The organism is Castellaniella defragrans 65Phen, from assembly GCF_000612685.1.
Classification (GTDB): Bacteria; Pseudomonadota; Gammaproteobacteria; order Burkholderiales; family Burkholderiaceae_B; genus Castellaniella; species Castellaniella defragrans.
Window position 1 is genome coordinate 1975142 of the sequence record NZ_HG916765.1, and the last position, 114348, is coordinate 2089489.

Sequence of the window (114348 nt, forward strand, 5' to 3'; positions counted from 1 at the left end):
GCCTCAATCGATTCCGGCCGCCGACTCGGGATTGACGCCCAGCCGGGCTCGCGGCCCTTCGGGCCGCCGGTGCAGGCCGGCGATCCGGTAGCCGGCGTAGAGCAGGCCGATCCAGAAGGGCAGGATCCAGACCGCGTTGCGCGTGCCGTCCAGCTGCGTCATCATCGCCAGGATCAGCAGCAGGAAGGCGGCGGTCAGGAGGTTGGCGTACGGAAAGAAGGGCGACTCGAAGCGCAGCGTGGAACCCTGCCGCCGGTGCGCCCGGCGGAACCGGAAATGCACCAGGACGATCAGCATCCAGGTGAGGGTGGCCGCGGCCGTGGCCACGGCCATGACCTGCATGAATGCGCCTTCGGGGATCAGGTAGTTCACGAGGACGATCACCAGGGTGCAGGCCGAGGAGAACAGGATGCCCGCCGCCGGGATCCGGTTGCGGTTCAGGCGCAGGAAGATCTTCGGGGCGTTGCCCTGTTCGGCCAGGCTGTAGAGCATGCGGCCGTTGCTGTACATGCCGCTGTTGTAGACCGAGATGGCGGCGGTCAGCACGACGAGGTTGAGGAGGTCGGCGGCGGCGGGGATGCCGAGCCGGGAAAAGATCATGACGAAGGGGCTGCCTTCCATGCCGACCTGGTTCCAGGGGTAGATGACGACCAGGATGGTCAGCGCGCCGATGTAGAAGACCAGGATGCGCCACATGACCTGGCGGATGGCGCGGGGGATGCTGTTTGCCGGGTCGTCGGATTCTCCCGCCGTGATGCCGATCAGCTCGGTGCCGCCGAAGGAAAACATCACGACCACCAGGGACAGCAGCAGCCCGTGGACGCCGTTGGGCAGGAAGCCGCCGTGGATCCAGAGGTTGTCGATCCCGGTGCTTTCGTGTCCCAGGCCGAAGACGATCAGGACCAGGCCCAGCACGATCATCCCGATGATGGCCAGGATCTTGATCAGGGCGAACCAGAATTCGCATTCGCCGAAGAACCGGACGTTGATCAGGTTGATGGCGGTGATGCCGACGAGGACCGTCAAGGCGCTCGCCCAGGCGGGAAAGCCGGGCAGCCAGTACGAGACGTAGATGCCGACCACGGACAGCTCGGCCATGCTGACCAGGATGTAGAGCAGCCAGTAGTTCCAGCCGGCCAGGAAGCCGGGGAAGGCGCCCCAGTACCGGTAGGCGAAATGGCTGAAGGCGCCCGAGACGGGTTCCTGCGTGGACATCTCGCCCAGCATGCGCATGATCAGGTAGATGAAGAGCCCGCCGATCACGTAGGACAGGATGATGCCCGGACCGACCAGTTGGATGGACGCGGCCGAGCCGTAGAAAAGCCCGGTGCCGATCGCGCCGCCCAGGGCGATCATCTGGATGTGGCGGTTTTTCAGGTTGCGGGCGAGTCCGCCGGCTTGAGTGGCTGACATGGGATTGTCTCCTGAGGCACCGGATTCCGGGGCGGCTTCGGCCTGCTCCCGGATCCGGCTTGTTCTTTGGTTTGTTTTTTGCTTTGTGCGGGATCAGGCGGCGATGGGTTCCAGCGAGGATTGGAAGTGGCGCAGGATGGGGGGTTCCCAGGTGATGCGGTAGCCCCGCGTGATGCGGTGCGCGCGCTGCTTGATTTCGCTCAGCGCCTCGGCCACGACGTCCAGGTGGGCCTGGGTGTACACCCGCCGGGGGATGGCCAGGCGCGTGAACTCGAAGCTGGCCTGCAGCTGCTTGCCGGTGTCGGGGTCGTTGCCCAGCATGTACGAGCCGATGTCGCAGCTGCGGATGCCGGCTTCCCGATACAGTTCGATGGCCAGGACCTGGCCGGGATATTCGGTATAGGGGATGTGCGGCAGCAGGGCGGCCGCATCCACGAAGATGCCGTGTCCGCCGACCGGGGACTGGTAGGCGATGCCGGCATCGTCCAGCAGGCCGCCCAGGTATTCCATCTGGCCGATGCGGTAGCGCAGGTAGCTTTCGTCGATCCCTTCGCGCAGCCCGACGGCCAGCGCCTCCATGTCGCGTCCGCTGAGCCCGCCGTAGGTGTAGAAGCCTTCGTAGGAAATGCAGGCGGTCCGGATGCCCTGGATCAGGTCCGAGGCGCCGTCGCGCACGCCGAGCAGCCCGCCCATGTTGACGATGGCGTCCTTCTTGGCCGACATGGTGAACAGGTCGGCGTGGCTGAACATCTCGCGCACGATCCGGGGGATCGGCACGTCCTTGTACTCCGCCTCGTCGCGCTGGATGAAATAGGCGTTCTCGGCGTAGCGGGCGGCGTCGATGCAGACCGGAATCCCGTATTGCCGGGCCAGTGCCGCGACTTCGCGCAGGTTCTGCATCGAGACCGGCTGCCCGCCCGCCGAGTTGTTGGTGATCGTCATGACGATGAGGCCGACGCGCCCGCCGTGTTCACGCAGCAGTTGCTCCAGGCGCGGCACGTCCATGTTGCCCTTGAAGCGGGCCCGTTCGGCGGGGTGCCTGGCGGCTTCGACGACGCAATCGATGCAGCGCGCGCCGGCGAGTTCGACGTGGGCGCGCGTCGTGTCGAAGAACATGTTCGAGAGGGCCAGCTTGCCGGCGGACAGCAGCAGCGGGAACAGGACCTTTTCGGCGGCGCGCCCCTGATGCACCGGCTGGATGTAGTCGTAGCCGAAGAGGTCGCGGGCCGTATCGATCAGCTTTTCGTAGCTGGCCGCGCCGGCGTAGGCTTCGTCGCCGCGCATGATGCCGGCCCATTGCCCGGTGCTCATGGCGCCCGTGCCGGAGTCGGTCAGCAGGTCGATGGCGCAATCTTCGCCCTTGAGGCCGAAAAGATTGTATTTGGCTTCGATGAGCCGGGACTCGCGTTCTTCGCGGGTGAGCATGCACAGCGGCTCGACCGACTTGATGCGGAAGGGTTCGGGGATGTATTTGATCGCCATGAGAGGCCTCCGGAAACGATTGGATGGGAGGACACCCCGGTCGTCGCGTGGACGCCTTGCCGGCGGCCGTGGACAGGCGGACAGTGCGAAGGATAAAGATTTCTTGTCTGCGATGTTTTAAGAAATTATTATCAATTTATAGGCGTAACAGCCACCTATGCGACGGATTATGCCGATGAGGCGGAAAATTTGCAAGAATCATTGAATTCGTTGCGCTTTTCATGATAAAAAATTATCATCTTGCATGAGGTTTCATTCTTTCCATCCTCGGGCGGAACAGCCGTGCGATGGGCCGCGGAGCATCGCTGTCCGCGGAGAACGGACGAACATCATGCAGAAAGCCTGGCTGCCGAACCACATCGCCTTGACCGGCTTCCTGGGCAGGACCCTGGGGCCGGATTATGAAATCGCCCTGTACGACCTGACGGAACCGGCCGCCGCGATCGTGGCGATCGCCAACGGCCACGTCACCCAGCGCACGCTCGGGGCGCCGCTGCCCCCGCTGCTCGGGCAGTGGCTGGACGAGCCCCGGGACGAGCAGCCGGAGGAGTGGATCCAGCTCGCCGACATGACGGCGACGGGCAAGCTGCTGCGGACCTCGGCGCGCGTCATCACCGACGAGGCCCGGCGCCGGGCCGGCCTGCTGAGCATCAGTTTCGACGACAGCCGCTACCGCGATCTCAGCGAACGGATCCTGCGGCTGCGGCACCCCGATTCCTTCGTCGACAGCCATTTCGTCTCGCAGGCGCTGGAGGACGTGTCCGCGGCCGGAGAAATGCCGCCGCGCCCGTCTCCGGCCTCGGGGCGCGGGCTGGCGGCGGACATTCTGGCCCGGGCCCGGGCCGAACTGAACGAGGAACCGGGGCGGCTGCGCCATCGTGAGCGCCTGAAATGGGTCGGCGGCCTGGATGCGCGCGGCTTCTTCGGCGTGAAAGGCGCCGTGGGCCTGCTGGCCGAGGAACTGGGCTGCTCCCCGGCCACGGTCTACCGCTACCTGAGCGCCGTGCGCGCCGCGGGCTAGCTGCTGGTTAGCCGCGGCGCCCGTTCGCGTAGGCTTCCACCAGCCGGTCGAGGAAGCCGTAGAGCTTCCGGTTCATGGCGCCGTAGTCGTGGGCGCGCAGGACGTCGGGCGGCTGCACGAACCGGCGCGCGGCGAATGTTTCCGGTTCCCGCTCCGATGCGGCGATCAGCAGTTCCACCACCGCGGGCGTGAATTCCATGTGGCACTGGAAGCCATAGACGAGATCGCCGTATTCGATGATCTGCCGGGGGCATCCTGCGCTGTAGGCGAGGATCTTCGCCTGTGCGGTCAGGCCCGGCATGTCGTTGTGCCAGTGGCCCACTTCCAGCGTGTCGCCGAAGTGCGAGAGCTTGCCGTTCGCCTTGCCCGCGGCCGTCAGCGTGATGGGGAACTTGCCGATTTCCTTTTCCGGGCTGTGCTCGTGCGGGGCGCCGAGGGCCGTGCCGATCAGCTGCGATCCGAGGCAGACCCCGACGACGGCCTTTCCGCCGGCGATGCACCGGGCGATCAGGGCGCATTCGGCGGCGGCGTCGAAGTGCGGGCATTCCTCCCGGGTGGTGGACGGCGATTGCGGGCCGCCCATCACCACCAGCAGGTCGATGCCGTCGATGGACCGCGGCAGCGGCTCATGGTCGTAGACGCGCGAATGGCTCGCCTCGAATCCGCGGTCCTCGACCCAGGTTTCATAGGCGCCGAGCGCCTCGAACGACTCGTGCACGACGAAATGGACCTTCATGATCTTCCTTGGAGCGCGTTGGGCAAGTGCGTTGAACGATCCGGGTGTGGCCGGGGGGCGCCGGCGGCCGGGCCGGATCGAGCCGCGGTCCGGGCTTTCGCGGGTGTTCCGGCCTCGCGCCCGTCCAGTCGCCTTGCCGGAAGTTTAATCGCGCCGGCGCCGGCGCGGGTCCCGGCCGGGTCCCGGATGCGCGCAAGCCGCATCCGGAGAGGGGGACGGCGAGCCTGGCCGCGAAAACCGGCCATGTTCGGACGTCTCCCATTTCGACGCCAGCGTCAAACTGGTGGCGGGCATTTTGCATCCGGCCAGCGAGGACTGGCACGAGGAGCCGCTGGAGCAGGGCGTCAAGCTGGTCCTCGTCCAGAGCGGCCAGTACGCGACGTTCAATCCGAAGCACATCCTGCGCCTGTGGACCCACTACGACCTGCCGTGGCAGGGACGGCGCTGGAGCGTGGGCGGCGGCGTGCAGGTGCAAAGCGAATACAAGGTCGTATCCGGCGGCGCCACCCTGCATCAGGGCGGCTATGCCCTGGCGAACCTGCGGGTGGGATACCGCATCGACAAGCGCTGGACGGCCGCGCTCAACGTCAGCAACGTCTTCGACCGCAGGTATTACCAGAGCTTCAGCAGCCTGAACTGGAGCAACCGCTACGGGGATCCGGTCAATGCCGCGCTGACGCTGCGAGGCACGTTCTGACGGAGGACTGCGGGACGATCCAGGGGCCGCCGGCCGTCGCCTCCGTGGCGGCGCGCACCGCAGAGGTGGTTTCTTCTTGACACACATCAATTTTTTTCCTTCAATGTTTGACAAAGTCAAAAGAAGGGGATGGAGATGTCAGAAGGACAGAGAAGCATTTTTCCTGCCGCGGGCGCGGCGATCGGGGCGGTTTTCCTGCTGGCCGCCTGCGACGGCGGCGGCTCCGGTCAGGTGGCCGAGGCGCCGTCCCAGCCCGATAAGCCCAACATCCTGTTCGTCATGATGGACGACGTCGGCATCGACCAGATGACGTCCTTCGGCTACGGCGGCGCCAATCCCCCGAAGATGCCCAATATGGATGCCGTGGCGCAGGCCGGCATCCGTTTCCGCAACACCTGGTCGCAGCCGGAATGCTCGCCGGCGCGGGCGAGCTTCTTCGTCGGACGCTATCCCACCCGGACCCACACCTACCAGGCGCTGGGCCCCAGCGACCTGGCCAATGCCCAGCTCTCGCCCTATGAAACGGCGGCGCCCCAGTTGCTGCGCAAGGCGGGGTACGAGAGCGCCATGTTCGGCAAGTTTCACCTCGCCGGCCCGGAAAACAACGAGGCGGGCATCGCCACGCCGGCCCTGTTCGGCTGGGACTATTTTTATGGCTGGATCGGCGGGCTGCCCGAATCCATCGATCTGCGGGCCGGCGGCGCCGTGCCGGCCGGCACCTCGAACCAGTGCGGCTTCGTGCCGGGGGCCACGGCCGCGGACGGGGCCGCGCATGGCGCCTGCCATTTTCCGGACGACAGCTGCCGGCCGGTGCGCAAGGACGCGCCGGAGCAGGACGTGGCGGGGCTGCAGTGCCTGGCGGCCGGCGGCATCCTCGTGCCCGGTGCGAGCTGCGCGGACCCGAAGCCGGCCGGCCTGGATTTTTCCCGCTACAACGGCTACTACGTGTCGCCCCTGGTGATCCTGGAAAACGGCCGGGCGGAGCAGGTGCCGCCCGAGGACAAGCGCGCCCGCGGCTATCGCACCACCATCGAGACCGACGCGGCCATCGACTGGATCAAGTCGCGCGCGGCCGGCAAGCCCTGGATGGCCACGGTCAGCTACACCGCGGCGCATACGCCCTGGCAGCAGCCGCCCGCGGCGCTGCTGTCCGACCTGGTCGGCCCCGGCGGCTATCCCGATGCCCACGTGTTCGACAACCTCAGCTGCACCAGCAGCGGATCGGCCGCCGACGTGCTGCGCATGCAGGTCCTGCAGAACCGCATGACCCAGGCGATGGACGCCGAGTTCGGCCGCCTGCTGGTGGAAACCGGGATCGCCGCCCGCAATCCCGACGGCAGCCTGAACTACGATCCCGCGGCCAGCAACACCGTGATCGTCATCGTCGGCGACAACGGCTCGCTGGGTCTGGCCGTCAAGGCGCCCTTCGACAGCTCGCGCGCCAAGGGCACGGCCTACCAGACGGGCGTCTGGGTACCGCTGATCGTGGCGGGGCGCGGCGTGGCCGATCCCGGCCGCGACGTCGAGCACATGGTCAACGGGGTGGACCTGTTCGAGCTCTTCGGCGAGCTGGCGGGCATCGATGTGCGCCAGGCATTGCCGGCCTCGCGCCCGGTCGATTCCGTCGGCATCCAGGCCTACCTGAAGAATCCCTCGCAGCCGGCCCTGCGCCAGACCAACTTCGCCATCAGCGGCCTGAACCAGCAGGCCGACGGCGGACGCAACGGGCCCTGCGTGGTGACGACCGCGGCGGGCGGCGGCACCTGCATGCAGATCGCCACCTCGAAGTCCGTCTGCGGCGACAACAGCGGCTTCTGGTGGGGCGAGGGGCACGACGACCTCGCGCCCATGGGCGGCGACAACGCCATCGCCTCCTACGGCACCTGCGCCCAGGTGAACCAGGTGCGCTACGAGAACGGCGTGCCGGAGGCCGAGCTGTACACCGTCATGCCCGACCAGTCCGTGGCCGTGCGGGAAGCGCGCTACAAACTGGTGCGCAATACCTTCAAGCGCTTCGATCCGGTCAAGGGCATCCACGACGAGGTGGAATACGAGTTCTACGAAGTCGACCAGGCGAAGGGCACGCCCCTGCTCGACGAGGAGGGCACGAGCAAGGTCAACCCCGACGGCACCCCCAGGCCGGGCTGGCAGGCGGGGGAGGAAGCCGCCTACAAGGATCTGAAGGACCGGCTCGACCGCCTGATGCAGTCGGCGGTGCTCTGCGAGGGCGACGGCAACATCGACGGGATCGTGGACCAGGCCGACCTGGAGAACTGGCGCCGCATCCACGCCGACTGGGGCAAGTCCAGCGTCTACGATTTCGCGGGCGCCGTCCCCGGCAGCCCGCCCGATGGCTACACGAACGGTCCCGACCAGGACGTCGTCAGCCTGAACCTCGGCAAGACCTGCGTCTATCCCGCCAGTGTCTACTGACCGCCCCCGCCTCCGCCCGCGATTCGTCGCCCTGTCCGCCGCGGTCCTGATCGCCGCGGCGGCGGGGGGCTACGCCTGGTTCCAGGTCCGTGCGCAGGCCGGGCCGGCCGAACCCGTCGCCATCCTCGGCGACGGCAAGGACACGCCCGGGAACATGGCATGGGTGCCGCCCGGCGTCTTCCTGATGGGCAGCGACAGCCGGCTCGCCCAGCGCAACGAGAAGCCGGCCCATCCGGTCCGGGTGAAGGGCTTCTGGATGGACCTCACCCACGTCACCAACGACCAGTTCGCCGAGTTCGTGCGGCAGACCGGCCATGTGACCACGGCCGAGCGCACGCCCGACTGGGAGACCGTCCGCGTCCAGCTGCCGCCCGGCACGCCCAGGCCGCCCGATTCGGTGCTGGTGCCCGGCGCCCTGGTGTTCGTCGGCACGGACAGGCCCGTGAATCTGGCGGACTACAGCCAGTGGTGGCGCTACGTGCCGGGCGCCGACTGGCGCCATCCGCAGGGGCCGGGCAGTTCGATCGAGGGCAAGGGCGACCATCCCGTGGTCCAGGTCAGCTACGCCGATGTGCAGGCCTATGCCCGGTGGGCCGGCAAGCGCATGCCGACCGAGGCCGAATGGGAATATGCCGCGCGCGGCGGCCTGGAGCAGGCCACCTACGTCTGGGGCGACGAGCTGATGCCCGACGGCAAGCCCATGGCCAACTACTGGGATTCCGGCCGCGGCGCTTTTCCCGTCGTCAGCCCCGAGGCGGGCGGCGCCGCCGGCACGCTGCCGGTGATGTCCTTCCCGGCCAACGGCTACGGGCTCTACGACATGACGGGCAATGCCTGGCAGTGGGTGGCCGACTGGTACGACGCGCGCTATTTCGCCCGCCAGGCGCAGGCGGCGCAGGGCAAGCCCATCGCCGATCCGCGCGGCCCGCCCCGGTCCTACGATCCCTCCGATCCGGGCGTCCCGGCCGATGCGCCCAGGCGGGTGATCCGGGGAGGCTCGTTCCTGTGCAACGAAAGCTATTGCCTGGCCTACCGGCCCAGCGCCCGGCAGGCGGCGGACCCCTACAGCCCCATGTCGCACGTGGGCTTCCGGCTGGTGTCCGACGCGCCGCCGCCGGCCTCGCCGTCCGTGCTGGCGCGGCTGTGGCCGCATTGAGACGGAGCGGGGAGGTGGAGCGGACCATGAGCATGCTGTGGGCTTCCTGGAACCTGGGGCAAGCGGCGACTCTGTGCGCCGCCCTGGCTTTCTCCCTGGCCTTGAACGTGCCGCTCGCCCGGGCCGCCTGGCGGCTGCCGCGCGCCCTGGATGGCACCCTGCCGGCCGAGCCGACGGCCGCCCATCGGCTGGGCCGCCGGGCGTTCCTGCTGGCGGCGCCCCTGCTGGCGGTGGCCTGCGCCTGGCGCTTCGGGGCGACCGGCGCGGCCCTGGCCGCGATCGTTTTCGTGTCGGTGCTGCTGGTCCTGGCCTGGATCGACGCCGAGACCGGCTACCTGCCGGACCGCCTGACGCTGCCGCTGCTGTGGCTGGGCCTGCTGGTCAATATGGACGCGGCCTTCGCGCCATTGGCGCATGCCGTGGCGGGCGCCGCGGGCGGCTATCTGGCGTTCTGGTGCGTGGCCGCCGGGTTCAGGGCGCTGACGGGCCGCGAAGCCCTGGGCCGCGGCGATTGCAAGCTGCTGGCGGCCCTGGGAGCCTGGCTGGGCTGGACGGCCCTGCCGCGCATCGTGTTCGTGGCCGCGTGCCTGGGCCTGGCGGTGGCGCTCGCGCGGCGCCTGGCGGGGCGGCTGGCGCCGGGCGAGGCCTTCGGCTTCGGGCCTTTCCTGGCCGCGGCCGGCGTGGCCGCCTTGTGGGGGATGTAGCGGGTGAAGGAGGTGCGGATGGATTCAGCGGCTTGCCGGCGGTCGCTCGACCGGAACGAAGCCCGGCGCGGGAGCCGGCGGCGCGGGCGTGGCGATGGTTTCTTCCATGCCGTCCTGGCTGACGACGATTTCGCCGGCGCGGATCGCGGTCAGGGTGATGCCGGGGGCCAGGTCGTCGCCGATCCGGAAGGCGCGCGCCGGCGCGCCGTCGATCGACAGCACCGCGGTGCTCCGGGCGCCGGCGGCCATCAGGCCGGCGATGCGCACCTGCAGGCGGCCCCGGCCGCTGCCGAACCAGCCTTCCAGGGGGGCCAGGGAAGGCGCCTGGGCGGCGTGCGGCGCCAGCAGCGGCGGCGCCGGAGCGGGGCGCGGCGCCAGCAGCAGGGCGCCCCACAGCCCGATCCCCGCGGCGATCGCCAGCAGGGCGGCGCCGCGCAGCATGCCGGGGGCGTGGCGGCGCAGGGATGCGGCGGCGGGAAGACGGAGGGCGGGCATGGGTCGCGGGTCGCGCTGTCCGGGCTTTTCAGTCTTTTTAGTATAGTGCCGGCTGCGGACTTCGTGCGCCGGCTTCGCGGCGGGACGAGGCGTCCGTCCGGACGGAGCATCATGCAAGCAGGTTTTTCCCTTCCAGGCGCGCCGTCGCAGCGCGGCTTCTCGCTGATCGAGATCATGGTGGTGGTCGTCATCATGGGCATCCTGGCCGCGCTCGTCGTGCCCAACGTCATGGACCGGCCCGACCAGGCCCGGGTGATCGCGGCCCGGCAGGACGTGGCCTCCATCCAGCAGGCGCTCAAGCTCTATCGCCTGGACCATGGCCGCTACCCGAGCGTCGAACAGGGTCTGGAGGTCCTGGCCGGCGGACCGGACGGCAAGTCCCGCTACATGGACCGCGTGCCGCGCGATCCCTGGGGCACGCCCTACCAATACCTGAATCCCGGCGTGCGGGGCGAGGTCGATGTGTTTTCCCTGGGAGCCGACGGCAAGCCGGGGGGCGAGGGCGTGGATGCCGAGATCGGGATCGATGCGCATTGACGCGCAGCGTGGCTTCACGCTGCTGGAGATGATGGTCGTGCTCCTCATCATGGGCATCGCGATGGGGGCGGCCAGCGTGTCCGCGTTCGGCGATCCCGGCATGCGCACGCTGCGCCAGGACGCCCACCGGCTGGCGGGGCTGTTCATGGCGGCGCAGACCGAGGCCCGGGCCGGAGGCGGGCGCATCGCCTGGCGCCCCGGGGCGCAGGGCTACGCCTTCGAGCGGCTGCCGCGTCCTCTGGTGCTGCCGGCCCGGATGGCCGTGCGCTCGGCCGGGGGCGGGACGACCGCTTCGGCGCGGATTCGCCCCTGCGGCCGCGCTCCTGGCTTTCATCCGGGCCGGTGTCGGTCGACATCCGGCCGGCCGGCGCCCTGGTCTTCGGCGGCGACTGGGTGGGCGCGCCGCTCGAGATCACGCTGAGCACCGGCGACCGGACGGTGCGGATCTCGCGCTCGGGCAGCGGACATTACGAGGTCCGGCCATGAGCGCGCCGGGCCGCCAGCGCGGCTTCACCCTGATCGAGGTGCTGGTGGCGCTGGCCATCGTCGGCGTGGCGCTGGCGGCCGGCATCCGCGCGCTGGGGGTGGGCATCGGCGGCGCGCAGGCGCTGCGGCTGCGCAGCCTGGCGCTGCAGTCGGCGGAGAACGTCCTGGGGGAAATGCGCCTGCAGGGGGAATTCCCGGCGGTCGGCCGGCATCGCCGGCCCTGTCCGCAGGCGGACCTCGCCCTGCAATGCGAACAATGGGTGCAGGCCACGCCCAATGCCCGCTTCCGCCGCGTGTCGGTGAGCGTGCGGCTGGAGGACGGCCCTGTGCTGTCCAAGCTCGATGGCCTGGCCTCGCGTCTGCCATGAGCATGCCGGGCCGCCCCAGGCGCGCACATGGGCGCCCGCGCCACGCGGGCCGGCCGGCGGGCGCCGCGCCCGGCGCCCAGCGGGGATTCACCCTGATCGAGGTCCTGGTCGCCCTGGTGCTGCTGGCGCTGCTGGGCCTGATTGCCTGGCGCGGGCTGGATGCCGTCCAGCGCGTCTCCGGGCGGCTCGACGCGCGGGCCGAGGAGACCCTGTCGCTGGTCAGGGCCTGGGGGCAGCTGGAGCGCGACCTGCGCCGGCATGCCGGGGAGGACGTTCTGCCCGCCTGGCGGGCGGCCGAGGGCGGACCGGACCGCGCCGGCCTGGCGTTTCCCGCGCCGGGCGTGGCCTGGGCCCGCGCATCCGGGCTGCTGCTGGTGCGCTCGACGGACGACGGCCGCTGGCAGCGGCTGCACTGGTACGTGAACCAGGGCGTCCTCTACCGGGCGGCCGGCGCGCCTTCGGACCGCCTGCCCCTGCCCGGACCCACGGACGCGGTCGCCGTCCTGGACGGCCTGCGCGCCTGGTCGCTGCGCGAATGGCGCCATGGCCAGGGCTGGACGGACCCGCAGGCCCCGCCGGCCGATGCCTCCGGCGCGGGCCGCGGCGCGGCGCGCCCGGGGACGGACGCCGCGCAGGCAATGGCGACCGTGGGTCTGGAAATCGTGCTGCTGCGCCAGGAAGCCGGCGAGCAACGCGCCTATCGCAAGGTGGTGGTGCTGCCATGAGACATCCTGTGACAGGCTCCGGCGGCGAGACTGCGGTTTTGCGCGGCACGATGCCGGTTGGGATCGTAGGATGTTCCGTCGATCCGGGCACGCCGGATCGTACGCACCCGAGCCCGCGCCCGAGCCTGAGCCCGAGCCCGAGCCCGAGCCCATATGCGCGGCACGGAGGCGGTCCGGCGGGCATCGCCGCCCGGTCCTCCCAGCGCGGCATGGCGGTGATCGCCGCCATGCTGGTGGTGATCGCGGCCGCCGCGCTGGCCACGGCCTTGATCGAAGGGCAGGGCCGGCTGGTGAGGGTGCTGGCGACCGAACGGCACCTGGCCCAGGCGCACTGGGTGCTGCGGGGCGGGCTGGACTGGTCGCGGGTCATCCTGCAGCTCGACGCGCGCGAGAACGCCACGACCCGGCTCGACGGCCTGTGGACCCAGCCGCTGGCGGATCTGCCCGTGGGGCCGGCCGACGACCCCGGCTCCGCCCTGTTCTCCGGCCGCATCGAGGATGCGCAGGGCAAGTTCAATCTGCGCGACCTGGCCGCGAACGGGCAACCCAGCCCCGCCGCCGTGCGGTCGCTGGAACGGCTGCTGCAGTGGCTGGGACGGGATCCCGCCCTGGCTAGCGCACTGGCGCGGCGGGTGGCCGACAGCCAGCCGGCGCCGGGGCGCGCGCCCGCCGCGATGGGGCTGCGCGGGGTGGACGAGCTGCAGTGGGTCGCGGGCCTGGGACCGGCGGGGGTGGAAGCGCTGCGGCCCTACGTGATCTACCTGCCGGAGACCGTGCCGCTCAATGCCAATACCGCGCCGGCCGAGGTGCTGGGCGCCGTGATCGAAGGGCTGGGCCTGGCCGGCGCGCGGGGCCTGGCCGCCCAGCGCGACCGGGGGCTCTGGTTCGTCAACCGGGGCGATCTCCTCAATCGCCTGCCGGAACTGCAGGCCGGCCAGGCGCGGCGCCTGGACGTGCGCAGCGACTGGTTCAGTGTCGCGGGGCAGGTCGTGGTGGGTGATACGATGGTCGGGCTGCGGGCCCTGCTCCAGCGCGACCGGCAGGGGAGAGCCTCGGTCCGCTGGGTCAGCTATGGATAAGAAGAACATGAGACAACACATGCGGCTGCTGCTGCCTCCCCTTTCCGAACTGACGCCCGCCACGCCGCTGGCCTTCGCGCTCGTGGGGCGCGATGGGCGTCTGCTGCGCTCGGGCGCGCTGGACCTGCGGTCGCTGGCCGCGGTGGCGGGCGCGGGGCCGGTGCACGCCATCGTGCGCGACGAGGACGCGGTCGTCGCCCGCATCACGGTGCCGCCCGTCCCCGCCCGGCGGCTGGGCGACGCGGTGCGCGGCAGCGTCGAGCCCATGGTGCTGTCCGACCTCGACCGCCTGCGCGTGGCCCATGGGCCGCGCCAGCCCGACGGCGCGGTGGCCGTCGCCTGGACGGCGCGCGAACCCCTGGAGCGGGCCTGGTCGCTGCTGACGTCCGCGGGCCTGCGCGTCGAGTCCCTGGTGCCGCATGCCCTGGCGCTGCCCGCGGACGATCCGCATCCCGGCCGCGTGCTGGAGCTGCCGGCGGGACCCCGCTGGCTGGCCCCCCTGCCGGCCTGGTCCTTCGTCGATCGGGAGCTGCGCGCCGCGGGCGGGGCGGGACGCTGGCGCCGGCCGCTCGCCTGGGCCGCCGCGGCGGGCGCCGTCTGGATCCTGGGGCTGAACGCCTATGCCGCCCGGCAGGGGCGCGAACTGGAGGATTTGCGCGAATCCATGCGCCGGACCGTGCAGCAGGCCTATCCGCGCATTCCCGTGGTGATCGATCCGCTGCGCCAGGCCCGCCAGCAGCGCGACGCGCTGCGGCTCGCCGGCGGCGGCGAGGCCGCCGACGATTTCATCCCGCTGGCGCTGGCGGCGGCCGAGGTGCTGGACTTCGCGCAGGGGCACGTGCTCGGCCTGCGCTACGCGGACGGTCGCCTGACGCTGACGCTGGCCGAAGGCTACCGGCCGCCGGCGGACGAAGCGGCGCTGGCGCGGACGGCGGCGGAGCGGGGCATCCGGCTGGCGCGCGACGAGACCCGGCCCCATGTCTGGCATGCCGGCCGTCCGGATGCGTCGGAGGGCACGCGTCGTCCGGCCGGGGAGGCGGGATGAGCGGGCCGCATGCGCAGCGCTGGCGGAACGCCTGGAACGCGCGGGCGCGGCCCGCGCTGGGCCGCTGGCATGCGGCCTGGCGGCGGCTGAGCCCGCGCGAGCGGCGCCTGCTGGGCCTGGCGGTCCTGCTGCTGGGGGTCGCCGTGCTGTGGCTGGCGGCCTTGCGTCCCGCGATCGGGACGCTGCGGCAGGCACGGGAACAGCTGCCCGTGCTGCGGGCGCAGGCGGCCGAGCTGGAGGCCGTCGTGCTGGAATCCCGGGCGCTGGGGCGCGAACGGCGCGGCGCCATGACCCTCGAAGAAACCGCCGCCGCGCTGCAGGAAAGCCTGCGGCGGGCCGGCCTGCAGGCGCACGGCCGCTTCGGCCCGGTGCGCGCGGTCGACGGCGCGATGCGGCAGCCGCTGACGGTGGAGCAGGCGCCCGCCGCCCGCTTGCTGGCCTGGCTGGCGCAGTTGCCTGAGATCGCCCGGGTGCGGGTGCATCGCCTCGACCTGGCGCGCAGCCACGTCGGGGGGCGCGACCGTCCCGGCCTGCTGAGCGGCAGCATCGAGCTGGCGCTGCCGGCAGGGAGCCCGCCATGAGCGCGCCCAATCGAGTCCGGCGCGCGCATGGGGACGCGCCCGGCGATGGCCGCGCGACGAGCCGCGCGGCGCGCCTGGCCGGCGTCCTGGCGCTGGCCGGCGCGGCCCTCCTGGCCGCGGCGGGCGTGCTGCCGGCCCGCTGGGCCATGGCCTGGGTGCCGGACGGCGCGCCCGTCACGCTGGTCGATGCCCAGGGCAGCCTTTGGTCGGCGCAGGCCACGCTGGCCGTCGGCGCCGGCCCGCTGCGGCGCAGCCTGCCCGAGCCGCTGCACTGGCGCTTCGCGTTCGCCGGCGGACCGCGCGTGTCGGTGTCGCATGCCTGGCTGGGCGGCCCGCTGGAAATCCGCCCGGCCTGGGGCGGCGTACGCATTTCCGGCCAGACCCTGCGGGTGCCGGCGGCGCTCCTGACGACTCTGCATGCCGTGTTCAACACCCTGGAGCCCGAGGGAGACCTCCTGCTGCAATGGCCCGACCTCGTGGTCGGCCGCGGCGGGCCCGAGGCCGCGCCGGGAGGGGAACTGCTGCGGATCCGGTGGCGGCAGGCCGGGTCCGCCTTGAGCCGCATCAGGCCGCTGGGCGACTACCGCCTCTCGGTGGCGGCCGCCGCCGGCCCGGAGCCGGGCTTCGCCCTGCGATTGAGCACGGAGGACGGTCCTCTGCGGCTGGACGGCGCCGGAACGTGGTCGCCTTCCGGCCGTCTCGTCTTCGACGGCCGGGCCTGGGCCGACGCCTCGGCATCCCCCGACACGCGGGTCGCGCTGCGCCGCCTGCTGGACACCCTCGGGCCCCGAACCGGTCCCGACGGAGCAACCCTTCTGCGGATTCGTTCATGAAAAGAGAGACTGCCCGATACCTGCCCCTGCTGCTGTCCGTGCTCGCCCTGGGAGGCTGCGCGGTCCCGGACGCCGCGCGCCAGGCCCAGGAATCGCCGCTGGTGGTCCGCACCTCGGTGGGGTCGGCGCCGTCCGTGCCCGTCGGGCGCCCGGCGAGGGCCGATGAGCCCCGGCAGGCGCCGCGCCCCCGCCGGCTGCAGCCCATCGCGGAACGGCCCGGGGCCTCGGCCGCCGCCCCCGGCGCCAGCGCGGACGGGCCGATGACCCGGCTCAATTTCCAGGAGGCCGATCTGGGCGCGGTGGTCCGTGCCCTGGCCAGCTTCACGGGGCGCAATTTCCTGGTCGATCCGCGCGTGCGCGGCCAGCTGACGCTGGTGTCGGATGCGCCGGTCGATGCCGATACGGCGTATGCCATGCTGCTGGGCGCCTTGCGCATGCAGGGCTTTGCCGTGGTGGAAGTCGGCGGCGTCAGCCGCGTCGTGCCCGAGGCCGACGCCAAGCTGCTGGGCGGGGCGGTGGTGTCCGGCGCGGAGCCGGCGCGCCGCGGCGAACTGCAGACCCGCGTCTTCGCCCTGCGCTACGAGAACGCCGCCGATCTGGTGCCGGTGCTGCGCCCCCTGGTGGCGGCGAACAACACCCTCGCCGCGCAGGAAGGCAGCAATTCCCTGGTCGTGACCGACTATGCCGACAACCTGGAGCGCATCGCCCAGATCATAGCCCGCATCGACACGCCGCTGGCGGTGAACACGGATGTCGTGCCGATCGAATACGGCGTCGCCCTCGACGTGGCCGCCCTGGCGCAGCAGCTGCTGCAGGACGGCAGCGGGCGCAAGACCCGGGACGTGTCCGTGCTGGCCGATCCCCGCAGCAATTCGGTGCTGCTGCGCGCCATCACGCCCGAGCGCCTGAAGCAGGCGCGCCAGCTGATCCTGCGTCTGGACACGCCCGAATCCCGCACCGGGAATCTGCATGTCGTCTACCTGCGCAACGCCCAGGCCAGCCACCTGGCCGAGGTGCTGCGGGGAGCGCTGACGGGGCAAGGCGGAAGCACCGATGCCCTGGACGGACCGCCGCTGTCGGCCACGCAGGCGCAGACCGGGCTGCCCGCCGCCGCGCTCTCGTCGTCCCAGGGAGAGGGCGCCGCGGCGGCGCTGCCGGCCGCCGACGCCCGCAGCATGGCCTTCTCCGCGGGAGGCGCCACGATCCAGGCGGATTCCGCCACCAACACCCTCATCATCTCCGCGCCGGAACCCCTGTACCGCAGCCTGCGCGAGGTCATCGACCTGCTCGACCAGCGGCGCGCCCAGGTGCTGATCGAAAGCCTGATCGTCGAGGTGAACGCCGACAAGGCCGCCGAGTTCGGCGTGCAGTGGATGGCCGGCGGCAACAGCCTGAACGGCGACGGCGCCGCCTTCTTCGGCGGCGCCAACCTGGGCGGGACCGGCATCGGCCTGGACACGGCCACCCGCACCACGATCGACGCCCTGGGCCAGGGCCTGAACCTGGGCGTCATCAACGGCACGGTCAACGTCATGGGCACGCAGATCCTCAATCTCAGCGTGCTCGCCCGGGCCATGCAGAGGCACGGCGGCGTGAACGTCTTGTCCACGCCGAACCTGATGACGCTGGACAACGAGGAGGCCAGCATCATCGTGGGCAATACCGTGCCGTTCGTGACGGGCTCCTACACGACCTCGGGCGACGGCGCCAGCAATCCCTTCCAGACCGTGCAGCGCGAGGACGTGGGCCTGACCCTGCGCATCCGGCCGCAGATCTCCGAAGGCGGCACGGTCAAGCTGGCCCTCTACCAGGAGGTCAGCAGCCTCGTCCCGACCGCCTCGCAGAACGGCACCTCGGACGTGACCCGCAAGCGGGCGCTGGAGACCAGCGTGCTGGTCGACGACGGCCAGATCATCGTGCTCGGCGGCCTGCTGGAGGACAGGATGGACGATTCCACGTCGTCGGTGCCCCTGCTGGGCGACATCCCCGTGCTGGGCAACCTGTTCAAGTACCAGAAGCGCAACCACACCAAGACCAACCTGATGCTGTTCCTGCGGCCCCACATCGTGCGCACCGCCCAGGACGGCGCCCGCCTGACGCTCGACCGCTACAACTTCATGCGGGCGGCCCAGGCCGGCCTGCCGGTCCAGGCGTCCTGGCTGATGCCGGACGACGTCATGACCGATCTGCCCGCGCTGCAACGCGATCCCGGCACGGGCCTGCTCGACCTGCGCGGCTTCCGGCGCGCCGACGAAGCCGCGCCGGCCGCCGGCGCGCCCGCGGACCCGGACGCTGCTCCGGCGGTGGCCGCGCCGGTCGGCCGGCCGGGGGCGCGATGAGCGCGCCGGGCCGCCGCCTGCCCTATGCCTGGGCGCGCGCCTGGCGCGCCCTGCTGGAGACCGGGGCGACGGGCGAGACGCTGACGGTCTCGGCGCGCACGCCCGCCTGGGCCCTGGCCGAGATCCGCCGGGTGCACGGCGCGGTCCCGCCGCGCACGGTGTCCGACGCGGAGCTCGACACCCTGCTCGCCGCAGCCTACGCCCATGCCGGGGATGCCGCCGCCATCGTCGACGAGGCGGCCCTCGACGTGGATCTGGACCGCCTGCTCCAGGACCTGCCCGAGGTCGAGGACGTGCTCGATACCCGCGAAGGCGCGCCGATCATTCGCATGATCAACGCCCTGTTCACCCAGGCCGCCCGCGACGGCGCCAGCGACATCCACATCGAGCCCTTCGAGGCCCACTCGGTGGTGCGCTACCGGGTGGACGGCACGCTGCGCGACATCGTCAGCCCGCGCCGCGCCCTGCACAACGCCCTGGTGTCGCGGATCAAGGTCATGGCCAGCCTGGACATCGCCGAAAAACGCCTGCCGCAGGACGGGCGCATCGCGCTGCGCGTGGGCGGCCGGCCCATCGATGTGCGGGTCTCCACGCTGCCCACGGGGCATGGCGAACGCGTCGTCCTGCGCCTGCTCGACAAGGAGGCGGGGCGGCTGCAGCTGGAGCGGCTGGGCATGTCGCCCGCCGTGCTGCGGGGGCTCGACGCGCTCATCAGGCGGCCCCACGGCATCGTGCTGGTGACCGGGCCGACCGGCAGCGGCAAGACCACCACGCTCTACGCCGCCCTGAGCCGGCTGGACGCCGCGACGACCAACATCCTGACGGTCGAGGACCCGATCGAATACGATCTGCCCGGCATCGGCCAGACCCAGGTCAGTCCGCGCATCGACCTGACCTTCGCCGCGGCGCTGCGGGCCATCCTGCGCCAGGATCCCGACGTGGTGATGATCGGCGAGATCCGCGACCTGGAGACCGCCGAGATCGCCGTCCAGGCCTCCCTGACCGGCCACCTGGTGCTGGCCACGCTGCACACCAACGATGCCGTATCGGCGGTGACCCGCCTGCTGGACATGGGCGTGGAATCGTTCCTGCTCGCCTCCACGCTGCAGGGGGTGCTGGCCCAGCGGCTGGTGCGCAAGCTGTGCGTCCATTGCCGGCGGATGCGGGCCGACGGCACGGCCGAGCGCGATCCGAAGGGATGTCCGGCCTGCGGCCACACCGGCCACAACGGGCGCACCGGCGTGCACGAGCTGTTCATGCTCGACGACACGCTGCGCGCCATGATCCACGAGGGCAGCGGCGAGCAGGCCCTGCGCGAGGCCGCCCGGCGCGGCGGCATGCCGGACCTGCGCCAGGATGGCGAGCGCTGGATCCGCGCAGGCGTCGCCGCCCGGGCCGAGATCGAGCGCGTCGCGCGCGATCCGTGACGGCGCGCAGGCGGTCTCCTCGACGCGCATGAACAGGTCCTAGCCCATGCCCTCCTATCAATACGAAGCGATCGATGCCGCCGGCCGCGCCGAGCGGGGAAGGATCGAGGCCGACAGCGAGCGCGGCGCCCGCCAGACGCTGCGCAACCGGGGGCTGCTGCCGCTGAGCGTGGTGGAAGCGCGCCGCCGCGCGGGCGCGGGCATCGGCGCCCGCGCGCGGCTGCGCGACGCCGATCTGGGCTGGCTGACGCGCCAGCTGGCCAGCCTGCTGGCGGCCCGCCTGCCGCTGGAGACCGCGCTGCGCGCGACGCTGGAGCAGGCCGAGCGTGCGCAGGTGGTGCGCGTGCTGACGGCCGTGTGCGACGACGTGCGCGCCGGCCTGCGTCTGGGACAGGCCCTGGATGCCCATCCCCGCGATTTCCCCGACGTCTACCGGGCGCTGGTGGATGCCGGCGAGCAGTCGGGCGATCTGGACCGGGTGCTCGAACGGCTGGCCGACTACATCGAGGCGCGCGGCGCCCTGCGCAACAAGGTGCTGACCGCCTTCATCTATCCCGGGATCGTCACCGTGGTGTCGATGGCCATCGTCGTCTTCCTGCTGAGCTACGTGGTGCCGCAGGTGGTGGGGGCCTTCACCCAGGCGCGCCAGACGCTGCCCTGGCTGACGCGGCTGCTGCTGGCCGCGAGCGCCGGGATCCAGGACTGGGGCCTGGCGGTGGCGGCGGGGCTGGCGCTGTGCTTCGTCCTGTGGCGCCTGCATCTGCGGCATCCCGCCGCCCGGCTGGCCTGGCACGCCCGGGTGCTGCGCCTGCCGCTGCTGGGGCGCTATGCGCAGGGCGTGGACGTGGCCCGGTTCGCCGCCACGCTGGCCATCCTCACGGGCAGCCGGGTGCCCCTGCTGCAGGCCCTGGAGGCCTCGGGCCGCACGCTGCGCAACCGCAGGCTGCGGGCCGCCGTGGCCGATGCCCTGCGCTGGGTGCGCGAAGGCGGCTCCCTGGCCCAGGCGCTGCAGGCGCAGAAGGTCTTCCCGCCGCTGCTGATCCATCTGGTCGCCAGCGGCGAGCGCACCGGCGAGCTGCCCGCCATGCTGGATCGCGCCGCGGGCGTGCTGGCCGCCGACCTGGAGCGGCGCGCCCTGACCTTCACCGCCGTGCTCGAACCGCTGATGATCCTCGCCATGGGCGGCATGGTGCTGGTGATCGTGCTGGCGGTGATGCTGCCCATCATCGAGATCAACCAGCTGATCCAGTAGGCGGCCAGCAGGCGGGCGGCCGTGCGGACCCGGTGCGGCGGCGGGGCCGGACCGTGGGGCTATTCCCCGCCCACCACGATCTTCCCCAGCTGCTCGTCGGATTCCATGCGGGCGATGGCCGCTTCCAGTTCGCCGAATGGAAACACCCGGTCGATGGCGGGCACGAGCCGGCCGTCGGCGACCAGCGGCAGGACCTGTTCGGCGACGCCCCGGACGATGCGCCGGCGCTCTTCGGGGCCGCAGCCCTTGCTGGACACGCCGAAGACCGTCAGGCGCCGGGCGTGCAGGGCGGCGAGGTCGAGCCGGCCTTCGAGCACGCCGTCCATGTAGCCGACCGTGGCCAGCCGGCCCTCGAAGGCCAGGCAGCGGACGCATTCCGCGAACACCGAGCCGCCGACGATGTTGACGGCCAGGCCGGCGCCCCGGCCGCCGGTGGCGGCCATCACGGCGTCGTGGAAATCGGCGGCGCGGGTGTGCAGGCCCACGTCCAGGCCCAGGCGTTCCAGGTCCGCCAGCTTGCGCGCCGAGCCGGAGGTGCCGATGACCCGCGCGCCCAGCGCCTTGGCCAGCTGCAGGGCGGCCACGCCCACGCCCGAGGAGATTCCGGTGACCAGCAGCCATTCGCCCGCGGCCAGCCGGCCCTGGGCGATCAGCATGTCGTACACGACCATGGTGGCGATCGGGAGGGCGGCGGCCTGGATCCAGGAGAGGCGCTCGGGTACGGCCATGGCCTCGTGCGCGTCCAGCAGCGCGTAGTCGGCGAAGGCGGCGCGGCAGCGCCCCATGACGCGGTCGCCGGCCTGGAAGGGGCCGGCATCGGCCCCGGCCCGCACGACCTCGCCAGCCGCCTCAATGCCCAGGACGGCCGGGGCGCCGGGCGGCTGCTTGCGCAGCGCCAGGAGCTCGCCGCGGTTCAGGCCGGCGGCACGCACGCGCACCAGCAGCTGCTGCGCGCCGGGCCCGGGGATCGGCGTGTCTCGAGGTTCGATCCGGATCCGGTCGTCGACCAGTCGGGCGGTATGGGCGCGCATGCGGGGCCTCGTGGATGAAGGGGAGGGAATCCGTGAAGAAGATACGGTAGCACGCACCCGGGATGGCACGCGTCCGGCGGAGGGCGTGCGGCCGGCAGGGGGACGTGTGGCCGGCGAGGGACATGCCTGATGAGGAACATGCCTGATGAGGAACATGCCCGATGAGGAACGTGCCCGGCGTGGGGCATGCGGCGGCCGCCTGGGCGCGGATGGGGGTAAACCAGGGTATCCGGGATTTTTTTCCTATAAGATAATTTTCCTATCGGAAAAAATGGAATACAGGCAATGAGCGACGAGGTGTTCGACTTCGCGGTGGTCGGCGCGGGCATGGCGGGGGCTTCCGTCGCCTACCGCCTGGCCCGGGAAGGGGCGTCCGTGGCGGTGCTGGAGCGCGAGTCCCGGCCCGGCTACCACTCCACGGGCCGTTCGGCGGCCATGTTCATGGAAAGCTACGGCACGGAGCAGATCCGCGCCCTGACGCGGGCCAGCCGCGCGTTCTTCGAGCAGCCCCCGGAAGGCTTCTGCGCGCATGCCCTGCTGCATCCGCGCGGCGTGCTGTACGTCGGGACGGCGGGACAGGAGCGTTTGCTGGACGACGCGCTGGCGATGTACCGGCGCGAGGGCCTGCGGGCCGAACGGATCGACGCGGCCCGGGCGAAGGCCATGGCGCCGTGCCTCGAAGCGGACAAGCTCGTCGGCGCCGTGCACGACGTGGACGCCACCGACATCGACGTGGCCGAGCTGCACCAGGGCTTCCTGCGCGGCATGGCGCGGCAGGGGGCCCGCCTGCGCTGCGACGCCGAACTGGCCGCCGCCGCGCTCGACGAGCAGGCTGGCGTGTGGACGCTGACGCTGGGCGGCGGCGACGCCGTGCGGGCGCGCGCCGTGGTGAATGCCGCCGGCGCCTGGGCCGATCCGGTGGCGGCGCTGTGCGGCGCGCGGACGCTGGGGATCGAACCCAGGCGCCGCTCCGCGTTCACGTTCGCCGCGCCGGAGGGGGTGGACGTCGCCGCCTGGCCGGCCGTCATCGGCGTCGATGAAAGTTTCTACTTCAAGCCCGACGCGGGCCAGCTGCTGGGCTCGCCGGCCAACGCGGACCCGGTCGCGCCGCACGACGTCGTGCCCGAGGAACTCGACATCGCCCTGGGCATCCACCGGATCGAATCGCTCACCAGCCTGCGCATCCGGCGGCCCCGGCATGTCTGGGCCGGGCTGCGCAGCTTCGCCCCCGATGGCGATTTCGTCATCGGCTGGGATCCGCGGCGTCCGGGATTCTTCTGGCTGGCGGGGCAGGGCGGCTATGGCATCCAGACTTCGGCGGGCGCGTCGGCGGCCGCCTGCGCGCTGCTGCTGGGCCGGGCGCTGCCGGAATTCCTGGCGCGGCAGGGCGTCGCCGCCGACCGGCTGAGCCCACGCCGCTTCGACGCGGACCGGACCTGAAATCCGCCCGGTGCCGCGAGCGCCGGGCGCCCGCGCCTCGGGCGCGCCGATTCATTCCATCATCACTGGCATCACTAGACCATCGGGAGACAAGGGCATGGATTCGTTCAAGGACGTCTGCAGGATCGCGGGCGCGTTCGTCGGCGTTATCATCGGCGCGGGATTCGCGTCGGGGCAGGAAATCCTGCAGTTCTTCGCCAGCTTCGGCGCCATCGGCCTGGTCGGCTGCGTGGTCTCGGGCGTGCTCTTCGCCCTGCTGTCGATGGCGTTCTCCACCATGGGCCAGCGGCTGGCGGCGGATTCGCACAAGGAAGTCGTCAACGCCATGCTGGGCCGCCACCTGGGCCTGGTGTTCGACGTGCTGATCACGTTCTTCCTGTTCGCGATCACCGTGGTGATGCTGGCCGGCGCCGGCTCGCTGCTGAATCAGTGGCTGGGCATCCCGGAGGTCTGGGGCAGCGTGCTGGCCACCGTCGCCACCATCCTGATCGTGTGCCTGGACATCCGCAGCGTGATCGCCTTCATCGGCGCCGTCACGCCGTTCCTCATGTTCATGACGGTCGTGGTGGCCGGCTACGTGCTGATGACGCCGCACGCCGGCCACGAGGCGCTCGCGGCCGCCGCGCAGACCCAGCCCCGCGGCGCCGGCCAGTGGCTGGTCGCGGCCCTGCTGTACGTGTCCTACAACATCGTGGCGGGGATGCCGTTCCTGGTGATCATGGGCGGGCAGGCCCGGTCGCGGGCGACCGCGCTGTGGGGCGGCGTCCTGGGCGGGCTGCTGCTGGGCGTCCTGATCCTGCTGATCGCCGTGGCGATGTACCTGCGCATGGACACCATCGGCGGGATGCCCATGCCGATGCTCTCGATCGCCACGCAGATCTCGCCCTGGCTCGGCCACCTGATGTCGCTGGTGATTTTCGGCATGATCCTCAACACGGCGGTCGGCATGCTCTATGCCTTCATGGCGCGCATCGTGCCCGCCGACAGCGGCAGGTTCCGCGTCGGCACCGTCGCGGCGGGCGTGCTGGCGCTGGCGGGCAGCTTCGTCGGCTTCATCCAGCTGGTGGGGATCGTGTATCCGATCTACGGCTACATCGGCTTCGTGCTGATGGCGCTGGCGTTCGTGGGCTGGCTGCGCGTGGCGCGCCGCGGGGACGGCGCCGCGTCCCGCGCCTGAGGCCGCATCGCCGGTGCCGGACGCCGGATCGACATAGAATGTCGCAAGCGCCCGATCGGGGCGCATCGCAACCTTCGCCATCATGCCCGGCCCGACGAACAAGAAAACCCGCGCAGTCCAGGTCCTCTCCAAGGTGCTTCCGGGCGCGGCCGCGCCGCCGGCCTCCGCCGCCAGCCCCGGGCTGGCGGGCCGGCACGAGGTCGGGGCCAGGATCCGCGCGGCGCGCAAGGAGCGGCGGCTGACGCTGCAGCAGGTGGCGCAGCGCAGCGGCCTGGCGGTGTCCACCGTCTCGAAGGCCGAGCGCGGGCAGATCGCCCTCAGCTACGAAAAAGTGCTGCAGCTCGGCCGCGCGCTGGACATCGACATGACGCGCCTGTTCATGCAGGCGGACGCGCGGCTCGAAGCGGACCCGGCCGGAAGCCCGACGGTCGTCAAGGACCGCTTCGCCGACGTGCAGCGCTACGAGACCGACCAGTACGAATACAGCGTGCTGTGCGGCGCGTTCCCGGGCAAGAAGATGCAGCCGCTCGTGGCGCTGATCAATGCGCGCGAGGCGCGCGATTTTTCGGAGACCATCCGGCATCCGGGCCAGGAATTCGTCATGGTGCTGTCCGGCCGGGTGCGCATCCTGTTCGAGAACGGCGAGGCCGTCGAGCTCGGCCGGCACGAGGCCGCCTACTTCGACAGCGGCGTCGGCCATGTCTACGTCAGCCTCAGCCGGCAGCCGGCGCAGGTGGTTTCGATCTGTTGTTGATGGGAGGTCCCGCATGACCCGCAAGACGATCAATGTCGCATTCACGTCCGATGACTGGCGCGGCGTCGCGCTGTCCAACTTCAGCCTGTCGCCCTTCGAGCTGGACGGCGTGCCGCTGGCCTCCGTGGAAGGCTTCATCCAGGGCATCAAGTTCCCGCCGGGCCATCCGGCCCGCGAACGCGCCTTCGCCTCGGCGGCCTGGGAGGCCAAGGAATGCGGCAAGGGGGCGGACAAGCGCCACGCCTACTGGGGCGAGGCGCGGATCGTGTTCGGGTCCGACGAGCACCACCGGCTGGTCGAGCGGGCGCTGCGCGCGCGCTTCGCCCAGAACGAGGGCCTGCGCCGCCTCCTGGCTGCCACACGCGGCCTGGAGATCCTGCACCAGACCGGCGAGGGGCCGGAGCCGGAGCGCACTTCGCTGCCGGCGGCCCTGTTCTGCCGCATCCTGAGCGACATCCGCGAGGCCGCGGCGCAGCCCGGGGATCTGGCGGAACGGATCGTCGAGCAGACGACCGACGCGCTGATCTACGCCGACCGCGCGGGCCGGATCGCGCGCTGGAACCAGGCGGCCTGCCGGCTGTTCGGCTTTTCCCGCGACGAGGCGCTGGGCGCCAGCCTGGATATCATCATTCCCGAGCACCTGCGCGCCGCCCACTGGGCCGGCTACGACGCCGCGCTCGCCAGCGGCCGCACGAAGCTCGCAGGCCGCCCGACCCTGACGCGCGGAGTGCACCAGGACGGCCGGAAGCTGTACGTGGAAATGACCTTCGCCCTGGTCAAGGACGAGTCGGGCGCCGCCATCGGCTCGGTCGCCATGGCGCGCGACGTGACCGAGCGGGTGGAACGGGAGCGCGCCGCGCGCAAGGCGCAGACCCAGGCGCAGGGAAGCTGAGGGCCGGGCGCGCCATGCGTCCGGCTCAACCCGCCTTCTTCATCAGGCGGCAGGTCGAGTCCTTCGGGCGGGTGAAGGCTTCCTCGCCGGGGATCGTGGCGACGGTCTTCATGTAGTCCCACGGGCCCTTGGATTCCTCGGGAGTCTTCACCTGCATCAGGTACATGTCGTGCACGTAGCGGCCGTCCGCGCGGATGTAGCCCTTGCTGTACATGTCGTCGAGCGGCATGCTTTTCAGCTGCGCCATGACCTTGTCCGCGTCGGTCGTGCCGGCGGCCTCGACCGCCTTCAGGTAGGTGGCCGTGGCCGAGTAGGCCGCCGCCTGGTGCGTGCTCGGCATCTTGTGCATGGTTTCGTCGAACCGCCGGGCGAAGGTGCGCGACGCGTCGTCCTTGTCCCAGTACCAGCTGTCGGTCATCAGCAGCTTCTGGGCGATGGGCAGGCCCAGGCCGTGGATGTCGTTGATCGTCATCAGCAGGCCGACCAGCTTCATCTTGTCCGCCAGGCCGAAATCGTTGGCGGCTTTGATGGAGTTGATGGTGTCCGCGCCGGCGTTGGCCAGGCCCAGCACCTGGGCGCCGGAGGACGCCGCCTGCAGGATGTAGGAGGACATGTCGGGCGAGGTGGGCGGGTGCCGCACCGATCCGACCACGGTGCCGCCGTTGGCCTTGACGACGGCGCTGGTATCGGCTTCGAGGGAATGGCCGAAGGCATAGTCGGCGACCAGGAAATACCAGGACTTGCCGCCCTGCTTGACCACCGCGGAGCCGGTGCCCTTGGCCAGGGCGACCGTGTCGTATTCGTAATGGACCGTGTAGGGCGTGCAGTCCTCGTTGGTCAGGCGGGCGGTGGCCGCGCCGATGTTGATGTAGGGGACGTGCTTTTCGTTGATGATCCCGTTCATCGCCAGCCCGGCGGCCGAGTTCACGCCGCCGATCAGCATGGACAGGCCCTGCTGGTCGATCCATTCCCGGGCGCGCGCGGAGGCGATCTCGGGCTTGTTCTGGTGGTCGGCCGACAGGATCTCGATCTTCTTGCCGAGCACCGTGCCGCCCGCGTCCCGCACGGCCATGCGGATGGCCTCCAGCCCTCCGGGGCCGTCGGTGTCGGCGTAGGGGCCGGACATGTCGGTGATGAAGCCGATGCGGATCACGTCCGGATCGGGCGCCGCCCGCGCCGCGCCGGCGGCGATCAGGCCGAGCAGGGCGGTGGCGAGCAGCGTGTGGCGAGGAATGCGGGTCTTCATGGTCGTCTCCTGGTTGTAGGGGTTCCCTCGTATGGGGTTCCCGGCTCGCCGGCCGGGTTCGTGTTGCGGGTGCGTCGTTGCGGGTGCGTCGTCGAAAGCGCGTCGTCGCGGATGGGCCGTTGCGGGTGCGCCGGTGCAGGCGGGCCGCCGTGGGCCTGCCGCTAATGGGTGCGGGCGCCGCCGCGCCGCTCGTTCAGAAGCTCGCGGGCGAGATCGGCGCGCACGTCGCCCGCCTCGACCATCCGCGCGGCCACCCAGGCGATCTCCTCGCCTCGATCCTGGGCGTGCCCCTGTTGACGACCGACGAGGTCTCCGGCGTGCTCTTCGTGGGCGACCGCTACGTGCGCGCGTACACGGCGTGGGAGACGTCCATCCTCTCGACGCTGGGTGCGCAGGCTTCCGTGGCGATCGGCAATGCGCGCCTGTTCGAGCAGGCGCGCGACGCGCTGGCGCAGGCGGGCGCGACCAACGCGCTGCTGTCGCGCCAGACGGCCGACACCCGCGCGGCGGCCGAGGCGCACGAGCAGCTCACCGCCCTGGTCGCGCGCGGCGGCGACCTGCCGGACGTGTGCGCGATGCTGGCGCAGCGGCTGGGCGGGCGGGTGGCCGTCTGCGACGAGGCCGGCCGGGAGATCGTCGCCGCCGACGGCGGGCGAGGCATCGAGGAGCCGACGGAGGAAGGGCGCTGGATCGAGGACGCGGCCTATGCCGCCCTGGCGGAAAGCCGGCGCACCGGCCGTTCCGTCGCCTATCGGAAAACCCGCACCGTATGCGCCATCGTCGGCGGCGACGGCCCGCTGGGCGGGCTGGTGCTCCATGGCACCGAGCCCCTGGGCGAGGTGGCCGCCCGCGTCTTCGAGCGCGGCGCCATGGTGACGGGCGTCGTGCTGCTGCACCAGGCGCAGCGCACGCTGTCCCTGATGGCGGATGCGCCGGCCGTGCTGCACGGCCTCGTCCACGGGCCGTGGGGCCGGCTCGAACGCCATGCGCAGCAGGCGGAGAAATACGGCGTGGACATCCACGGTCCCATGCGGCTGCTGCGGATCCGCACCGGGCGCGATGGCGGCCCCTACCTGCGCAGGCAATTGATCGAGCGCCTGGGCACGTCGAGCGCCTTGTTCGACGATGCCGGCGACGGCCTGGTCGTGCTGGCCAACGCGGCGCGGATGGACGCGGTGCGCGCGGCGGTCCAGGCCTGCCTGCGCCGCCATCGAGGCTCGTTCTCGGGCGTGGCGGGCCATGCCGTGGACCGTCCCGACGGCCTGGCCGCGGCGTTCGAGCGGACCGGGCGCTGCCTCGACCTGCTGGAGGCGTTGGGCCGGCGGGACGAGATTTTCGACGAGAGCCGGCTCGCGCTGTACCTGCCGCTCTTCAACCGCGCCGATGCGGCCGCCATCGAAGGATTCTTCACGGCCACGCTGGGCGGGCTGTACGCCGGTCCCGCCGCGCACGCGGATCGCCGCGCGGCGCTGGCCGGCACGCTGCTGGCCTATCTGGATTGCGGCTACAACGCGGCCGAGGCGGCCAGGAGCCTGTCGCTGCACATCAATACGCTGCGCCAGCGTCTGGAGGCGGTCGATGCGCTGCTGCAAGGCTGGCGCGACGCGGGCCGCGCGCTCGAAGTCCACGTGGCCCTGCGCCTCTGGCGGCTGCGCGATCCGCAGCGGTTCGCCGGCCCGGGCGCGCGGGTGTAGGCGGGCAGCCGGTGCGCGTCCGGGCCTCCGCGAGAGCCGGGGACGCCGCAGGGGGAGGTCATGCCGCGGGGGAAAGGTCGTGCTTCCGAGGCAAGGTCACGCCCCGGTGCCCTCGGGAGAGGTCATGCCCGTCCAACCCGGTTGCGGCCGGCATCCTTGGCCTCGTAGAGCGCCCGGTCGGCGCGGGCGATCAGGCTCGGGGCATCGTCGCCCGGGCGGTATGCCGCGACGCCCAGGCTTGCCGTGCAGTGCCCCACTTCGGGAATGGCCTGGCGCGCTATCGCCTGGCGCAGCCGCTCCGCCAATTGGGCGGCCTGCGCGATGCCGGTATCGGGGCACACGACCAGGAATTCCTCGCCGCCCCAGCGACCCACTCCGTCCGTGCCGCGGATGTGGGTTTTCAGCACCTGGGCGATGGCGACCAGCACGCGGTCGCCCGCCAGGTGCCCGCAGGTATCGTTGACGTGCTTGAAGTGGTCGATGTCGAGCAGGACGACGCTGAACGGCGTGCCGCTGCGGATGGCCGCAGCCAGTTGCGCCTCCAGCGATTCGTCGAGGCGGATGCGATTGGCAAGCTGGGTCAGAGTGTCCGTCACGGAGCGCCTTTCGAGCTCGCGATTGGTGGCTTCGAGTTCCGAGGTGACGGCCTTGATGAAATGCAGCAGCTTCGAGATGACGCGCGTGTGCTGACTGTCGTAGGGATCGTCCGGCGCCGGAGCGGTGCGGCCGGGCCTCTGCGCCGCGGACTCCGCGGCCGGGGCGGGTTCGCCTTCGCGCAGGCCCACCGCCACCAGGGCGGAATTGAGCAGATGCAGGCGCCTGGCGCCGCCGGGGGACGCCTGCATGCCTGGAGGCGGCCCGTCGGCAAAGAATTCCCCGTAGGTGAAGAAGCCGAAGGTCGGCGCAAGGGCCTCGAAGGGCAGCGATTCGCGCTCCACGTCTTCCTGCAGCAGGAACCGGCGGCAGCCGCAGCTGTACATGAACACGACGTTCGGCGCGAATGCCGCGCTGGCCGCCTGCACCTCCCCCGCGTGCTCGATGATCGTGCCGGCATCGCCGTAGCCGATGTGCACGACTTCCCCCGTGGCGATGTCGCCGAGGAACTGCAGCGAGTCGTCCTCGCAGGCGGCCACCGGCACCCGCGCCACCCATTGGCCGTCGCGCTCGACGAGCAGCGGAAACTCCAGCGCGGCCATGTAGAAGCTGTCATCCCTGCGCGCGCCGAGATAGCGCCGGTAGATATCGAAAGCCGGCCGGCCGTCGATTTCCTTGACGAACGGGCCGTCGGTCCGCGTGACCGTCATCGGATGGCTGACCGGTATCCAGCCCAGGTACGCCTCGCATTGCAGGGCGAGCTGCGTGCTTGCGAAAACCACTGCCACGATGCCGGCGTCCATGATCTCGCCGTCCGCGAACACGCAGGTGTTCAGCATCCTGGTGTAGTCGCCGGCACCTCCGCCGAACAGCGGAAAGTCGCCCACTTCCGGCTCCAGAGCGGCGAACAGCGGGTCCAGATCGATGCTCAGCGGTGTGGCCAGCAGCAGGACGCCGGCGATGTCGCTCGCGCTGACGCGGATCCTTCTCCCAAGTGCGGCGCCTGTTCCGGATTCGCCGCCCCGCGTGCAGGGCAGGGCGATGGCATGCAGCCGCGAGGACTCGAAGAAGCTGAAGCCGATGATGGTCTGGTTGGTCAGCAGGCGTCCCGCGGCGATCTCGCCCACCGTGGTCGCGCCGACCACCGTTGCCGTGGGTAGAAGTTTCGCCAGCAGGCCGGTGATGCCGCAGATATGCTCCGGCGATCCGCTGGCGCAGTACACCTGAACCAGAATCGAACGGGCGCCTCGCGCGGCGCGGGCCATGTCGCCATTCGCCACCTCGGCGCGCAATGCGGCGAGATCGGAAAACACATGCGTGAAATGTCGAATCATGCTGGCCCTCGTTCATGCGCCGCCGGCATTTTTGTGAGATCCCCGGGAGCCGGGCCCGGCATCCACGGCTTATGCGGCGTCCATGCCTGCTTATTTTGAATGAGATGCGCTATTCACGCATGCGCGATCCCGATTTGTATCTCGATGCGGTTGTCCGCGGACTCCGGACCGCGCCAGGCATGATAAATCTCACGGCTTTCGCCGCTGGCGCGCAGCCCGGCCGCCGCCATGGCCTGCAGCAAGGCTTGATAGCCGTCCGTGAACAGCTTGGCCAGCGGCCCTTCGTACATCAGGCGAACGCAGCGCAATGCCGGAAGCGCCGGCGGTTCGTCGCTGGCCACGGGCAAGCAAAAATCCAGCTCGAATTCGGTGTGTGCGTCCCGAGGCATGGACTGCGCAACAAAAAGCGGCGGCCCGTTGACCACGAGCTGGCGCGTCATCGCCTCGGCGTACAGGGCTCCGTAGGCCAGCGCGGCCTGCTCGCCAATCTGCGCAATGGTCATCCGGCCTTTGCGCCGCAGCACTGCAATGGCTTCGGTCGTATGAATGTCCATGATTCCCTTCTGGTTGAAATGAGTGCCAGGTCCCGGCCGGCATCGGTTCAGCCGAACCCGAGCTGGCATGCGACCAGGGCCACGTGGGATAGGGCATGGGAAGCCATCGCGGCTTCCAGGTGATGGCGCCAGAACAGCCAGCCGTAGAGCACGCCTCCCAGACCATTGAGCAGCAATGTGCGCGCCACCAGCATGGCGTCCATGTCAACCTGAAGCGCCAGCGCCGGAAGATGCGCGCAACCGAAGGCCAGCGCGGACAGCACGATGGAACCCCAGGCCGCCCAGCGCACCCGCCCAGGTCCCAAACAGCGCGACAGGCCCCACAACAGCAGGCTCATCAGCCCCCAGCGGGCCAGTATTTCCTCGGTCATGCCTCCATAGAGCATCCCGAGGGCCAGTCGCTGCCCGGGCGATGCCGACTGCTGCGCCTGCGCGAGCGCGCGCCCGCCATCACCCAGCCATGGCAGCCAAAGCGCATCCAGCGCCCACACGGCCGCGCCCACGAGCAGCCCCAGCGCCGCGCTCTCCAGCCACAACCGGTGATCCCCGGTCCTGGCCGCCGTTCCGCCCAGCACGCTGCGCAGCCCTGCGCGGGGCGCGCACACGGCCCCGACCAGGCTGGCGACGATCACGAGCAGCAAGGGGTTCAGTGCCAAGAGCGCGCGTTGCGCCGGCGCGGGCAAAGCCTGCAATTCCGGCGCGGCCGCCAACAACGCTGACGGCACCGGCAGCATCGATAGCGTGGCCACGCCCAGGCTCCCGAGAGCCAGGAGCGGCAGGACCCGACGGCTCAAGGGGACAGGGCAAGAAACAGGGCAAGACAAGGAAATCTCCCGTGCACGAGGCAACAGCGTCCACTGCCCGGCTATGCAGACCGTGCGGACGCAATTATCATACGATCGTATTTTTATAAGAAACTCACCGGATGGCAAGACCCAGATCCATAGACCGCGAGGCCGTGCTGGACTTGGCGGAGGCCATTGTCTGCCAGCAAGGCATCAGTGCTTTGACGATGGACGCCGTCGCTCAAGCGGCCGGCATCAGCAAGGGCGGGGTACAGTCGTGCTTCGGCACCAAAGCGGCGTTGATCGACGCGCTGTTTGCTCGTTTCGGGCAGGCGTACGAACGCCGTTTTCGCGAAGTAGCCAGCCTGGATGATGACCCGGCCGGACAGGTGCGAGCGCACGTCGAAGCCACTTTCGGCTCGGACGAGGTATCCAGCGCCAAGGCCGCCGGCTTGTTGGCGGCCTTGCTGCAATCGCCGCAAGACCTGGTCGGCACCCTCACCTGGTACCGTGAACGCGTGCGGAATTGGCAACTGGACGAGCCCGGCCGCCAACAGGCGCTGCTGGCTTTTCTCGCTACGGAAGGCGCCTTCATGCTGCGCTACTTCGGACTGGTGGAAATGGATGACGCCTTATGGCAGAAGGCGCTGCAACAGATACGGGCTCTCCTGGACGCCCCGCCATCCGACGCGAGTTGCAGCATGGACTGAAAGCGTCGATGCCGCCGAGCTTTTTGTGTCCGCCATCGTGACGCACTTGTCGCGGCAACGGCCCTTGTGCACGGCATGACGGCAGTCACTCGCAATGTGGCCGATTTCAAGCCTGCGGGAGTGACTATCATCAATCCGTGGGAGGCGTAGACGTGTAGAGTAAGTTCCTTCCGTCGGTTGATAACCCGACCTACAGCTCATACAGCTCCGCGAACAGGGGTACACCTATGTTCAGTGTACGCAGTTTTTGCGCGCGAACGGCATCAATACTTATCCGAGTGCAGTCAGCAACGTTCTTTACGAAGCTCGGAGCAAGATTCAGCGATGAAGGCCATGAGGAAATCACGAGGCGGAGCATCGTTGAAAGAGGATACAGGACACGTCCGAAATCGATTGACACTTCGTGGACACGACCGATCTCGGTAGAAAACAAAAAGGGAAACCGATCACATAAATGATTGATTTCCCTAAAATTTCTGGTGGGCCCCCCGAGAGTCGAACTCGGCACCAACGGATTATGAGTTTGTCGCCAACGTGCTATGCCTAGGAAAATCAAGCATAGGGAAGCGTAAGCTACAGAACAAAAAAGTAAGCTGCGACAGTAGTTTAGCGCAGCTTGACGAAGGTGGGCAAAACTAAGCCCTGTACCGCTGGAGTACCGCCATCCGAGGCGATCTTGAACCCATGGGCAGTCATGGCGACGGCTCCCACGGATTGACGATGGTCACTCCCGTCGGCTTGAAATCGGCCACGTTACGCGTTACCACGGTCATGCCGTGCACCAGCGCCGTAGCCGCGATGAGCGCGTCACGCTCGCCGCGCTTGTCCGGTACATGCAGCCGAGCGCAGCGCTGCGCCACAGCGGTATCGATCGGCAGTGTGCGCCCGGAGAACTCGGGTAATACGTGCCGCTCCAGCCATGAGCGCAGCATGGCCCCCTGGGTAGCGTCCTTGCGTTCAATCGACAGAACGCCAAGCTCCAACTCCATGATGGTGATGGCCGATACGAAGAGGTCGGCGGCATCGACGCTTTCCGTCCATGCCGTCACATTCCCATCAGCCTTGCCAAGCCGTACCTTGCGCAGCTCGGACAGCACGTTGGTATCGAGCACGTACATCATGAGAGATCAGCCGGCCGGGCTCCAATGGTCACGCGCGGTGGCTCAAACTCGATGTCCGCAACACCCGGCATCGCCAGCGCGTCGGCAATGTTGCGCCGCTGCTTCGTCAACCGTTGATAGTCATCGAAGCTCAACAGCACGTGAGCAGGTTTACCGCGATCCGTGATGAACACCGGGCCGCTCTTGGTGGCCTTCTTCGCTCGTGTCACGTCCTGGTTCAACTCTCGACTAGATAGGGTCGTGATGGTCATAGAGCACCTCCAGTATCAGCATTTGTAGTTACGTTACTACAATTCTGATCGAGAGGCAAGCGCTGATCAAGGCGATGGGGGGCGGGAGTTGCCAGTCTGACGGATCTCCCCGCCACTATTTATGCCGTCTCACGTGGTGAACGGAAAACCGAGGGGCAATCCGATGAGCGCCGCTCCCATCACCAACGTATATGCCTGTAACTACTCTCCATGCATTACTCAACCCAAACCACCCGGTCAAGCCCAAGCCGGAGCCCGACTTCTGATATCATCTCCCGCGCACCTGTATTTGTGGTTCTACCCGTTTCAACGAGAACTGCGGCATATGGACTTCCCGACTCCAATCTGTGCGCTCTTTCGAAAACCGAGATCACTATTGACTTCCAGTCTCGACTATGCCCCCAGCAAACAACCTTCCCATCCGTCAATAAACGCCCGTGAGGCTTTTCGTAAGTGTTCTTAACCGGCGCCCTGTCGTGGTCGAGTCCTGCCGCCAATAAAATATTTTCCGCATCATTCTCCAAGCGAGTACGCATATATGGTTTGAGCAGGGAGTCCTTGATATACACCCGCACCTTTCGGGCATCCATGAAATGCGCCAGGACTCCTCCGATGTCCTTGTCCTTAGACCAGTTTTCATACCAAGTCGCGCGATCAATGTCGGATAGCCCCGGCCAGCCCAATTCATCAGCCTTGTCCCATATTTTTTTCCGGATATTGTCCCGAACATCCTTGGCTACGGCCATACTCATTGAACCGCTCCCGGAGAAGGTGGCAAGGGGAAGTTGAACTCAGGCAACTCCAATTTCGCATCCCCCTCCCGATTGAACAGATCGGCTTGATCAAGCAACCACTCGAACATGAAATGGCCGGCCCCATGATCTGAGAATTGGACAATGCGCTCGACGAGATCGAGGCGCTCGACATCACCCGATATGGACTTTTGGAGATCGATAACCTCGGAGATTCGACGCAGGTCACTGACAAAGTCCAATACAACCACTTTGTCCTTATTCGGCGCCAAGCGTAGCCCGCGGCCGAGTTGTTGTACGAATATGCGACGGCTATGGGTCACTCGCATGAAAGCGAGCATATCCACATCGGGAACATCGACTCCTTCATTGAAGATGTCCACCGTCGTCACCGCGTTGATTGTTCCTCTACGCAACCCGGCCATTGTTTTCTCCCGATCACGAGGATCCATCTCTCCGGTGATGTGGGCCGACCGGAAACCATAGAGCTTGAGCATGGCCGAGAAAGTTTTCGCATGCTCGACACTCGCGCAAAACACGATCAGACTGCGACGGGATTCCTTCTTGAAAGTATCCGCGATAACCCTCGCCGCCTCTTCGTCACGAGTTGGGATGAGAAGGCGAGTATTAAGTTCTTTAATCGAATACTCATTCCTTGATTGCTTCCTGACAAACTCCCAATCTATGTTGTCGGCAAGCAGGCGATAGTCCGCTTCGCATAGGAACCCTCTACGCAATCCCTCGTCGATACCGATCTTGGCTACAGGCTGCCCAAGGATGGTGTCGATGTCGAAATGGTCGCCTCGCCACGGTGTGGCGGTGGCTCCACCAACCATTGGCGCTCCCAGTTCATCGATGACACGACGAAAACTCTCTGATCCGATGTGATGCGCTTCGTCAATCCAAACCAATCCAAACTCGGGCAGATTGCCGAGCCGCGGCAAAACGCTCTGAACCGTAGCGAACGTGATGCCGTCCCAGAAAGTAGGTTGCTCCCCACCAATCAGTAGATGAGTGGGGATGCTCTTGGGTAATTGCTGCCAGAACTCTCTTTGCAGTTGTTCGACTAGTTCGCGTTTATCAGCCAGAACCAGCACTCGTCCTGAGTCAATGACCTCGTCCCGCAATAGCTGGGCGGTGGTTTCAGCCATCACGACCGTTTTTCCCAAGCCCGTGGCGAGTACCAGTTGCCCTCGGCCGGTTTCTCGCAGAGCCGCACTCAACCGTTGAACGCAATCATCCTGGTAGTCACGTAGATCTCGTCGTGCCCTGGGATACTCGGGGCTGCGGCGCATCATCTCCAGTAATGTCGCCGGAGGAAGGGATTCGATCCGAATCCCCAATCGTGCCCACCGATCGATCGCCGCGTTCAAGGCGGGACCGAAAGCTCGCGATGTGGCGATAGCGAGTCGATCAGCTTCGTAAAACTTTGACGCCTCCACAACTTCGTCAACGGCATGGGGGTCGGGATAGCTGTCGCTGGTGAATTTGCATTGAACGACCCAGAGACTGCCATTCTTGACTCCGAGTACATCAGCCCCACGATCCCCGGAACCGCCGACGATGCGGACATCCTCGAAAGCGTTCTGAACCAAGAGTCTTGCCACATCGCGCTCGAAGGCTCGCCATGAACCATTCAGCAGACGGCGGGAGTCGAGGAAATAGCCCTCCATATCAGATGTTTCCGTCCTGCCCCAGTAGCCGCACGGAAAGCGTCGCTCGAATCAATTCGTCGCGATCACAGCGGTCAAGATCCCGCGGGCTTTGCGAAGCAAGCCAAACGGCATCCGCGAGATAGGCGTCATAGCGCTCCAGCACTCTCTCACGAGCTTCCTCGTTCACCTTGACGTCGCCATAGTCCAAAGAGGAGTGAGGCTGAGCCCAGAATTTTCCATCGAAGAAGAGCTCCGGATGGCGGCGAACGAATTGCTTGATATCCGCAGCCTCGGCGTAAGAGAGAAATTCGCCGCCATCGATCACAGCCTGGGCGCTGGTCATTCCGGACGAAGCGATTTTCCGCCTGATCTTCTCCTGCGCCATTTGTGGCAACTCAGAGAACAATACTCCGAATGAATCGACGCTACCGGATGCGCTGATCGATTGGGCGATGTCGCGAAGCGACCTATCCGCGAAGGAGATGATGCTCTTTGGGTCGAGTTTCGCATCCTCGGCGTACTCACCCCTCAGGTCGGAAAGAATGGTGGAGAACACCGCAGAATTCGGGCTGGCCTCCTTTAGGAACTCGTAGGTCTTAAAAGCCAACTCCGATAGCACCGCATCCGTGGGGGTCATTGTGACCGAGCGGAAAACAGGATGGTCGGGATCGAAGAGAAAGAGGAATGTCCTGGTGCCGGGGTCCTCTATCTTTAAGGTCCAGGGTGCCTTGGGAGGTAGGTCGGGATCATTCGAGGCGACCATGAACGCCTCGACCGTAAACTCCACCTTGAGGAGAGGATGCTTATAAACTCGGGACAGTTCGTGCAATTTCTGCCGCGGGGGTGGGGCAGACACGTTCTGAGCTGGAGACCCAGCCTCGGATGCCGGAGACGCCCCTTCGCTTTCCAAAGGCGTTTCCCCATCATCGTCGAGAAACCCAGCCGGTACCTCCGGTGAGGCCGATCCCGGACCGGAAGCTGTTGGCGTCGCGCCAACGATGCCACGATCCTCTTCCTCGACCAGTTCGTACCATTTCTCGTCGGTTTGGTACTCGGGATCTCCCTTGTGGAACAAGTCCGCCATTTCGATGGCGCGTTCGTTGTTCTTAACCGCCAGAATGCGCGACCAACGTCCAGTCTTGCCTTGTGGGCTGCTTCTACGAAACGCCTGGAACAATCGATACAGGGGGGCGGACTGAGGCTCGAACCCCAAGGCTTTCGCCTTCTGCGGTTGCAAGGGGCCTTCACCTCTGACCAAGGTCACCATCTCCGACCATGATGTGTCATCACGCTCGAAACGATCCTTGGTATAGCTTACCCGGCAGTGATCCAAGTGAATCTCGCCAATGAACCGGCCGCGGTTGCGCTGGTCGTCGATGGGGTATTCGCGCTCCGGTCGTTCGCCTCCGCTCCAGACGAATAGATCCTTGTTTTGCACCTCGATAACACGTCCATTTCGGATGATGTCGATGCCGAAATCTTCCTCATGCATGTATCGTTGCAACCCCACCCAACCATGCAATCGACGCTTAAGTTCAACCGTTTTGCACTCGGGGCTCGCGGTCGGACACCCCTGCGTGCCGGAGAAAGACAACATGCACGTGAGACAGTAGTGCCGCGACGGCAGCTCAACGTCAAATGTTTCCACCGCATGTACAGGTTTCCCGTCACCGCCAAGCACCGAACGGTCCGGATTCCAGTGGCAGGGACGTTTAGCCTGGATATTCTGACTATTGATTTGCAGGGAGAATGCCGCATCCTTTGAAAGCAATAGCGGCGCATATACGCGCGCAAGCTGGCGTCTGATCTTGTTGTGATTCGCGCTCTTCGAGAAATAAATTCGTTGATCGGTCTTGAGCCGAAGAATTTTGATCTCGGTCCCATGAGCGGCGGAATCCGACTTCGGCCGGATCAGTCGTGGGGTTTGATAAGTCCGAGTCCGACGCAGCTCGTTGAGGTCGATACGAAGACCGGTCCACTCCTTGTCACCCGCTCGCGTGGTGTACACCTCGGTAACCATACCCAAGCGAGCGGTTGCGATATTGAAACCCATACCGAACAACCCAAGATTGTCCAATGGGTTGTTGCCACTCCATCCTGCTCGGACGGCACGCTCCAACTGATCCAAAGTCATCCCTGGACCATTGTCTCGAATGGTCACGCTGGCATCTTCCTTGTCCTGGGTGGGCAGACTGATGACAACGGATGGAGACTCGACCTGGACCCCATCTCGACGCGCGTTGATGAAGGCATCGACACTGTTATCGATTAGTTCGGCGAGACACTTCCATTGATCAAGATTGATCTCCCCAAGGATTTGTAGAACTCGGGGATCAGGGGTTAAATCGAACTCCGTGGCAGTCATATCGCTCCTCATCTTCAACCAACCGTTGCGCAGGTGGCGCGTCTCTCATTGGCTTCACACCGCATCAAGCTATTCGCCACTGAACTAGCCACAACCTCGGCTAGTTGCACCGGGACAGCATTGCCCAACTGGCGCATGGTCTGGCTCCAGGAGCCATGGAACTCGTACTCATCAGGGAATGTCTGCAACCGGGCCGCTTCACGCACAGTGAAGTAGCGAACGCTTCCATCGTCCTTGATGAACATGTTCTCCCCCCCGGGAACACCGTGGTATCCAGCCTTCAATGTCTTGGCGGGATCATCAAGAGCGCTCCCGGTATGACCCACATAGGTACGTGCTCCCGGTGTGAATACGTGATTCGCTATGCCATTGTTCGGATGGGTTTCGGGGTCCGGGAGATCGCGCAATGCATCACGGGTTGTGCGCCAACGAGATATTCCCAACAGGGATGGGTTATCACGCAGACGTTGCACTCTCCGGGCATAGCGCGTTGGGATTTGGTTCATACGCCTCTTATCCAGCCCATGCTCATCCCAGTAAGTTCCCTCAATCCACTTGGAGACAAGCAAAGCATCTTCCGAATGCGTCTTTTGCGGGAATGACCATTCGGCCCCCAGATCAGAGCGGAACCCGACAAAGAAAACGCGCTCTCGTTTTTGAGGCACTCCGAAGTCTGCGGCGTTCAGAACGTCAAACAGGACGTTATATGTTGGAGCGTTCTTGTTCGACGAGTGATGCCGTTCCAGTCGGGATCGATGCTGTACCCAATTTTCTCCTTTACAACGAGAAAGCTCGGGATACTGCAATTGAAGATGGATATACGAAAAATAGGAGGTGAAGCTCTCTCGCATCAATCCCTTGACGTTCTCGAATATGAAGGCTTTGGGCATGAGTTCGCGGACGGCTCGAACAGCTTCCGGAAACATATTCCTCTCGTCGCGCTGCGCTTGATGCTTTCCTCCCATGGAGAATGGCTGACATGGGGGGCCTCCGGAAACGACAGCGATATCTGGCGCTAGAGATGAAAAATTGAACGTGCGCGCATCGACCTCATGAACCGGCCAACCTTCGACCGCATGGGCGTGGTGGCGCTGATTTTCCCGGAAGGTTTCGCATGCGTCATGATCCCATTCAACCACCGCGGCGTGATGAAAGCCGGCATTCGCCATACCAATAGCGAGTCCGCCCGCCCCCGCGAAAAGTTCAACGCTACGCATCGAGGAATTCCTTGATCTTGTTTTTTAACTTGTCGATATCGCCAAGCTCACATTCCCATATGGTCAAAACGGTCCATCCCTTTACCTGAAGTGCGTTTTCGGTTTTCAAATCCCGTTGGCGATTAGCCTCCAACTTCGGCAACCAAAAGTCCTCCCTTGACTTTGGCAGACGGGCCAAAGCGCAGCCTGGATGACGATGCCAAAAACATCCGTGGACAAAGATCACTTTCCTTCGAGAGCGAAATACGAGATCCGGTTTTCCAGGAAGATCTTTGCCATGTAGCCGATAGCGATAGCCAAGGGCATGCGTCAGTCTGCGCACGAGCATTTCCGGCACAGTGTCCCGTGAACGCACCCGTCCCATGATCTCTGAGCGACGAGCAGGGCTAACGCTATCCACCATGGCTCACTTGGATTGCGTGAGCAGGGGCCATTGACTTGCTACGTACTTCTCCGCAGCTTCTCGCATGACCCAGGCCAGGGATACCTTCTTGTCGCGCGCGATACGCTCCAGCTCTTGGTGAAGCTCGGGCGGTAGGCTCACCGACAGCCGAGTCTTGACCTGCGTTTCCCTCTCGTTGACAGCTTGCCGGTTCATGATTCTGGCACCCCAATGGTTACACCAAATTACACCACATTGGTGCGCATTCTGCCAGGAGCCCAAGAGACCTTCGCATCACTCCCCCAAGCCATCGAACCCCACTAGACGGGAGTCCAACAAGTGCCTAGCCAATGTCCCCACTCCTTTTCGTCATGACGAAATTTGCCGCGAGGTAGCGACTTCCGGCACGTAGTACCGGAACGTAATCGGACGTTGTGTAGCACACATTCCCGGCGAAAGCCTATCCTGCACTAGCCCACACTCCCCCTCGTTTCTTCGTCATGACGAAGAAATTCTTGGTCATGACCAAGACAGCCTGACAGACGGAGATATGGTTCGCCGCGCATCGGGCGGCCAGTCCTTGCTGGGCGAGGGTTACTTTCAACTGGCCGTTGCCTTCGGGCGTGGTGCCGCTGTTTGCAGTACGAGCCATCCACTTGCAATCAGCACGCCGCCCCCTTCGCCCTGCGGGCGTGGTGGAAAAAGGTGGCTTCGCCGCCGCAGCCTTCGGAGTGAGGAACACCAACTCGGATCAGTCGGCATGAGCGCCAAGAATTTCGTCATGACGAAATTTCGAGATCAGGACTCAGACCTCCAGCGCTGATCCTGGTCCCTGCCAGAGTCTTGTAGTCGTAGTAATCGTATTACTACGACTATTACTACCAATGCAGGGATGGTGACACGGCGATGACCTGGCCGAGCTGCCGGCGTCACCAATGCCCGACGCATGGTGACAGGCTCGCGCGATCGAGGAAGATCCACCGTCACCAAAAAGGAAGCCCCGCCGAGGCGGGGCCGTGGTGCGAATCGAGGGACTTACCGCCGACGCAGCGCAAGCCGGATGTGACGCCAGAAGATGCGCCATTCGCCAGGCTGGCCGCCATCGAGCAGCAGCGCCCGGAACAAGGCGAACGCCTCGCTCGGCCGCTTGCGGTACGCCTCGGCCATTGCTTCGTCGTGCGGTCTATCGCTCATTGGCTTTTCCGTTGCAGGTTGCCCAGGGTTGCCGCGTTGTATGCGGGCTGCCATCCACCGCCGCCGGCATTGGAAACGCTATTGCCTCGGAGCTTATTCACACCCGCTTTCCCAAGACCGTAGGCACCCTTGCCCAAGCCGTAAGCGCCTTTGCCAAGGGCCAAGCCGGCCTTTGCCGTTTGCTGGACGCCGCGCCGGCCTTTGTCCAGGCTATCGGTCAGGCCGCGCGCCGTCATGACGGCCATCGAGATACCGCCAGCCAGAGCCGCAGCCATCGGCATGACGCCCTTCACGATGCCATAGAGGATTGCTGCCACCACAAGCAGCTCCAGGGCCACCATGAGCATGTTTTGATCGGAGTCGATGACGACCTTCGATATTTCGTTGTCGTAGATCGTGACGCCGAGCGTCAGCACGGCCGCCGTCAGAGCAACAATCAGGACGTGGTTCAGCACGAAGCCCACCCAGGAATCGAAGAACTTCGCGGTAACCGGGAACATCAGGCACATGATGAATACCGGCCCGATGGCAAAGAGGATTTTCAGGTAGATGGTGGACATCAGGATGGCGATGCCGCTGAACACCACGACCAGGGCAAAGCCGATGGCAAGAATCCCCATGATGACGTACCACATGAAGATCGTCCCCATCTCCCGCCAACTGGCCGCCTGTGCTTTTTCTCGGCACTGCATGATCAGCTCAAGCCCCTTGCTCAAGCTGCTGTCCAGAGAGGCGTAGATCGAGCCACCCGCCGAGCCGGAGAAGGCGGACGTTAGCCCTTCTTCGATGCCCCGAAGGGCTTCGACAACACCATTCAGGTACATATCGGCATTCAGTGCCATCGTCCCCACGATCATGACCTTGACCATCTTCAAAAGCCCCGTTTTGAAAGGCTCCTGAACCTGCCCGGTCATCATCATGTAGGCGTACAGGGTGATGTAAAGCGTCAGCGCGCCGAGCGCCCAGGGATAGACCGTTGCAATGGTGTCGCCGGCCACATTCGTGACAAAGGTCGTCGTGGCATTGTCCAGGGTGCCGCCGATACCCTGGAAGACGTTTGTTGTTGCGGGCATGGCTACTTGCCTCCCATCTTGACGCCCGTCATGGGCTGGACGTTGAGGCCGCGCCGCTTGCCTGCATCGGCAAGGCTTTCAGCGCGTTCCGCGTTGATGCAGTTCGGCGTTTCGGACAGCTCGCCAGGATTGGCCCGGCACCTCGCCAAACGGTCGGCCCGCTCGGTTGCGTGTTCCTTGTACCAATCGACCGACTGGACGGGTTCGGCCGGTTCCGTGCAGCCGACCAGGACAGCCGCGACGATCAGGGAGAGGGCGAGCTTTCTCATTTTCCGACCTCCCGCGCTTCGGCTTCGATGGTGCGGCCGGCAGCTTGCCGGGCTTCATGTTGCTGCATGACTTTCAGCGCATGAGCTACTTCGGCCGCTTCGATGATTTGGCGAGAGGCGAGAAAGCGCAGCGTTGCTTCCCGGCGACCTGCATAGGTCGGTGTCAGGAACCTTTCCCGACCATTGAAGTAGCCGATGGACAGACTGGTAACCGCGCAGGCGACCGCCAGGAGCGTTGCTTGCCAGCTCATGAGCTGGCCTTGGCTGAACAGCGGCAAGGTGAAGCCGTACCAGTCGTTCGCGGCGAAGTAGGCCACCATCAAGGCCGCATAGATGGACACGCCATCCATAGCGAACATATGCACTTCGCGGCCGATGGTTTCCTTCCACTTGCCGAAGCGGCGCACGTCGCGCCAGAAGCCGATAACCATTGCCGCGTACAGGCCCGCGAGCAGGCCGGAGAGGACGTAAATCATGACAGTCCCCCTTACGGACGCAGCGAAAAGTTCATGGGCTGAACTTTGAGGCCGTCGCGCTTCGCAGCATCCCGCATGTTCATTTCGTGCGCGCGCTGTTCCTGCAAGCGATCCTCGGCCGCCGCCACCATCGCGTACATCTGGAGCTTGGTCTGCTCGTTCTGAATCATGGCCTGCTCGGCCGCGATACGGCCTTGCAGCTCGGCAATCGCCTTGGGGTCGGGTGTGTCGTTGATCTTCGCCATGAGCTGGTCGATTTGGTTCAGCCGTGACTTGGCCTTGTCGTAGGCGTCCAGGGCGAATGCCTTGTCCTGGGCACCCTTCACGGCCTGGGCCTCGCACGCGGTGCGCTGGTCCGCGATCTTGAAATGGGCGCAAGCATCGAATGCCTTGGTGTCTTCATAGATCGACTGCGCCCGGCCGCTCAGGCCGGCATAGCCGCCCGTTTTCACGGCGTCATAGACGCCCTGCCAGTCGGCCGGCAGATACTCGCGCAGCGCCGGGTTGTTCAGGATGCTGCCGAGGCCGCGCGAGCCAGTCAGGGACTCGTACTGCTGCTTCATCTGGTTGATCTGGCTGGTCATCTGGTCGTACTGCATCTTCCATTTGGCGATGGTTTCGACCTGGGCGGCGATCTGCTGCGCGATGGAAGCGCCGTCGGTGACCGGGATTTGGGCCTTGGCCTCGTGGTTGCCGAAGATCATCCAACCGGCTACGCCGAGGACGGCCAGGACTTTGATTGTGCTCATGTGATTGCCACTCCTTTTTGGTGAGAAGGAGGGGACGCTGGCCGTCTTTCCGACCTGTCCGCCGGCTCTTTCGAGCTACTGTTCCCGGCGGTCAGCCCCGCATTACTTGGGGCGGCACCCTGCCCGCGTTGCACGGGCTTCGGGCTAATCACAACGGTCTTTCCGCGTCGTCAGGGCCGTCTTTTCCGGTTCCCACGGTCACGCCACTTTCGGCGGGTCAGATCGGCATCTTGATGCCTTCCCCGATCATCAGGCCCTTCTTTTCAGGCCGGCAGCCCGGTACGCCGAAGCGCTCTTGGGGCAAACAAGCGTCCCCCTTGGGGGATACGGTGACCGGGGACAACCCGGCCGATTTACCAATCGGTTCGATCAATACTGAATTCTTCGCTCAAATACGGAATATTCGCAAGCTCCTCCAAGGCTTGATCCACGGTTCTGAACCAGAGTTGACGTCCGTGGCCATCAACAACGCGCCGGAAGTCTCCAGCGTTCTCCACGCTCAAGGCGTATCCGTGCCGCCGATTCGCTTTCAGGATCACACGCACGAGCCCCGTTCGCTCCAAGCTGTCGCAGTAAGCATCCAGCTCTCCATAGCGCAAGGTCGCAGTCGGGCGGCGGCTCTGCGGCCGAGAAGTCATTCGACGGTGGCCCCCTTTCTGCCCAGCATGGTCTGGATGCGCTCCAAGTAGTGACGGGTGACCTCGGGCGAGGCTGTCTGAACTGGTGTGCTCTGAATGCGCAATCTTTTTTCCTTCGCGGCAAGACCGGCCGACGGGGCGAAACGTCCTCGATGAAAGCGATCCAGAACCGCGCGAAACCAGCGCTCCGGGCTGGTCTTGATGCTCTGCGTTGCCATTACCCCAGCGAGTTCGTCCAGGAGCATCTGCGCATCGTTGGCATCGAGACCACTCACCATGGAGGCGATGGCACTGCGTTCCCGCTCATTCAGGCGCGAAGGCCACACCAATGCGCCGCAGGCGCCTTTCTCCACCTCGCCCGGTACGGGCGAAGGGGGCGGCGTGTGGATAACTTTCGCCGGTAGTTGTAGTGACGATTTATTGATGGTTCTAGTTGGTGGTTCATGGGGTGACGTAGCCCTGTCACCGGGGGGTGTCACCCGTGTCACCGGGGGCATGACGCCCGTGTCGCCCCCCGGTGCCAATCTGTCGGAGGGGGGTGACAATTTGTCGGGGGGAGAGGCGAGACTGAGACTATAGACATTGGAAGACTGGCTTCCGTCCTTCCGATAGTTACGCTCGATGTGCAGGAACCCAGCCGCCTCCAGCTCCTTCAAGACGCGCTGTACTGTGCGCTCGGACGTGCAGCACTTTTCGGCAATGAGGCGCACACGCGGCCAGCACTGGCCGACCTCATCGGCCGCATCAGCCAGGGCCATCAGGATCAGCTTTGAATTGGGTGGCAGCCGCTGCTCCCACGCCCAGTTCATCGCCTTGATGCTCATCGCGCCAGCACTCCTTGCGCACTACCATCGAGTGCGAGCGCGTCCTTCACTTGGAGGGTGCGGAAATACACGCGCCGGCCAATCCGCAGCATCGTGGGCTTGAGCTTGCGGGCGACATCAGTATCCGAGTACAGCGCAACCCGGATACCGTCTGGCGAGCGACCGAGCAACCCCGCCACGTCGCCAAGACTCATAAGTGGGCCATACCGTTGAAGAAGATATTCTTCCGTTGTCATCAATACATCCACCGAAATAATGAGTAGATGGACGTATTTTTTGACTGATATGGCTATTGGTCAAATTTAAGTCATTGATTTTTAAAGCAAAAATTAGCTATCTCGCCATACCAAAATGCGCCATCCGCGATTACCAAAATAGGGCGTTTTGGCGAAGATCATTTCGCAGATGGAAAAATGTCCTTTCAAATCAAATAATTGTGTCGGCTATGGAAATAATGAAATCCATTTAAATAATTCATGGATTTCCTGTCTTTTTCACCACTTGATCGAGCTTGCTCACCAAATCCTCGGCGCGCAGATGGGTGTAACGCTTGAGCATCTGCATCGATTTGTGGCCGCTGATGGCCGCGACTTCCTGGTCGGACAAGCCTGCTTCCACAAAGCGGCTGACGGCTTCGTGCCGCAGATCGTGAAAGCGGAAGTCCGGCACGCCGGCATCCTTCTTGATGCGCGTCCAGATCGGATTGAACTGGTAAGCCCGACGCTTGTTGTCACGTCCAGGCTCACCGAAAAAGATCAGGTCGGTATCAATGGGGCGCACCGGGTTGTTCAGCGCCTCACGAAACAGCCGGGTTGCCTCGACCGTCAGGGGAACGGTACGCGACATCGTGTTCTTCGTTTCCTGGAGGCGCACCACGCGCCGGTCAAGATCGACTTGGTTCCGGCGCAGGCCCGTAATCTCCGAAGAACGCATTCCTGTTTCGAGCGCGATGCGCACGATCCAGCCGAGCATCGGGTTCGAGTGAGCATCGACAGCCGCCATCAGGCGGGTTTCTTCCTCTCGCGTGAGCCGTCGATCCCGTCCAGGGCTGGGCGCTGGACGGCGAATGCTTTGCACGGGGTTGTAGGTCAGGCCGATACCCCATTCCTTGATCGCCACGTTGAACAGGTGGCCGAGCAATGCGAGATCGAGACGTACCGTGTTGGGCGAACGGGGCTTGGGGGCGGGCTTGCCCTTGGCGTCCTTGCGATCCAGGCCAGCGAGCCGGTCGTCGCGGTACTTGGCGATCAGCTCCGGTGTCAGCGCGGCCAGCGAATACTTGCCCAGGTTCTGCATCAACGGCTTCGCGTGTCTCGCGTCGCTGTCGGCCGATGCCGGACGCTTGGTTGGGGAGACCTCGGAAAGATAGCGCTTGAGCGCGTCCTCGATGGTCATGCGCTCGGACGGCGCACGTTGGATATAGACGCCGCGCACCATTTCGTCTTCGGTGCGCCGCGCCCAATCCTCGGCGTCGCGTTTGGTGCGGAAGGTCTTGGCTGTGGCCGGCCATCCCGTCTTGCGGATGAGCGCTTTCCACGTGCCTGAGGGTGTCTTGACGATGGTCGCCATTCGGTTGCTCCAGAACAGGGCTCGTGTACCGCCACTGTACCGAAACTGTACCGACGCGCCAGCGCAAGCAAAGATGGTGGGCCCAGCAGGACTTGAACCTGCAACCAACGGATTATGAGTCCGCTGCTCTAACCAATTGAGCTATAGGCCCTTTTTGCTTTTTTGATGGGGCGGAAGGGTGGCCGCCCCGCTCAATTCTGCCTCGCCGATCTGGCCTCGATCAGTGGATTATGAGTCCGCTGCTCTAACCAGGCATGAGCTAGAGGCCCGCCCCGGTCCCCGGTGCGTTGCGCCCGGGGCCGGAAGTCCGGGATTATCGCATAGCGCGCCGCCCGCCGCCCGCGGCGGAGAGGAGGGCGGACGGCGGCAATGGAAGGGCGATCAGCCGCCCGTCGCGCGATGGCCGCGCCCCGGTCCCGATGGTAATCTGGACCCTGGCATAAAAACAGCAACGATCCGGGAAGTCCTCCATGCGGCATCTTCTTTCGCGCATCGCGCTGGCGGCGCTGATCCTGTGCGGTTCCGCCTCCGCCTCGGCCCTGTCGGTGACGCGGTTCTCCCCCGAGGGCATGATGGCCCGGATCGCCCGCGTGCAGGCCGATTTCGATGCGCCCGCCGTGGCGCTGGGCGACGACGGGGCGGCCGATCCGTTCCTGATCGCGTGCGACGATGACGCCGTCAAGGGCGCGGGCCGCTGGACCGATCCGCAGCACTGGATCTATGTCTTCGACAAGCCGTTCGCCGGGGCGGTGTCGTGCCAGGCGAAACCCAACCCCGATTTCCGCGACCTGCAGGGCCGGCCGCTGGCCGGCGACACCCGCCGATTCGCCACCGGCGGGCCGCGCGCCCGCCTGGTCCGCCCCTGGGACCGCACCATCGCGGAAGACCAGGTCTTCGTGCTGCGCTTCAACGCCGCGCCGGACACGCAGTCCCTGCTGCAGCACAGTCATTGCGAAGTCGAAGGCCTGGGCGAGGCCGTGCCGGTGCGCCTGGTGACGGGCGTCGACCGCGCGCGGATCCTGAAGGCGGTCGCCGGCTACGGCGAGACGGACGCCTGGGACGACGCCCGCCTGCTGCAATGCAAGCGCCTGCTGCCGTCCAAGGCGCGGGTGCGGCTGGTGGTGGCGCCCGGCGTGCGTTCCGTGGAGCAGGCGGGCCGGCCGGGCGTGCCGTCCACGGCAGGGCTGGCCGAGGACTTCGAGGTCCGCACCGCCTTCAATGCCGTCATGAGCTGCACGCGCACGAACGCGCAAGCGCCGTGTTCGCCGCTGTTTCCCATTCTCGTGGCTTTTTCCAGGCCCGTGCCTCGGGAACTGGCGTCGCGCGTCGCGCTGAACGGCACGCAGGAACCGCGTGTGGCGCGGCAGTTCGGTCCCGATGACAATGAGCCGTCGGGCGACGCGGTCGAGACCCTGCAATTCGATCCCCCCTTCCAGGAGCGGTCTACCCTCACGCTGACGCTGCCCGAGACATTGCGCGACGACATGGGCATGCCGCTGGCCAACGCCGACCGCTTTCCCCTGGCGATCACGATGGACGCCATGCCGCCGCTGGCGAAGTTCGCCTCCGGCACGTTCGGCATCGTGGAGCGTTTCGCCGAGGGCGCGCCGGGCCAGGACCGGCCCGCGCTGGCGCCGCTGGCACTGCGCCGAGTGGAGCCGCAATTGCAGACCCGTGAGCTCGTTCTGTCCGCCGGCCAGGCGCGCGACCAGGTGATCACCGACGACGTCCAGGCCCTGCAATGGTATGCCCGGGTGAGGAATCTCCAGGAGGGCTCGCTCACGGCCGGCCAGTTCGCCGACCGGCTGGCGCTGCGCCCGCCGCGCGAGGCCCGCGAAGGCGAACCCCTCATCGACGTGCGCGCGCGTTCCGTGTTCGGCCCCAAGGACGAGGTCCGGACGCTGGCGCTGCCCGGCGTGCGGGATGCGGAGGGCCAGGACATCGAGATGGTCGGCATTCCTCTCGCCGAGCCCGGCCTGCACGTACTGGAGGTCGCCTCGCCCCGCCTGGGAGCCGCGTTGCTGAAACGCGAGGGCGCGGCGGCGGACGAGCAGGTCATGCACGTGCGCTCGGCGGTGCTAGTGACGAACCTGGCGGTCCACCTGAAGGCCGGGCGCGACGACACCCTGGTCTGGGTGACCACGCTGGACCAGGGCCGGCCGGTGGCGGGCGCGCGGGTGGCGGTGCTCGACTGCGATGGCCGCCGCCTGCTGGACGGGCAGACCGACGCGCAGGGGATCTGGCATGCGGACACGCCCGTGCCGACGGACCGGTATTGCGAAGGCGTGGAGCAATCGGGGGTGTTCGTCACGGCGCGCATTCCCGCCGACCATCCCCAGGCCCATGGCCAGGCGGATTTTTCCTTCGCCTGGTCGAACTGGGACCGGGGGATCGAGCCCTGGCGCTTCAACGTGCCGGTCAGCCGGTCCCGCGATCCCGACCTGGTGGCCCATGCGGTGCTGGACCGCACGCTGCTGCGGGTGGGCGAGACGGTCTCCATGAAGCTGTTCCTGCGCCGCCTGAGCCGGGCCGGCGTGGAAAACCTGCCCGCCGACCGCCTGCCCGCGCAGGTCCGCCTGACGCACGACGGTTCGGGCGATGCGCAGACCCTGGCCCTGCACTGGCAAACCAGCCCCAGCGGCGGCCAGTACGCCCTGGTCGACTACACGATCCCGCGCAAGGCCCATTTGGGCAGCTACTCGATCGAACTGCAGCCCGTGACGGACCAGCCGGACGACGAGTGGGCGCCCTGGCTGCACGCCGGCGAATTCCGCGTCGAGTCCTTCAAGCTGCCGCTGCTGACGGGTTCGCTGAAGATTACGGGCGGCGAGGCGCAGGCCGCCGGGCCGCTGGTTGCTCCGCCGTCAGTGCGGGCCGATCTGCAGCTGTCCTGGATCTCGGGCGGACCGGCGCGCGACCTGCCCGCCACGCTGTCGGCGGTGGCGCGGCCCCTGACGCCGGATTTCGCCGGGTACGGCGACTTCAGCTTCGGCATGGAGCCGTCGGCCGAGGGGGACGACGCGCAGTCCGGGGATCCGGAATCCGGCGGCCCCGCGGCTGCCGGCCTGCGGCGGCTGATCCTGGACCGGCGGCCGCTGCGCCTGGACGGCCAGGGCGGGGCGCGGGTGGACCTGACGGACCTGCCGCACCCGGCGGAGCCCCAGTCCTGGCTGTTCGAGGCGTCCTTCGCCGATCCCGCCGGCGAGATCCAGACGCTGGCCCAGACGGCGCGGGTCTGGCCCGCGGACGTGGTGGTTGGCCTGCGCACGGGCCGCTGGATGTCGCGCGGGGAAAAGTCCAGCGTCACGCTGCTGGCGCTGGACACGGCCGGACGGCCTCAGGCCGGCGTGCCGGTTCAGCTCGATGGGCGCGTGCGCACCACCTACAGCACCCGCAAGCGCCTGGTGGGCGGGTTCTACGCCTACGATTCCCATGAGCGGGTCGCCTCCCTGGGTACGCTGTGCCAGGGGAATACCGATGCGAAGGGCATGCTGGAATGCCCGGTCAGCCTGGACCGGGACGGCCGGATCGAATTGTCCGCCCAGGCCCGCGACGCGCAGTCGCGCGTGTCGCGCGCATCGACCTCGATCTGGGTCTGGGGCGGCGAGGCCTGGTTCGGCGAGGGCAACGACGACCGGATCGACGTGATTCCCGCCAAGGCCGACTACAAGCCCGGCGAGACCGCCGAATTCACCGTGCGCATGCCGTTCCGCCAGGCGCGCGCGCTGGTGGCGGTGGAGCGCGAGGGCGTGCTGGAAACCCACGTGGTCGAGCTGGATGGCGACGAGCCCGTGGTGCGCCTGCCCGTGCAAGCGGGCTGGGGGCCGAACGTCTACGTCTCGGTGCTGGTCGTGCGCGGCCGTATCCGCCAGGTGCCCTGGACCTCGTTCTTCGAGTGGGGCTGGCGCCATCCATTGGACTGGATGCAGGCGCGCGCCGCCCGGTCGGACGCCGCGCCGGAGCCCGCCGGGCTGGTGGACCTGGCCAAGCCGGCGTTCCGCTTCGGCCTGGCAGGCATCCGCGTCCAGAGCGAGGCCGACCGTCTGCAGGTCAAGGTCGAGGCCGACCGCGACGCCTACCAGGTGCGCCAGCATGCCAAGGTCCGCATCCAGGCGACCCTGCCCGACGGCACGCCGGCCGCCGGGGCCGGCGTGGCCTTCGCCGCCGTGGACGAGGCCCTGCTGGAACTGCGCGACAACGCCAGCTGGGACCTGCTGGGCGCCATGCGCGTGGAGCGCGACTACGGCGTGGAGACCGCCACCGGCCAGGGCGAGGTCGTCGGGCGCCGCCATTACGGCCGCAAGGCGGTGGCGGCAGGCGGGGGCGGCGGCTTCAACGCCACGCGCGAGCTGTTCGACACGCGCCTGCTGTGGCGCGGCGACCTGACGCTGGACGCGCAGGGCCAGGCCACGCTGGAGGTGCCGCTGAACGATTCCCTGACGCGCTTCCGCCTGGTGGCCGTGGTCGACCAGGGGCAGGGGATGTTCGGCACGGGCTTCACCGACATCGTCAGCACCCAGGACCTGCAGGTGGTGTCGGGGCTGCCCCTGGTGGCGCGCGAGGGCGACCGCTACGAGGCCCGCGCGACGGTGCGCAACCGCACGGCGCGGCCGATGACGCTGGCGCTGTCGGCGGCCGTGGCTGCGGCCGACGGTGTCGAGCAGGCACTGCCCGAGCAGGCCCTGCAACTCGAACCGGGGGCGGCGCAGACCGTGGCCTGGCCGGTGACGGCGCCAATGCTGTCCGGCCGGTCGGAGACCGAGGCGCTGAAGTGGCGCTTCGAGGCGCGCACCATCGAGGGCGAGGCGGCGGCCGACCGGATCGTCGTCACGCAGACGCTGCTGCCCGCCGTGCCGGTGACGGTGCGCCAGGCCACGCTGCTGCGGATCGCGGACGGGGTGCCGCAGCGGGTGCCGGTGGATGCCTCGGCGCGGGCGCTGGCCGATGCGTCGGGGCTGCCGCGCGGTGGCGTCCGGGTCAGCCTGCAGTCCAGCCTGGCGGGCTCCCTGCCGGGCGTGCGCGCCTGGCTGGAAGCCTATCCCTACACCTGCGTCGAGCAGCTCAGCGCCAAGGCGCTCGGGCGGCGGGATCCGGCCGCGTGGCAGGCCCTGATGAAGCGCCTGCCCGACTACCAGACCGAGTCCGGCCTGCTGTCGTATTTCCCCGGCGGGCGCGGCAGCGTGGTGCTGACGGCGCACCTGCTGGAACTCGCCGCGCGGGCGCAGGTCCCGGCCTACGATCTGCCGGCCGGGACGCGCGAGCGCATGCTGGCGGCCTTGCAGGACTACGTGTTCGGCCGTCTGACGGAAGACGGCTGGGCGCCCGTGCAGGACGATTTCTGGCGCAAGCTGATCGCCGTCGACGCGCTGGCGCTGGCAGGCGCCTGGCAGCCCGGCATGCTGGACAGCTTCGCCCTGGCCGTGGACGACTGGCCGACGGCCGCCGTGGTGACCTGGCTGTCGATCCTGCGGCACGTGCCGGAGCTGGACGACCGTGACGCCCTGTCGGCCCAGGCCGAGGCCGTGCTGCGCGCACGGCTGGCGCGGCGGGGCACTTCGCTGGCGCTGGCCGACGAGACGGCGAACTCGGGCTGGTGGCTGATGAGCAATGCCGCCACGGCGCAGGCCCGCCTGCTGATGACGGTGCTGGACCGGCCCGGCTGGCGCGCGGACCTGCCGCGCCTGCTGACCGGCCTGCTGGCCATGCAGCGCGATGGCGCCTGGTCCACGACCGCGGCCAATGCCCTGGGCACCCTGGCGGTGGACCAGTTCGCCCGCGCGACGGAAACCCATGCGGGCGAGGGCGCGGTGCGCGTAGCCCTGCCGCCGGGTGAGCCGGCCGTGCTGGCCTGGGCCGACATGCCCCAGGCCGACGGCATCCGCCGCCAGACGCTCGACCTGCCCTGGCCCCCGGCGCGCAAGGGCGCGTTGGAAATCGCCCAGCAGGGGCGGGGCGGCGGCTGGGCCACGGTCGCGGCGCGCGCCGCCGTGCCCCAGACCCAGGCCGTGGACGCCGGCCTGCGGGTCGAGCGCACGGTGACGCCGGTATTCAAGGCGCAAGCCGGCCGCTGGTCGGTGGGCGACGTCTACCGCGTGCGTCTGCGCGTCCAGGTCCGGGAGGCCCTGGTCTGGTCCGTGATCAGCGATCCGGTGCCGGCGGGCGCCTCCATCCTGGGCGGCGGGCTGGGGCGGGATTCCAGCCTGGCGGCGGCGGGCGAGAACCAGGAGGACTGGTGGAACCGGCCCAGCTTCGCGGAACGGGACGCCGGCGTGTTCCGCGCCTACTACGAGGTCATGGAGCCGGGCGAGCGGACGCTGGAATACACGGTGCGGCTGAACGTGCCGGGGGACTACCAACTGCCGCCGACGCGCGCCGAGGCCCTGTACCAGCCGGATGTCTTCGGCAGCGCGCCCAACGCGCCCCTGCGCGTGGCGCCCCAGCCCTGATGGACGCCGTGGGCCGGCGCCTGCGGGCCGCGGCGGGCGGGCTGGGTCTGGGTTTGAGTCTGGCCGTGGCGCTGGCCGTGGTGCCGGCGGCCCTGGCGCGGGTTCCGGCCCAGGTCCAGTCTCCGGTCCCGCCGCCGGTGGAGGGCCAGCGCCCGATGGAGGGCCGGTCCTCGCCAAGGGACCTGGTCCAGCCCCAGCATCAGCCTCCGGACGCCTTTCCGCCGGACTACGCGGCCGTTCGGGCGGCCTGGCGCCCTTCGGACGCGCGCCTGCTGGCCGCGGACGGGCGGGAACTGCAGCGCCTGCGCACGGATTTCTCCAGCCGGCGCGGCGACTGGCTGCCTCTGGCCGAAGTCTCGGCCGCTCTGCAGCGGGCCGTGGTGGCGTCCGAGGACCGGCGCTTCTACGCGCATGGCGGGGTGGACTGGCTGGCGAGCGCTTCGGCGGCCTGGTCGTCGGCCTGGGGCACGGGCGCCCGGCGCGGCGCCTCGACCCTGAGCATGCAGCTCGCGGCCCTGCTGGACCCTGACCTGCGGCGCGGGCCCGGCGGGCGCGGCATCCTGCAGAAGCTCGACCAAATGCAGGCGGCCTGGGCGCTCGAATCCCGCTGGACCAAGTCCGAGATCCTGGAAGCCTACCTGAACCTGGCGGCCTGGCGCGGCGAGCTGGTCGGCGTCGATGCCCTGTCCCGGGTGCTGTTCCAGAAGCATGCCTCGGGCCTGACCTTCCGCGAGGCCGCCCTGGCCGCCGTGCTGCTGCGCGGGCCGAACGCGCCGGTTCCGACGCTGGTTCAGCGCGGCTGCGCACTGCTGCGCGAGCTGGGCCGGCCGGGCGAATGCCGGGGCTTGCGGGACTTCACGCAGGCGGCCCTGGCGCGCGCCCGCGAGACGCGTTTCGACACCCCGGCGCTGGCGCCGCACTGGGCGCGGCTGCTGTGGGAGGCCGGGCGGGCCGATGCGCGCGGCGAGATCCGTTCCATGCTGGACAGCGGCCTGCAGGCGGCGGCGGTGCGTTCCGTGCGCCGGCGCCTGGGCGAATTGCGCGGCACCGGAGTGACCGACGCGGCCGTGGTGGTGCTCGACAACCGCAGCGGCGCCGTGCTCGCCTACGTGGGCTCGTCGGGCGCGCTGTCCGAGGCCGCCGACGTGGACCATGCGCGCGCCATCCGCCAGGCGGGCTCGACCCTGAAACCCTTTCTGTACGCCCTGGCGCTGGACGAGCGGCGCCTGACGGCCGCCTCGCTGCTGGATGACAGCCCGGTGGGGCTGGACGGGGGCGGGGGGCTCTACGTGCCGGACAATTACGACCACCGCTTCGGCGGCTGGGTCAGCGCGCGCACGGCGCTGGCCTCTTCCCTGAACGTGCCGGCCGTGCGCACCCTGATGCTGGTCGGCCCCGACGCGCTGGCCGGCCGCCTGACGGCGCTGGGCCTGCCCCTGGCGCGGGACGGGGACTACTACGGCTACAGCCTGGCGCTGGGCTCGGCGGACGTGACGCTGCTGTCCCTCGCCAACGCCTACCGGGCGCTGGCGCGGGGGGGCGACTACGCGCCCGTGAACCTGCGGGCGCGGCCCGGCGCCGAGGTTCAGGCGGGCAGCCGGCTGTATTCGTCCGAAGCCGCCTGGATCGTGGGCGACATGCTGGCCGACCGTCCCGCGCGCGCCCGCACCTTCGGCCTGGACAGCCCGCTGACCACGCGCTTCTGGACCGCGGTGAAGACCGGCACCAGCCGCGACATGCGCGACAACTGGTGCGTGGGCTGGTCGGCCGACTACACCGTCGGTGTGTGGGTGGGCAACAGCGCCGGCGCCAGCATGCGCAACGTGTCGGGCGTCAGCGGCGCCGGCCCCATCTGGCACGACGTGTTCGACTGGCTCTACCGGGACCATGTCCCGCCGGCGCCGCCGCGGCCGCCGGGCGTCGTGGAGCAGGCCGTGTCCTTTGGCGAGGGGCTGGAACCCGCGCGCACCGAGTATTTCCTGGGGGACACGGCCCAGGCCCGCTTCGCGCCGCCGGACGCGCGGGCGGATCCCGGCCGGCCGCGCATCGCCGAGCCCGTGGACGGCACCATCCTGGCCCTGGACCCCGACATTCCCTGGGACCGCCAGCGCCTGCGCCTGCGGGCGGTGGATGCCGTCTCCCGGCCGGTGGACGATGCGCGCTGGTTTCTGGATGGCGAACCCTACGGCGGTGCGGACAGGGCGCCGGACTGGGCGCCGCGTCCGGGCGCGCACGTGTTCGAGCTGCGGGATGCCGCCGGCGGGGTGCTGGACCGGTCCCGGGTCGTCGTCCGGGGCGCGCGGTTCGCGGCCGGGGTTCCAGCCAGTATTCCAACCGGGCTTCCAGATGGGGTTCCAGACGGGACTCCAGCAGGGACTCCAGACGGGGTTCCAGCAAGGATCCCGGCCGGTGTCCCGGCCGGAGGCCGCGCGGGCGGCCGGGATCCGGGGAACCATTCTGTTCCTCAGGGTAAACATTGATCACAGCGAAATATGCCATCATGCGGGCATGAACAAGATGCAAAGGAGGCGAGGGATGCGCAATCCGTGCAGTGGAGGCAGGCTTTGGTCGGCGGCTCTGGCGGGGACGATGGTGCTGGGCCTGGCGGGGTGCCAGGTTCCGCCCGGGTCGCGGAGCGGGGGAGACGAGATGGCCGCCGTGCCGGCCGCGACGCCGACGCAGGTGGGGCTCCGGCATGCCATCACCGAGAACCGCAAGGCGCTGGACCTGCGGGTGTTCCTGGCCGATGTGCGGTCCCGGCCCGGCTGGACGCCGGTCAGCCTGAAGCCCTCGGGCATGCTGTACGTGCGGCCCACGGCGGTGATCGGCCGCAGCGATCTGATCGGCATCCAGTCGGCGACCGATCAGAAGGGCGACGGCATCCTGGTGCTGATCCTGAGCGACGAGGGGCTGCGCAAACTGCGCGAAGCCACGGCGGCGAACCCCGGCCTGCGGCTGGCGCTGGTCGTGGGCCGCACCATGCTGGCCGCGCCCGGCTATGCCGCGCCGATCACCCAGCAGCAGCTCGCCTTCGGCGTGGGCTCGGCGCGCAACGCCGAACTGGCCGCCCGCTCGGTCGCCGGCGTGGACGCTTCGCCGTCCACGGGCGGGTTCTGAGGGGGGCGCGACCCTCCTGGAACTGGCGCCGCATCCCGGCTCGCGCCGCGTTGTTTTTTTGATGTGGTCGGCGCGGGACTGCAATTTTTTCTTGCCGCGATGACGCTGTATCGGTAAAAATCTACGCATTGCGTATATAGGAGCCGATGATGGCGATTTCCCAGCAAGTCTTTCTGCGCGACGCGATGCGCCGCCTGAACCTGACCCGCGACGTGTTCGCGGCCCGTATCGGAGTCAAGCGCCGCGCATTGGATACCTGGCTGCTGCCGGAAGGCTCGCAGGAAGCGCGGACGATGCCGGAAGTGGTGTCCCGCTTCGTCACCGAGATCGTGGAAAACGACGCCCTGATGCAGAAGTATGCGCAGAGCGCACAATCCGGGCCTTTGCGCGACCGCATCGCCATCGACAACAAGCACCAGCTGCTGTCCGTGGACCAGTTCACGCGCGAGTCCGTCGAGGAACTGTTCCGCGTGGCCGACCTGATGCAGCCCATCGCCCGGCGGCAGAAGGTTTCGCGCGTCCTGGAAGGCGCGGTGCTGGGCAATCTGTTTTTCGAGGCCAGCACGCGCACCCGCGTGAGCTTCGGCGCGGCCTTCTGCCGCCTGGGCGGCTCGGTGTGCGACACCACCGGCTTCACCTTCTCGTCCATGGCCAAGGGCGAATCCATCTACGACACCAGCCGCGTGATGAGCGGCTACGTGGATGCCATGGTGATCCGCCACCCCGAAAAGGGCTCCGTGGCCGAGTTCGCCGCCGCGACCAACATCCCCGTGGTCAACGGCGGCGACGGCGCGGGCGAGCACCCCAGCCAGGCGCTGCTGGACCTCTACACCATCCTGACGGAATTCTCCCGGCTGGGGAAACTGCTGGACGGCGCGCACATCGCCATGGCCGGCGACCTGAAATACGGCCGCACGGTGCATTCGCTGATCAAGCTGCTGGCCCTGTACCGCGGCATGAAGTTCACCCTGGTGTCCCCGCCGGGCCTGGAAATGCCGGACTACCTGCTGGACCAGGCCAGCCGCAACGGCCACGTCATCGAGCAGACCCACGACCTGGCCGCCGGCCTGAAGGGCGCCGACGTGGTCTATGCCACCCGGGTGCAGAAGGAGCGCTTCTCGGGCGAAAGCCTGGAGGGCTATTCGGCCGACTTCCAGGTCAACCGCGCCATCGTGGACGCCTGCTGCGGCCCGGACACCATTGTCATGCATCCGCTGCCGCGCGACAGCCGCGAGGGCGCCAACGACCTCAGCACCGACCTGAACCACGATCCGCGCCTGGCGATCTTCCGCCAGACGGACAACGGCATCCCGGTGCGCATGGCGATCTTCGCCGTGCTGATGGGCGTCGAAGGCCTGGTGCAGCATTCGCTGCGCGACGTGACCTGGACGCCGCCGTCCCACATCGGGCCGGATGACAGCGTGTTCCACGGGATCGATTGATCTCGCGGGCGGTCGCCTGGATCGCCGTGCCGAATGAACACCGTCCCGGCTGATCGTGCGTGAAGGGCGCGTGGCTGCGCTTGAGCCGAAGATCTTCTGATGTGTTTGGCGCGTGTCCTTCCATGTAAAAATGGCGCAGCCGGGCGATGGCTGGTTTTGTCCATGGCCCGCCGCCCGGTTTCGGGCAGCCTGGAGCATCAACTCGCAAGGAATGATCAGTATGGCCATTATCGAAGGATTTCGCGTCCGGAACTTCCGTGCGTTGCGCGATGTGACGCTGGGAAAATCATCCGGCCAGGGAGGCGAGCCCCTGACGCCTTTTACAGTGGTCATCGGCAAGAACGGTGTAGGCAAGAGCTCCTTGTTCGATGCGTTCGGCTTCGTGGCCGACTGTCTGGCCATGGATGTGGAAACGTCGTGCAGTTCATGGAGCGGGAGCACAAGGACCGGTTCAGGAACATTCTGGATCGTATCGCCAGCAAGATCCCCGGCATTGCTAGGATCGACACGGAGGTGACGGCGGACAAGCGGGTGTTGCTGCGTTTCAATGATGGCGCGTTCGACGATCCATTCTTTGCGCAGCAGATGTCCGATGGCACGCTCAAGGTGTTTGCCTATCTTCTGCTGCTGGAAGATCCCGATCCGCCGCCATTCATCTGCATCGAGGAGCCCGAGAATGGCTTGTATCACAAGCTGCTGGAGGCCCTGGCGCAGGAGTTTCGTGCGCATGCAAGCGGCAAGAAACATGCGCCACAGATTTTTGTGACGACGCATCAACCGTATTTCGTCGATGCGCTGGCACCCGAGGAAGTGTGGATTCTGGAAAAGGGTGCCGATGGCTATTCGACGATACGCCGGGTATCCGAATTGGAGATGGTCAGGAACCTGGTGGCCGAAGGCTTGCCGCCGGGTGGGCTGTGGTACAGCGATTATCTCGATGCGAGGTAGGCATGCACATCGAGTTTCTGGTGGAAGATGTATCCGGAGAGAAGCTGCTCGAAGCCGTACTGCCCAAGCTGCTTGGCGAACAGGGCGATCCGCACACATGGCGAACGCATTCTTACAAAGGTATTGGGCGCATCCCGAAGCATTTGAAGCCCGGCGCGGATGCATCGAAACGGATACTGCTTGACCGGCTGCCTTTGGCATTGCGGGGGTACGGTAAAACCCCTGGTATCGATGCCGTCGTGGTGGTATTGGCCCCCTGCTGGACCCGGATCGCAATCTCTCGCTCAGTTTTGGCAAACTGCGTGACGGCCTGCGCCGTTTGATCGCGCCCTGAGCGCCGCTGAAACAGCAACGTCCGTTGATGGATCCTCGCGGCATGCAAGCCGCGAGGAGGACGCAAGCCGAAGGCGCAGCGTGGGGGGCCCTGTTTTGCCGCCGGGCCGCCCCAAGGCAAAATGCGCCCCCATGGGGGGGCAGCAAGCCGAAGGCGCAGCGTGGGGGCCCTGTTTTGCCGCCGGGCCGCCCCAAGGCAAAATGCGCCCCCCATGGGGGGGGCAGCAAGCCGAAGGCGCAGCGTGGGGGCCCTGTTTTGCCGCCGGGCCGCCCCAAGGCAAAATGCGCCCCCCATGGGGGGGCAGCAAGCCGAAGGCGCAGCGTGGGGGCCCTGTTTTGCCGCCGGGCCGCCCCAAGGCAAAATGCGCCCCCCATGGGGGGGGGCAGCAAGCCGAAGGCGCAGCGTGGGGGCCCTGTTTTGCCGCCGGGCCGCCCCAAGGCAAAATGCGCCCCCCATGGGGGGGCAGCAAGCCGAAGGCGCAGCGTGGGGGCCCTGTTTTGCCGCCGGGCCGCCCCAAGGCAAAATGCGCCCCCCATGGGGGGGCAGCAAGCCGAAGGCGCAGCGTGGGGGCCCTGTTTTGCCGCCGGGCCGCCCCAAGGCAAAATGCGCCCCCCATGGGGGGGCAGCAAGCCGAAGGCGCAGCGTGGGGGGCCCTGTTTCTACTTCGTATCCGACCGCATCCCGCCCAGCGCCGCGACCAGGTCGTCCAGCAGGCGCGCCAGTTCGCCCGCCATCAGGGCGAAGTCGGCCTCGAACTGCTCGGCCTCGTTGGCGGCCTGGGCGTCCTGGTGTTCCTTCAGCACGTCCAGCGGCGCCACGCGCTTGATGTCCAGGTTGTCGGTCAGCACGAAGGACACGCGGTCGTTCCAGGTCATGGCCAGACGCGTGCACTGCTTGCCCGCCTGGACGTGGCGGCGGACCTCGTCGAGCTCCACCGTCTGGCGCACGTAGCGCACGGTGGCGCGCGACTCGCCGGTGGAGCGCAGTTCCGTGTCCTGGTCGACGGAGAAGCCGGCCGGGGGTTCGTCCTCGGACAGCCACAGCGTCATGGCGGCCGCGGGCGACATCTCCACGTGCAGCGGCACGATGGGGAAGGGCGTGAGCGTCTTGGCCAGCAGGCCCAGGACCTCGTCGCTGCGCGCGGCGGCCGCGGCGTCGATGGCCACCCAGCGGTTCACGGTGTCGATCCAGATCCGCGTGTCGTGGGCGATGACGAAGGCGCGCGGCAGCAGCTCCATCGTCATCTGCTCCTTGATCTCCTTCATCTGCTTGCGCCCGGGCTTGTAGCCCTGCTGCTCCTCGATCTGCAGGGCACGCGCGCGGCTGGCCTGGTTGACGACCGTGGCCGGCAGCAGCTTCTTTTCAGTGTGCAGGTTCAGCAGGATCTGGCCGTGCTGCGCGTAGACCAGGCCGCTGTCCTCGCGCGGCGGCAGCCAGCCCGACACCTGGCTGTCCTGGCTGCCGCCGGGCTGGAAGGCGAGCGGCTCCAGGGCCGCTTCGAGGTCGGCGGGGGTCAGGGAGGCGTTGGGGGCGAGGCGATAGAGTTTGAGATTCTTGAACCACATGGTCTTGTACGGCGGGGCCGGCGGGCGGCGGTGAAAATGGGCCTTGATTGTACGCGGTAAAGTCCCCGGCGGCCGATCCCGTGCAGCTCACAGGCGCGGCGGTGCGCGCAGGGGCCGGCGGGCGATTGGTATATGCTATGCCTCCATCGAATCCGGCATCGCGGGCCGGCAATCTTGAAATGCGCGGGCGCGCCGGCGGACCGGCGGGCGGACGACGATCGAAAGGAAGGCGCAATGTGCGGTTTGGCGGGTTTTCTGGACAGCGGCGGCGGGCGTGACGCGCATGCGGCTGCCGTCATCCTGGAGCGTATGGCCGGCACCATCGTGTCGCGCGGGCCGGACGACGCCGGCGTCTGGGCCGACGGCTCGGGCATCGGGCTGGCCCACCGGCGCCTGTCCATCCTGGACCTTTCGGCGGCGGGGCACCAGCCCATGACGGGCCCCTCGGGGCGCCACGTGATCGTCTTCAACGGCGAGATCTACAACCACCTGGATCTGCGCCGGGAACTGGAGCAGTCCGGCCTGGCGCCGGGCTGGCGCGGCCATTCGGACACCGAAACCCTGCTGGCGGGCTTCGCGGCCTGGGGCATCCGGGCGACGGTGGAGCGCTGCATCGGCATGTTCGCCTTCGCCGTCTGGGACACGCAGGCGCGCGTCCTGACCCTGGGACGCGACCGCCTGGGCGAAAAACCCCTGTACTACGGCTGGCAGGGCGCCGGGGACGAGGCCTGCTTCCTGTTCGGCTCCGAGCTCCAGGCGCTGCGGGCGCATCCGCGCTGCGCGGCGGACGTCGACCGCGACGCCCTGTGCCTGCTGATGCGGTACAACTACATTCCCGCGCCCCATTCCATCTACCGCGGCATCTCCAAGCTGCCGGCGGGCTGCCTGCTGACGGTGTCGCTCGACCGGCGCGAGCCGCGGATCGAGGCCTACTGGTCGCTCGTGGAGGTCGCCGTGGCCGGCAGCCGCGCGCCGTTCGCCGGGTCCGACCAGGAAGCCGCCGATGCGCTGGAGGATCTGCTCAAGTCCGCCGTGCGCCAGCAGATGCTCGCCGACGTGCCGCTGGGCGCCTTCCTGTCGGGGGGCATCGATTCCTCGACCGTGGTGGCGCTGATGCAGGCCCAGTCCGCGCGGCCGGTCAAGACCTTTTCCATCGGTTTCCACGAGCAGGACTACAACGAGGCCGAGCACGCCCAGGCGGTCGCCCGGCACCTGGGCACCGAGCATACCGAGCTGTACGTCACGCCGGAACAGGCGCTGGACGTCATCCCCCGGCTGCCCGACCTGTACAGCGAGCCCTTCGCCGATTCCTCGCAGATCCCGACCTTCCTGGTGGCGCAGCTCGCGCGCCGGCATGTCACGGTCGCGCTGTCGGGCGACGCGGGAGACGAACTGTTCGCCGGCTACGGCCGCTACCTGCACAACAGCCGGCGCTGGAACCGCTTCGCGCGTGTGCCGCACGGCCTGCGGCGGCTGGCGGCCGCAGGCATCCGTACGCTGTCGCCCGAGGCCTGGAACGCCGTGTTCCGGCCGCTGCGGCCGGTGCTGCCCGGACCGCTGCGCAGCGCCCTGGCCGGCGAAAAAATGCACCGGGGCGCCCGCATGCTGTCGGCCGGGCGCATCGACGACCTGTACCTGGAGTCGATCACCCGCTGGGAGCCGGCGGACGTGGTGATCGGCGGCCGCGAGCCCCCGACCTGCCTGCGCGGCCGGCCCCTGCCGCTGGAAGGCCTGGACGACATCCAGCGCCTGATGGTCCTGGACACCGTCAGCTATCTGCCCGACGACATTCTGGCCAAGGTGGACCGGGCCGCCATGGGCGTATCCCTGGAAGGCCGCATGCCGTTCCAGGACCACCGGGTGGTGGAATTCGCCTGGCGGCTGCCGCAGTCCATGAAACTGCGCGGCGGCACGACCAAATGGATCCTGCGGCAGGTGCTGTACCGGCACGTCCCCCGGGAACTGATCGAGCGGCCCAAGATGGGGTTCAGCGTCCCCGTGGACCATTGGCTGCGTGGCCCGCTGCGCGACTGGGCGGAAAGCCTGCTGGACGAATCGCGCCTGCGGCGCGAAGGCTTTCTGCGGCCGGAGCCGATCCGGCGGATGTGGGCGGAGCATGTGTCCGGGCGCCACAACGGGCAGTATCCCCTGTGGGGCGTGCTGATGTTCCAGGCCTGGCTGGAACGGACGCGGGAGCGCGGCGCGTCCGGCGCGGGCCTGGAAGGATAAAGGCCCCAAGGACGTGCATCCGCGCGCCTTCCGGCCCCGGGGATGCGCTAAGATCGCATCCAGACGCCGTCTCCGAGGCGGCGGGGGGCCGGCCGCCGGCTGCTCGATGGCCGGCCCATTCCTTGATCAACCCTGAGCCTTTGCCCGATGAACGGATCGTTTTCCCCGAAGCGCCATGTCTCCTGAAACCCTGCCGCTGCGCGTCGTCCTGCTGGTCGGGGGATCGGGGACGCGGCTGTGGCCGATGTCGCGGGAGCATCATCCCAAGCAGTTCCTGCCGCTGTTCGACGGCCGTTCCCCCTTGCAGGACACCTGGCTGCGCGTCGCGGACCTGCCGCAGGGCGCCCCCATCGCCGTGGCCAACGAGGCGTACCGCTTCCTCGCGGCCGAGCATCTGCGCCAGGCCGGCTTTCCGGCCCAGGGCACGCTCATCCTCGAACCCGAGGGCCGCAACACGGCCCCCGCCATCGCCCTGGCCGCGCTGCGCGCGACGCGCGACGGCGCCGACGCCCTGCTGCTGGTCCTGCCCTCGGACCACGCCCTGGAGGATCGCGCCGCCTTCAGGCAGGCGGTGCAGAGCGCCTCGCCGGCGGCGCGCGCGGGCTGGCTGGTGACCTTCGGGGTGTTACCGGACCGGCCCGAGACGGGCTACGGCTACGTGCGCGCCAGCGCCGAGCCGCTGGACGGCCTGCCCGGCGTCCACGCGGTCGAGTCCTTTTCCGAGAAGCCGGACGCGCAGCGCGCCGCCGCCTACCTGGCGGCGGGCAACTACCACTGGAACAGCGGCATGTTCCTGTTCCGGGCCTCGGCCTACCTGGACGCCCTGGGCCGCCTGCGCCCGGACATCCTGCGGGCGTGCCGGGCCGCCATGGCGCGCACCCGCGACGACGGGGACTTCACGCGGATCGAGGCGGCGGCGTTTCTCGGCTGCCCCGCGGAGTCCGTGGACTATGCCGTCATGGAGCACGCCGACAAGGTGGCGATGGTCGGGCTGGCCGCCGGCTGGAGCGACATCGGCTCCTGGGACGCCTTGTGGCGGATCGCCGCGCGCGACGGCGAGGGCAACGCGCTGCAGGGCGACGTCCAGGCGGTCGGCTGCCGCAACGTCTACGCACGCAGCGACGGCCGCCTGGTTTCCCTGCTGGGGCTGGAGGACGTGGTGGTGGTCGATACCGCGGATGCGGTGCTGGTCGCGGCGCGCGACCGGGTGCAGGACATCCGCGGCCTGGTCGCCGAGCTGAAAGGCCAGGGGCGCCCGGAGGCGCTCGTGTCGCATCGGGTCTTCAGGCCCTGGGGGCATTACGAGTCGATCGACGCGGGAGACCGGTTTCAGGTCAAGCGCATCATCGTGCGCCCCGGGGAGCGCCTGTCGCTGCAGCTGCACCATCACCGGGCCGAGCACTGGATCGTCGTCAAGGGGACGGCGCGGGTCACGCGCGACGGCGAGACGTTCTTCCTGACCGAGAACCAGTCCGCCTACATCCCCCTGGGTACCAAGCACCGCCTGGAAAACCCCGGCACCATTCCGCTGGAACTGATCGAGGTGCAGTCCGGCACCTACCTGGGCGAGGACGACATCGTGCGCTTCGAGGACGCCTACGGGCGCAGCGAGACGGCGGGAGCGGGCCTGGCGGAACTGCCCGAGGAGGATCTTTCGGGCGGCTAGGACCCGCTGGCTTCGGCTTCCGGCATCCCGCGTTCGATATCCGGTCTCCAGCCCATCCAGCATCCAGTACCCGGCATGGGATCCAGGCGCAGGACGCCCGGTTCCTGGCTTTCGGGCTGGGCGCTGGGCCCTGGGCGCGCCGGCCTCCAGCGCTGGAAAAAAACGGCCCGGACGAGGCCGGGCCGGGAGGGCATCCGTCCGCGCGCACGAAAAGGAGCTCGCGGGGGGCGCGGACGGCGGCAGCCGGCGGCTGGGATGCCCGGGCGGACAAAGGGGATCGAAGCGCCCGGGCAAGCGTCGGCGTGCCCCGCCATTCTAGAGCCGCACGCCTGACGCGACTCTGAATTGCGGCCCCGGACCGCACTCCTGAATCGCATTCCTGGATCACGGCCCTGGATCACGGCCCTGGATCGTCACCAGCCTGCGCGAGTTGCTCGCCGGAGACCGTGAATCCGGCGTCCTAGGGCGCGTTCAGGTCGTTGTGCCGGGTTTCCTTGACGAACAGCAGGCCCACGACCAGCGTCATGATGCATACCGCGATCGGATACCACAGGCCGTCGTACATGTTGCCTGTGGTGGCCACCGTGGCGAAGGCCACGGGCGGCAGGAAGCCGCCGAACCAGCCGTTGCCGATGTGGTAGGGCACACTCATGGAGGTGTAGCGGATGCGCGTGGGGAACATTTCCACCAGCATGGCGGCGATCGGCCCGTAGACCATGGTGACCTGCAGCACCAGGAAGAACAGCAGCAGCAGCACCATGGTGAAGTTGATCTGGGACGGATCGGCGTAGGCCGGATAGCCGTGGTTGCGCACCGCCTGGCGCAGTTCTTCCTGCAGCCGCGCGTTGCGGCGGGCGAATTCCGCGCGCGGCAGCGAGGTGCCGTCGAAGGAGTCGATGCGCTGTTCGCCCACCAGGGCGTAGGCCATGGTGCCCGGGGGGGCGGTCTGGTTGATGTAGTGGACCGAATGGCTCGCCATGAAGGCCTTGAGCAGGTCGCAGGCGCTGGTGAAGGAGGCGATGCCCACGGGATTGAACTGCAGCGAACAGTCCTCGGGATTGGCCACGACGTACACGGGCGCCTGGTTCTGCGCGCGTTCCAGCGCCGGGTTGGCGTAGTGGGTGAGGCCCTTGAACACGGGGAAATAGGTGAGGGCGGCGATCAGGCAGCCGGTCATGATGATGGGCTTGCGGCCGATCCGGTCAGACAGCGCGCCGAACACCAGAAAGAACGGACAGGCCAGCAGCAGGGCCAGCGCCACCAGGATGTTGGCGATGTTGGCGTCCACGCCCAGCGTCTCGGTGAGGAAGTACAGCGCGTAGAACTGTCCGGTGTACCAGACCACGGCCTGGCCGGCCGTCAGGCCGATCAGGGCCAGCAGGATCAGGCGCAGGTTGCGCCAGCGCCCGAAGGCTTCCTTGATGGGCGCGCGCGAGACCAGGCCTTCGCTCTTCATGCGCGTGAAGGCGGGCGATTCATGCAGGCGCAGGCGGATCCAGACCGAGATCACCAGCAGCAGCACGGAGATCAGGAACGGTACCCGCCAGCCCCAGGCGTCGAAGGCCTCCTGGCCCAGCGTGGCGCGGGTGCCCAGCACCACCACCAGCGACAGGAACATGCCGGTGGTGGCGGTGGTCTGGATCCAGCTGGTGAAAAAGCCGCGCCGGCCCTGCGGGGCGTGCTCGGCCACGTAGACGGCCGCGCCGCCGTATTCGCCGCCCAGGGCCAGGCCCTGCAGCAGGCGCAGCAGCAGCAGGATCATGGGCGCGGCCGTGCCGATCGAGGCCGACGAGGGCAACACGCCCACCAGGAAGGTGGACAGTCCCATCACCAGGATCGAGACCACGAAGGCGTACTTGCGCCCGACCATGTCGCCCAGCCGGCCGAACACCAGGGCGCCGAAGGGCCGCACGGCGAAGCCGGCTGCGAAGGTCAGCAGGGCGAAGATGAAGCCGGCCGTGGGGTTCAGGCCGGTGAAGAAATGCTGGGCGATGACGGCCGCCAGGGATCCGTAGACGTAGAAGTCATACCATTCAAAGACGGTGCCCATCGAGGACGCCAGGATGACGCGGCGTTCCTCGTGGGTCATGGGACGGTTGGCTTCGTCCATGGCATCGTGCGGCATGGGTCGGGCTCGGTTCATGATCGGGTCCTGGGCGCATCGTCGCGGGGGAAGGAAACGCGCAGCCGGGTGCCGGCGCTGACGGGATCGCGGTGGTTGCCGGGCGGCAGGAAGGCGATGGTGGCGTGGTGGTGTTCGGCGACCTCGCGCACGATCGCCAGGCCCAGGCCGCTGCCTTCGGCACCGTGGCCGAGGATCCGGTAGAAGCGGTCGAAGACCTTGGACTGCTCTTCGGGCGGGATGCCGGGGCCGGAGTCCTGGACTTCGAGGCAGACCCGGTCGCCCTCGGGCAGCGCGCGCACGGTGACCCGGCCGCCGGCGGGCGTGTAGAGCAGGGCGTTGTCGATCAGGTTGTTCAGCAGTTCGCGGATCATGACCGCGTTGCCGAAGACCGGCAGGGGCTCGCCGGGCGATTCAAAGCCCAGGTCGAGGCGGCGCTGCAGGGCGGTCTCGACCCATTCCAGGGTGCAGGCCTCGGCCAGCGGCAGCAGGTCGAGCACTTCCGTGGTGCGGGACTGGTTGGGGTCGATCGATTCCGCCCGCGCCAGCAGCAGCAGCTGGTTGACCAGCCGGGTGGCGCGCTGGGAGCCGGTGATGAGCTGCTGCAGGCTGTCGCGCATGCGCGCGGGCTCCTGCTCGCGCAGCGCCAGTTCGCATTGCGTGCGGATGCCGGCCAGCGGGGTCTTCAGCTGGTGGGCGGCATTGGCGACGAAGCGCCGCTGGGACTCGATCGAGTCGGACAGGCGCTGCAGCACGTTGTTCATGGAGGCGATCAGCGGCACGATCTCGGCCGGTGCCAGGTCGTCGCGGATGGGGGACAGGTCGCTGGGCTTGCGCCGGCGCATGTGCTCCTGCAGCAGGCTGAGCGGCTCCAGGCCCTGGGTCAGGCCCAGCCCGGCCAGCATGGCGGCCAGCGGCAGGATGATGAGCTGGGGCGTCAGCATGCCGGTGAGGATTTCCTGCTGCAGCGTGGCGCGCGCCTCGGCCGGCTCGGCCACGACCGTCAGGAAGCCGGTGCCGTCCTGGTCGCGCCCGCCCCACACATAGGCCATGCGGATGGACTGGTGGTTCAGCGACGCGTTGCGGAAGCGGATCTGGTCGATGTCGTAGCCCCAGTTTTCCGGCGTGGGGATGCTGGGATCGCCCGCCAGCAGGTGGCCGTTGGCGTCCAGGATCTGCCAGCTGGTGGCCGATTCGTCGGCGCTGCCGGCCAGCACCGTGCGGGCCGATTCGGACAGCGCCACGCCGCCGGCCAGGCGCTGCTGCTCGACCTCGTGGCGCAGCAGGCGCAGGTGGCTCGCCAGCGTCCGGTCGTAGGGCGAATTGGCGATGTTCAGGGAGATGAAGTAGGTGATGACGATGCCGATCGACCACAGCACGAACAGCGGCACGATCATCCACAGCAGGATGCGGCCCAGCAGGGTCGCGCGGCGGCGGCGGGGCCTGCGCGGTACCGGGTCGGCGAACATGGCGGGGAGCGCGCCGTCAGCCGACGGCCGCCGCGTCCGCCGGCACGGAGCGGTTGTCGGGCTCCAGGCAGTATCCCAGGCCGCGCACGGTCAGGATGTGGACGCCGGCGGGCTCGATCTTCTTGCGCAGCCGGTGGATGTAGACCTCGATGGCGTTGGTGGTGACTTCCTCGCCCCATTCGCACAGCAGATCGACCAGCTGGTGCTTGCTGATCATGCGGCCGCTGCGCGAGAGGAAGATTTCCAGCAGGCTGGTCTCGCGGGCGGACAGTTCGACGGCGGCGTCGTCGATGGTGGCCACGCGCCCGTTCAGGTCGAAGGCCAGGCGCCCGTGGCGCAGGACGGAGGCGCGCGCGCCGCCGTGGCGGCGGATCAGGGCGCGCACGCGGGCTTCGAGTTCGCTGAGGGCGAAGGGCTTGGACATGTAGTCGTCGGCGCCCAGGTCCAGGCCTTCGACGCGCTGCTCGATGGAGTCGGCGGCCGTCAGGATGAGGACCGGCAGGGGGGTGCCGCGCTGGCGCAGCTTGCGCAGCACGGACAGGCCGTCCAGGCGCGGCAGGCCCAGGTCCAGGATCAGAAGGTCGAAGGCTTGCAGCTGCAGCGCGGAATCGGCGCTGGAGCCGTCGCTGACGACGTCCACGGCATAGCCGTCGTAGCGCAGCGATCGGGACAGCCCGTCCGCGAGAATGCTGTCGTCCTCGGCAATCAGGATACGCATGGCGGGAATGACATCCAGGGAGAGGCGGGCGCCCGGGCGCCCTGACTGCCGCCATTGTGGCATGCGCGGCCCCGCCGGGTCATTAGGGTAAACGATGGGCGCCGCGACGGACGCGGCACCGGACGCCGGGGAAAGGCCGGGCGGCCGCCGGCGCCGGGCCCCGCCGGCGCGGCCGGGATCGAATTGGCACATCTGTATTTTCATACAGTATAATTAATGCCATAATTTCCCGAATCCCGCCGCAGGCGGACCCGGCCGATCCCTGGCCCGGGTCCCGGCGGCCCGTCACTCACGATAGGAATTCCCTCATGGATGAACGCTCCGGCAAGGCCAACCCCGAACGCGCCAAGGCGCTGGCCGCCGCGCTGTCTCAAATCGAAAAGCAGTTCGGCAAGGGCTCCATCATGCGCTATGGCGACAACCAGGTCGAGCACGACATCCAGGTCGTGTCCACCGGTTCGCTGGGGCTGGACATCGCCCTGGGCGTCGGGGGCCTGCCGCGCGGCCGGGTGGTCGAGGTCTACGGCCCCGAATCCTCCGGCAAGACCACGCTCACCCTGCAGGTCATCGCCGAAATGCAGAAGATCGGCGGCACCTGCGCCTTCGTCGACGCCGAGCACGCCCTGGACGTGCAGTACGCCGCGCGCCTGGGGGTCAATCTCGAAGACCTGCTGATCTCCCAGCCCGACACCGGCGAGCAGGCCCTGGAAATCACCGACGCCCTGGTGCGCTCGGGCTCGGTCGACCTGATCGTGATCGACTCGGTCGCCGCCCTGGTGCCCAAGGCCGAAATCGAGGGCGACATGGGCGATTCGCTGCCCGGCCTGCAGGCCCGCCTGATGAGCCAGGCCCTGCGCAAGCTCACCGCCACGATCAAGCGCGCCAACTGCATGGTGATCTTCATCAACCAGATCCGCATGAAGATCGGCGTCATGTTCGGCAACCCCGAGACCACCACGGGCGGCAACGCGCTGAAATTCTATTCCTCGGTGCGTCTGGACATCCGCCGCATCGGCTCGATCAAGAAGGGCGACGAGGTCGTCGGCAACGAAACCCGCGTCAAGATCGTCAAGAACAAGGTCGCCCCGCCGTTCAAGCAGGTCGAGTTCGACATCATGTACGGCACCGGCATCTCCCGCGAGGGCGAGATCATCGACCTCGGGGTCCAGGCCGGCCTGATCGACAAGTCCGGCGCCTGGTACAGCTACAACGGCGAGCGTATCGGCCAGGGCAAGGACAACGTCCGCGACTACCTGAAAGAGCATCGGGACATGGCCTTCGAGATCGAGAACCGGGTGCGCGAGCACCTGGGCATCGTCCCGCGGGCCGTGCCCGCCGCTTCCGCCGCCGATGGGGAATAGGGCCGGCGACGGCTTCAGCGCCGTGTCCGGCGGCGATGCCGCATCGCCGGACGGCGATGGCCCGTCCCGGCGCGGGTCCGGGGCCAGGCCTGGCGCCGGTTCCGGCCCCAGCCTGAAGGCGCGGGCCGTCGCCTACCTCTCCCGGCGCGAGCATTCCCGCCAGGAACTGCGGCGCAAGCTCTCCGCCTGGTGCGACGATCCCGCCGCCATCGAAGCCGTGCTCGACGAACTCGCGCGCGAGCACTGGCAGTCCGACCAGCGCTACGCCCAGGCCTACGCCCACCGCGCCGCCGCGCGCCAGGGCGCGCAGCGCATCCTGGGCGCCCTGCGCCAGCAGGGGCTGGCCGACGACGAGCTGGCCGGCCTGCGGGATTCCCTGCGCGCCACCGAAGCCGATCGCGCGCGCGCCGTCTGGCAGCGCAAGTTCGGCCAGCCGCCCGCCGATCCCCGCGAATACGCGCGGCAGTACCGCTTCATGGCGGGGCGGGGGTTTTCCGCCGACTGCATCCGGCGCCTGCTGGACCGTTGATCAGCCCGGCGCGCGGATGCCCGGCAGGGTCTCGAAACACGTGCGCCGGGCCTGCTCCAGGAAGGCCTGGATGTAGGGGGTTTCCACGTCCTCGGCGCGCACGCCGGCCTGCAGGGTGCGCCAGATGCCCGATCCCAGCCGGCAGATCCGCAATCCCGGCAGGTTCCTGTATTCCTCCAGCGCCCAGCTGGGCAGCGCCGCCACGCCCCGGCCGCTGGCCACCAGCTGCACGATCATGGGCGTCAGCTCCGCCGTGCGCACGGCGGCGGGCTCCACGCCGGCCGGGTCCAGGAAAGCCGTGTAGACGTCCAGCCGGCTCCGGTCGACCGGGTAGGTGATCAGCACCTGGTCGGCCAGGTCCTCCGGCAGGACGCGGCCGGCCGCGCCCAGCGGCCCCTGGCTGGCCACCGCCAGCACCAGCTCGTAGGCGAACAGTGGCGTGTAGTCCACCGATTCCAGCGGCTCCGGGTCGGAGGTGATCACCACGTCCAGGTCGCCGCGCGCCAGGGCGGGCAGGGGGGCGAAGGAAAACGCCGCCGTCAGGTCCAGGGAAACCTCCGGCCAGTCCTTGCGGAAGGTGTCCAGCGTGGGCATCAGCCACTGGAAGCAGGAATGGCAGTCGATGGCGACGTGCAGGCGGCCGGCGCGGCCGGCGGCCAGGCGGCGCAGTTCCTGTTCCGCCGCGCGCACGCGCGGCAGCACGTCCTCGGCCAGCGCCACCAGCCGCAGGCCCGCCGTCGTCAGGCGGGCGGGGCGGGTGCGCCGGTTCAGCAGCGGCGTCTTCAGCCGCACTTCCAGGTCGCGCAGCTGGTGCGACAGGGCCGACTGGGTCAGGTGCAGGCGCTCGGCGGCTTCCTGCAGGCTGCCGCCGTCGCGGATGGCCAGCAGGGTTTCCAGGTGGCGAAGCTCAATCATGAATTTCTCTCATGTTATCCGTGCAGGATTTGATTTTTTATTTTCTGCCTCTCCAGGCAGAATGTCGTTCATTGAATAATTTTAATGTTATCAGGATTAATCATGACGATCATTCATAATCTAGGTTTTCCCCGGATCGGCGCCGCCCGGGAACTGAAGCGCGCCCAGGAAGCCTACTGGGCCGGCAAGGCCGACGCGGACAGCCTGCTGGCCACGGGCCGCGCGCTGCGCGCCCGTCACTGGGCGATCCAGGCCGAAGCCGGCGCGCAGTGGGTGCCGGTGGGCGATTTCGCCTGGTACGACCAGATCCTGGAATGGACCACGCTGCTGGGCGCGGTGCCGGCGCGCTTCGGCCAGGCGGACGACGCCCCGGTCGAGCTGGACACGCTGTTTCGCATGGCGCGCGGCCGCGCCCCCTCGGGCACGCCGGCGGCGGCCTGCGAGATGACCAAGTGGTTCGACACCAACTATCACTACATCGTGCCGGAACTGCATCCTGGCCAGACCTACCGCATCGCGCGCGAATCGCTGTTCGAGCAGGTGGCCGAGGCCCAGGCGCTGGGCCACCGCGCCCGCCCTGTGATCCCGGGGCCGCTGACCTGGCTGTGGCTGGGCAAGGGCGATGCCTACGCGGGCGGGGCGGGCGACGCGGCCAAGCTGGACCTGCTGCCCGGCCTGCTGGCCGTCTACGAGCAGGTGCTGCGGCGGCTGGCCGCCCAGGGCGTGGAATGGGTGCAGGTGGACGAGCCCATCCTGGTGCTGGACCTGCCGCGGGCCTGGCGCGAGGCGCTGGCCGGCGTCTACGCCCGCCTGGCGGCGCAGGGGCCGAAGCTGCTGCTGGCGACGTATTTCGGCGGCATCGAGCACAACCTGGACGTGGTCCGGTCCCTGCCGGTGCACGGGCTGCACGTGGACCTGGTGCGCGCGCCGGACCAGCAGGCGGCCGTGCTGGCCGCGCTGCGCGACGGCCAGGTCCTGTCCCTGGGCGTGATCGACGGGCGCAACGTCTGGCGCGCCGACCTGGACCGCATCCACGAACAGGTTCGCGCGGCGGCCGCCCGCCTGGGCAGCCGCCTGTGGCTGGCGCCCTCGTGCTCGCTGCTGCACAGTCCCATCGACCTGAGCCTGGAGACCGCCCTAGACAAGGAATTGCGCGGCTGGCTGTCCTTCGCCGTGCAGAAGCTCGACGAACTGCGCCTGCTGCGCGCCCTGGTGGACGGCGATGCCGACGACCTCGACCGGCAGGCGCTGGCGGCCGCCCGCCAGGCCGTGCGCGATCGCGCCGCCTCCGCCCGCATCCACCGCCGCGACGTGGCCGCGCGCCTCGCCGCCTCGGATTCGATCCGCCGCGCGCGCGCGCCCTTCGCCCGGCGCATCGCCGCCCAGCAGGCGCGCCTGGGCCTGCCGCGCTATCCCACGACCACCATCGGCTCCTTCCCGCAGACGCCGGAGATCCGCGCGCTGCGCCGCGACTGGCGCGCCGGGACGCTGGGCGACGCCGCCTACGAAAAGGCGATCCGCGAGGAAATCGAGCGCGTGGTGCGCTTCCAGGAGGAAATCGGCCTGGACGTGCTGGTGCACGGCGAACCCGAGCGCAACGACATGGTGGAATACTTCGGCGAGCTGCTGGCCGGCTTCGCCTTCACCGCCTACGGCTGGGTGCAGAGCTACGGGTCGCGCTGCGTCAAGCCGCCCCTGATCTACGGCGACGTGGCGCGCCTGGCGCCCATGACCGTGGCCTGGTCGGCCTACGCGCAGTCCCTGACGGACAAGCCGGTCAAGGGCATGCTCACCGGCCCGGTGACGATCCTGCAATGGTCCTTCGTGCGCGACGACCAGCCGCGCGAGCAGACCTGCCGCCAGATCGCCCTGGCCCTGCGCGACGAGGTCCTGGACCTGGAGCAGGCCGGCGTGACCGTGATCCAGATCGACGAGCCGGCCTTCCGCGAAGGCCTGCCGCTGCGGCGCGGCGACTGGGCCGCCTATCTGGACTGGGCGGTGGACTGCTTCCGCCTGTCCACCAGCGGGGTGCGCGACGACACGCAGATCCACACCCACATGTGCTATTCGGAGTTCAACGACATCATCGAATCGATCGCGGCGATGGACGCGGACGTGATCACCATCGAGACCTCGCGCTCGAACATGGAGCTGCTGGGCGCGTTCGAGGCCTTCGCCTACCCGAACGACATCGGGCCGGGGGTCTACGACATCCATTCGCCCAACGTCCCGCGCGAGGACTGGATGGTGGACCTGGTGCGGCGCGCCGCCCGGCGCCTGCCGGCCGAGCGGCTCTGGGTGAATCCGGACTGCGGCCTGAAGACCCGCGGCTGGCCGGAAACCCGCTCGGCGCTGCAGGCCATGGTGCAGGCGGCCCGGACGCTGCGCGAAGCGGCCTGAGCGCGCGGCGGGGGCATGGCCCCGACACGAGCGGGGCTACATAAGCGGGGGCTTATACACGGTATATAATTGAAAGGTTTTACGAATTCCGGCCTTTCCGTTCCCAATGCCCTTGTCCGATCCGGCGTGTCCGCGCCGTCCCATCCACACGCGCTCCATTCGCGTCGAATCCTATGCCCGGGATGACGGGCTATGGGACCTCGAAGCCGAACTCGTCGATACCAAGGCCTACGATTTCCCGGTCCGCGGGAACGAAGTCCATCCCGCGGGCGCGCCGGTGCACCACATGCGCCTGCGCGTCACCATCGACGACCACTTCACCATCACCGCCTCCGATGCCGCCTACGAAGCCGCGCCCTACGGCGAATTCTGCAGCGCGATCGCGCCGGAATACCAGCGCCTGGTCGGCCTGAACCTGCTCAACCAGTTCCGCAAGCGCGTGCGCGAGCGTTTCGGCCGCACGGCCGGCTGTACCCACGTCACCGAACTGACCGACGTGCTGCCCACCGTGGCGGTCCAGACCATGGCCGGGCGCCAGCGCCAGGAGGCCGACACCGGCGAGCGGCCGTTCCAGCTGGACGGCTGTCACGCCCTGCGCGTGGATGGCCCGGTGGTGCGCATGCATTATTCCCCCTGGTACGTCCCCGCCGAGGCCCATTCCGATGAAGCCTAGCGTCCCCCACGGGCCGCGGGCCGGATGGCGTTCCTCGGACCGGCACGCCGAAGCGGCGGGCCGGCGGCTTCCTTTTCTCTCCACTGACAGGTAACTCATGAAAATTCACGAATATCAAGGCAAGGAATTGCTGAAGAAGTTTGGCGTGACTGTCCCGCGCGGCATTCCCGCGTTCTCGGTCGAGGAGGCCGTGGCGGCAGCCGAAAAACTGGGGGGTCCTGTCTGGGTCGTCAAGGCGCAGATCCACGCCGGCGGGCGCGGCAAGGGCGGCGGCGTGAAGGTCGCCAAGTCGCTGGACGAGGTCCGCACCCTGGCCGGCCAGATCCTGGGCATGCAGCTGGTCACGCACCAGACCGGCCCCGAAGGCCAGAAGGTGCGCCGCCTGTACATCGAGGAAGGCGCCGACATCCAGAAGGAATACTACCTGTCCGTCGTGACCGACCGCGCCACGCAGAAGGTGGCCTTCATCGCTTCGAGCGAAGGCGGCATGGACATCGAGGAAGTCGCCCATTCGACCCCCGAAAAGATCGTCACCGTGCAGATCGACCCCCTGCAGGGCTTCACCCGGGCCGACGGCGAGAAGCTGGCCCAGGGCGTCGCCATGCCGGCCGATTCCGTGGACCAGTTCATCGACGTGTGCCAGAAGCTCTACACCTGCTACATGGAAACCGATGCCTCGCTGGTCGAGATCAACCCCCTGAACCGCGACGGCAAGGGCAACATCGTCGCCCTGGACGCGAAGTTCAACTTCGATTCCAACGCGCTGTTCCGCCACCCCGAGATCGTCGCCTACCGCGACCTGGACGAGGAAGACCCCGCCGAGGTCGAGGCCAGCAAGTTCGACCTGGCCTACATCCAGCTCGACGGCAACATCGGCTGCCTGGTCAACGGTGCCGGCCTGGCCATGGCCACGATGGACACCATCAAGCTGTTCGGCGGCGAGCCGGCCAACTTCCTGGACGTCGGCGGCGGCGCCACGGCGGAAAAGGTCACCGAAGCCTTCAAGATCATGCTCCGCAACGACGGCGTGAAGGCCATCCTGGTCAACATCTTCGGCGGCATCATGCGCTGCGACGTGATCGCCGAAGGCGTCATCGCCGCCTGCAAGGCCGTGAACCTCAGCGTGCCGCTGGTGGTGCGCATGAAGGGCACCAACGAAGAAAAGGGCAAGCAGATGCTGGCGGCCTCGGGCCTGCCCATCATCAGCGCCGACACCATGGCCGAAGCCGCGACCGCCGTCGTCGCCGCCGCGAAATAAGCATCTCAGGGAATAGAACATGTCGATTCTGATCAACAAGGACACCAAGGTCATCACCCAGGGGATCACCGGCAAGACCGGCCAGTTCCACACCCGCATGTGCCGCGACTACGCCAACGGCCGCGCCGCCTTCGTGGCCGGCGTGCACCCGAAGAAGGCCGGCGAGGACTTCGAGGGCATCCCCATCTACGCCTCCGTGAAGGACGCCAAGCAGGCCACCGGCGCGACCGTGTCGGTCATCTACGTGCCGCCCGCGGGCGCCGCCGCCGCCATCTGGGAAGCCGTCGAGGCCGACCTGGACCTGGCCATCTGCATCACCGAAGGCATCCCCGTGCGCGACATGCTCGAAGTGCGCAACCGCATGCGCGCCGAGAACCGCAAGACCCTGCTGCTGGGCCCCAACTGCCCGGGCCTGATCACGCCCGACGAAATCAAGATCGGCATCATGCCGGGCCACATCCACCGCAAGGGCCGCGTCGGCATCGTCAGCCGCTCCGGCACCCTGACCTACGAAGCCGTGGCGCAGGTCACGGAACTGGGCCTGGGCCAGTCCAGCGCGGTCGGCATCGGCGGCGACCCGATCAACGGCCTGAAGCACATCGACGTGCTGCAGATGTTCAACGACGATCCGGACACGGACGCCGTCATCATGATCGGCGAGATCGGCGGGCCCGACGAGGTCAACGCCGCGCAGTGGGCCAAGGACCACATGAAAAAGCCCGTGGTCGGCTTCATCGCCGGCGTCACGGCGCCTCCGGGCAAGCGCATGGGCCACGCCGGTGCCCTGATCTCGGGCGGCGCCGACACCGCCGACGCCAAGCTGGAAATCATGGAAGCCTGCGGGATCCGCACCACGCGCAATCCCTCGGAAATGGGCAAGCTGCTCAAAACCGTGCTGTAATGACAGACCGGCGCGCGGGCGGCTTGCGCCCCGCGCGCCGATCGTCCAGGCCCCCGGCGTGGGGGCTTTTTCTATTCTTTTTCTGCTTATCGACCAGGAGGCGGGCGCGGCATGCTCGAATGGCTGGAACAGCTGCATTGGGGCGCGGTCTTCCAGATCGTCCTCATCGACGTGCTGCTGGGCGGCGACAACGCCGTCGTCATCGCGCTGGCCTGCCGCCGGCTGGAACGCCGTCGGCGCCTGCAGGGCATCCTGTGGGGCACGGCGGGCGCCATCGTTCTGCGGGTGGCCCTGATCGCCTTCGCGCTGACGCTGCTGGTCTTTCCCGGCCTGAAAATCGCCGGCGCGCTGCTGCTGCTGTGGATCGGCGTCAAGCTGCTGCTGCCCGACGACGGCGCGCATGGCCGGATCGAAGGCGCCGGCTCCGTCTGGGCGGCCGTGCGCACCATCATCATCGCCGATTTCGTCATGAGCCTGGACAACGTCATCGCCATCGCCGGCGCGGCGCAGAACACCGCCGCGGAACACCAGATGGCCTACGTCGTCTTCGGCCTGCTGATGAGCGTGCCCATCATCGTCTGGGGCAGCACCCTGGTGCTGAAACTGATCGACCGCTATCCGCTGGTGGTGACGCTGGGCGCCGGCCTGCTGGGCTGGATCGCCGGCGGGATGCTGGTCACCGACGCCCTCCTGGCCGACCGGCTGGCAGCCGTCCCCGGGCCGGTCCGCCTGATCGCCGAAATCGCCGGGGCCGTGCTCGTCATGGGCCTGGGCACCTGGCTGGGCCGCCGCGCGGCGGCCGCACGGACCACGCCATGAAACTGAAACGTCCCACCCTGCTGCAGGGCCTGGCCATCCTGGCCGCGCTGGGCCTGCTGCTCCGTCTGCTGCTCTCGAGGTATATCGCATGACCCATGCCCCGGCTCCCCGAACCCTTGTCATCGCCACCCGGGCCAGCCGCCTGGCGCTGTGGCAGGCCCGCCATGTGCAGGCCCGCCTGCAGGCGCTGTATCCCGGCTGCCGCGTCGATCTGCTGGAAATGACCACGCGCGGCGACCAGATCCTGGACCGGACCCTGTCCAAGGTCGGCGGCAAGGGCCTGTTCGTCAAGGAACTGGAAACCGCGCTGCTGGACGGGCGCGCGGACCTGGCCGTGCACTCCCTCAAGGACGTGCCGGTCGATCTCACGGCCCCGTTCGCCCTGTCCGCCATCCTGGAGCGGGCCGACGCCTGCGACGCGCTGGTGTCCAACACCGTGGCCTCGCTGGACGAACTGGCGCCGGGCGCCGTCGTCGGCACCTCCAGCCTGCGCCGCGAGGCCCAGCTGCGCGCGCGCCATCCCCATCTGGTGGTCAAGCCCCTGCGCGGCAACCTCGACACCCGCCTGGCCAAGCTCGACCGCGGCGACTACGCCGCCATCGTGCTGGCCGCCGCCGGCCTGCGGCGCCTGGGCCTGGCGGAGCGGATCCGCGCCGTCCTGCCGGTGGAAATCAGCCTGCCGGCCGCGGGCCAGGGCGCCCTGGGGATCGAGACCCTGGCGGACCGGGCCGAACTGCGCGCTTGGCTCGCGCCGCTGGCCTGCGCCCGGACCACCGCCTGTGCCCTGGCCGAGCGCGCCGTGTCGCGCGCGCTGGGGGGCTCCTGCCAGGTGCCGCTGGCGGCGTACGCGGTGCTGCGGGACGGCCGCCTGCGCCTGCAGGCGCTGGTGGCGGAACCCGACGGCAGCCGCGTCCTGCGTGCGCAGGCCGAAGGCGCGCCCGAGGCCGCCGAGGCGCTGGGGGCAGACGCCGCCCGCGACCTGCTCGGCCAGGGGGCGGACGCGATCCTGGCCCGCCTGTCCGAGTCCGCCGCGTCCTGAACGGCGTCCGGATGGACCCGCACGCTCCGGTCGTGCTCACGCGCCCCGCGGGGCGCAACGAATCGCTGGCCCGCGCCCTGCGCGCGGCCGGCGCGACGGTGATCGAGGCGCCGGCCCTGGCGATCGAGCGCCTGGACGTCGAGGCGCCCCAACTCGCGGCGGGCGATCTCTGCGTCTTCGTCAGCCGCCAGGCGGTGGACGCCTGTTTCGCCGGCCGCGCCGGCGCGCCCTGGCCGGACGGCGTCCGCGCCGCGGCCGTGGGGGCGGCCACCGCCCGGGCGCTGCGCGCGCACGTGCCCGGGCACCTCGTCCTGGCGCCGGCCGCCGGCGCGCCGCCCGATTCGGAAGCGCTGCTGGCCGTCATCGAGGCCGCCCGCCTCGCGCCCGGCCGCGCCCACATCCTGCGGGCGCAGCGGGGGCGCGACTGGCTCGCGCGGCAGCTGCGGGCGCGCGGCTGGGCGGTGGAATGCCATGCCCTGTACCGGCGCAGCCCCGTGGCCTGGGACCGCGCCACCTGCGCCGCCCTGGCGCAGTCCGCCGCCTGTACGCTGCTGCTGACCAGCCCCGAGGCCGTCGACGCCGTGTCCGACAGCCTGCGCCTGCAGGGCCTGGACTGGCCGCCCGCCCTGCGGCTCGTCACCCTGCACGAGCGGATCGCGCGGCGTTTACAATGCATCTATGCCGACCGCCCCGCGGGCGCGCTGACCGTGCGCATCAGCGCGCCCGATGAGGCCGCCTTGTTTCAGGCTATATTGGCATCTGCACGATCAGACTAGAAGATCAGCCTAGAAGGACCCGTACGCCGCCATGACCGATACCGATCACAGCTCGCCCGCCTCGACTCCAGAATCGGCGCAGCCCGCCTCGGCGCTGGCAACGGCCCAGGCGGGGGCGGGCAGGGCGCGCCGGGGCGGCTTCGTCCCGGCGGTGGTCTTGCTGGCCCTGCTCGCCCTGATCCTGGGCGGGGCGCTGTACTACCAGAACCAGCAGTACCGCACCCTGCGCGCCGACCTGCAACAGCAGCACGAGCAAAGCGTCCGGCTGGTCCAGGAAACCCGCGAGCAGGCCGGCCAGGCCCTGTCCCTGGTACAGGAGCAGGCCGCCCGGATCGAGGACCTGCGCGGCGCGCTGGACGCCACTTCCGGCCAGGTCCAGGAACTCGACCAGGCCCTGCGGATGATGACCGACAGCGGCTCGGACCTGCTGCTGCTCAACGACATCGACCACCTCGTCACCATCGCCCAGCAGCAGCTCGCCCTGGGCGGCAACGTCGCCAACGCGATCATCTCCCTCGAAGCCGCGCAGGCCCAGCTGGCGCGCGCCAACCGGCCCGGGCTGGCGGCGCTGCAGCAGTCGATCAACGGCGACCTGGACCGCCTGCGCGCCGTGGCCACCATCGACCTGCCGGCCCTGTCGGCGCGCATCGACCGTCTGTCCGACCTGATCGGGACCGCGCCCCTGCTGGTCCCGGATGCCGCCGCGCATCCGGCCGGCCAGGCCACTCCGGCGGCCGCGCAGGCGCCGGCGGCCGGCACGCCCGCCGCCGAACCCCACCCCGCGGCGCAGCCGGCGCCCGAAGGCTGGCGCGCCGTGGCCGCCGACGCCTGGCAATGGACGCGCGACGCGGCCGGCCTGGTCTCGCGCGACCTGCGCAGCCTGTTCGACGTGCGCCGGGTGGACGACGCAGCCGCGCTGCTGATGTCGCCCGACCAGGCCCTGCGCTTCCGCGAAGTCCTGAAGCAGCGCGCCGTGACGGCCCAGCTGGCCCTGATGATGCGCCAGTCGCGCATCTGGCAGGCCGAACTCGAACAGCTCTCCCGGGCCATCGACCAGCGCTACGACATGCGCGCCGAGTCCGCCCGCGAAGCCCTGAAGATCGCCCGCGAACTGCACGACACCCCGATCGAGATCGCCCTGCCCACGGTGGACAACAGCCTGGCCGCGATCGCCGCCGCCCGGGACGCGGCCGCCGAGGAAGACGAGCAGGACGCGCCCGCCCCCGGCGATTCCCTGCGCGACGCGGCGCCGTCGCCCGCCGTCGCCGGCTCGGTCTGAGGGGAGCGCGATGCGATCCTGGATCTGGACCCTGATTCTGTTCGCGGCCGCCGTGGCGCTGGCCCTGGTGCTGCGCGAGCACGGCGGCAACGTCCTCATCGTCGCCCAGCCGTGGCGCATCGAACTGTCCCTGTCGCTGGCGGTCGTGCTCGCGCTGGTGGCCTTCCTGGCGCTGCACTGGCTGCTGCGCGCCCTGAACTGGCTGGGCACCAGCCCCGGCCGGCTGCGCGCCTGGCGCGGGCGCCGCGCCCAGAAGCGCGACATCGAACTGCTCGAACGCGGCTGGATCAACGTCCTGGAAGGCCGCTACGTCCAGGCCGAAAAGGACCTGTCCAACCTGGTGTCGCGCACCCGCTCGGCCGACCGCAAGGTGCTGGCCGGGCTCAGCGCGGCGCGCGCCCTGCACCTGCTGGGCGAAACCGCGCGGCGCGACCAGGTGCTGCGGCTCGCCCAGGAGGGCGCCGGCCAGGATTCCCGCCTGCGCCAGGCCGTGGATACCGTGACGGCGGAAATGTACCTGGACCAGAACCGCGCCGAGGAAGCCCTGGCCCTGCTGGAACCCCTGCAGGACGCCTCGTCGCGCTTCCTGCATGGCACCCGCCTGCTGCTGCGCGCCCATCGCCAGCTCGGCCATGCGGACCGCGTGTACGAACTCACGCGCCTGCTGCTGCGCCGCGGCGCGATCGACGAGACCCAGGCCCGCCAGTTCATCCGCGAATCGACCGCGCAGCGCCTGTCCCGCGTCGAGGAATCCGACTGGAACGCCGTCTGGGGCGACCTGAGCGCCGACGAACGGCTGGATCCCGACGTGGCCCTGGCCGGCGCCCAGGCCCAGGTGCGCCTGGGCCATCCGGCCGAGTCGGCCCGCATCCTCGAAGCCGCCCTGGGACGCCGGCTGGACGACCGCCTGCTGCGCCTCTACGCTCAGTGCGACGCCACGCAGGCCGGTCAGCGCCTGGGCCATGCCGAACTCTGGCTCAGGTCCAGCCCCGACCATGCGGGCCTGCTGGCGGCGCTGGGTCAGCTCTGCCTGGCGGCCCGCCTCTGGGGCCAGGGCGAGCATTACCTCGAACGCAGCCTGGCCCTGCGCGCCGACACCCACATCCACGCCCTGCTGGGCAATCTGCACGACGCCCTGGGCCATCCCGACCAGGCCCTGCGCAACTGGCGGCTGGCCTGCCAGGCGGCGGATGCCGAAATCCCCGCCGTCAGCCGGCTGCTGCCCGCCGCCGACATGCGCGGCGACCCCCGCTTCGACGAGGCGGTCGCGGCGGACGAACCGGCCCCGGCGGAATCGCCCCTGGCCGTGCCCCCCGCGGCCAGCGGCGTCTACGTCCAGGACGAGACGGGCGGCGCCATGGAGCCCGTGGCCGCGCCGGCGCCCCGATCGGCGCCCGAAACGCCGCCCGCGCCCGCGTCCATGACCGCCGAGGACGAATATTTCGACACCGCGCCCATCCCCGGGGTGGACATGTCCCAGACCTCGGACGGCGGCGCGCGCAAGTAGATCGTTTTTTCAGTCTGACCTATCAAGGAACCCCATGAGCCTAGATCGAGTGCCGGCCGGCGACAAGCTGCCTGAAGAATTCAACGTCGTGATCGAAATCCCCATGAACGCGGATCCGGTCAAGTACGAAGTCGACAAGGCCAGCGGCGCCGTGTTCGTGGACCGCTTCATGCTGACCGCCATGCACTACCCCTGCAACTACGGCTACATCCCCCAGACCCTGTCGGAAGACGGCGATCCGGTGGACGTGCTGGTGATCGCGCCGTTCCCGGTGCAGGTCGGCTCGGTGATCCGCTGCCGCGCCCTGGGCGTGATGAACATGGAAGACGAGGCCGGCAAGGACGCCAAGCTCCTGGCCCGCCCGGTGGACAAGCTCTACCCGCCGTACCGCCAGATCGAATCGACCGCCGACCTGCTGCCCGAGGAACTGCAGCGCATCCAGCACTTCTTCGAGCACTACAAGGACCTGGAAAAGGGCAAGTGGGTCAAGGTCCAGGGCTGGTCGGGCGTGGATGCCGCCAAGCAGGAGATCCGCGCCTCCGTCGAACGCTACGAGCAGGCCAAGGCCTGAGGCGTTCCTTCGCCTGTGCGTGCCTGACGGCCCGGCTTCGGCCGGGTCATCGTTTTTGCCGCCGGGCCAGTTTTTTCCGGAGTCCATGATGGATGAAACCGTGATTCCCCGTCCCGAGGCGGCCACCGTGGCCGTCCAGGGCAGCTCGGCCCGCTTTCCCGTGCGGCGCATCTACTGCGTCGGCCGCAATTACGCGGAGCACGCGCGCGAAATGGGCGATTCGGGGCGCGAGCCGCCGTTCTTCTTCGCCAAGCCCGCCGATGCCGTCCTGAACGTCGCCGACGGCGCCGAGGGCGTGCTGCCGTATCCGCCGCTCACCCGGGACCTGCACCACGAAGTCGAGCTCGTGGCCGCGCTGGGCTCGGGCGGACGCGACCTGACGCCCGAGCAGGCGGCCGCTTGCATCTGGGGCTACGCCATCGGCCTGGACATGACGCGCCGCGATCTGCAGGCCGCCGCCAAGAAGTCCGGCCGGCCCTGGGAAACCGGCAAGGCCTTCGATCACAGCGCGCCCATCGGGCCGCTGCATCCGGCCGCGTCCGCCGGCACGATGGCGCAGGGCGCCATCACCCTCTCGGTCAACGGCCAGCCGCGCCAGTCGGGCGACCTGTCGGACATGATCTGGTCGGTGCCGGAAGCCATCGCCTACCTGTCCACCCTGTTCGAGCTGCGGGCCGGCGACCTGGTCTTCACCGGCACGCCGGCCGGCGTCGGCGCCGTCGTGCCCGGCGACCGGCTCGAAGCCGCCATCGAAGGATTGGGCACCCTGCGCCTGCGCATCGGCTGATCCGCCGTCCGCGCCGGTGTCCGGGCCGGCTTCCACGCCGCCGCAGCATGGTTCCGCGGGCGGATCGGACGCCGGCCGCGGATAACGGGCGGCAGGCGTGGTCCGGAATGCGGGCGGCCGGCGGCGCGGAAGGCGGGCGGGACATTTTCAGCCAGCACGGGAAGTGCGAATAGGCGGGCGGGCGAGGGCGGGGCACACTGGGCTTCATCCCGTTACCGGAGCCCGCCATGTCCGCCTTCCTTCGTCTGTCGCGCCGCGCCCGTCCCGGCGCATTCTCCGGCCGCATCCGCCGCGTCCTGCCCGGCGCGCCGTCCTTCGGCGCCGTGCGCGAGCCCTCGCGGCCGGGCGTGCCGCATGCGCCCGTCCTCCTGTCGTCCAGGCCCGTCCCGTCCACCCGGTCCGGGCAGCGCGGGCAGGCGATGGTGGAATACGTCATTGTCGTCGCCCTGGTGGCCGTGGCCGCCATCGCGGTCTACCAGCTCTTCGGTCAGGTGATCCGTGCCCAGACGGCGGCCATGGCGCGCGAGATCGCCGGCGAGGACGGCTCCGAGCAGTCCCGCATCGCCCAGACGGCGGCTGAATCCGCCGCCGCCCAGGCGGCCGCCAAATCGCTGAAGTCCTTCACCGGCAACGCGGCGGCGGGGCAGTGACATGGCCGGCGTCCGCCCCGCGCTGCGCGCCCAGCAGGGCCAGGTCCTGGTGCTCGGCATGCTGCTGGCGGCCGTGCTGGGCCTGGCCTGGATGCGCTATTTCGCCACCGGCCAGGTCCTGGCCGCCAAGACCCGGCTGGTCCACGGCCTGGATGCAGCCGCCTACAGCGGCGCCCTGGTCCAGGCGCGGACGCTCAATTTCCTGGCCTACCTGAACCGTGCCCGGATGGCGCACCAGCTGGCCATGGCGCACCTGGTCACGCTGGGCAGCTGGGCGCACTACGCCGGCATGGAATCGCGCCGCCTCGCTCAGGGCAACCCGCCCGCCCACCTGATCGGCCTGATGTTCGGCGCCGACCACGGCCGCGCTTATCTGGCGGCGGCCGGCGCCGCGGGCCTGGAGGCCCAGGCGCGCGCCGGCGGCGCGCTCGGCCGGGCCTACGCCGCGCACGAGCGCTTCGTCCACGAGCTGTCGGCGGACCTGTCCCGCGTCCTCGCCCGGGACCTGCCCCTGGCGCGCCAGGATGCGATGCAAGCCGTGCTGGCCGGGCATTATCCCGAACGCCGGCCCGAGGACCTGCGGCCCGTGGTGTCTGAAGACGCCTGGCCCGGCCTGCTGCGCCACCATGCGCCGGATGCGCCGCTGTTCGACTGGGTGCGCGATCTGGCCGGCCTGTATCCCTTCCTCGATCCGCGGGACCACACGGCGCGCAATCCCTGGCCGGTCAGCGCCCGCTGCCCGCAGCTGCGCCACGAACTGCGGCGGCGCGGGGGCACGGCGCTGGACGAATCCGGCCGCTGGCGGGCGGGGGATACGCAATCCTTCCACGCGGTGCGCTCCAACCGCTGGATCGGCTGCTACTACCGTGAATACGCCATGGGCTGGGCCTGGATGCCGGCGCAGCCCGGCCAGGCGATGGACGCGAGCCACGTCGAGGACCCGCCGGAGGATTTCGCCGACCAGGATTTCTGGCGCTGGGTGCGGGCGGCGACGCAGTGGGATCTGGTGGGCGGCCGGGACAATCCCCTCGCCAATTCCTATGCCCTGCGGGACCGCCAGCCCTGGTCCTCCCGCGGCCTGGGCGGCTACCTGGACGTCGCGGCAGCCGCCGGCCCGGACGCCGCGTCGGGATTCGTCGTGCACATGGAGCTGGCGGATGCCTCCGGCCGCCCGATCCGCGCCCGCAGCGCGGCGGAAAGCCTGTTCTCCCGACCCGAGCGGCGCGCGGACGGGCTGGACGAGACGCCGAGCCTGTTCCATCCCTACTGGCACGCGCGCCTGGCGGCCGGGCTGTCCGATGCGCCAGGAGACTGACATGGCCGATCACGCATGCCGGGGCGGGCATCGGCGCGGACGCCAGGGCGGCCAGGCCCTCGCCGAAACCCTGGTCGCGCTGGCCGTGCTGGGCAGCCTGTGGGCCGCCATCGCCTGGCTGGGGCGCCTGCAGGATGCCGGCCTGCAGCTGGCCCATGCCAGCCGCCGCGCCGCCTTCGCCCATGCCCACCAGGGTCTGGCGCCGGAGGCGCTGGACGCGGGGGCGGACGGCTACCTGGACGCGCCGGGCCACCGCTGGCGGACGCGGCGGGGCCTGGATCTGCTGGCGGCCGAGGCGCGCCTGGCGCTCGAACCCCTGGATGCCCTCGCCGGCCGCCAGGCCGGCGATCCCGTGGCCGGCGCGGCGGACCTGCGCCGGGAATTGCGGCTGGGCGATCCGACCGTCTGGCGCGCCGCCGCCCGGGCCGAGACCGCCGGCGGGGAGGCCACCACGGGCGCCCTGTCCGATTTCGACCGGCTGGGGCTGCGCCTGAGCCGCCATACCGCCATCCTGCGCGGCGACGGCGCCGCCGCGGGCGATGCCGACACCCAGTCGATCCTGGCGGGCAGTCCCGGCGCCTGGGCCGATGCGGCCGCGGCGTCCCGGTCGGCCGGCCAGTCGGTCCTCGGCCGCCTGCGCGGCGTGGACGCCGCCTGGGGCCGCGCCTCGCCCGACTGGGACTGGATCGACCGCTGGACGAGCAGCGTGCCGCGTCCGCACCTGCAACCCTGGAGACAGCCATGAATCCGTCCATTCCGCCCCTGCGCCCGCCTTCGATGCTGATGGCGGTCCTGCTGCTGTGCGCCGGCCCGGCCTGCGCCGCTCCCGCACCCTGGGATCCGGCCCGTGCCGTCGCGCTGGCGGAATGGTCCTGGGCGGCGCCCCTGGCCTTCGACCTCCCGGGCGCACGCCTGCAGGTGCGGCGTTTCCGGGCGCCGATGGCGCCAGTGGATGCGGCGCGGCGGCTGACGCGCGCCGCGGCGTCCCGGTTCGACCGCCTGCAGTTCTCCGGCTCGGTACTGTCGCTCTCCGGGGTCCATGAAGGCCGGCACTGGCTGGCGCAGCTGCGGCCCGCCGACGACGGCGGCGCGGGCACGGTCGGCCTGCTGTCCAGCCTGGGACCCGAGGAACGCCGCGAGGCCGGCTTCGATCCGGCGCAGATCGCGCCGCCGGGCGCGCGGGCCGTGCTGCGGGCCTCCAGCCGCATGGCCGGCGGCACCGGCCTGCTGGCCAGCTATCTGTGTCCGGGGCCGTATCCGCGCGTGGCCGCCGCCGTGCGGCGCGCGCTCCAGGCGCGGCACTGGCGGCCGGTGGCGGCGGCCGCGGGCTCCGGCGAGGTGGCCGGGTCCGCGCGGGCGCAGGCGGCTCCGCTGGCCGGCGAATGGGCGCGGCCCGATGGCGGGCGCCTGACGGTCCATCTCCACCCCCGGGCCGACACCGTCGCCCTGACGTTCTGGCACCGGCCGAAGGAGGCCTCATGATCCTCACGACGTTCCCGTTTCCCCGCGTTCCCCGATCCGCCGTCCTCGGGACGCTGGCCCTGTCGGCCGGCCTGCTGGCGGCCGGCGCGCTGGCCCTGCACGTGCGCGAGCGCGAGCGGCAGATCGAATCCCGCAGCCGCCTGGACATGGTCGAACGCATCGTGGCCGCCCGGGATCTCGCGGTCGGCACCCGGCTGTCGCCGGACGATCTGGCCGTCCGCAGCTTTCCCGCCCGCTGGGTGGGCGGCGACACCTTGCCGCTGGCCCGGCTGGGCGAACTCGAGGGCCGCGTCCTGGGCACCGCCGTGCGGGCCGGCGACGCGCTGCTGCCCGTGCACACCGTGCGCCCCCAGCCCGCTTTTTCGGCGCATCTGGCCCCCGGCCGGCGCGCCATCACGCTGCCCGTGGATCAGGTCAATTCCCTGTCCGGCCTGCTGCAGCCCGGCGACCTGATCGATCTGTACGTGTCCTTCGATCACCGGCGCAAGCGCCTGACGGTGCCGCTCCTGCAGGGCGTGCTGGTGCTGGCGACGGGCCGCGAGACCCGGACCACGGAAGCCGGCGCCGAGGAATCCTCCTATTCCACGGTGACGCTCGATGCGGCGCCCGAAGACGTGGTGAAGCTGGTCGCCGCCCGCCAGGCGGGCACGCTGACCGCCATCCTGCGCCATCCTGGCGATGCCCATGCCGACCGGCGGGCCGCCCGCGGCGATCTGGCGTCCCTGCTGGGGGTGGGCGATCCGCCGCGCGCGCCGGCCCGGCGGGCCGTCATCCTGTACGGAGCCTCGGGCGCCCGCGCCTTGCCGGCCTGGGCCGATCCAGAGGCGCCGGCGGCGCGGCCCGGCAGCGGCTGGTTCGACCTGCCCGTGGGGCAGGCGCTGGCCAGCGCCTGGATGCATTCCATGGCGGAGCAGGCCATGTCGCCGCCGCTGGCGGTGCCGCCGGACGGCGAGGAGGCCGACGACGCCGCCATGGGCCGGGCCGGCCTGCCGCAAGACCACGACGAGGAGACCCCATGATCGCGCCGGTCCGTCCCTCGCGCGCCGGCCGCGGCGCGCAGCGCGAGGATGCCCCGGTGGAACCGCGCCCCGCATCCGGCCGCCGGCTGTGCGGGGCCTCGCGCGGGGTCGTGCGCGGAACCTCGTGGAGGGCTGTGCGCGGGGCCATGCGCCAGAATTTGTGCCGGACCTCGTGCCGGACCTTGCGCAAGTCCTTGCGCAAGTCCTGGAATCCGTTCAGGGGACGACTCTGGAATCCGTCCCGAGGTCCGTTCCAGCGCCTTTCCTGGCGCCTGTTCGGGAGCCTGTCCGGGAGCTTGTTCTGGGGACTGGCCCTGTCGGGCCCCGTCCTGGCCGCCCCCGTCCCGGGACCCGCCGCCGAAACCCCGCTGGCGCTCCAGGCGGGCGAGGTCCGGGTGCTGGGCATCCCCGGCGTGGCGCGGGTGGCGGTGGGCGACGGCAGGATCCTGAACGCCGTCAGCACCGACGACCGCGAGGTCATCGTATTCGCCCGCAAGCCCGGCTTCAGCACGCTGCACGCCTGGACGGCCGACGGCCAGGCCTACCGCTACGCCGTGGAGGTCGCGCCCGAAGGGGCGCGCCAGCTCCAGGACGAACTGCGCAGCCTGCTGGAGCGCATTCCGGGCGCCCGCGTCACGACCCTGGGCGACAAGCTGCTGGTCGAAGGCGACGGGCTGTCCGACGGCGACCGCCAGCGTCTGGCGGAACTCGGGCGCCGCTATCCGCAGCTGCTGGATTTCACCGGCACGGTCGGCTGGGACCAGATGGTGCTGCTCGACGTGCGCGTGGTCGAAGTGCCCCGCTCCCTGCTGCGCGAAGTCGGCCTGCGCTGGGGCAGCGAGGGAGCGGGGGGCGTCAACGCCGGCCTGGGCTGGGACGGCGGCTCGCGCCGCTATGCCGACCGGCCGGGGGAGACCGTGCTGCCCCTGGCCTTCCCGTCGCCCCAGGCTGCCGGCTACTTCGGCATCAATGCGCTGCTGTCGGCGCGCATCGACCTGCTGGCCCAGGACGGGCGGGCGGTAGTGCTGGCCCAGCCCCAGCTCCTGGCCCGCAGCGGGGCGACCGCCGAGTTCCTGGCGGGCGGCGAAGTGCCCTACAGCACGGTGGACGGCAACGGCAACACCCAGACGGCCTTCAAGCCCTACGGCGTGTCGCTGCGCATCACGCCGTCCATCGAACGCAGCGGCGCCGTGCGCTCGCGCCTGGAAGTCGAGGTCAGCGCCATCGACCCGTCGCTGTCGGTGCCCGGCGGCCCTTCCCTGAAAACCCGGCGCACGGCCACCGAATTCAACGTGCGTTCCGGCCAGACCCTGGTGCTGGCCGGATTCCTGTCGCGGGACACGGCCCGCAACGTGGACCGCCTGCCGGGCCTGGGCGATCTGCCGATCCTGGGGGCCCTGTTCCGCTCCACGCGCTTCCAGCGCAACGAGACGGAGCTGGCCATCCTGGTGACGCCCCAGCTGGTCACGGCGGAGCATCCCGACCTGCGCCGGCGCGTCCAGCGCGCGGATGCGATCCTGGAGCGGGCCTTTCCGGCCGAGCCCGCGCTGATGGCGCCCGTTCGCCCCATGCCCCTGGCTGCCGCCCCACGGCCCCGGCCGTCCTGGAATCCGCGCGCCGTCGGCCCCGGTTCGCAATGGCAGGGGGCCGCCGGGCCGGAACCCCGCGCCGGGGAGGCCATGCCATGAGATCCGTCGTGAGAACCGCCATGAGATCCGCCGTGAGATCCGCTTGGGGGCTCGCACCGGGATCCGCCTTGCGATCCGCCATGAGGCCTGTCATGAGGCCTGCCATGCGATCCGCGGTGAAACAACACGTCATGCAATGCGGCATGAGATACCCTGTGCCGCGGCTCCGTCGCGGGATCGTGGCTCGGCGCCGTGCTCACCGGGCGGTCGGGGAGGCATGATGGACGGCATCGAACTCGACCTGTGCTTCGAGGATGGCCGCCGCCGGCGCGAGCGGCATGCCCTGCCGCTGTCGATCGGCCGCGACGCCGCCAGCGGCCTGGTCCTGCGCGCCTGGCGGGTCGGGCGCCGGCACGCGCGCCTGCTGCGGCGCCAGGATGAAATCTGGATCGAAGACCTGGGTTCCCTGTTCGGCACCGTCGTCAACGGCGAACGGGTCGCCGCGTACGGCCCTCTCCTCGCGCACGACGAGGTGGTCATCGGTCCATGCCTGATGCGTGTCCTGCCGGCGGGGGCGGAGACCGTGCCGCAGTCGGGACCGGCCGGCCCGATCGGAACGCTCGCGGCCGCCCCGGGCGGGTTCGCCTTCGCCGGAACGGTGGCGCGGGGCGGCGCATCAGCGGGCGGCGCGCTGGAGAACGGTGCGTCGAAGGGTGCCACGGCGGGCGGAATCGCCTCCGGGGGGATCGATCCGGAGGGCGTGGTTCGCTGCATGGCTTCCTCCCCTGGGGCCGCCCAAGGCGGAGCGGTTCCAGGCGGGATCTCCTTCCACGAAGCCGTCCGGGGCGGAATCGTTCCAGACGGAACTCTCGCTCATGAAGCCGTGCCAGGCGGAACCATGCCGGACGGAATCGCTGCCGATGGCCTCGCGGCCGATGCCCGGGCCCAGACTCGGGCCGGCGGGGCACGCCCGCATGGCGGCCGCTCGAACGAGGCGCCATCCCGGCCGCAAGGCGGCGCGGTCATCACGGCCGGTGCGGTCGGTGTGGCCGGCGCGTTTGATACAGCCGGTACGTTTGGTACGGCCGATACGTTTGGTGCAACCGGTACGTTTGTTGCGGCCGGTGCAGCCGGCACAGCCCCTGCAGTCGGGGGGGCTCCGTTCGGCGGGCCCGACCCTGCCGGACAGGCCCACCGGCGCCGCCTGCACGAGGGCCTGATCGCGGCGCTGCAACTGCGCCGCCGCGACATCGGCGGGATGAGCGACGCTGCGCTGCGCGCCGAGGCCGCCGCCGTGCTGGCCGGCCTGATCGCGGCCGACGAGGCCCTGCCTGCGGGGCTCGACAGGCAGGCGCTGGCGCGGGAGCTGGTGGACGAGGCCGTCGGCCTCGGGCCGCTCGAACCGCTGCTGGCCGATCCGGGCGTCACCGAGATCATGGTCAACCGCCACGATGAAATCTTCGTCGAGCGCGGCGGGCGCCTGGTGCGCGCCGCCGCCAGCTTCAGCGGCGAGCAGGCGGTGTTGGGCATCATCGACCGGATCGTGGCGCCGCTGGGACGGCGGATCGACGAGAGCGCGCCCATGGTCGATGCCCGCCTGCGCGACGGCTCGCGGGTGAATGCGGTGATCGCGCCCATCGCGCTGCGCGGCGCCAGCCTGACGATCCGCAAGTTTCCCGCGCGGCGCCTGGACATGCCCGACCTGCTGGCGGTCGGCGCCCTGGACGAGGCCATGGCGCGGTTCCTGACGCACTGCGTGCGCCATCGCAGGAACCTGATCGTCTCCGGCGGCACGGGCTCGGGCAAGACCAGCCTGCTGAACGTCCTGTCCAACGCCATCCCGGCCGGCGAGCGCATCATCACCATCGAGGACGCCGCCGAACTGCGCCTCAACCACGCCCACCTGGTCAGCCTGGAAGCCCGGCCGCCCAATGCGGAAGGCCGGGGCCGCGTCGAGATCCGCGATCTGGTGCGCAACGCGCTGCGCATGCGCCCGGACCGCATCGTGGTGGGAGAATGCCGCGGCGGCGAGGCCTTCGACATGCTGGCCGCCATGAACACCGGGCACGAGGGCTCGCTGACCACGCTGCACGCGAACAGCCCGCGCGATGCCCTGGGCCGGCTGGAGACCATGATCCTCATGGCGGGCATGGACCTGCCGCTGGCCGCGATCCGCGAGCACATCGCCTCCAGCATCGATTTCATCGTCCAGCTGGTGCGCGCCGCCGATGGCCGCCGCCTGGTGAGCGCGATCGTCCAGGTGACGGGCCAGGAGGGCGGCCGCATTCAGCTCCAGGAACTGTTCCTGGGACGCGTCGGGCCGCCCGCCGTGTTCACCGGCTGCGGCCTGCCGCCCGACGGCTTCGAGGGCGCGGCAGCGCTGGACACCGCCCTGTTCTCCGGCCGCACGGTCATCCAGGGCCGGGCGGCCCTGGACGAGGCCCCGCCGCGGAATGCCTCGTCCGGCGGTACTCCGTCCAGCGATGCCTCGCCCGGCGGCACCCCGCCCGGCGATGCCTCCCGCCGGGACGCATCGTCTCCGGGAGGCGCGTCATGTCGATCCTGATCTTCGTGCTGCTGGCGGGCAGCGTCGCGCTCGCCGTCTGGTGGTTGTTCGGCCAGGCCGAGCGCGCCTGGGCGCGCTACGAGGACCGCATGCGCGACGAGACCCGGCGCACGCTGGACGCCTCCTTCCTGTTCCTGGACATGGCCCAGCTGCGGCCGGCCGTGGCCGGCCTGGGCCTGGCGCTGATGCTGGCGGTGGCCTGGCTGGCGGGCCGCTGGTGGGGCGTGCTGCCCGTGCTGGCCGGCCTGCTGTGCGCGCCGCCGCTGATCCTGCGCCACGTGCGCCGGCGCCGTGCGCGGCGGTTCGACGCCCAGCTGCCCGATCTGGTCCTGGCGCTGGCTGGCGCGTTGCGCGCGGGGGCGGGCGTCCAGCCGGCCTTGCGGCATCTCGTGGCCCAATCCAGTCCGCCGCTGTCCCAGGAGTTCGGCCTGATGCTGCGCGAACAGCGCCTGGGCCTGGGTTTCCAGGACGCCCTGCTGCAGCTGCGCGCGCGCATGCCGACGGAATCCTGCGGCCTGGTGGTGTCGGCGCTGGGCATCGCCGCCCGCACGGGCGGCAGCCTGGCCGACACGCTGGAGAGCATCGCCCAGACGTTGCGGGCACGCCAGCACTGGCTGGGCCGGGTCGAGGCGCTGACCGCGCAGGGCCGCATGCAGAGCCGCATCATGGCCGGCCTGCCGGCGGTGCTGGCACTGGTGCTCAGCCGCCTGGAGCCCGAGGCCATGGCCTTGCTGTGGCAGACCTGGTATGGCTGGATCGTGCTGGCGGCGATCCTGCTGCTGGAGGGCCTGGGCATCTTCTGGATCCGGCGCGTGGCCGCGATCGAGGTGTAGGGCGGCGGGCCGGCGACCGAGGGGAGAAACGGCATGGCGTGGTTCTGGATCGGTTTGTGCCTGGCGGCGCTGGCGGCCTGCCTGGGCCTGTGGGTGCTGGGCGGTCCCTGGGCCGCGGCGCGTGGCGAGGCCCGCATCCGGCCGCCCGCCTTCTGGTGGCCCTGGGTGCTGGCGCTGGCGCCCTGGTGCGCGCCCTTCGTCACCTGGCGCATGCGCCGTGAACTGCAGCGTTGGGGGCCGCGCGCCGGTCTGGCGCCGCATTGGGCGGCGGACCGCTGGCTGGCGGCCTGCGTGCTCTTGGCCGGCTGCGGCGCCGCGCTGGCCGGGGCGGGCGCGCTGATGGGAGGCGCGCCGGTGCGGATCGGCATCCTCGCGGCGCTGGCGGGCGCCGCCCTGGGCTTCGTCTGGCCGGACCAGATCCTGCGCCGCCGGGCCGCGGCGCGGCGGCTGCGCATGATGCGGGAGCTGCCCTTCATGCTGGACCTGCTGACCCTGTGCGTGGAAGCCGGCCTGAGCCTGCCGGCGGCGCTGCATCAGGTGGCCGGCCATGCGCCCGACGGCCCGCTGCGCCAGAGCCTGCGGGATGCCGCCGCGCTGGAGCGCACCGGCGTGGACCGGCCGCGCTGGCTGCTGCACTGGGCGGACCACGCGGACGTGCCCGGGGTGCGCAACCTGGTCGCGGCCCTGGCCCAGGCCGACCGGCTGGGCATGGGGCTGGGGCCGCTGCTGCGGGCCCAGGCCGAGCGCCAGCGCAGCGAACGCTTCCTGCGCGCCGAAAAGCTGGCGCTGGAGGCACCGGTGCGGATGCTGTTCCCCATGGTGCTGTGCATCTTTCCCTGCACCTTCCTGGTGATCGGCTTTCCCGTGGCGGTGAAGCTGCTGGATGCGGGATTCTGATGCTGTGCCCCGATACCTGGGGTGGCGGCCGAAGGCGGCCGGGGCCCTGCCGGCGGTTTGCCTGGCGCGGTCCCCGGACGCCGGCGCCGTGGCTCGCCTCGGCCGGGCCTTTGCGCCTGTATTGCGCGCGCTCGTTCGCCGCGCGCCTGCTGGGTCTGCGCCTGTGGCCCGACTGGGGCGCGCGGCCCCGCGGACTGCTCCTGCCGGGGTGCCGCGCCGTGCATACCCTGGGCCTGGCGCAGCCCGTGGACCTGGTGTTCCTGGATGCCGCGGGCCGCGTCGTGCGGGTGCTGCCGCGCGTGGACCCGGGGCGTTGCGTGCTGTGCCGCCGCGCCCGGGCCGTCGTCGAATTGCCCGCGGGCTATTGCGCCCGGCGCGACTGGCGCGCTCAGGTCGAGGCCGCCTGGCTGGGGCGGAAGATCGTGGTGTAGATGGTGTAGAAGCTGCAGTACAGCAGGGCGGTGATGAAGACGTCCAGCAGCAGCGCGAGCCAGGCCAGCAGGCCGGCCGGCAGGCCGACGGCGGCCAGCCCTTCCAGCAGGCCGTGCAGGCCGAAGAAGAGGGCCGCCCAGGTGGCCACGTAGAGGATGATGGCGTATTTGTTGCGCCAGCACGCGACCATGGAATAGAACAGCGCCCGGCGCAGGGGCAGCCGGTGCCAGCCGACCAGGGCCGGCGTGTGCCAGAACAGGGCCGACAGCAGCACGTAGAACAGGCCGAACACCATCAGCGGACCTTGCAGGGCCTGGAGCAGGGCGGTGAAGTCGGGCTGCTCGGCGGTGCCCAGGGCGTCCAGCATCGAGGACATGAAGGGCAGCACGGCGGCCAGGGCGGCGAGAAAGGAGCAGCCCAGGTAGGCAAGGCCCAGTTTCAGCAGGGCGCCCGTCGTGCCGGGGCTCTGCAGCGGCTGGAGCCACAGGCCGGGCACCATCCGCACGCCTTCGTCCAGCTTGCGGCAGGCGCACAGCGTCAGGAAGGCCAGCAGCGGGGTCAGCAGCACCAGCGCGGCCTGGCCCAGCACCGGAACGAGGGCGCCGACGTTGACGAAGAAGCTGGTGGCGACGCTCCAGAAGATCATGGCCATAGGCTGGCGGCGGAACAGCCGGATGCCCTGGACGATCCAGGACCAGCCGGCGCTGGGGGGCAGAATGGCGGCTTGCAGGGACGTCATGGGCGGGGCAGGGCGGGCGCGGGCTGCTCGGTGCGCAGCCGCAGGATGCGCTCGAAGTGGCGCGGATCGTGCGGCTTGAGCGTCTGGGCCGGCCGGGGCAGGTGGAAGTCGTACAGGCGGGAGATCCAGAAGCGCAGGGCCGCCGCGCGCAGCATCGCCGGCCAGGCGGCGCGCTCTTCCTCGGTGAAGGGGCGCACGGCGTGGTAGGCCTGCAGCCAGGCCTCCAGGCGCCGGCGCACGAAGGCCCCCGTCGCGCGGTGGATGCACCAGTCGTTGACGCTGACCGCCACGTCGAACAGCCAGGTGTCGCAGCCGGCGAAGTAGAAATCGATGAAGCCGCCCATGTGGGGCGACTCGAAGGTGCCGTCGAACAGCACGTTGTCGCGGAACAGGTCGCAGTGCGCGGGCCCGTAGGGCAGCCGCGCGGGCGCGCCCGAGGCGGCGAAGGCGATCTGCTCGTCCAGCGTGCCCTGCAGCAGGGCGGCCTGCCCAGGATCCAGGAAGGGCGCTAGAGCCGGGGCGGTGGCCTTCCACCAGTCCAGGCCGCGCAGATTGGGCTGGTGGATGGGGAAGTCCTGCGCCGCCAGGTGGGCGCGGGCCAGGGTCTGGCCGGCCAGGGCGCAATGGGCCGGGCCGGGCTCGGGCTCGTAGCCGCCCGACAGGCGCGTCACGATCGCGGCCGGCTTGCCGTTCAGCTCGGTCAGGCGGGTGCCGTCGAGCAGGGTCTGGGGCTCGGGCACGGGTACGCCGCGGCCGGCCAGGTGGTGCATCAGCTCGATGTAGAACGGCAGCTGTTCGGCGGTCAGGACCTCGAACAAGGTCAGGACGTAGGCGCCCCCGGTGGTGTCGAGGAAATAGTTGGTGTTCTCGATGCCGGCGGTGATGCCGCGCAGGGCGACCAGTTCGCCCAGCTGGTAGCGCCGCAGCAGCGCGCGGGCATCGTCTTCGGTGACGGGGGTGAATACGGCCATGGGGATACGCATGCGGCCGCGAAAGGCCGGGGTTGGAGTCGGAATCGGTCAGCCGGGATTTTAGACGAAAAGCCGGGCCCGGCTTCGGCGCGGGTCCGCGCCGCCCGGCTAAAATGGCGGATTGCCCAGGAATGTTCCGCATGTCCCACTCTTTGCCCGGCAGCCCCCGGCCCGGCGACCGTCCCGTCAGGCCCGGATCCATGTCCCGACCCGCGCCCCAGTCCGCGTCCGAACCCCGGCCCTGGCGCCTGTGCGTGGCGCCGATGATCGACGTCACCGACCGGCATTGCCGCTATTTCCATCGCCTGCTGTCGCCCCGCGCCCGCCTGTACACCGAGATGATCACCACCGGCGCGCTGCTGCACGGCGACGTGGGCCGGCACCTGGACTTCGATCCCGCCGAGCATCCCGTGGCCCTGCAGCTGGGCGGCAGCGAGCCGGACGCACTGGCGCAGTGCGCCCGGCTGGGCGAGCGCTGGGGCTACGACGAGATCAACCTGAACTGCGGCTGCCCGTCCGAACGGGTCCAGCGCGGCGCCTTCGGCGCCTGCCTGATGGCCGAGCCGCATCTGGTCGCCGATTGTGTGCGCGCCCTGCGGGATGCCGTGTCGGTGCCGGTGACGGTCAAGCATCGCCTGGGCCTGGACTACGACGAGTCCTACGATTTCGTGCGCGATTTCGTCGGCATCCTGTTCGAGGCCGGCTGCCGGGTGTTCATCGTCCATGCGCGCAACGCGGTGCTCAAGGGACTGTCGCCCAAGGACAACCGGGAAAAGCCGCCGCTGCGCTATGCGGATGCCGTGCGCCTGAAGCAGGATTTTCCGGATGCGGCGTTCGTGCTGAATGGCGGCCTGGCCGAGGTCGGGACCTGCCTGGAATGGATGGAGCGCCTGGACGGCGTGATGCTGGGCCGGGCGGCCTGGCACCATCCGGACATCCTGGCCGAGCTGGACCGCCGCATGGCGCCCGGTGCGGCATTTCCGGACCCCGAAGCCGTGCTGGACGCCTGGGTGGATTATGTGGCGGCGCAGCACGCGCGCGGCGTGCCGATGCACATCATGATGCGCGGCGTGCTGGGCTGGCGCACCGGCCGTCCCGGCGCGCGGCAATGGCGGCGCATGCTGTCGGACCCCGCGCTGCTGCGGGCCGAAGGCCCGGCACTGCTGCGCCGCGCCTGGCAGGCCGTGGGCTGAACGGCGAACCCCCGCATCGGTGAACCCCCGCGCTGGCGGATCTCCGCGCCGGCAAGCCCTTCGTCTTCGGGGAAGAAGAGGGAAGCGCCGGGCGGCGTCCGCCGCCCGGCCGTGCAGGGGGCCTTGCGGCCGCGCCGGACTCAGGCCTTGCGGGCCGTCTCGGACGTGTCGGCGGGCCAGTCGCGGATGTAGGCCTTGAGCATGTCGTTCTCGAACTGCTGCGCCTCGACGATGGCGCGCGCCATGTCGTAGAACGAGATCACGCCCATCAGGGTGGGGCCGTCCATCACGGGGATGTAGCGCGCGTGCTTGTCGAGCATCAGGCGCTGGACCTCGTCGGCGTCGGTGTTGGGCGTGACGCTGACGGGCGCGTCGTCCATGATGCTGCGCACCGTGTAGTCGCCGGCCTGGCCGTCGTGGGTGTTGAGGTGGTTGATGATTTCGCGGAAGGTCAGCATGCCGGCGAGCCGGCCGTGGTCCATGATGACCAGCGAGCCGATGTCGAGCTGGCTCATGGTGGCGATGGCTTCGCGCACCGGCATGTCGGGCGTCCCCGTGTACAGCGTGTGCCCCTTCACGCGCAGGATTTCATTGACTTTCAGCATGTCGATTCCCAGTGGCGCCGCGGTCCGGCTATTTGTCCATTATTGTGCATCATCGTCCCGGTTTTCGATAGCGTCGCCGCCGATAGCGTCGCCGCCGAAGAGCGCGTCCAGGACGGGCGGGTCGCCCAGCAGGGTGCGCGACAGGGCGTCGAGCATGCCGGGCCGCAGCCCCGCCTGCGCGCGGTCGATCAGCAGCCGGTCCACCAGCGGGCCGATGTCGGCCCGGGCCGGATCGCAGGCCAGTACCCATTGCTCGCCGTCGGCCACCGGCACGACGTAGCCCAGCTCCCGCAGGGCGCCGAGCATGTCGCGCAGGGCGTCGGGATGGACGCGCAGGTGCTTTTCCAGGTAGCCCAGGCTGCGTCCCGGCGGCAGCGCGCCGCGCGCATGCCACAGGATGCGCAGGATGCCCAGCGCGTCGACGGCCTGCGCCCCGACGTGCCGGCGCAGCGCCCAGCGGTGCAGGCGCAGCGCCGGCAGCAGCGAGGCCACCGTGGCGCCCATCAGCACCACCAGCCAGGACAGGTAGATCCACAGCAGGAAGATCGGCAGGGTGGCGAAGGCCCCGTAGATGACGGTGTAGGAGGGAAAACGCGTCAGGTAGGCGGTGAACCCGGCCTTCATCACGGCCAGCACCGCCGTGGTGCCCAGGCCGCCCAGCGCGGCGTCGCGCCACAGCACGCGGCAGTTGGGCACGAACATGAACAGGGCCGTGAAGCCCAGGACCGACATCAGCAGGGGCACCAGGTTGAGCAGCAGGCCGATGCCCTCGGACAGGTCGCCGATGTAGCCCAGGGATTCCCGTGCCAGCACCGAACTGGCCCACAGGCTGGCGCCCATCAGGATCGGCCCCAGCGAAATGATCGCCCAGTACACCAGCAGCCGCTGGCGCATGGGGCGCTGGCGCGCGACGTTCCAGATTTCGTTGAAGGCCTCGTCGATGGTCATGATGAGCATGATCGAGGTCACCACCAGGAAGGCGCTGCCCACCGCCGTCAGTCCGGACGCCTGCGCGGCGAACTGGTTGAGGTAGCTCATGATGGTGTCCGACACCGAGGGCGGCAGCAGGCTTTCGCTGAGGAAGGTTTCCAGGGCCTGGCGGAACTGGGCGAACAGCGGGAAGGCGGTGAACAGCGCCAGCACCACCGCCAGCAGCGGCACGATCGCCAGCACCGTGGTGAAGGTCAGGCTGGAGGCCACCCGGGTCAGCTTGCGGTGCGCGGCGAAGTCCAGCGTGAAGCGCAGGACGTCCAGTGCGCGGCTGCGGCGCTCGGCCGGGGACGGGGCGGTGGTTTGCGGTATCGTCATGGGGCGGGCAGGGGTTTCGGGTCATAATACCAGCATGGAAAGCATGGAAATCAAGTTCAGTCCGGGCCTGCACGGCCTGGCGTGCGTCTGCCTGTTCGGCCTGATCGTGCTGTGCGTGGGCTGGGAGCTGTGGTGGGCACCCCTGCGCCCGGGCGGCACGCTGATGGCCCTGAAGGCCGTGCCGCTGCTGTTCGCCGTGGGCGGCGTGCTGCGGCGCCGGCTCTATACGCTGCAGTGGGTGTCCATGCTCAGCCTGCTCTACCTGATGGAAGGCGTGGTGCGGGCCTGGTCCGACGTCTCGCCGCTGTCGGCGGCGCTGGCCGGCCTGGAGATCCTCCTGTCGCTGGGCCTGTACCTGGGCGCCATCCTCTATGTGCGTCCCGCCAAGCGGGCGGCGCGCCATGGCTGATGCGCAGGCGGACGGCCCGCTGGCCAGCCTGCGCGCGGGCTGCTCGTTCGCGTCCCTGCCGCAGGCTTTCTACTCCCGGGTGCAGCCCCGTCCCCTGCGGGAGCCGCGCCTGCTGCACGCCAATCCGGACGCCGCGGCCCTGATCGGCCTGGACGCCGCCGCGCTGCGCTCGCCCGAATTCCTCGCCCTGTGTTCCGGCGCCGGCCGGCTGGCCGGCATCCAGCCCCTGGCCACGGTCTACAGCGGCCACCAGTTCGGCGTCTGGGCCGGGCAGCTGGGCGATGGCCGGGCGCATCTGCTGGGCGATGTCCGCACCTCCGGCGGCACCTGGGAACTCCAGCTGAAGGGCTCGGGCCGCACGCCGTATTCGCGCATGGGCGACGGCTGGGCCGTGCTGCGCTCCAGCGTGCGCGAATACCTGGCCAGCGAGGCCATGGCCGGCCTGGGCATCCCGACGACCCGGGCGCTGGCGCTGGCCGCCTCGGACGATCCGGTGGTGCGCGAGACTGTCGAGACCGCCGCCATCGTCACCCGCCTGGCGCCCAGCTTCGTGCGCTTCGGCCATTTCGAGCACTGGGGCCATTCGCACCACGAGCAGAAGGCGCTGCTGGACTACGTCGTCGAGCACTGGTATCCCGAATGCCGGGAGACGGCCGGCGGCGAGACCGACACGCCGGCCACGGCCTGCCGCCTGCTGGCCGAGGTGACGCGGCGCACGGCGCGCCTGATCGCCCAATGGCAGCTCGCGGGCTTCTGCCACGGAGTGATGAACACCGACAACATGTCCATCCTGGGCCTGACGCTGGACTATGGGCCGTACGGCTTCATGGACGCCTTCCAGGCGGACCACGTCTGCAACCACAGCGACACGGCGGGCCGCTACGCCTGGAACGCCCAGCCGGCCGTGGCGCGCTGGAATTTGTACCGCCTGGCGGGCAGCCTGCTGGTGCTGGGCTGCGAGGCGCCCTCGCTGGAAGCCTGTCTGGCGCCCTTCGAGGCCGAGTTCCTCGCGGCCTACCGGGACGGCCTGGCGCGCAAGCTGGGGCTGAACGCCTGGCGGCCGGAGGACGCGGCGCTGGAGGACGACTGGTGGGGTCTGCTGCATGCGCAGCGGGCCGATTTCACTCTGGCCTTCCGCCGGCTGGCCGATGCCGACCGCGATCCCGGCCCCTGGCTGGCGCTGTTCGCCGATCCCGCGCCGGCGCGCGCCTGGCTGGACCGCTATCTGGCCCGGCGGGCCGGGCAGGGCGGGGATGCGGCCGCGCGCCGCGCCGCCATGGACCGCGCCAATCCCCTCTACGTGCTGCGCAACCATCTGGCGCAGCGCGCCATCGAGGCCGCGCAGCGGGGCGATGCCTCGGAAATCGACCTGTTGCTGGGCCTGCTGCGCGACCCGTACACCGAGCGTCCCGGCTTCGAGTCCCATGCCCAGCCGCCCGCCGACGACACGCCGGCGGTGCCGGTGAGCTGCTCGTCCTGAGGACGGGGTGCGCGCGGGCCGGACCGTTACGGCCCGCCGCCCCGCCGCCGTCCGGCCGCCAGGGTCCGCTATCGCGCCTGGCCGACACGTCTGACCGTCACGCCTGACCGCCACGTCCGGCTATCACGCTTAACGATCACGCCGGCCGCAGCGATTCCGCGGGCGGCCCCAGGCGGAAGCGGCTGACGGCCGCCACGAGCGAGGACGCCTGCTGCGCCAGGCTGCCGGATGCGGCGGCCGCTTCCTCGACCAGCGCCGCATTGCTGCGGGTGATGTCGCTGAGCTGGGAGACGGCGGCATTGATCTGCTCCAGGCCCAGGGACTGCTCGTCCGTGCTGGCGCGCACGTGGCTCACGAGCTGGTTGAGCTGGCCGATCTGCTCGCCGGAGAAGCGCGTGTCTTCGGCGATCGCCTGGATGCCGCTGGCTACCTGCTCGGCCTGCCGCGTGCTGTTTTCCACCAGGCTGGCGATTTCCCGCGCCGCGTTGGAACTGCGCAGGGCCAGCGCCTGGACTTCCATGGCGACCACATCGAAGCCCTGCCCCCGCTCGCCGGCGCGCGCCGCCTCGATGCCCGCGTTGAGGGCCAGGATCTTGGTCTGGAAGGCGATGCCCTCGATCAGGGCCGTGATGCCTTCGATCTGGCGCGAGGTGTGGCTCATGCGTCCGATGGCCGCTTCGATGGCGCGCACCTGCTGCAGGCTGCGGATCACGGCGGCATTGGCGCGGGCGGCGAACAGGGCGGCCTGGCGGGCCGTTTCGGCGTTGTTCCGCACGGTGCCGGTGATTTCCTCCATGGCGGCGGCGGTTTCCGAGATGTCGGCCGCCTGCAGCTCGGTGCGTTCGGCCAGGTCCGTGTTGCCCAGGTGGATCTGGCTGGAGCCTGTGGCGATGTGGTCGCTGCTGGCGCGCACCGAGGACACGATCCGGCGCAGCGATTCCTGCATGTGGGCCATCGCGCTGAGCACGCTGTGGGGCGGCGCCCGGGAGGTGTCGATGGGCAGGCTGAGGTCGCCCGCGGCGATCGAATGCGCGATGTCGGCGACCTCGGCGGGCTCGGAGCCCATCTGCCGCATCAGCCAGCGGGTCAGGACGATCCCCAGGAGGACCGCGCACAGGGCGCTGGCGATGGTCAGGCCGACGATCAGCAGGCTGGCGCGGTCGTAGATGGTGCGGGTGTCCCGGCTGAGCGCGCCGGCCTGCTGCTGCCGCTCTTCGATGAGCCGGCCCATCAGCGCATCGGCATGATTCGCCAGCGGCACGATCTCCCGGTACAGCATCGAGACCGATGCGCGCACGGGCTGCAGGGGCTCGCCGGCGATCAGCCGGGCGACCTGGCGGATGCCGGCGGCATAGGCCTGTGCCGCGGCCCGGGTTTCCTTGAGCAGGGGCGAATCGGCGTTGGGATCGGCGTCGGGGGCCGTGGCGGCCAGGGCCTGCTGCAACGCGCCGAGATGCCGCTCGACGGCGGCCAGCTGGGCATCCCGGGTTTCCTGGGCCGGGGCCAGGGCGGCGATGCGGATGGCGCGGGCGGCCAGCAGCATCTGCTGGTTGGCCAGGGCCGCCTGCTGCAGGTTGCGCAGGTCCCGGTGGTACATGGTTTCCGCCAGGGTGTGGATCCGCCCGCTGGCGTACAGGCCGATGGCGCCCATCAGCAGCGTCAGGGCCGCGCCCGCCAGGAAACTTGCAATCAGCCGGGTGGCGACGCCGGGCCGGCTCAGGGTACGCATGCGCAAGGGAATTCTCCGATGTGTTCCGCAAGAATGGGAGTCCGTGATGGGTGTCCGTGGACCGCGAGAATGATTGTCCGATCCGGGTGGACTTGTAAAGGCCGTACCCGGGTACGGAGCCGTCCGGGTTATCCCGCATGGGGCCTCCGGCGCGCGGCAGCGGCGCGCCGATCTCAACGGCGCGCCGATCTGTTAGCCTTGAAGCACTCCGTTTTTCCGCTCGCGGTTTTCCGTCCTTTGCCATGAATGCTCCGAACGACGCCCGTTCCCTCATCTCTTCCTGCGACCACTGGGTCGAACATCCGCGAGGGCGCATCTTCGTCCGCGTCTGGCGGCCGGGCGTGTCAGAGGCTTCGGATGTGCCAGAGGCTTCGGATGTGTCGGAGTCTCCAGGCGCATCCGAGGCGTCCGGGGCCGCCGGCGCTGCGGGGACCGCGGGCATGGCTGGCTCGGCCGGCTCCGCGCCGCCGCCCATCGTGCTGCTGCACGATTCGCTGGGCTGCGTCGAGTTGTGGCGCGATTTTCCGGCGGCGCTCGCCCAGGCCACCCGCCGGACGGTGGTGGCCTACGACCGGCCGGGCTTCGGGCGCTCCGACCCGCGCGCGGATCTGCCGTCGCCGGATTTCGTCGCCGAGGAGGCGGCCGACGTGTTCCCCGCGGTCTGCGAACAACTGGGCATCTCGGCGTTCGTGGCCATGGGCCACAGCGTGGGCGGCTGCATGGCGATTCCCTGTGCGGCGCTGCACGCGGAGCACTGCGAAGCGCTGGTGACGCTGGCGGCGCAGGTCTATGCGGAAGACCGGACGCGCGCGGGCATCCGCGCGGCCAGCGCATCGTTCCGCGATCCGGCGCAACTGGAGCGGCTGGCCAAATACCACGGCGACAAGGCTTCCTGGGTGCTGGCCGCCTGGGTCGAGACCTGGCTCAGCCCGGACTTCGACGCCTGGTCGCTGACCGGCGTGCTGCCGCGCGTGCGCTGTCCGGTCCTGGCGATCCACGGGGATCAGGACGAGTACGGCTCCACCATCCATCCCGAGCTGATCCGCCGGCACAGCGGCGGGCCGACACGCATCGAACTCATGCCGGGCGTGGGGCATTTCCCCCACCGGGAACGCATGGACGAGGTGCTGCGCCTGGTGGCGGCGTTCCTCAGCGGTCCTCGCAGTCCTCGATGAACCGCGGGCGGCCGAATAGCCAGCCCTGCGCCCGCTGCACGCCCAGTTCCGCCAGCTGGTGCGCCTGGGCCTCGGTCTCGACGCCTTCGGCCGTGAGCGAAAGCCCCAGCGTGCCGGCCAGCCGTCCGAGATGCAGGACCACTTCGCGGGCGGTGCGGGAATCGCAGACGCGCCGGGTCAGGCGGTGGTCGATCTTGACCGCGTCCAGCGTCAGTTCGACCAGGGCCTGGAGATTGGCGTAGCCGGTGCCGAAGTCGTCCAGGTGCACCTGGATGCCCTGGGCGCGGATCGCCCGGATCACCGGCCCGCAGCGTTCGGATTCCAGCAGGCAGCGCTCGGTCAGTTCGACGTTCAGGAACGGGCCGCCCAGCGCCTGGACCAGTTTCGAGAGCAGCGCGGCGGTTTCCAGGGTCCTGGCGTCCGCCGCCGACAGGTTGATCGACAGGCGGACGGGATCGGCGATCCGGTGGGTGATGCGCTCCTCGGCGGCCAGCCGGCAGACCTGCCGCGTGATGTCGCGGATCAGGCCGGCGCGCTCGGCGATGGGGATGAAGACGTCAGGACCGATGGACATCCGCGGCCAGCGGATCAGGGCTTCGATGCCGACCGGCCGGCGGCTGCGCAGGTCCACGATGGGCTGGTAGGCCAGGCGGAATTCCCGCCGCTCCAGGGCGAGCCTCAGGGCGGCCAGAAGGCCCGGCCCGGTGCTTTCCGCGAGAGACCCCCACACCCCATCGATCTGCGCGAGGGGGGAACGGTCTCCGGAATGGCGCCCTGCCGCGGCTTCTTCCATAAGGTTTAGGCCTTTAATTTTTTGATTCTAGTCAAATCGTTTTGTTACGGATAACATAACCGTGCGTCGTATAGCGGTGAGAGCGCGGCCGATCTGCATGGAAGGCATATCGGTACGCGGCATTCATGAATTCCTGATTGCCAGCGGGCAATCTAACGTCCGTACCCAGGTACGGAATCAAGGGATTCATGAGGTGACGCATTGAACATCAGTCGTGCCGCGAAACTGGCCGGCGTGAACGTGGAAACCATACGGTATTACCAGCGCCGCGGCCTCGTCGCGGTGCCGGCCAAGCCCATCGGTTCCCACCGGCGCTATTCCCTGGACGTCGTCGAGCGGATCCGCTTCATCAAACGGGCGCAGGCCTGGGGCTTCTCGCTCGACGAAATATCCCTTCTGCTGCAGCCTGCGCGCGAGGTGCAATGTGCCCAGGTGCAGGAACTGGTCCAGGAGAAGATCCAGACCTTGCATAGCCAGATGCGGGACCTGGGCCGGATGGTCGCGGGGCTGGAATCCCTGCTGGAGCAATGCCGCGGGCAGCCAGGCTGCGCCCAGTGCCCGCTGCGGGGCGATGCGCTGTGCCTGGCCCCGGGTGCGGCCTGACGCCGCCGTTGCCGTTGCCGTTGCCTTCGTCTTCGCCGCCACCGTCGTGCTCCAGGTCCGCGGGCCCCATGTCCTTTTCCATCCGGAACTGCCGCACGACGCCCAGCAGCTGCAGAGCCTGTTCGCTCAGGCTGGCGGCCGCGGCGGCCGATTCCTGCACCAGCGCGGCGTTTTGCTGGGTGATGTCGTTGAGCTGGCTCACGGCGGCGTTGATCTGGCCCAGGCCCGAGGTCTGCTCGGTGGTGGCCGCGTCCGCGGAATCGATGAGCTGAGCGACCTGCCGGATCTTGTCCACCAGCGACCGGATCTCGACGCTGGCCTGTTCGATCTCCCGGGCGCCGGCATCGGTGCGCTCCACGCTGCGGGCGATGAGCGCCGTGATCTCGCGCGCGGCCAGCGCGCTTTTCTGCGCCAACGCGCGAACCTCGCCGGCCACCACGGCGAAGCCGCGGCCCTGCTCGCCGGCGCGGGCGGCCTCGACCGCGGCGTTGAGCGCCAGGATGTTGGTCTGGAAGGCGATGCTGTCGATCACCTGCACGATGCCGGCCACTTCGTGCGAGACTTCCTGGATCCCTTGCATGGTCTGGAGGATGGATTCGATGCGCTGGCCGCCGTCCGCCGCCGCCTGGCTGGCATCCGTGGAGAACCGGGCGGCCTGGCGCATGGCCTGCGCCGTCGCGGACACGGTGCCCGAGATCTGGTCCATGGCGGCGGCCGTCTCGGTGATGTCCGCGGCCTGTCGCTCCGTGCGTTGCGCCAGGTCGGTGTTGCCCAGGCGGATCTGCTCGGAGCCGCTGGCGATGTGATCGCTGCCCGCGCGCACCGTGCCCACGATCCCGCGCAGGGACTCCTGCATGTGCAGCATGGCCCGCATCACGCTGTCGCGGTGCGCGCGCGAGGCGTCGAGCGCCGTGCTCAGGTCGCCATGGGCCACGGCCCGGGCCACCCGCGCCACGTCCTGCGGCTCGCCCCCCAGCGCGCGGCTCAGGCCGCGGGTGAGGGCCAGCCCGATGCCCAGCCCCAGGGCGACGCCGCCCAGGGTCAGGCCGAGGATGAGCCAGACCATGCGCGCGTAGATCGAGGCGGTTTCCTCGCTGAGCGCGGCCGCCTGGGCGAGGCGCCGTTCGATGAGCTGGGCCATCAGGGCGTCCAGGCGGTTGGCCGTGGGAACGACCTGGCCGTACAGGATGCCGACGGATTGGCGCGCCTGCTGGAGCGGCTCGGTCGGCAGGATGTCGGCCACCTCCAGGATGTGCTTGCGGTATTCGCGCGAGGCTTGCGTGGCCTGGGCGAGCAGGTTGCGCTCCTCGGGCGTGGTGAACGCCTGCGCGGCGCGCGCCAGGTTCGCGTCCAGATTGTCCAGATGCTGCCGGACGGCGCGCAATTGCGCGTCCCGGACTTCCGCCGTGGGCGCCAGCGCGGCGATCCGGATGGCCCGGGCATTCATGAGCAGCTGCTGGTTGGCCTGGGCCGTGTCGCGCAGGCCCACGGTATCGCGGCGGTACATGGTCTCGGCCATCTGGTTGACCGTACGGGTGGCGTACAGGCCCAGCGCGCCGATCAGCGCGGCGATGCCGCTGACGATGAGGAAACCGCAGATGAGCCGCGTGGACGTACGCAGGGTTCGGCGCTGTGCCATGGAGCCTCCTTCGGGAGCGTCGTTCGATCGCTGGAAAGCTACGCTCCGTACCCGGCTACGGAGTCAAGCCCCGCGCCGCCGGCGCCCGGGCCGCGCAATGGCAAAGATGCGATAATCGGTCGGTGCGTGCGCGGCGCCCGCGTGCCCGCGTCCCGGCCGCCCCGGCGCGGCCCTCATGAGAAACCACCACCGAGAAACCACCACCCATGTCCGGCAATACCCTCGGAAACCTGTTTCGTGTCACCAATTTCGGCGAATCGCACGGCCCGGCCATCGGCGCCGTGATCGACGGCTGCCCGCCGGGCATGGCGCTGTCGGAAGCCGACATCCAGGCGGAACTCGACCGGCGCCGGCCGGGCACCTCGCGCCACGTCACCCAGCGCCGCGAGCCGGATACCGTGGAAATCCTGTCGGGCGTGTTCGAGGGCATCACCACCGGCACGCCCATCGGCCTGCTGATCCGCAACACCGACGCGCGCAGCAGGGACTACAGCAACATCGCCGACACCTTCCGCCCCGGCCACGCCGACTACACCTACTGGAAGAAATACGGCGTGCGCGACCCCCGCGGCGGCGGGCGCTCCTCGGCGCGCCTGACGGCCCCCACCGTGGCGGCGGGCGCGGTGGCGCGCAAATGGCTGATGCAGGAACACGGCGTGCGCATCCGCGGCTGCATGAGCCAGCTCGGGCCGATCCCGATTCCCTTCGTGTCCTGGGACGCCGTGCCGCAGAATCCCTTCTATGCGCCCAACGCCGACATCGTGCCGGAACTCGAAGCCTTCATGGACCGCCTGCGGCACGACGGCGACTCCATCGGCGCGCGCATCGAAGTCACGGCCGAAGGCCTGCCCGCAGGCTGGGGCGAGCCCATCTACGACCGGCTGGACGCGGACATCGCCCACGCCATGATGGGGCTGAACGCCGTCAAGGGCGTATCGATCGGCTCGGGCTTCGACTGCGTCTCGATGCGCGGCTCGGAACACGGCGACGAACTCGGCCCCGACGGCTTCATGGGCAACCACGCGGGCGGCGTGCTGGGGGGGATTTCCTCCGGCCAGCCGCTGCGGGTGTCGCTGGCGATCAAGCCCACGTCCAGCATCCGCATCGAGCGCCGCTCGGTGAACCGCGCCAACGAGCCGGTCATGGTGCAGACCCTGGGCCGCCACGATCCCTGCGTGGCGATCCGCGCCACGCCCATCGCCGAGGCTCTGCTGGCCATCGTGCTGATGGACCACGCCTTGCGCCACCGGGGGCAATGCGGGTGAGGCCGCACGTGAAAGGGTCCCCGCGGATCCTTTCACGCCGGCCGAATCGGCGCGGCCCGCGGGCCGCCCGTCCCATTCGAGACATGCCGCCACTGTGAAGGAATGATGATGATCCGAGCCATCCGAAACCTTTCCGCGATGGGCCTGGCCGCGCTGCTGGCGGCCTGTGCCCAGGTCCAGACCACCCAGTCGGGACTGGTGGGCGTGAACCGCACCCAGACCATGTCCACCCTGGTGTCCGAGGCCGAACTGAACCAGCAGGCCGAAGTCGAGTACCGCCAGATCCTGGCCCAGGCCAAGGCCAAGGGCGCGCTGGACACTCCCGCCGCGCAGACCCAGCGCGTCCAGGCCATCTCGCGCAAGCTCATCGCCCAGGTCGGCGTCTTCCGGCCGGATGCGCGCAACTGGGCCTGGGAAATCCACCTGCTGAAATCCGGCGAGGTCAACGCCTGGTGCATGCCGGGCGGCAAGATCGCGGTCTACACCGGCCTGCTCGACAAGATTCAGCCCACGGACGCCGAACTCGCGGCGGTGCTGGGGCACGAGATCTCCCACGCCCTGCGGGAGCATGCGCGCGAACAGGTCTCGCGCCAGATGGCCGCCAACGTCGGCCTGTCGATCCTCTCGGCCGTCACCGGCAACCAGGCCGTGGCCGACCTGGGCTCCTCGCTGACGCAGGTCATGTTCACCCTGCCCAACAGCCGCTCCAACGAGACCGAGGCCGACCGCATGGGCGTGGAACTGGCCGCCCGCGCCGGCTACGACCCGCGCGCCGCCATCACGCTGTGGCAGAAGATGGAGCAGTCCGGCGGCGGGGGACAGCCCGAAATCCTGTCCACCCACCCCTCGTCGCAAAGCCGCATCGCGGATCTAGCCCAGGCCTCCGAGATCGTGCTGCCGCTCTACCAGGGCAAGAAATAGAGCAGGAAGCAGGGCGGGAAATGGGGCAGGAATAGGGCAGGAATAGGGCAGGAATAGGGCAGGAAATAGCGCAAGAAACGCACCGCAAGAAACGGCGGCAGCGCCACACCGCAGCGTTCCCCGCTGCTCACCGCCCACCGCCATCGCCCACCGCCGCAGGCCCGATGGGCCCCCGGGTGGAGGGACTGTTCGCAGCCTGTCCCGGAACCCGGGGGCCCGTCGGGCCGTCCCAAGCAAGCCCACCCGAACAAGCCAGGATCCCCCGCAAAGTTTCCGATGAAACACCCCCGCCACCTCATCCAAGCTGGTATCTGGTACCTCCAATACTAGGATATTCGCTGGCCTTGTCCGGCAAGATCACACTGGCATAATGGATTCATCGCGTCCGCGGGCCCGGATCCTTCCGGGCATACGCCCGCGGACGGCGCCCCTTTCCCGACGATTCTCGAGGCCACGACCATGCCCCAAACCCTGTACGACAAGCTCTGGGACGCCCATGTGGTGCACCAGGGCCCGGACGGCACCTGTCTGCTGTACATTGACCGCCACCTCGTCCACGAAGTCACCAGCCCGCAGGCCTTCGAGGGCCTGGAACTGGCCGGCCGCAAACCGTGGCGGATCTCCGCCAACCTCGCCGTGGCCGACCACAACGTGCCCACCACGGCGCGCAGCGAGGGCATCCAGGACCCGGTTTCGCGCCTGCAGGTCGAGACCCTGGACAAGAACTGCGACACCTGGGGCATCACCGAATTCCGCATGAACGACCGCCGCCAGGGCATCGTCCACGTCATCGGGCCGGAGCAGGGCGCCACCCTGCCGGGCATGACCGTCGTCTGTGGCGATTCGCACACCAGCACGCACGGCGCCATGGGCGCGCTGGCCTTCGGCATCGGCACCTCCGAAGTCGAGCACGTCCTCGCCACCCAGACGCTGCTGATGAAAAAGAGCCGCAGCATGCTGGTGCGCGTGGAAGGCGAACTGCCCTTCGGCTGTACGGCCAAGGACCTGATCCTGTACGTGATCGGGCGCATCGGCACGGCGGGCGGCACCGGCTACGCCATCGAGTTCGGCGGCAGCGCCGTGCGCGGCCTGTCCATGGAAGGCCGCATGACGGTCTGCAACATGGCCATCGAGGCCGGCGCGCGCTCGGGCATGGTGGCCGTCGACCAGACCACCATCGATTATTTCAAGGGCCGCCCCTACGCGCCCGAGGGCGCCCTGTGGGACCAGGCCGTGGAATACTGGCGCACCCTGCATTCCGATCCGGACGCCACCTTCGACCGCGTGGTGGAGATCGACGCGGCCGACATCGAGCCGCAGGTCAGCTGGGGCACCTCGCCGGAAATGGTGGCCGCCGTCGGCGCGCAGGTGCCGGACCCGGCCGCCGAGGCCGACGCCGTGCGCCGCAAGGGCATGGAGCGCGCCCTGCAGTACATGGACCTGAAAGCCGGCACGCCGCTGACCGAGATCGCCATCGACAAGGTCTTCATCGGCTCCTGCACCAATGCGCGCATCGAGGACCTGCGCGCCGCCGCCGCCGTGGCCAAGGGCCGCCGCGTGGCCGCCAACGTGCGCCTGGCCATGGTCGTGCCGGGCTCCGGCCTGGTCAAGGCCCAGGCCGAACGCGAGGGCCTGGACCGCGTCTTCCTGGACGCCGGCTTTGAATGGCGCGAGCCGGGCTGTTCGATGTGCCTGGCCATGAACGCCGACCGGCTGGAGCCGGGCGAGCGCTGCGCCTCGACCTCGAACCGCAACTTCGAGGGTCGCCAGGGGCAGGGCGGCCGCACCCATCTGGTCAGCCCCGCCATGGCCGCCGCCGCCGCCGTGGCCGGACATTTCGTCGACGTGCGCACTTTCCAATAGGATTCCGAACATGCAAGCCTTCACCACGCACCGGGGCCTGGTGGCCCCCCTGGACCGGGAAAACGTCGATACCGACCTGATCATTCCCAAGCAGTTCCTGAAATCCATCAAGCGCACGGGCTTCGGCCCCAACCTGTTCGACGAGCTGCGCTACCTGGACCACGGCGAGCCGGGCATGGACAACAGCGGCCGACCGCTGAATCCGGATTTCGTGCTGAACCGGCCGCGCTACCAGGGCGCCTCGATCCTGCTGTGCCGCAAGAACTTCGGCTGCGGCTCCAGCCGCGAGCACGCGCCCTGGGCGCTGCAGCAGTACGGCTTTCGCGCGCTCATCGCGCCGTCCTACGCCGACATCTTCTTCAACAACAGCTTCAAGAACGGCCTGCTGCCCATCGTGCTGCCCGAGGCCGTGGTGGCGCGCCTGTTCCAGGCGGTCGAAGCCGCGCCGGGCTACGAGCTGACCGTGGACCTGGCCGAGCAGCGGGTGTCCGCGCCCGACGGCGAATCCTGGTCCTTCGAGATCGACGCCTACCGCAAGGAATCGCTGCTGAAGGGTCTGGACGAGATCGGCCAGACCCTGCTGCACGCCGACGAGATCCGCGCCTTCGAGGCGCAGCGCATGGCGCGGCACCCCTGGCTGGTGCGCCAGAACCCCGCCAGCCTTTGATTTTTCACCTTTTCCTCAACCCCATGGCGCCGCGCGCGAGCGGCGCCCTCCGGCCCGGCCCGCGGCTGGCGCGAATCCGTTCGCGCACCGGGGACCGGGCCTTCAAGAACCGGAATCCTTCATGACTTCTCGCATCGCAGTCCTGCCGGGCGACGGCATCGGCCCCGAAATCGTCGAACAGGCCGTGCGCGTGCTGCGCGCGCTCGACCTGGACCTGGAGCTGGCCGAGGCGCCCGTGGGCGGCGCCGCCTACGCGGCCAAGGGCCACCCCCTGCCCGAAGACACCCTGGCCCTGGCCAGGCAGTCCGACGCCGTGCTGTTCGGCGCCGTGGGCGACTGGAAATACGACCACCTGGAACGCGCCCTGCGCCCGGAGCAGGCGGTGCTGGGCCTGCGCAAGGCGCTGGGTCTGTTCGCCAACCTGCGCCCGGCGATCCTGTACCCGGAACTGGCCAACGCTTCCTCGCTCAAGCCCGAAGTGGTCGCCGGACTGGACATCCTGATCGTGCGCGAACTCACGGGCGACATCTATTTCGGCCAGCCGCGCGGCGTGCGCACGCTGGAGGACGGTCCCTTCGCGGGCGAGCGCCAGGGCTACGACACCATGCACTACGCCGAGACGGAAATCCGCCGCATCGCCCACGTGGCCTTCCAGGCCGCCGCCAGGCGCCAGGGCCGGCTGTGCAGCGTGGACAAGGCCAACGTGCTGGAGACCTCGCAGTTCTGGCGCGACATCGTGACCGACGTGGCCCGCGAATATCCCAAGGTCGAACTCTCCCACATGTACGTGGACAACGCCGCGATGCAGCTCGTGCGCGCGCCCAAGGCCTTCGACGTGGTGGTGACCGGCAACCTGTTCGGCGACATCCTGTCGGACGAGGCCGCCATGCTGACGGGCTCGATCGGCATGCTGCCCTCGGCGTCGCTGAACGCCAGCCGGCAGGGCCTGTACGAGCCCAGCCACGGTTCGGCGCCGGACATCGCCGGCCAGAACGTCGCCAATCCCCTGGCGACCATCCTGTCGGCGGCCATGATGCTGCGCTATTCCCTGGACGCGCCCGCCGCCGCCGACCGGATCGAGGCCGCCGTGCAGGCGGTGCTGGCCCAGGGCTTGCGCACGGCCGACATCTTCGAGGCCGGCACTACCCGGGTTTCCACCTCGGAAATGGGCGATGCCGTGCTGAAGGCATTAAACTGAAGCGTTAAACTGACGCATTACACTAGGCGTATACACACATCCACTTTCACGGTTCAGGCAGGGATTATGGCTCAGGCAGTCGGTTTGGTCGGTTGGCGCGGGATGGTCGGCTCGGTGCTCATGCAACGCATGCGCGACGAGAAGGACTTCGATTTGTTTGAACCGGTCTTCTTTTCCACCAGCAACGCGGGCGGCGCGGCGCCGTCGTGGGCGGCGGGCGCGGGCCCCCTGCAGGACGCGCACGACATCGAGGCCCTGCGCAAGCTGCCGATCATCGTCACCGCCCAGGGCGGCGACTACACCACCGAGGTCTACCCCAAGCTGCGCGCCGCCGGCTGGAAGGGCCTGTGGATCGACGCCGCCAGCACCCTGCGCATGAAGGACGACGCCATCATCGTCCTCGACCCCGTCAACCGCCCGGTGATCGACGCCGCCCTGCAGCGCGGCGTGCGCGACTTCATCGGCGGCAACTGCACCGTCAGCTGCATGCTGATGGGCCTGGCGGGCCTGTTCAAGGCCGACATGGTCGAATGGATGACCTC

At 69.3% G+C, this 114348-nt stretch carries 100 protein-coding genes, 1 tRNA gene and 5 pseudogenes (1 of these 106 running past the window's edge); 67 read left to right on the top strand and 39 right to left on the bottom strand.

Features of this window, described 5'->3' with window-relative positions; translation table 11 throughout:
* Positions 1-3 precede the first annotated feature (3 nt).
* Together BN940_RS08850 and BN940_RS08855 are read right to left on the bottom strand one after the other, a co-directional pair.
* Positions 4-1413, bottom strand: coding sequence for an amino acid permease (locus BN940_RS08850; protein WP_052355730.1), 1410 nt, complete (start codon positions 1411-1413; stop codon positions 4-6).
* A 93-nt stretch (positions 1414-1506) separates the two neighbouring features.
* Positions 1507-2895, bottom strand: coding sequence for a tryptophanase (locus tag BN940_RS08855; RefSeq protein WP_043682244.1), 1389 nt, complete (start codon positions 2893-2895; stop codon positions 1507-1509).
* A gap of 331 nt (positions 2896-3226) precedes the next feature.
* Between BN940_RS08855 and BN940_RS08860 the strand changes: the two genes are divergently transcribed.
* Positions 3227-3916, top strand: coding sequence for a helix-turn-helix transcriptional regulator (locus BN940_RS08860; protein ID WP_043682246.1), 690 nt, complete (start codon positions 3227-3229; stop codon positions 3914-3916).
* A gap of 7 nt (positions 3917-3923) precedes the next feature.
* On the opposite strand, the gene BN940_RS08865 is transcribed toward BN940_RS08860, so the two are convergent.
* The gene (locus BN940_RS08865; RefSeq protein ID WP_043682249.1) at positions 3924-4652 is read right to left on the bottom strand and encodes a type 1 glutamine amidotransferase; all 729 of its coding nucleotides are present in this window, start codon (positions 4650-4652) and stop codon (positions 3924-3926) included.
* 376 nt (positions 4653-5028) lie between these two features.
* On the opposite strand from BN940_RS08865, the pseudogene BN940_RS08870 reads away from it, so the two are divergent.
* From BN940_RS08870 to BN940_RS08885, 4 genes and pseudogenes are all read left to right on the top strand, one after another.
* Positions 5029-5349: pseudogene (locus BN940_RS08870) on the top strand (TonB-dependent receptor domain-containing protein); the annotation flags it as partial.
* Positions 5350-5484: 135 nt separating this feature from the next.
* Positions 5485-7782 (top strand): sulfatase-like hydrolase/transferase, encoded by a 2298-nt coding sequence (locus BN940_RS08875; RefSeq protein ID WP_084330832.1) that lies wholly within the window; start codon positions 5485-5487, stop codon positions 7780-7782.
* Positions 7772-8938 (top strand): formylglycine-generating enzyme family protein, encoded by a 1167-nt coding sequence (locus BN940_RS08880; RefSeq protein ID WP_052355731.1) that lies wholly within the window; start codon positions 7772-7774, stop codon positions 8936-8938. The genes BN940_RS08875 and BN940_RS08880 overlap by 11 nt, the downstream gene beginning before the upstream one ends.
* Before the next feature lie 26 nt (positions 8939-8964).
* A complete protein-coding gene (locus BN940_RS08885; protein WP_052355732.1) occupies positions 8965-9642 on the top strand; it encodes a prepilin peptidase in 678 nt (225 codons plus the stop codon).
* Between the two features lie 24 nt (positions 9643-9666).
* Here the strand turns inward: BN940_RS08885 and BN940_RS08890 are convergent, their stop codons facing one another.
* Entirely contained in the window at positions 9667-10137 is a 471-nt protein-coding gene (locus BN940_RS08890) for a type II secretion system protein N (RefSeq protein WP_043682255.1), read from the bottom strand.
* A gap of 111 nt (positions 10138-10248) precedes the next feature.
* On the opposite strand from BN940_RS08890, the gene gspG reads away from it, so the two are divergent.
* The 11 genes from gspG to gspF all read left to right on the top strand — a co-directional run bounded on the left by gspG (position 10249) and on the right by gspF (position 20809).
* A complete protein-coding gene (gene gspG, locus BN940_RS08895) occupies positions 10249-10674 on the top strand; it encodes a type II secretion system major pseudopilin GspG (RefSeq protein ID WP_043682258.1) in 426 nt (141 codons plus the stop codon).
* Positions 10664-11095, top strand: coding sequence for a prepilin-type N-terminal cleavage/methylation domain-containing protein (locus BN940_RS17895; RefSeq protein WP_052355733.1), 432 nt, complete (start codon positions 10664-10666; stop codon positions 11093-11095). The genes gspG and BN940_RS17895 overlap by 11 nt, the downstream gene beginning before the upstream one ends.
* Before the next feature lie 61 nt (positions 11096-11156).
* Entirely contained in the window at positions 11157-11528 is a 372-nt protein-coding gene (gspI, locus tag BN940_RS08905) for a type II secretion system minor pseudopilin GspI (protein WP_043682261.1), read from the top strand.
* On the top strand, positions 11525-12253 hold the full coding sequence (locus BN940_RS08910; RefSeq protein WP_158386255.1) for a PulJ/GspJ family protein: 729 nt from the start codon (positions 11525-11527) through the stop codon (positions 12251-12253). Before gspI ends, BN940_RS08910 begins: the two co-directional genes overlap by 4 nt.
* Before the next feature lie 209 nt (positions 12254-12462).
* Positions 12463-13332 carry a type II secretion system minor pseudopilin GspK gene (gspK, locus tag BN940_RS08915; RefSeq protein ID WP_043682264.1) on the top strand — a complete coding sequence of 290 codons (870 nt, stop codon included), beginning with the start codon at positions 12463-12465 and terminating at the stop codon, positions 13330-13332.
* Positions 13333-13339: 7 nt separating this feature from the next.
* A complete protein-coding gene (gspL, locus tag BN940_RS08920; protein WP_158386257.1) occupies positions 13340-14377 on the top strand; it encodes a type II secretion system protein GspL in 1038 nt (345 codons plus the stop codon).
* Entirely contained in the window at positions 14374-14958 is a 585-nt protein-coding gene (gene gspM, locus BN940_RS17900) for a type II secretion system protein GspM (protein ID WP_052355736.1), read from the top strand. The genes gspL and gspM overlap by 4 nt, the downstream gene beginning before the upstream one ends.
* Positions 14955-15791 (top strand): type II secretion system protein N, encoded by an 837-nt coding sequence (gene gspN / locus BN940_RS08930; RefSeq protein WP_052355737.1) that lies wholly within the window; start codon positions 14955-14957, stop codon positions 15789-15791. Before gspM ends, gspN begins: the two co-directional genes overlap by 4 nt.
* On the top strand, positions 15788-18130 hold the full coding sequence (gene gspD / locus BN940_RS08935) for a type II secretion system secretin GspD (protein WP_052355738.1): 2343 nt from the start codon (positions 15788-15790) through the stop codon (positions 18128-18130). Before gspN ends, gspD begins: the two co-directional genes overlap by 4 nt.
* Positions 18127-19557 carry a type II secretion system ATPase GspE gene (gene gspE, locus BN940_RS08940; protein WP_043682267.1) on the top strand — a complete coding sequence of 477 codons (1431 nt, stop codon included), beginning with the start codon at positions 18127-18129 and terminating at the stop codon, positions 19555-19557. The genes gspD and gspE overlap by 4 nt, the downstream gene beginning before the upstream one ends.
* 46 nt (positions 19558-19603) lie before the next feature.
* Entirely contained in the window at positions 19604-20809 is a 1206-nt protein-coding gene (gspF, locus tag BN940_RS08945) for a type II secretion system inner membrane protein GspF (protein ID WP_043682270.1), read from the top strand.
* Between the two features lie 59 nt (positions 20810-20868).
* Here gspF and BN940_RS08950 read toward each other — a convergent pair whose 3' ends face one another.
* Complete coding sequence (locus tag BN940_RS08950) at positions 20869-21840, bottom strand: zinc-binding dehydrogenase (RefSeq protein ID WP_043682273.1); 972 nt, start codon at positions 21838-21840, stop codon at positions 20869-20871.
* Between the two features lie 285 nt (positions 21841-22125).
* Here BN940_RS08950 and BN940_RS08955 point away from each other — a divergent pair, with 285 nt between their 5' ends.
* The 4 genes from BN940_RS08955 to BN940_RS20240 all read left to right on the top strand — a co-directional run bounded on the left by BN940_RS08955 (position 22126) and on the right by BN940_RS20240 (position 26103).
* Positions 22126-23280 (top strand): NAD(P)/FAD-dependent oxidoreductase, encoded by a 1155-nt coding sequence (locus tag BN940_RS08955; protein ID WP_043682275.1) that lies wholly within the window; start codon positions 22126-22128, stop codon positions 23278-23280.
* 97 nt (positions 23281-23377) lie between these two features.
* The gene (locus BN940_RS08960) at positions 23378-24457 is read left to right on the top strand and encodes a YkvI family membrane protein (RefSeq protein WP_043682277.1); all 1080 of its coding nucleotides are present in this window, start codon (positions 23378-23380) and stop codon (positions 24455-24457) included.
* Between the two features lie 82 nt (positions 24458-24539).
* Positions 24540-25211, top strand: a complete 672-nt coding sequence (locus BN940_RS08965; RefSeq protein WP_173424580.1) for a helix-turn-helix domain-containing protein — start codon at positions 24540-24542, stop codon at positions 25209-25211.
* 13 nt (positions 25212-25224) lie between these two features.
* On the top strand, positions 25225-26103 hold the full coding sequence (locus BN940_RS20240; protein ID WP_084330601.1) for a PAS domain S-box protein: 879 nt from the start codon (positions 25225-25227) through the stop codon (positions 26101-26103).
* Positions 26104-26128: 25 nt separating this feature from the next.
* Here the strand turns inward: BN940_RS20240 and BN940_RS08980 are convergent, their stop codons facing one another.
* Positions 26129-27349: an ABC transporter substrate-binding protein gene (locus tag BN940_RS08980; protein ID WP_043682279.1), complete on the bottom strand. Its 1221-nt coding sequence runs from the start codon at positions 27347-27349 to the stop codon at positions 26129-26131.
* Between the two features lie 149 nt (positions 27350-27498).
* Here BN940_RS08980 and BN940_RS08985 point away from each other — a divergent pair, with 149 nt between their 5' ends.
* The gene (locus BN940_RS08985; RefSeq protein ID WP_158386259.1) at positions 27499-29043 is read left to right on the top strand and encodes a helix-turn-helix domain-containing protein; all 1545 of its coding nucleotides are present in this window, start codon (positions 27499-27501) and stop codon (positions 29041-29043) included.
* Between the two features lie 122 nt (positions 29044-29165).
* Here BN940_RS08985 and BN940_RS08990 read toward each other — a convergent pair whose 3' ends face one another.
* From BN940_RS08990 to BN940_RS09000, 3 genes are all read right to left on the bottom strand, one after another.
* Positions 29166-30971: a sensor domain-containing diguanylate cyclase gene (locus tag BN940_RS08990; RefSeq protein ID WP_043682285.1), complete on the bottom strand. Its 1806-nt coding sequence runs from the start codon at positions 30969-30971 to the stop codon at positions 29166-29168.
* 113 nt (positions 30972-31084) lie between these two features.
* Positions 31085-31525, bottom strand: a complete 441-nt coding sequence (locus tag BN940_RS08995; RefSeq protein ID WP_043682295.1) for a GyrI-like domain-containing protein — start codon at positions 31523-31525, stop codon at positions 31085-31087.
* A gap of 47 nt (positions 31526-31572) precedes the next feature.
* On the bottom strand, positions 31573-32274 hold the full coding sequence (locus tag BN940_RS09000; RefSeq protein ID WP_198408262.1) for a CPBP family glutamic-type intramembrane protease: 702 nt from the start codon (positions 32272-32274) through the stop codon (positions 31573-31575).
* 209 nt (positions 32275-32483) lie between these two features.
* Between BN940_RS09000 and BN940_RS09005 the strand changes: the two genes are divergently transcribed.
* Both BN940_RS09005 and BN940_RS19735 read left to right on the top strand, forming a co-directional pair.
* A complete protein-coding gene (locus BN940_RS09005) occupies positions 32484-33020 on the top strand; it encodes a TetR/AcrR family transcriptional regulator (RefSeq protein ID WP_242404159.1) in 537 nt (178 codons plus the stop codon).
* Positions 33021-33056: 36 nt separating this feature from the next.
* Positions 33057-33170: pseudogene (locus BN940_RS19735) on the top strand (VapC toxin family PIN domain ribonuclease); the annotation flags it as partial.
* 542 nt (positions 33171-33712) lie between these two features.
* Here BN940_RS19735 and BN940_RS09010 read toward each other — a convergent pair.
* The 18 genes from BN940_RS09010 to BN940_RS09070 form a co-directional block, all read right to left on the bottom strand.
* Positions 33713-34141, bottom strand: coding sequence for a type II toxin-antitoxin system VapC family toxin (locus BN940_RS09010; protein WP_198408263.1), 429 nt, complete (start codon positions 34139-34141; stop codon positions 33713-33715).
* Positions 34138-34392 (bottom strand): type II toxin-antitoxin system Phd/YefM family antitoxin, encoded by a 255-nt coding sequence (locus BN940_RS09015; RefSeq protein WP_043682303.1) that lies wholly within the window; start codon positions 34390-34392, stop codon positions 34138-34140. The genes BN940_RS09010 and BN940_RS09015 overlap by 4 nt, the downstream gene beginning before the upstream one ends.
* 215 nt (positions 34393-34607) lie before the next feature.
* A complete protein-coding gene (locus BN940_RS18955; RefSeq protein WP_148304931.1) occupies positions 34608-35144 on the bottom strand; it encodes a hypothetical protein in 537 nt (178 codons plus the stop codon).
* Positions 35141-36817 (bottom strand): DEAD/DEAH box helicase family protein, encoded by a 1677-nt coding sequence (locus tag BN940_RS09020; protein WP_043682306.1) that lies wholly within the window; start codon positions 36815-36817, stop codon positions 35141-35143. The genes BN940_RS18955 and BN940_RS09020 overlap by 4 nt, the downstream gene beginning before the upstream one ends.
* Position 36818: 1 nt before the next feature.
* Entirely contained in the window at positions 36819-39164 is a 2346-nt protein-coding gene (locus BN940_RS09025) for an ATP-binding protein (protein WP_043686580.1), read from the bottom strand.
* Positions 39165-39178: 14 nt separating this feature from the next.
* Positions 39179-40381 carry a DNA cytosine methyltransferase gene (locus BN940_RS18495; protein WP_043682309.1) on the bottom strand — a complete coding sequence of 401 codons (1203 nt, stop codon included), beginning with the start codon at positions 40379-40381 and terminating at the stop codon, positions 39179-39181.
* Entirely contained in the window at positions 40374-40784 is a 411-nt protein-coding gene (locus tag BN940_RS18500; protein ID WP_173424581.1) for a very short patch repair endonuclease, read from the bottom strand. Before BN940_RS18500 ends, BN940_RS18495 begins: the two co-directional genes overlap by 8 nt.
* A 3-nt stretch (positions 40785-40787) precedes the next feature.
* Positions 40788-40979, bottom strand: a complete 192-nt coding sequence (locus tag BN940_RS18505; protein WP_075247289.1) for a ribbon-helix-helix domain-containing protein — start codon at positions 40977-40979, stop codon at positions 40788-40790.
* An 819-nt stretch (positions 40980-41798) separates the two neighbouring features.
* A complete protein-coding gene (locus tag BN940_RS19400) occupies positions 41799-41957 on the bottom strand; it encodes a hypothetical protein (RefSeq protein ID WP_148304932.1) in 159 nt (52 codons plus the stop codon).
* The gene (locus BN940_RS09035; RefSeq protein WP_043682312.1) at positions 41954-43030 is read right to left on the bottom strand and encodes a TrbL/VirB6 family protein; all 1077 of its coding nucleotides are present in this window, start codon (positions 43028-43030) and stop codon (positions 41954-41956) included. Before BN940_RS09035 ends, BN940_RS19400 begins: the two co-directional genes overlap by 4 nt.
* Before the next feature lie 2 nt (positions 43031-43032).
* Positions 43033-43299, bottom strand: a complete 267-nt coding sequence (locus tag BN940_RS09040; protein ID WP_034026550.1) for an EexN family lipoprotein — start codon at positions 43297-43299, stop codon at positions 43033-43035.
* Positions 43296-43775 carry a hypothetical protein gene (locus tag BN940_RS17915; RefSeq protein WP_052355741.1) on the bottom strand — a complete coding sequence of 160 codons (480 nt, stop codon included), beginning with the start codon at positions 43773-43775 and terminating at the stop codon, positions 43296-43298. Before BN940_RS17915 ends, BN940_RS09040 begins: the two co-directional genes overlap by 4 nt.
* An 11-nt stretch (positions 43776-43786) precedes the next feature.
* Positions 43787-44524, bottom strand: a complete 738-nt coding sequence (gene virB5 / locus BN940_RS09050; RefSeq protein ID WP_043682319.1) for a P-type DNA transfer protein VirB5 — start codon at positions 44522-44524, stop codon at positions 43787-43789.
* A gap of 217 nt (positions 44525-44741) precedes the next feature.
* Positions 44742-44897, bottom strand: a complete 156-nt coding sequence (locus BN940_RS19405; protein ID WP_162899400.1) for a hypothetical protein — start codon at positions 44895-44897, stop codon at positions 44742-44744.
* Between the two features lie 261 nt (positions 44898-45158).
* Positions 45159-45986 carry a helix-turn-helix domain-containing protein gene (locus BN940_RS09055; protein WP_043682322.1) on the bottom strand — a complete coding sequence of 276 codons (828 nt, stop codon included), beginning with the start codon at positions 45984-45986 and terminating at the stop codon, positions 45159-45161.
* Positions 45983-46222 carry a hypothetical protein gene (locus BN940_RS09060; RefSeq protein WP_043682325.1) on the bottom strand — a complete coding sequence of 80 codons (240 nt, stop codon included), beginning with the start codon at positions 46220-46222 and terminating at the stop codon, positions 45983-45985. The genes BN940_RS09055 and BN940_RS09060 overlap by 4 nt, the downstream gene beginning before the upstream one ends.
* Before the next feature lie 238 nt (positions 46223-46460).
* Positions 46461-47555: an integrase gene (locus BN940_RS09065; protein ID WP_043682328.1), complete on the bottom strand. Its 1095-nt coding sequence runs from the start codon at positions 47553-47555 to the stop codon at positions 46461-46463.
* 74 nt (positions 47556-47629) lie between these two features.
* Positions 47630-47706: transfer RNA gene (locus tag BN940_RS09070), tRNA-Ile, on the bottom strand.
* A 319-nt stretch (positions 47707-48025) separates the two neighbouring features.
* Between BN940_RS09070 and BN940_RS09075 the strand changes: the two genes are divergently transcribed.
* The 7 genes from BN940_RS09075 (at position 48026) to BN940_RS18515 (ending at position 59831) form a co-directional block, all read left to right on the top strand.
* Positions 48026-54001, top strand: coding sequence for an alpha-2-macroglobulin family protein (locus BN940_RS09075; protein WP_043682330.1), 5976 nt, complete (start codon positions 48026-48028; stop codon positions 53999-54001).
* Positions 54001-56481, top strand: a complete 2481-nt coding sequence (pbpC, locus tag BN940_RS09080) for a penicillin-binding protein 1C (protein ID WP_242404160.1) — start codon at positions 54001-54003, stop codon at positions 56479-56481. Before BN940_RS09075 ends, pbpC begins: the two co-directional genes overlap by 1 nt.
* Positions 56482-56650: 169 nt before the next feature.
* Positions 56651-57118 carry a hypothetical protein gene (locus tag BN940_RS09085; RefSeq protein ID WP_052355742.1) on the top strand — a complete coding sequence of 156 codons (468 nt, stop codon included), beginning with the start codon at positions 56651-56653 and terminating at the stop codon, positions 57116-57118.
* A 149-nt stretch (positions 57119-57267) separates the two neighbouring features.
* Positions 57268-58560, top strand: a complete 1293-nt coding sequence (locus tag BN940_RS09090; RefSeq protein WP_043686589.1) for an aspartate carbamoyltransferase — start codon at positions 57268-57270, stop codon at positions 58558-58560.
* A 220-nt stretch (positions 58561-58780) separates the two neighbouring features.
* The gene (locus BN940_RS19740) at positions 58781-59077 is read left to right on the top strand and encodes an AAA family ATPase (RefSeq protein WP_242404161.1); all 297 of its coding nucleotides are present in this window, start codon (positions 58781-58783) and stop codon (positions 59075-59077) included.
* Positions 58987-59508, top strand: a complete 522-nt coding sequence (locus BN940_RS09095) for an AAA family ATPase (protein WP_242404310.1) — start codon at positions 58987-58989, stop codon at positions 59506-59508. The genes BN940_RS19740 and BN940_RS09095 overlap by 91 nt, the downstream gene beginning before the upstream one ends.
* A 2-nt stretch (positions 59509-59510) precedes the next feature.
* Positions 59511-59831: a hypothetical protein gene (locus tag BN940_RS18515; protein WP_193786170.1), complete on the top strand. Its 321-nt coding sequence runs from the start codon at positions 59511-59513 to the stop codon at positions 59829-59831.
* A gap of 670 nt (positions 59832-60501) precedes the next feature.
* Here the strand turns inward: BN940_RS18515 and BN940_RS09100 are convergent.
* Positions 60502-61407: a recombination-associated protein RdgC gene (locus tag BN940_RS09100; RefSeq protein ID WP_043682335.1), complete on the bottom strand. Its 906-nt coding sequence runs from the start codon at positions 61405-61407 to the stop codon at positions 60502-60504.
* 234 nt (positions 61408-61641) lie between these two features.
* Here BN940_RS09100 and asnB point away from each other — a divergent pair, with 234 nt between their 5' ends.
* Complete coding sequence (gene asnB, locus BN940_RS09105; RefSeq protein ID WP_043682337.1) at positions 61642-63636, top strand: asparagine synthase (glutamine-hydrolyzing); 1995 nt, start codon at positions 61642-61644, stop codon at positions 63634-63636.
* A gap of 175 nt (positions 63637-63811) precedes the next feature.
* Positions 63812-65302 carry a mannose-1-phosphate guanylyltransferase/mannose-6-phosphate isomerase gene (locus BN940_RS09110; RefSeq protein WP_052355743.1) on the top strand — a complete coding sequence of 497 codons (1491 nt, stop codon included), beginning with the start codon at positions 63812-63814 and terminating at the stop codon, positions 65300-65302.
* A gap of 460 nt (positions 65303-65762) precedes the next feature.
* Here BN940_RS09110 and BN940_RS09115 read toward each other — a convergent pair whose 3' ends face one another.
* The 3 genes from BN940_RS09115 to BN940_RS09125 are packed head-to-tail and all read right to left on the bottom strand — an operon-like array spanning position 65763 to position 69611.
* On the bottom strand, positions 65763-67391 hold the full coding sequence (locus BN940_RS09115) for an MFS transporter (protein ID WP_148305042.1): 1629 nt from the start codon (positions 67389-67391) through the stop codon (positions 65763-65765).
* Positions 67392-67441: 50 nt separating this feature from the next.
* Positions 67442-68893 (bottom strand): sensor histidine kinase, encoded by a 1452-nt coding sequence (locus BN940_RS09120; protein ID WP_148304933.1) that lies wholly within the window; start codon positions 68891-68893, stop codon positions 67442-67444.
* Between the two features lie 16 nt (positions 68894-68909).
* Positions 68910-69611: a response regulator gene (locus BN940_RS09125; RefSeq protein WP_043682340.1), complete on the bottom strand. Its 702-nt coding sequence runs from the start codon at positions 69609-69611 to the stop codon at positions 68910-68912.
* Positions 69612-69919: 308 nt separating this feature from the next.
* Here BN940_RS09125 and recA point away from each other — a divergent pair, with 308 nt between their 5' ends.
* The gene (recA, locus tag BN940_RS09130) at positions 69920-70972 is read left to right on the top strand and encodes a recombinase RecA (RefSeq protein WP_043682343.1); all 1053 of its coding nucleotides are present in this window, start codon (positions 69920-69922) and stop codon (positions 70970-70972) included.
* Between the two features lie 22 nt (positions 70973-70994).
* Positions 70995-71501: a recombination regulator RecX gene (recX, locus tag BN940_RS09135; protein ID WP_052356071.1), complete on the top strand. Its 507-nt coding sequence runs from the start codon at positions 70995-70997 to the stop codon at positions 71499-71501.
* Here the strand turns inward: recX and BN940_RS09140 are convergent, their stop codons facing one another.
* On the bottom strand, positions 71502-72416 hold the full coding sequence (locus BN940_RS09140; RefSeq protein ID WP_043682345.1) for a LysR family transcriptional regulator: 915 nt from the start codon (positions 72414-72416) through the stop codon (positions 71502-71504).
* Positions 72417-72518: 102 nt separating this feature from the next.
* Between BN940_RS09140 and metE the strand changes: the two genes are divergently transcribed.
* From metE to BN940_RS09245, 22 genes and pseudogenes are all read left to right on the top strand, one after another.
* Complete coding sequence (gene metE / locus BN940_RS09145) at positions 72519-74816, top strand: 5-methyltetrahydropteroyltriglutamate--homocysteine S-methyltransferase (protein WP_043682348.1); 2298 nt, start codon at positions 72519-72521, stop codon at positions 74814-74816.
* 106 nt (positions 74817-74922) lie between these two features.
* Complete coding sequence (locus BN940_RS09150) at positions 74923-75489, top strand: DUF2889 domain-containing protein (RefSeq protein ID WP_043682352.1); 567 nt, start codon at positions 74923-74925, stop codon at positions 75487-75489.
* Positions 75490-75586: 97 nt separating this feature from the next.
* Positions 75587-76747, top strand: a complete 1161-nt coding sequence (gene sucC / locus BN940_RS09155; RefSeq protein ID WP_043682355.1) for an ADP-forming succinate--CoA ligase subunit beta — start codon at positions 75587-75589, stop codon at positions 76745-76747.
* A gap of 19 nt (positions 76748-76766) precedes the next feature.
* Entirely contained in the window at positions 76767-77648 is an 882-nt protein-coding gene (gene sucD, locus BN940_RS09160) for a succinate--CoA ligase subunit alpha (RefSeq protein WP_043682357.1), read from the top strand.
* 111 nt (positions 77649-77759) lie between these two features.
* Positions 77760-78467: a TerC family protein gene (locus tag BN940_RS09165; protein WP_043682360.1), complete on the top strand. Its 708-nt coding sequence runs from the start codon at positions 77760-77762 to the stop codon at positions 78465-78467.
* 88 nt (positions 78468-78555) lie between these two features.
* Positions 78556-79506 carry a hydroxymethylbilane synthase gene (gene hemC / locus BN940_RS09170; protein WP_043682362.1) on the top strand — a complete coding sequence of 317 codons (951 nt, stop codon included), beginning with the start codon at positions 78556-78558 and terminating at the stop codon, positions 79504-79506.
* Between the two features lie 11 nt (positions 79507-79517).
* Positions 79518-80282 (top strand): uroporphyrinogen-III synthase, encoded by a 765-nt coding sequence (locus BN940_RS09175; protein WP_043682364.1) that lies wholly within the window; start codon positions 79518-79520, stop codon positions 80280-80282.
* Positions 80283-80313: 31 nt separating this feature from the next.
* Positions 80314-81561, top strand: a complete 1248-nt coding sequence (locus BN940_RS09180) for a uroporphyrinogen-III C-methyltransferase (protein ID WP_052355745.1) — start codon at positions 80314-80316, stop codon at positions 81559-81561.
* Between the two features lie 10 nt (positions 81562-81571).
* Positions 81572-83068 carry a heme biosynthesis HemY N-terminal domain-containing protein gene (locus BN940_RS09185; protein WP_043682367.1) on the top strand — a complete coding sequence of 499 codons (1497 nt, stop codon included), beginning with the start codon at positions 81572-81574 and terminating at the stop codon, positions 83066-83068.
* A gap of 34 nt (positions 83069-83102) precedes the next feature.
* Positions 83103-83639 carry an inorganic diphosphatase gene (ppa, locus tag BN940_RS09190; protein ID WP_043682371.1) on the top strand — a complete coding sequence of 179 codons (537 nt, stop codon included), beginning with the start codon at positions 83103-83105 and terminating at the stop codon, positions 83637-83639.
* An 88-nt stretch (positions 83640-83727) separates the two neighbouring features.
* Positions 83728-84426: a fumarylacetoacetate hydrolase family protein gene (locus tag BN940_RS09195; protein WP_043682374.1), complete on the top strand. Its 699-nt coding sequence runs from the start codon at positions 83728-83730 to the stop codon at positions 84424-84426.
* A 419-nt stretch (positions 84427-84845) separates the two neighbouring features.
* Complete coding sequence (locus BN940_RS09200) at positions 84846-85076, top strand: hypothetical protein (RefSeq protein WP_043686616.1); 231 nt, start codon at positions 84846-84848, stop codon at positions 85074-85076.
* Between the two features lies 1 nt (position 85077).
* The gene (locus BN940_RS09205) at positions 85078-86391 is read left to right on the top strand and encodes a hypothetical protein (RefSeq protein ID WP_043682377.1); all 1314 of its coding nucleotides are present in this window, start codon (positions 85078-85080) and stop codon (positions 86389-86391) included.
* Between the two features lies 1 nt (position 86392).
* Complete coding sequence (locus BN940_RS17920; RefSeq protein WP_052355746.1) at positions 86393-87136, top strand: hypothetical protein; 744 nt, start codon at positions 86393-86395, stop codon at positions 87134-87136.
* Positions 87133-87873, top strand: a complete 741-nt coding sequence (locus BN940_RS18975; RefSeq protein ID WP_043682380.1) for a hypothetical protein — start codon at positions 87133-87135, stop codon at positions 87871-87873. Before BN940_RS17920 ends, BN940_RS18975 begins: the two co-directional genes overlap by 4 nt.
* Complete coding sequence (gene cpaB / locus BN940_RS09220) at positions 87870-88892, top strand: Flp pilus assembly protein CpaB (RefSeq protein WP_084330606.1); 1023 nt, start codon at positions 87870-87872, stop codon at positions 88890-88892. The genes BN940_RS18975 and cpaB overlap by 4 nt, the downstream gene beginning before the upstream one ends.
* 296 nt (positions 88893-89188) lie before the next feature.
* Positions 89189-90580, top strand: coding sequence for a type II and III secretion system protein family protein (locus BN940_RS09225; protein ID WP_052355747.1), 1392 nt, complete (start codon positions 89189-89191; stop codon positions 90578-90580).
* 220 nt (positions 90581-90800) lie between these two features.
* Positions 90801-91052: pseudogene (locus tag BN940_RS20300) on the top strand (FHA domain-containing protein); the annotation flags it as partial.
* Between the two features lie 582 nt (positions 91053-91634).
* Positions 91635-93086: pseudogene (locus BN940_RS20305) on the top strand (CpaF family protein); the annotation flags it as partial.
* Positions 93074-93919, top strand: a complete 846-nt coding sequence (locus tag BN940_RS09235) for a type II secretion system F family protein (RefSeq protein ID WP_043682383.1) — start codon at positions 93074-93076, stop codon at positions 93917-93919. The pseudogene BN940_RS20305 and the gene BN940_RS09235, both read left to right, overlap by 13 nt.
* Before the next feature lie 33 nt (positions 93920-93952).
* Positions 93953-94816 carry a type II secretion system F family protein gene (locus BN940_RS09240; RefSeq protein ID WP_043682386.1) on the top strand — a complete coding sequence of 288 codons (864 nt, stop codon included), beginning with the start codon at positions 93953-93955 and terminating at the stop codon, positions 94814-94816.
* A gap of 110 nt (positions 94817-94926) precedes the next feature.
* Positions 94927-95247 carry a DUF192 domain-containing protein gene (locus BN940_RS09245; protein ID WP_052355748.1) on the top strand — a complete coding sequence of 107 codons (321 nt, stop codon included), beginning with the start codon at positions 94927-94929 and terminating at the stop codon, positions 95245-95247.
* Here BN940_RS09245 and BN940_RS09250 read toward each other — a convergent pair.
* Together BN940_RS09250 and BN940_RS09255 are read right to left on the bottom strand one after the other, a co-directional pair.
* Positions 95205-95987: a BPSS1780 family membrane protein gene (locus BN940_RS09250; protein WP_052355749.1), complete on the bottom strand. Its 783-nt coding sequence runs from the start codon at positions 95985-95987 to the stop codon at positions 95205-95207. The genes BN940_RS09245 and BN940_RS09250 overlap by 43 nt on opposite strands.
* On the bottom strand, positions 95984-96958 hold the full coding sequence (locus BN940_RS09255) for a homoserine kinase (RefSeq protein ID WP_043682389.1): 975 nt from the start codon (positions 96956-96958) through the stop codon (positions 95984-95986). Before BN940_RS09255 ends, BN940_RS09250 begins: the two co-directional genes overlap by 4 nt.
* A 263-nt stretch (positions 96959-97221) precedes the next feature.
* Here BN940_RS09255 and dusA point away from each other — a divergent pair, with 263 nt between their 5' ends.
* On the top strand, positions 97222-98151 hold the full coding sequence (gene dusA, locus BN940_RS09260) for a tRNA dihydrouridine(20/20a) synthase DusA (protein WP_043682392.1): 930 nt from the start codon (positions 97222-97224) through the stop codon (positions 98149-98151).
* A 140-nt stretch (positions 98152-98291) separates the two neighbouring features.
* Here the strand turns inward: dusA and BN940_RS09265 are convergent, their stop codons facing one another.
* Complete coding sequence (locus tag BN940_RS09265) at positions 98292-98756, bottom strand: CBS domain-containing protein (protein WP_043682395.1); 465 nt, start codon at positions 98754-98756, stop codon at positions 98292-98294.
* Between the two features lie 39 nt (positions 98757-98795).
* Positions 98796-100064 (bottom strand): YihY family inner membrane protein, encoded by a 1269-nt coding sequence (locus tag BN940_RS09270; protein ID WP_052355750.1) that lies wholly within the window; start codon positions 100062-100064, stop codon positions 98796-98798.
* A gap of 43 nt (positions 100065-100107) precedes the next feature.
* Here BN940_RS09270 and BN940_RS09275 point away from each other — a divergent pair, with 43 nt between their 5' ends.
* Positions 100108-100473: a DUF2069 domain-containing protein gene (locus BN940_RS09275; protein ID WP_043682398.1), complete on the top strand. Its 366-nt coding sequence runs from the start codon at positions 100108-100110 to the stop codon at positions 100471-100473.
* Positions 100466-101953 (top strand): protein adenylyltransferase SelO, encoded by a 1488-nt coding sequence (locus BN940_RS09280; protein WP_043682400.1) that lies wholly within the window; start codon positions 100466-100468, stop codon positions 101951-101953. Before BN940_RS09275 ends, BN940_RS09280 begins: the two co-directional genes overlap by 8 nt.
* A 136-nt stretch (positions 101954-102089) precedes the next feature.
* Here the strand turns inward: BN940_RS09280 and BN940_RS09285 are convergent, their stop codons facing one another.
* The gene (locus BN940_RS09285; protein ID WP_242404311.1) at positions 102090-103682 is read right to left on the bottom strand and encodes a methyl-accepting chemotaxis protein; all 1593 of its coding nucleotides are present in this window, start codon (positions 103680-103682) and stop codon (positions 102090-102092) included.
* Between the two features lie 440 nt (positions 103683-104122).
* Between BN940_RS09285 and BN940_RS09290 the strand changes: the two genes are divergently transcribed.
* Entirely contained in the window at positions 104123-104857 is a 735-nt protein-coding gene (locus BN940_RS09290) for an alpha/beta fold hydrolase (RefSeq protein ID WP_323028740.1), read from the top strand.
* Here the strand turns inward: BN940_RS09290 and BN940_RS09295 are convergent.
* Complete coding sequence (locus tag BN940_RS09295) at positions 104832-105587, bottom strand: EAL domain-containing protein (protein ID WP_158386263.1); 756 nt, start codon at positions 105585-105587, stop codon at positions 104832-104834. The genes BN940_RS09290 and BN940_RS09295 overlap by 26 nt on opposite strands.
* Before the next feature lie 264 nt (positions 105588-105851).
* Here BN940_RS09295 and BN940_RS19745 point away from each other — a divergent pair, with 264 nt between their 5' ends.
* Positions 105852-106253 (top strand): MerR family transcriptional regulator, encoded by a 402-nt coding sequence (locus tag BN940_RS19745; protein ID WP_084330610.1) that lies wholly within the window; start codon positions 105852-105854, stop codon positions 106251-106253.
* Between the two features lie 238 nt (positions 106254-106491).
* Here the strand turns inward: BN940_RS19745 and BN940_RS09300 are convergent.
* A pseudogene (locus BN940_RS09300) lies at positions 106492-107865 on the bottom strand (methyl-accepting chemotaxis protein); the annotation flags it as partial.
* Between the two features lie 233 nt (positions 107866-108098).
* On the opposite strand from BN940_RS09300, the gene aroC reads away from it, so the two are divergent.
* The 6 genes from aroC to asd form a co-directional block, all read left to right on the top strand.
* On the top strand, positions 108099-109157 hold the full coding sequence (gene aroC / locus BN940_RS09305) for a chorismate synthase (RefSeq protein ID WP_043682402.1): 1059 nt from the start codon (positions 108099-108101) through the stop codon (positions 109155-109157).
* 108 nt (positions 109158-109265) lie between these two features.
* Entirely contained in the window at positions 109266-110078 is an 813-nt protein-coding gene (locus tag BN940_RS09310; protein ID WP_043682406.1) for a M48 family metallopeptidase, read from the top strand.
* A 459-nt stretch (positions 110079-110537) separates the two neighbouring features.
* The gene (gene leuC, locus BN940_RS09315) at positions 110538-111941 is read left to right on the top strand and encodes a 3-isopropylmalate dehydratase large subunit (RefSeq protein WP_043682409.1); all 1404 of its coding nucleotides are present in this window, start codon (positions 110538-110540) and stop codon (positions 111939-111941) included.
* Positions 111942-111951: 10 nt separating this feature from the next.
* Positions 111952-112608 (top strand): 3-isopropylmalate dehydratase small subunit, encoded by a 657-nt coding sequence (gene leuD / locus BN940_RS09320; protein WP_043682412.1) that lies wholly within the window; start codon positions 111952-111954, stop codon positions 112606-112608.
* 121 nt (positions 112609-112729) lie between these two features.
* On the top strand, positions 112730-113806 hold the full coding sequence (gene leuB, locus BN940_RS09325) for a 3-isopropylmalate dehydrogenase (protein WP_043682415.1): 1077 nt from the start codon (positions 112730-112732) through the stop codon (positions 113804-113806).
* Positions 113807-113872: 66 nt separating this feature from the next.
* A protein-coding gene (asd, locus tag BN940_RS09330; RefSeq protein ID WP_043682418.1) for an aspartate-semialdehyde dehydrogenase crosses the window boundary here: on the top strand, positions 113873-114348 show its beginning. 655 nt of this gene lie beyond the right edge of the window; only the first 476 of its 1131 coding nucleotides appear in the window; it begins with the start codon at positions 113873-113875; its stop codon lies off the right edge, out of view.

Coding starts and splice junctions, on each gene's coding strand:
- BN940_RS08850 (WP_052355730.1), bottom strand. CDS start 1,413: ATGTCAGCCACTCAAGCCGGCGGACTCGCCCGCAACCTGAAAAACCGC.
- BN940_RS08855 (WP_043682244.1), bottom strand. CDS start 2,895: ATGGCGATCAAATACATCCCCGAACCCTTCCGCATCAAGTCGGTCGAG.
- BN940_RS08860 (WP_043682246.1), top strand. CDS start 3,227: ATGCAGAAAGCCTGGCTGCCGAACCACATCGCCTTGACCGGCTTCCTG.
- BN940_RS08865 (WP_043682249.1), bottom strand. CDS start 4,652: ATGAAGGTCCATTTCGTCGTGCACGAGTCGTTCGAGGCGCTCGGCGCC.
- BN940_RS08875 (WP_084330832.1), top strand. CDS start 5,485: ATGTCAGAAGGACAGAGAAGCATTTTTCCTGCCGCGGGCGCGGCGATC.
- BN940_RS08885 (WP_052355732.1), top strand. CDS start 8,965: ATGAGCATGCTGTGGGCTTCCTGGAACCTGGGGCAAGCGGCGACTCTG.
- BN940_RS08890 (WP_043682255.1), bottom strand. CDS start 10,137: ATGCCCGCCCTCCGTCTTCCCGCCGCCGCATCCCTGCGCCGCCACGCC.
- gspG (WP_043682258.1), top strand. CDS start 10,249: ATGCAAGCAGGTTTTTCCCTTCCAGGCGCGCCGTCGCAGCGCGGCTTC.
- BN940_RS17895 (WP_052355733.1), top strand. CDS start 10,664: ATGCGCATTGACGCGCAGCGTGGCTTCACGCTGCTGGAGATGATGGTC.
- gspI (WP_043682261.1), top strand. CDS start 11,157: ATGAGCGCGCCGGGCCGCCAGCGCGGCTTCACCCTGATCGAGGTGCTG.
- BN940_RS08910 (WP_158386255.1), top strand. CDS start 11,525: ATGAGCATGCCGGGCCGCCCCAGGCGCGCACATGGGCGCCCGCGCCAC.
- gspK (WP_043682264.1), top strand. CDS start 12,463: ATGGCGGTGATCGCCGCCATGCTGGTGGTGATCGCGGCCGCCGCGCTG.
- gspL (WP_158386257.1), top strand. CDS start 13,340: ATGAGACAACACATGCGGCTGCTGCTGCCTCCCCTTTCCGAACTGACG.
- gspM (WP_052355736.1), top strand. CDS start 14,374: ATGAGCGGGCCGCATGCGCAGCGCTGGCGGAACGCCTGGAACGCGCGG.
- gspN (WP_052355737.1), top strand. CDS start 14,955: ATGAGCGCGCCCAATCGAGTCCGGCGCGCGCATGGGGACGCGCCCGGC.
- gspD (WP_052355738.1), top strand. CDS start 15,788: ATGAAAAGAGAGACTGCCCGATACCTGCCCCTGCTGCTGTCCGTGCTC.
- gspE (WP_043682267.1), top strand. CDS start 18,127: ATGAGCGCGCCGGGCCGCCGCCTGCCCTATGCCTGGGCGCGCGCCTGG.
- gspF (WP_043682270.1), top strand. CDS start 19,604: ATGCCCTCCTATCAATACGAAGCGATCGATGCCGCCGGCCGCGCCGAG.
- BN940_RS08950 (WP_043682273.1), bottom strand. CDS start 21,840: ATGCGCGCCCATACCGCCCGACTGGTCGACGACCGGATCCGGATCGAA.
- BN940_RS08955 (WP_043682275.1), top strand. CDS start 22,126: ATGAGCGACGAGGTGTTCGACTTCGCGGTGGTCGGCGCGGGCATGGCG.
- BN940_RS08960 (WP_043682277.1), top strand. CDS start 23,378: ATGGATTCGTTCAAGGACGTCTGCAGGATCGCGGGCGCGTTCGTCGGC.
- BN940_RS08965 (WP_173424580.1), top strand. CDS start 24,540: ATGCCCGGCCCGACGAACAAGAAAACCCGCGCAGTCCAGGTCCTCTCC.
- BN940_RS20240 (WP_084330601.1), top strand. CDS start 25,225: ATGACCCGCAAGACGATCAATGTCGCATTCACGTCCGATGACTGGCGC.
- BN940_RS08980 (WP_043682279.1), bottom strand. CDS start 27,349: ATGAAGACCCGCATTCCTCGCCACACGCTGCTCGCCACCGCCCTGCTC.
- BN940_RS08990 (WP_043682285.1), bottom strand. CDS start 30,971: ATGATTCGACATTTCACGCATGTGTTTTCCGATCTCGCCGCATTGCGC.
- BN940_RS08995 (WP_043682295.1), bottom strand. CDS start 31,525: ATGGACATTCATACGACCGAAGCCATTGCAGTGCTGCGGCGCAAAGGC.
- BN940_RS09010 (WP_198408263.1), bottom strand. CDS start 34,141: ATGATGTACGTGCTCGATACCAACGTGCTGTCCGAGCTGCGCAAGGTA.
- BN940_RS09015 (WP_043682303.1), bottom strand. CDS start 34,392: ATGACCATCACGACCCTATCTAGTCGAGAGTTGAACCAGGACGTGACA.
- BN940_RS18955 (WP_148304931.1), bottom strand. CDS start 35,144: ATGAGTATGGCCGTAGCCAAGGATGTTCGGGACAATATCCGGAAAAAA.
- BN940_RS09020 (WP_043682306.1), bottom strand. CDS start 36,817: ATGGAGGGCTATTTCCTCGACTCCCGCCGTCTGCTGAATGGTTCATGG.
- BN940_RS09025 (WP_043686580.1), bottom strand. CDS start 39,164: ATGACTGCCACGGAGTTCGATTTAACCCCTGATCCCCGAGTTCTACAA.
- BN940_RS18495 (WP_043682309.1), bottom strand. CDS start 40,381: ATGCGTAGCGTTGAACTTTTCGCGGGGGCGGGCGGACTCGCTATTGGT.
- BN940_RS18500 (WP_173424581.1), bottom strand. CDS start 40,784: ATGGTGGATAGCGTTAGCCCTGCTCGTCGCTCAGAGATCATGGGACGG.
- BN940_RS18505 (WP_075247289.1), bottom strand. CDS start 40,979: ATGAACCGGCAAGCTGTCAACGAGAGGGAAACGCAGGTCAAGACTCGG.
- BN940_RS19400 (WP_148304932.1), bottom strand. CDS start 41,957: ATGAGCGATAGACCGCACGACGAAGCAATGGCCGAGGCGTACCGCAAG.
- BN940_RS09035 (WP_043682312.1), bottom strand. CDS start 43,030: ATGCCCGCAACAACAAACGTCTTCCAGGGTATCGGCGGCACCCTGGAC.
- BN940_RS09040 (WP_034026550.1), bottom strand. CDS start 43,299: ATGAGAAAGCTCGCCCTCTCCCTGATCGTCGCGGCTGTCCTGGTCGGC.
- BN940_RS17915 (WP_052355741.1), bottom strand. CDS start 43,775: ATGATTTACGTCCTCTCCGGCCTGCTCGCGGGCCTGTACGCGGCAATG.
- virB5 (WP_043682319.1), bottom strand. CDS start 44,524: ATGAGCACAATCAAAGTCCTGGCCGTCCTCGGCGTAGCCGGTTGGATG.
- BN940_RS09055 (WP_043682322.1), bottom strand. CDS start 45,986: ATGAGCATCAAGGCGATGAACTGGGCGTGGGAGCAGCGGCTGCCACCC.
- BN940_RS09060 (WP_043682325.1), bottom strand. CDS start 46,222: ATGACAACGGAAGAATATCTTCTTCAACGGTATGGCCCACTTATGAGT.
- BN940_RS09065 (WP_043682328.1), bottom strand. CDS start 47,555: ATGGCGACCATCGTCAAGACACCCTCAGGCACGTGGAAAGCGCTCATC.
- BN940_RS09075 (WP_043682330.1), top strand. CDS start 48,026: ATGCGGCATCTTCTTTCGCGCATCGCGCTGGCGGCGCTGATCCTGTGC.
- pbpC (WP_242404160.1), top strand. CDS start 54,001: ATGGACGCCGTGGGCCGGCGCCTGCGGGCCGCGGCGGGCGGGCTGGGT.
- BN940_RS09085 (WP_052355742.1), top strand. CDS start 56,651: ATGGCCGCCGTGCCGGCCGCGACGCCGACGCAGGTGGGGCTCCGGCAT.
- BN940_RS09090 (WP_043686589.1), top strand. CDS start 57,268: ATGGCGATTTCCCAGCAAGTCTTTCTGCGCGACGCGATGCGCCGCCTG.
- BN940_RS19740 (WP_242404161.1), top strand. CDS start 58,781: ATGGCCATTATCGAAGGATTTCGCGTCCGGAACTTCCGTGCGTTGCGC.
- BN940_RS09095 (WP_242404310.1), top strand. CDS start 58,987: ATGGAGCGGGAGCACAAGGACCGGTTCAGGAACATTCTGGATCGTATC.
- BN940_RS18515 (WP_193786170.1), top strand. CDS start 59,511: ATGCACATCGAGTTTCTGGTGGAAGATGTATCCGGAGAGAAGCTGCTC.
- BN940_RS09100 (WP_043682335.1), bottom strand. CDS start 61,407: ATGTGGTTCAAGAATCTCAAACTCTATCGCCTCGCCCCCAACGCCTCC.
- asnB (WP_043682337.1), top strand. CDS start 61,642: ATGTGCGGTTTGGCGGGTTTTCTGGACAGCGGCGGCGGGCGTGACGCG.
- BN940_RS09110 (WP_052355743.1), top strand. CDS start 63,812: ATGTCTCCTGAAACCCTGCCGCTGCGCGTCGTCCTGCTGGTCGGGGGA.
- BN940_RS09115 (WP_148305042.1), bottom strand. CDS start 67,391: ATGACCCACGAGGAACGCCGCGTCATCCTGGCGTCCTCGATGGGCACC.
- BN940_RS09120 (WP_148304933.1), bottom strand. CDS start 68,893: ATGTTCGCCGACCCGGTACCGCGCAGGCCCCGCCGCCGCCGCGCGACC.
- BN940_RS09125 (WP_043682340.1), bottom strand. CDS start 69,611: ATGCGTATCCTGATTGCCGAGGACGACAGCATTCTCGCGGACGGGCTG.
- recA (WP_043682343.1), top strand. CDS start 69,920: ATGGATGAACGCTCCGGCAAGGCCAACCCCGAACGCGCCAAGGCGCTG.
- BN940_RS09140 (WP_043682345.1), bottom strand. CDS start 72,416: ATGATTGAGCTTCGCCACCTGGAAACCCTGCTGGCCATCCGCGACGGC.
- metE (WP_043682348.1), top strand. CDS start 72,519: ATGACGATCATTCATAATCTAGGTTTTCCCCGGATCGGCGCCGCCCGG.
- BN940_RS09150 (WP_043682352.1), top strand. CDS start 74,923: ATGCCCTTGTCCGATCCGGCGTGTCCGCGCCGTCCCATCCACACGCGC.
- sucC (WP_043682355.1), top strand. CDS start 75,587: ATGAAAATTCACGAATATCAAGGCAAGGAATTGCTGAAGAAGTTTGGC.
- sucD (WP_043682357.1), top strand. CDS start 76,767: ATGTCGATTCTGATCAACAAGGACACCAAGGTCATCACCCAGGGGATC.
- BN940_RS09165 (WP_043682360.1), top strand. CDS start 77,760: ATGCTCGAATGGCTGGAACAGCTGCATTGGGGCGCGGTCTTCCAGATC.
- hemC (WP_043682362.1), top strand. CDS start 78,556: ATGACCCATGCCCCGGCTCCCCGAACCCTTGTCATCGCCACCCGGGCC.
- BN940_RS09175 (WP_043682364.1), top strand. CDS start 79,518: ATGGACCCGCACGCTCCGGTCGTGCTCACGCGCCCCGCGGGGCGCAAC.
- BN940_RS09180 (WP_052355745.1), top strand. CDS start 80,314: ATGACCGATACCGATCACAGCTCGCCCGCCTCGACTCCAGAATCGGCG.
- BN940_RS09185 (WP_043682367.1), top strand. CDS start 81,572: ATGCGATCCTGGATCTGGACCCTGATTCTGTTCGCGGCCGCCGTGGCG.
- ppa (WP_043682371.1), top strand. CDS start 83,103: ATGAGCCTAGATCGAGTGCCGGCCGGCGACAAGCTGCCTGAAGAATTC.
- BN940_RS09195 (WP_043682374.1), top strand. CDS start 83,728: ATGGATGAAACCGTGATTCCCCGTCCCGAGGCGGCCACCGTGGCCGTC.
- BN940_RS09200 (WP_043686616.1), top strand. CDS start 84,846: ATGGTGGAATACGTCATTGTCGTCGCCCTGGTGGCCGTGGCCGCCATC.
- BN940_RS09205 (WP_043682377.1), top strand. CDS start 85,078: ATGGCCGGCGTCCGCCCCGCGCTGCGCGCCCAGCAGGGCCAGGTCCTG.
- BN940_RS17920 (WP_052355746.1), top strand. CDS start 86,393: ATGGCCGATCACGCATGCCGGGGCGGGCATCGGCGCGGACGCCAGGGC.
- BN940_RS18975 (WP_043682380.1), top strand. CDS start 87,133: ATGAATCCGTCCATTCCGCCCCTGCGCCCGCCTTCGATGCTGATGGCG.
- cpaB (WP_084330606.1), top strand. CDS start 87,870: ATGATCCTCACGACGTTCCCGTTTCCCCGCGTTCCCCGATCCGCCGTC.
- BN940_RS09235 (WP_043682383.1), top strand. CDS start 93,074: ATGTCGATCCTGATCTTCGTGCTGCTGGCGGGCAGCGTCGCGCTCGCC.
- BN940_RS09240 (WP_043682386.1), top strand. CDS start 93,953: ATGGCGTGGTTCTGGATCGGTTTGTGCCTGGCGGCGCTGGCGGCCTGC.
- BN940_RS09250 (WP_052355749.1), bottom strand. CDS start 95,987: ATGACGTCCCTGCAAGCCGCCATTCTGCCCCCCAGCGCCGGCTGGTCC.
- BN940_RS09255 (WP_043682389.1), bottom strand. CDS start 96,958: ATGGCCGTATTCACCCCCGTCACCGAAGACGATGCCCGCGCGCTGCTG.
- dusA (WP_043682392.1), top strand. CDS start 97,222: ATGATCGACGTCACCGACCGGCATTGCCGCTATTTCCATCGCCTGCTG.
- BN940_RS09265 (WP_043682395.1), bottom strand. CDS start 98,756: ATGCTGAAAGTCAATGAAATCCTGCGCGTGAAGGGGCACACGCTGTAC.
- BN940_RS09270 (WP_052355750.1), bottom strand. CDS start 100,064: ATGACGATACCGCAAACCACCGCCCCGTCCCCGGCCGAGCGCCGCAGC.
- BN940_RS09275 (WP_043682398.1), top strand. CDS start 100,108: ATGGAAATCAAGTTCAGTCCGGGCCTGCACGGCCTGGCGTGCGTCTGC.
- BN940_RS09280 (WP_043682400.1), top strand. CDS start 100,466: ATGGCTGATGCGCAGGCGGACGGCCCGCTGGCCAGCCTGCGCGCGGGC.
- BN940_RS09285 (WP_242404311.1), bottom strand. CDS start 103,682: ATGCGTACCCTGAGCCGGCCCGGCGTCGCCACCCGGCTGATTGCAAGT.
- BN940_RS09290 (WP_323028740.1), top strand. CDS start 104,123: ATGGCTGGCTCGGCCGGCTCCGCGCCGCCGCCCATCGTGCTGCTGCAC.
- aroC (WP_043682402.1), top strand. CDS start 108,099: ATGTCCGGCAATACCCTCGGAAACCTGTTTCGTGTCACCAATTTCGGC.
- BN940_RS09310 (WP_043682406.1), top strand. CDS start 109,266: ATGATCCGAGCCATCCGAAACCTTTCCGCGATGGGCCTGGCCGCGCTG.
- leuC (WP_043682409.1), top strand. CDS start 110,538: ATGCCCCAAACCCTGTACGACAAGCTCTGGGACGCCCATGTGGTGCAC.
- leuD (WP_043682412.1), top strand. CDS start 111,952: ATGCAAGCCTTCACCACGCACCGGGGCCTGGTGGCCCCCCTGGACCGG.
- leuB (WP_043682415.1), top strand. CDS start 112,730: ATGACTTCTCGCATCGCAGTCCTGCCGGGCGACGGCATCGGCCCCGAA.